This is a genomic window from Kosmotoga sp. DU53 (assembly GCF_001639905.1).
In the GTDB taxonomy this organism is placed as follows: domain Bacteria; phylum Thermotogota; class Thermotogae; order Petrotogales; family Kosmotogaceae; genus Kosmotoga; species Kosmotoga olearia.
Genome location: NZ_JGCK01000073.1, coordinates 57,672 through 173,014 on the forward strand (window position 1 = coordinate 57,672; position 115,343 = coordinate 173,014).

Here is a 115,343-nt window from a genome sequence, read left to right on the forward strand (position 1 = left end):
GAACAGTTCACAGCATTACAACAGCAGTACCTTGCCACATACCGCTATTTTCAAAAAGCATGTAAAGAACAAGATTCTGGATTAAAGATTTCCAGAATGACAGTCTTTTTCAACCGCGAAGCGGTTCGAGACAACCACGAAGTGGTTCGGAACAACTCCGAAGGAGTTCGTTACAATCCCGAAGGGATTCGTATCTGTTGCGAAGCAACTTTCTCGGCTCTCACCTACTATGTCAAGTCAAGGAGACAGACTCTCGGATTCTGGTGTTCTTATCATGTTTACCCTCGCGTTTTTCTCCCAATCAAAAACCTCATGAATCCTTCGAGCTCTTTCACTTTTAATAGCTTCGCTAAAAGCATGAAAATCGCTGTACCAGCCACTATTTCGATTAAGCTGGAGAGAGTGGAGAAAGGCAAAAGAGCTTTCAGAAGCACCAGCACAAGAACCATTCCAGATGTGCAAATGGCAATTTTAAGTGTTTCCCTGATGTAGCCGCTTTCGTAGCCTATTTTTTTGAATATCCCAAACGAGACGATCATCGCTCCAAGTATTCCCGCGATGGTTGTTGCCCAAGCGATTCCCACAGGTCCTATAGTAAGCCCAAGGATGATATCCAGCAGGATATTTGTACCCGCCATTATCATTGCTACTATTGAAGGAAATCTGGGATTTTTCCTTGCGTAGTGAGCCCTCGAAAAAATGCCGAAGATACCGTAAAAGGGCATTCCAACAGCATAAGCTCTCAAGATTCGTGAGGTGTTCAGGGTATCCTCGAAGGTGAATTTTCCTCTCTGGAATAGAAGGGCAACAATTTCTTTTGAAAGGATCATCAAGCCAATTGTCGCGGGAATGACTAAGAACATCAGGGTTCCGAAGGCTTCCCACAGGATCTTTTTGAAGTCTTCACGTTCCTTGTCTCCCGCGAACTTCGAAAGTTCTGCTAGAGAGACAGTTGCCACAGCTACCGCGAACATTCCCAAAGGAAGTTGGTAAAGCCTCATAGCATATTGGAGGCTTGATACCGCTCCACTTCCCAGTTCTGTTGCTACTCTCGTGTCAACCAGCGAATTGAGCTGGGTGATTGCAGGAGAAATCATGGCGATCAGAAACATTAAACTGAATTCTCTGGCGCTTTCTTTATCGAACGTTAATGTGAACCTGAATCCTCTCTTCGAAGAAGCGATTATCAATACCGTAAGTTGAGCTACACCACCAATAATGAAGCCAATCGTTGGTCCCAGGATTGGAGGGTTGAGATATCTGGATAGAACGATTCCTGTAATGGTAGAAATATTTATAAATGCAGGGGACAGAGCGGCAATGAAATAAAAGTTGAGACTGTTCAGTATCCCGTAAAAAACGCTCCAGGTTGAAACCAGCAAGACAAAGGGGAAAGTGATTTTCATGAGCTTTGCTGTGAGTTCGATTACCTCGGGCTCGAATCCTCCGGCAAAAGTAACGGATATAGGTTCCGAGAAAAAAATCCCAATGAGAGAGATTGCCCCGGTAATGGAAACGACCAGAATCAGAATAGTGGAAGCAAATTTAAAGGCCTCTACTAAAGACTTTTTTTTCTTTTCAGCGAAAAGCGGAACAAACACCATTGAGAGAGCACCTTCGGCGAAGATTTTCCTGAGAAAAAAAGGTATTAAAATCGCCACGAGATAGGCATCATATTGGCTGGAGGTGCCAAAGTAACCCGCAAAAAAGGCGTCGCGGAGTAATCCAGTGATTCTTGAAATCATGGTGGCAAGTGCAAATGCCAGCGTTCCTTTTATTATACTTTGATTCATTAATCACTTCCTCCATTGGTTTACAAAGCTTCTACATGGTCAAGTATAACCGAAAAAGAAGGTTATTGGAAATTTAACCAGAGAATTGGTGTGGTAAGATTTTTGAAGCATGACAATCAGTTTGTCCGGGGGGATGAGAATGATTTATAGGGAAGATGAGAGGATTCTTTATATCCGTATGGATGATGGAGAGGACTTTGTAGAGAATCTGGAAAAAGTTCTACAGGAGGCAGGTGTGACCTCTGGCGTCATAATCAGTGGCGTTGGGATGCTCAGAGATTTAGAAATAGGTTGGTTTAATGTTGAAAAGATGGTGTATGAAAAAGAGCAAATTTCCGTACCTCATGAATTGGTAAGCATATCTGGAAATATATCACTTTTGGAAGGTAATCCTTTTCCTCATATGCATGTTTCCCTTGCGGGACCTTCAAGAGCTCTCAGTGGTGGCCATTTGTTTTCCGGGATAGTGTGCAATACAGTAGAGCTTTTTATCTTAAAAGCACCCTTGCTCGAACTTAAAAGAGCTGCTAGTAAAGGATTTAAAGCTCTGGAATAGGTTCAGCTTTTTTGAATTTGGAGATGAATTAACAGGGTAACGAATATCTCCGCAACTATTAGCATGAGGACGATTAGTATTCCTTTTTCCAATCCAAAATGTTTTCCAGCAAAACCTACCATATAACTCGACGCAGCGGCTCCGAGGGACGCTGCTATACTGAAGGTGCTCACATTGAAACTAGATCTCTCTGGCCTTTGCGAGATTAGTATCGCTTGAAGTGTTGGAAACATAGCAGAGAATCCAAGTCCTATAAGGAAGGTGAAAAGACCGAGTATTATCGGAGCTTTTGTCAGGAGCATTGCAACAAAGGTAATGCATGAAAAAGACGACAGCAATAAAAGGCTACGACTGTAGCCGAGTTTTTCAACGGTGATACCGGCTACCAAACGACCGGCAAGAAGGCCCATCCAGAGTAAGGCAGGAAAAATACTGGAGAACCTTAACGATACGTCTCTGACATCAAAGAGGTACGCGGCAACCCATGAAGAAAAACCAACTTCATAACCTACATAAAGAAAAACGCCGGATAGGACGAGCCAGTACAGTGTCCGTTCTTTTTTATCTGTAATGCTATTTGGATTTCTTGTTTCACGGTTTTCCGAGTAGAGAAACGGTATTTTGATTGTTGGAAATGATAGGAACAATGTGAAAGCTGTTATTGCTGCTCCGATGAAAAATGGGATATTCCAATTTTTCACATTCTTTAAGGTAAGGGCAACAACAAATGGTGATATAACCGCACCAAGTGAAAAGAGTGAATGGAGCACGTTCAACACACTGCCGGTACGTTTTTTAAATAGGGCTGCCACACCAACACCAGCGTTGACTTCTATGAGACTGTTACCGAATGTAGTGATAAAACTTGCGATTAAGAGCAGGATAAACGTTGGTGAAAGTCCTATAAGAAGATAGCCAAAGGTGTTGGTTAAAATAGCGATCATGAGCATTTTAAACGGGCCAAATCTCGGCGTCAATTTTATGCTCAAAATAGCGGCTATTATGAAAAAAATTGATGGCAGGGAAAGTAAAAGTCCTGCCATTTGATGATCTATACCAAAGAAGATTTCAATTGCCGGTAAAACGCTTCCAAGGGCTATCGCAGTGAAGCCAAAAGAAAAGAATCCTCCAGAAGCTGCTAGCGTAAATAAGTTTTTTTCTCTCATGTTTACTTTTTATTGTCCGGGGATATAAAGGTCGAATTCTTCTGAAAGATTTATAACCTCAGCAGAAGGCATTTTTACCAGTTTTCCGCTGTTGAAACCGTAAAAAATCAAATAAACAGAGTTGGGGTTAGCGACTCTTATATATGCATCTTTTGAAAGAGTGATTGTGTATTTTGTTTCAAGTTCCGGTGGTTTGAAATAGAAAAATTTTTCCTGTGATAAACCTGGAGAGAAGATTTTCTGATAAGTGTATTTTGTTTCATTTTTATTCTTTTTGAAACCAATCCAGACATCATCTTTCCCGGTTACGAATATTCTAAAGTATGGTCTATCCGGTGTTTTTTGGAGTTCGGTAAAAAGAGCATCCAGGTCATTTTCGAAGCTTTCCAGAAATTCACTGGCAATAATGAATTTTTCTACCAATCCACCACCGGTAATAATTGATTTTAAGGAATCAACCTCATTTTCTACTCGTGTAGTGAACTCAGAGTATGAGCTATTGAGTTGCTTATTTAACTCATCGATTTTTATTCTAAGTTCTTCTGCAGTTTTTAAAGCGGCCAGCGAAAGTATGAAAGCTACAATTGCAGCTATGATAATAAACATACCTAAAAAGGTTGCCAGTGAAACGCTTTTTTTTGCCATTCTTTTACTCCTTTCGTGCGCAGAAAAAAAGGTGTTCAGCACGACCAAAAAGCTCTTTCCTTCGGGAAAACTCAAGTTCCCATTGTACTATTCTATCAAGATTTCGCGCCAATTTCTCCTCTGAATAAGGTGCAAAAACCACAAGCGCAGCTATATCAATTAATTGCATTGAAGCATTCTTGACTAATTTCTCTATATCTTCTGGAAAGTATGGACGAGTATAGAAGTGCTTTTCACTTACGCTGCTATCACCTATTGGAACCTTTCGTTCTCGTTCAATGAACCGCCGAGCATTGTAAGTCTCTCCCTGGGAGATAAAATCATGTAAAAAGGCATAAGCGTTATCAACAGTCGCTAATAGTTTGCCTCTATTTTTTAGAACCCTTTTGATTTCTTCCAGAACTTTCTCTGGAGATTTGGCATAAGACAAAACATCACCCATAGCAAGAACAAAGTCGAACGTATCAGGTTCAAAAGGAAGAGATTCACCTGAAGCTTTCATAAAGTTTATGTTTATACCGTAAAGTTCTGCTTTTTCTTTTGCTACTTTCAGCATTCTTTCCGCAGGGTCTACAGCTATGATTTCCATTCCTTCAGAAGCTAGTTCAATAGCCCATCTTCCGGTTCCAGTGCCGAGGTCAAGGATTTTTCCGTTTACTTGATGTTCGTTAATGAGTTTCCTGACAATTTCGTGGTATAAGACCCAGTAAGGTTCTTCGTACATATAATCATATCTGCTGGCTACATCATCATAATATTCCCAGGATTCATTCATTTGATCCACCCACAACGCGATTTTTTCCAAGTTTTTTGGCTAAATAACAACGCTGGTCAGCACAGAATAAAAGATCTGCGGCATTATTAATGTCTGGCGCCGGGTAGGAGGCCACACCAAAGCTGGCAGTGACATTTTTCAGTGATTCCTTGTTTGCCTCAATAAGTTCCTTAAGCCTTTCTGCTACTCTGACAGCATCCCGGTGTTTCGCGTATGGAAGAAGGATTATAAATTCTTCACCACCATATCTACCCACTATGTCCATCTCTCTTGCGCCTTTTAAAAGTATTTTAGCGATTTTCTTCAGAATTTCGTCTCCAACGATGTGGCCATGCGAATCGTTGACTACTTTGAAGTTATCCAGGTCACACATTATGACTGAGAATTCTTCGCCGAAACGCCTTGAACGAGCAAATTCCTCTTCAAGGCGTGATTCGAAGTACCACCTGGTGTAAAGACCTGTGAGAGCATCTTTCGTTGCCATCGTATATCTCATATAGTTACGGAAGACAAGTGTAAGCAAAGGCTCCAGGTATCCCATCAGCCTATTGAACTTTTCGATCTCTTTCATAGATGCTTTGTTGTAGGGATTGTATATTTCAATCCTGGCATTAGCCTCGAAATCTATATCGAATTCGTACGATACATAAAATGGATACTGCGAATATCTCGATTCCATAGGTGGTATTTTATCACTTCCAATTTCCTTCGTCATGTTTTCCAGCCAATCAAACTTTGTTCTGACGGATGTAATCGGAAAGTGATTCTGTATGAATTCCGAAAAGACGTTCATTATCTCTTCAAGACTATTACATTCTCCAAAAGCGGCCATCAAACTTATAAAGCTGTTGAGTGTCCAGAGAACCTCGTGATAATTTTCTTGATTGATAGGTATCTGAGATTTCTTGTTGGTATCGGAAAATAGTTTTTCTAGAACCAAGACAGAATCAATAAAGACGTCCTCATGCAGATGTTTATTTTTTATTTCCCGTGCTTTTGTATTTATTCCTTGAAGTGTGAAATAAATAGAGGCTTTCTTAAAATACTGCTTAGCGAGGAAAAGTTTTCCTATTCTTTTTGAAGCAATAGCTAGTGCGTAGTATATTTGAGCTAAAGATACATGTGAAACAAGCTTAGAAACTATTCGTATTCTTTCTTTGCATTCTTTGACAAAATCTTCGTAATTCTCTTTGTCCACAAAAAAAGCGGTTGTTTGAAGTGTCTCCTCAATGTAGAGCTTCATTTCTTTTATTTTGCTTCTGAAAACATCATAACCCCGTTTTTCGTCTTCTAACAAAGCCTGAGTGATCTACCAAAAAAAGTAATTCATTGTGATTCAAATGTTTTTTCATTTTTCTCAGGCTTTCAATTTCTTTTTCTATATTTTGAAAATCTCCCCATATAACCTTTATGAGAAATTCGAACAACATGGTCCTACTTAGCAGGCTGCTATACATTGGTTCGGAAAAGGTTTTCAGATCCTCCAACACTTCAATTTTCAGCTTTTCGAAGCCATCATAATCATCGTTATAAACAGCTACAAGCATTTTTAAGTGTTTATATCTTACAAGAATTTCCGGATTTTCTATTTTTTTGGTAATTTCGGTTAGTTCGGAAAGTATCTCTTGAAACTCTTTTTGTTTTCCATAGAAGAAGTAGCTTTGTGCCAGATTTATTCCTATGAATGCTGAAGTAAAAAGATCTTCGTTGTTCTTTGCAAGTTTCATTGCTTTCTCCTGTATCTCCTGTGCAAAGTTCGGGGCTATGGCATCGTAATAAATGCTGAGGTTGTTGTAAAGCCTTGGGAGCAAAAATTTCAGTTCGAATTTCTCAGCTATTTCTATGGCTTTGTGGAGATATTCTTTGAGCTTTTTAGAGTTTCGATTAGAAATGAAATAGGTTGCTACTATATTGTAAGCTGAAGCTTTTACTCTGGCTATTCCATGAGTGTTTGGAGAAAGGGAATCGGCGAAATCGGATAGTTTTTTCAAATTTTCTTCATCCGATGATATTTCGCATTCGGATTCGAGGATAAAATACTTCAAAACCATACGTTCATAATCGCTCAGATGTTTGCTGCTTTGCAATTTTTGCTTAATTATGTTTTTGATTTTGTCAGGTGGATAGTTTTTTTGAAGCACCCTTATGAAATCAAATGGGTTGACGTGGTAACTTCCATCAATCCACTTTAGAATCGTTTCTTGATTCAACGGAGAAGGTTTTTCAGTTCTGTCCTGTAGATAAAGTTCAATACTGTCCAATGCCCATAGCTTTCTTTTTGAAAGCTTTTTTATGATATTTTTTCTTAGCAGAAGACGTTGGTAGTTTGTACCACGGTGTATGTCTTCCCTCGATTTCCACAACAAAAAGAATATAAATTTATCGCTACTCAAACCGCTTTCTTTATAATGGAAGAGAATCCCCTCTTCTAATTCCCGCAATAATGCAAGTTGCAAATGCGTATCCTGGTTTACGTTTAACGAGTTGTAGATTTTTTTCCAAAAAGAGCGATCTTTGAAAGAGTACAATCCGTCATGGGTTTCTAAAATTCCTTCACGCAACATAATAGATAGGCCTCTGGTGGCTTCATTTGAATTCATGCCCAAGACCTTGCAAGATGAGAGCAGTTCGTTTTTTGTGAATTTTTTTCCTAGTGGAGATACTTTCTTTGAAAACACGATCCCTTCATTCATAGCAACGCCCCTTTACTAGTTACGTTGCATAACAATCTACTCGAATTTGATTCTGCCAGTTCTTGATAAATTAATTTTACCATTAAATTATCTTTTCAAGAAATCTTTCATGATCGATGATTCACGCTATTTGTGTTCTTTTGCAGTCGTGATGGTGGTTTCTAATCAAACACATCAGAAAAAGGAATATTTATTCATGATAGAATATTATAGCATAATTTCAGACATTTATTTTAAAGAATTGTGAGAAAACCCAATTGGAGGTGCGCATGACAATGGATGTAAACGATGTAAAATGGGATCTCAGTAAGCTTTATAAGGGCCCAGAAGCTGCTGAACTGGCTGAGGATATCGAGTATGTAAAAAAACATTCACAAAGGATTTCCAGAAAATTTGAGGGAAGGATTAATGAACTTTCAACCGAAGAATTCGCTGAGCTTTTTACTGATGTTGAGAAAATTTACGAAATCACCGGAAAAATGATGATGTACGCTTATCTTTTTCTTTCCGAGGATACCTCTAACCCCGAAGCGAACAAGCTTTTCTCCAAGATTCAGGATGTTGCTTCAGAAGTTGAGAACAACCTTGTTTCTCTGAAACTCGAATTAGCCAGGATGCCAAATGAACTCTTCGAAAAACAGTTCAAAATGCCTCAATTGAAAGATTATGCCCATTTTGTTCAAAAGCAGCGTGAAGCAAGAAAGTACTTTCTGTCGGAAGCTGAAGAAAAGCTGATAAACATCAAGAACCTTACTGGTAGAGAAGCTTTTGTGAAGCTCTATACCGAGTTTACAAGTTCCTTTAGATATGAAATAGAAATAGACGGCGAGAAAAAGCTTTTTACCCGTAGCGAAGTGGATACTTTGAAAAGGCATCCTGACCCGGAGATAAGAAAGAAAGCCTTCGAGGTTCTCCTTACCAAATTAAAGGAAAACGAGATAGTTCTTACCAATATATATAACTCCATAGTTAAAGACTGGGTCGTGGAATCAAAGAAGAGGAAATACCCTTCTCCCATAAGTCCACGAAACGTTGGAAATGAAATTTCAGATGAAGTAGTCAAATCTCTCATTGAGGTTACAACAGAAAACAATAAGCTTGTACATGCATATTATCGCCTTAAAGCAAAGATAATGAAGAAGGATAAACTGAAGCACAGTGATATTTATGCCCCCCTTGAAACCACCGAGAAGAACTACACCTGGAAGGAAGCAAAGGATCTAGTTTTGAAGGTGATGGGAGAATTTGATCCGAAAGTCGAGGAGATCATAAGGGAATTCTTCGAAGGTGAATACATACACGCTCCTGTCCTTCCTAACAAACGTTCCGGTGCCTTTTGTTATTACGTAGGTCCAAACGTTCATCCGTATGTGATGGTGAATTTTACAGGAAAACAAGACGATGTGTTGACTCTTGCCCACGAGTTAGGGCATGGATTGCATGGAGTTCTCTCTCAAACACAAAATCTTCTCAATTATCATACACCGTTGACTATGGCAGAGGTAGCATCTGTTTTCTCTGAAATGTTGATGATTGACTATATCCTCAATAATATGACAAACAAGGATGAGAAAATAGCTTTTATCGCTTCACAGCTAGAAGGGATGTTTGCCACGATGAATCGTCAGAACATGTTCACCAGATTTGAGCTTAAAGCCCACGAAAAAATAGAAAAGCAGTACCAAACATTTGATGAACTCTCCAGCATTTATTTCGAAGAACTCAAAAATATGTTCGGCGATTCCATCGATTATTTTGATTTCAGCGGTTACGAGTGGGCGGGAATTCCACATATGTTCCACACTCCGTTCTATTGTTATGCGTATGATTTCGCTCAACTTATGGTCGTGGCGCTTTATGAAAAATATCTTGAGGAAGGAGAACCCTTCAAGAAAAAATATCTAGAACTTCTTTCCAGTGGAGGTTCTGATAAACCCGAGAGGTTGCTTGAAAAAGTAGGAGTTGATCTTTCCGATCCAGCGTTCTGGCAGAAAGGATTTGATTTTATCAACCGTCGTTTCTTAAAAGAGCTTCAAGATCTAGTATCCTAATGGTGGGCATAATGCCCACCATTTTTTATAAGATCCTGAGTTTGTGTTTTTATAGTGACCTATATTACTTTGGGTCTGCTAACAATATTTCGGGACTAATAGTTGCGGGGGAAGTTAGTTAATAATTTCACAAATAACTGGAAAGGGGAACTTTACGAAGATATCGGACAATTTCGCGGCAATTTGGTATAATTTTGAGGGTTGGTGATTTTTATGGCTGAAGTTCTTTATAGAAAATACAGACCGAAAAAGTTCGAAGAAATAGTTGGTCAGGATCAAGTAAAGATTGTACTAAAAAAAGCGATTGAGAATCAGAGTATCGCTCATGCTTATATCTTTTTTGGTCCGAGGGGTACAGGGAAAACAACCACTGCGAGAATCCTTGCGAAGGCTCTCAACTGTCTTTCACATGACGATAAACCTTGTGGAAAATGTGAATCCTGCATTGCTGTAGACAATAATTCCCACATGGACGTTATCGAGATCGATGCGGCTTCGTATAGAGGTATCGATGAAATTCGAAAGATCAGGGACGCAGCGTCTTATAGACCCACCATGGGACATTACAAAGTTTACATCGTGGATGAATTTCACATGCTTACAAGGGAAGCTTTCAATGCCCTGCTCAAGACTCTGGAAGAACCGCCAGAACACATTGTGTTTATCTTGGCTACGACAAATCTTGAGAAGGTTCCCGAAACGATTCTTTCAAGGTGTCAGGTGTTTACTTTCAAACCTCTTTCAGAGGGTCAGATAGTAGAATATCTTCAGAGGATCCTGAAAGAAGAAAAGAAAACATATACTGTTGAAGCGCTCAAAATCATCGCGAAAGCGGCAAAAGGTGGTATGCGAGACGCTGTTAATCTTTTGGAACGTGCTCTTGTGTTTGGCGAGAAGATAGAAGAAGATAATGTTAAAAACATTCTGGGAATTCTACCTGAAGAATATCTCAAAAGTTATCTTGTCGCAATTCTTAATGGAGATAGTGATGAAATCATTGCGTTGTCTGAGAATATTGAGCGTCTTGGATATTCTCATGACTCGGTAATTCGGCAATCTATCGAGCTTACAAAAGATATGATTAGCAGGCGCGAACTTGAATTTGAACGCGGTGTGAAACTCATAGAAAAGCTATGGGAAGTAAATAGAGAAATGAGATATTCAGAAAACAAAAAACTCACTTTTGAGGTTCTTAGTTTAACCACCCTGGCCGCTATGAATGTCCCCTCAGTTTCTGTTGAACCCGCTAAAGCAGTGAATGCGGTTGTAAAAGAAGAGGTTAAGAAAAGTAATGAAGAAAAAGAGGTGGAGCCCATTACGACTGACATAGATGTTTCGAAGAAATCTGAAAAAGTCGATAGTAAATTCAAAGAATTTTTTGAAACTATCTATGAAGAAGGACATGTGCTGATCTGGGTTCTCTTGAACCTTGCCACAATTAAAGAGGAAGATGATGTCTTTGCTTTATCTTTTGCTCTCAACGATCTTTTTGCCCGGGAACTGGCAAAAGAACATATTGAAACGATTTCCGAATTGATGAAGATGCGACTGGGAAAACCAGCGAAGATAAACGACAATGATATTGTAGAATCGAGTGACATATTGAAAAAACTGAATCCAGATGAAAAGGCGTACGTGAAAAGAATTCTGACACTCTTTGAGGGTCTTGATGCAAAGGATGTAAAAATTGAAATAGAGGAGGAGGGTAATGGCTAAGAAATTCAGAGGACTTGGCGGAAGAAATTTTGGTGGTTCCTCAAAAAAGGCTGGAAACATCTCTGAACTCTTAAAGCAAGCTCAAAAAGCTCAGGAAGAGATGCAAAAACTGGAGGAAAGTTTTAAAACAATGGAGGTTACAGCATCTGTCGGTGGTGGGGCTGTTCTTGTCACAGCAACATGCGATTATCGTATAAAATCTATAGAAATCGATGAAGACCTCAAAGATGAAGATTTTGAGGTGCTCCAGGATCTGATCATTGCGGGTGTTAACGAAGCTCTTGAAGAAGTGGGAAAGAAAAGAGAAGAAGAATCAGGAAAAATAAGTTCTATGCTGAATTTACCGGATAAAATGCTCTAACAAGCTTATTTTAGGAGGTGCTAAAGATGAAAGTCGCGATTAACGGTTTTGGAAGAATTGGGAGATTGGTGTTCAGAGAGATGGTAAAGCGCGGAAACTTTGATGTTGTAGCAATCAACGACCTTACAGACGCAAAGACACTGGCACACCTGCTCAAATACGATAGTGTTCACGGCAAATTTGATGGAACAGTGGAAGCAAAAGATTCAGCGATAGTAGTCAATGGAAAAGAGATCAAGATCTTTGCTGAAAAGAATCCCGGTAATCTTCCCTGGAAGGATCTTGGAGTTGACATTGTTATTGAATCAACGGGTGTCTTTAGAAACAAAGAAAAGGCCATGCCACATATCGAAGCCGGTGCCAAAAAAGTCATTATAACAGCTCCCGCTAAGGGCGAAGTTGATGCTACAGTGGTTCTTGGTGTCAACGACGAAGTTCTGAAGCCTGAACATCAGGTGATCTCGAATGCCTCCTGTACAACGAATTCCATTGCACCGGTTATAAAGGTTCTTCATGAAAAATTCAAGGTTTTGAGTGGATTCCTCACAACGGTTCATGCATATACGAACGATCAGAGAATTCTTGATCTTCCGCATAAGGATCTCAGAAGAGCAAGAGCTGCCGCTGCAAACACAATTCCAACAACAACTGGCGCTGCCAAAGCCGTTGGAGTAGTTATTCCCGAACTCAAGGGGAAACTCGATGGTATGGCTATCAGGGTTCCTGTTCCTGATGGTTCAATAACTGACCTTACGGTTGTTGTTGAGAAAGAAACAACTGTTGATGAAGTTAACGCCGTTATGAAAGAAGCAAGTGAAACCTATCTGAAGGGTATCCTTGGATATAACGAAGAACCTATTGTGAGTGGTGATATTGTTGGAACTTCATTCTCTGGAATCTTCGACGCAACACTTACAATGGTCAAAGGAAATCTGGTAAAAATCGCATCCTGGTACGATAACGAATACGGTTACAGCTGCAGAGTTGTTGATCTGGTCGAAAAGCTCGAGGCAATGCTTTGAGCTTAAATATAAACCGGGGCCCCTGAATGCTGGGGCCCTTTTTGACAGATTTACGTTAAGGGAGGGATAGAAATGCTGAAGAAACTTACAGTAAAGGATGTGGATCTGAAGGATAAAAAGGTACTGTTGCGGGTTGACTTCAATGTTCCTATAGATAAAGAAACCGGTGAAGTTGCCGATGATACACGCATAAAGGCCGCATTGCCAACAATAAAATATGTTCTTGAAAATGGTGGAAAAGCCATTCTCGTATCTCACCTTGGACGCCCAAAAGGCAAGAAGGATCCAAAATATAGTTTAAAACCGGTGGCTAAGAGATTGGAACAACTCCTTGGAAGAACCGTTAGCTTTGTAGATGACTGCATCGGTGAAGGTGCAAAGAAGGTTATAGAGGCTATGAAAGAAGGGGAAGTTGTCTTACTAGAAAATGTTCGTTTCTACCCCGAAGAAAAGAAAAATGATCCGGAATTCGCAAAAAAATTGGCTTCTCTTGCCGATATTCATGTGAACGACGCTTTCGGTACCGCTCATAGGGCGCATGCTTCAAACGTTGGTGTTGCACAATACTTGACAAGTGTTGCTGGTTTTTTAATGGAAAAGGAAATCGCGATGCTTGGCAAAGCCGTTGCCAATCCGGAACACCCTTATGTGGTTATACTTGGAGGAGCGAAGGTTTCAGATAAGATAGGTGTTATCACCAACCTGTTGAAGAAGGCTGACAGAATATTGATCGGTGGTGCCATGATGTTCACATTCCTGAAGGCACTTGGAAAACAGGTTGGCGATTCACTTGTTGAGGAAGATAAGCTCGAACTGGCCAAGGAGATTATGGAAGAAGCTAGCAAACGTGGTGTAGAGTTCGTTTTACCGATTGATACTGTCATAGCGAAGGAAATCGAAGCCGGTGCTGAGAGCAAAGTTGTGAGAATTGATGATGGTATTCCCGAAGGTTGGAAAGGCCTGGACATAGGCCCTGAGACGATAGAACTCTTTAAGAGTAAACTCAAAGGTGCAAAAACGGTTGTGTGGAATGGGCCCATGGGTGTCTTTGAAATTGATGATTTTGCCAAAGGAACGGAAGAGATCGCAAAAGCTCTCGCAGAGCTGGAAGACGCAACAACCATCGTTGGCGGAGGCGATAGCGCGGCTGCGATAAATAAATTCAATCTTGCAGATAAGGTCAGCCATGTTTCTACCGGTGGTGGAGCTTCCCTGGAAATGCTGGAAGGTAAGGAACTTCCTGGCATAGCCAGTATTGCAGACGCTGATGAAAAAAAAAACGACGGGTGATGGTTGCTGGTAACTGGAAGATGAACAAATCCCCCACGGAAGCTAAACTTTTTGCCGGTTTGCTAGCTTCAAAGATTGGAAAAGAAACGGTTGTGGATATTGTCGTTTTCCCACCGGCAATAGATATACCCTTTGTTGTTGATGTACTAAAAGACACCAATATTGGCGTGGGAGTTCAGAATGTTCACCCGAAAGAAAAGGGAGCTTTCACAGGAGAGACCTCGTTGCTGATGGTTAAAGATCTCAATGTAGAATATGTTCTTGTTGGTCATTCTGAGCGCAGACATATATTTGGAGAAAGTGATGAGTTCATCAATGAAAAGGTAAAAGCGGTATTATCCGCGGGTTTGAGGCCTGTTTTTTGTGTTGGTGAAACATTGGAAGAACGTGAAAAGGGACTTACTAAAAATGTACTTGAACGTCAGGTAAGGCTTGGACTTTTTGGTTTAGAGAAAGAGGATGTTGTTAATACAGTAATAGCATATGAACCAGTATGGGCAATTGGAACAGGTGTTGTGGCCACCCCGGAACAGGCGGAAGAAGCAATGGCTTTCATAAGATCGCTGCTCGGGGAGCTTTACGGTATGGAAACTGCTGAAAATGTACGAATACTTTATGGCGGTAGTATAAAACCCGAGAATTTTGATGCACTTATACGCCTTAAGAACGTGGATGGAGGGCTCGTGGGCGGCGCGAGTCTCAAAGAAAGTTTTATAGAATTAGTTGAAATCGCGAAGCGTTACGTATAGGAAAAATGGATTTTCTTTTGAAGCCGTCCTCAGTGGACGGCTTTTCTGTCTGTAGATGATGAAAATGCTATAATTCTTCACAGGGGGTGAAAAGTATGAGCTTACATGAAGAACTTGAACTTGTAATTGACAAAATGGTTGAGGAATTCAACAAACTGAAAAAGGAGAACGAGCAGCTCTGGAGTCAGCTGGAGGCCCTTGAGAAAGAGAAAGACGAGCTGGAAAGCAAGGTTCGTGAGCTTGAACTAAAAATCCGGACGGATAATGAAGTCATCGGTTCGCTGGTAGAAAGAATTCGTAAGAACCTTTCCGGACAGAATTTTTCACAACAGGAGGAAAAAACTGAATGAAAAGACCTGTTGTTTTAAAGCTGGGTGAGAAAGAGTTTCAGTTTTTAACAACTGAACCACCCGAAATCGTTGATAAAGTGTTTGAAGAAATTCAACAGGAATATGCTTTGCTGGAAAAAGAAGTTGAAAAAGCTGGCTTTGAAAGAATTCTTGTGGCGCTTCTGGTAAATGTCACCAACGATCTTGTGAAAACACAGAATGAATTACGCAGGCTAAAGGAAAAATACGATAGCGTTCTCGATGAATATTACAAAGGACGTGGAAGAGTTGATAGGAAAGGTTGATATTGGAATCTTCGATTCGGGTATTGGGGGCATCACGGTTCTGCGAGAATTAATGAAATCCGTGCCAACCGGCGTAAGATTTCATTATTTTGGCGATACTGCGAGAGTGCCGTACGGCTCCAAACCACCTTCCGAGATAAAAAAGTATGTGCACCAGGTTTTTGATTTCTTTCGAAGCCTTTCGGTTGAGGCAATAGTGACGGCCTGCAATACCTCTGACTCTATTCTCTCAAAAGAGGAGAAAAAGAGTCTCGAGGTACCTTTTTTAGTATCATAGATCCTGTGACTGAAGCATTGAAGAATGATCTTCCTATCAATTCTTCGGTGGCAATTATCGGTACGCGAAATACAATCAAACGTTCCCTTTACCTGAAGAAATTAATAGGAAGCGATAACATATGTCGAATATCCCAGAAGGCGTGTCCCCTCTTTGTTCCACTTGTAGAGGAAGGGGTATGGGAAGGAACGCTTGCAGAGACAATCGTCAGGTATTATCTGAGAGGAATCAAGAGGTTCGCACCGGATTACCTGATACTCGGTTGCACCCACTATCCCTTCCTTTTGAAGCCCATAAAAACCTATCTGGGAGAGGATGTTAAGGTTGTTGATCCAGCTGAATACGTTGCCAGAGAGTTTAAAGCATGGATTGAAAATCAGCAAAACGATGTTGATTCTACCGTGGTGTTTTATGTTACAGGTGAGGTTGTGTCTTTCACTGAATCTTTGAAAATGATGGGATTTGATAACGCAAAGATAGACAGCGTGAAACATGTAGATATTTCCTCGCTTGAAGAAGCTCTGTGGCAGACGAGGTGAATTTAATGATAACAAGAAATCTGATAATCATCACCGGTATGTCCGGAGCCGGAAAGTCTTCTGCGCTTAGTTTTCTCGAAGATCTTGGCTTGTTTTGCGTTGACAACGTTCCACAAACGGTATTTATGGAACTTGTAGAGATGCTCAGAGATTCTAAGATAGATAGCCTTGCTATTGTGATGGATGTCCGTTCCATTTCAAAGTTTGGTCAGATCGGAAAATTGATAGATAAATTGCGAAACATGAAGGATATAAACACAAAACTCATATTTCTTGATGCTGATGACGATGTTCTGGTCTATAGGTATCGCAAGACCAGGCGTGCACACCCTCTTCAAAAACAATATCCCCTAGAAGAGGCGATAAAAGTAGAAAGGGGAATGCTTTCGGAATTAATGAAATTGTCTGATGTTGTGATAAATACCTCCAACATGGAAATACAGGAGATGAGGAACCGTATCCTCCAGGTATTGGAGAAAATTAACAGTGAACTTCCTCCGATACGGGTGATTGTTGAAAGTTTCAGCTTTGGTGCAGGTATTCCACTTGATGCGAATCTTGTTTTTGACGTGAGATTTCTACCCAACCCGTATTATATTAAAGAGCTATCAGGATTAACAGGGTTGGATAAAGAAATAGAGGAGTTTATCGAGTCTTTCGAAAGTTTTTCAAAGTACTTCGAGAATTTGCTTGGCGTTTGTAAAATTACCATAGAACAATTTCTGAGAACCGGTCGTAATCAGTTGAAGATAGCCGTAGGCTGTACTGGTGGAAGGCATAGATCTGTATATGTCGCGCAGAAACTCTATCAGGCTTTGAAAGAAGATAAAAAACTAAAATTGAAACTTAACCACAGGGAGCTTCTGATATGAAACGCATAGTTGTTATAGGTGGCGGAACAGGGATCAGTACCGTCGGCAGGGCACTGAAATCGCTGCCCTTTAATTTGACATTTATCGTTACAATAACCGATGATGGTGGTAGCTCCGGGTTACTGAGAAGAGATTTATCAATTCCACCACCCGGAGATATAAGAAACAATCTGATAGCACTGGCAGATGATGAAGAACTTTTAACAAAGATTTTTTCTTTCAGGTTTCGGTCTCCTGAACTGAAAAACCATTCACTGGGGAATCTAATAATTGCGGGATTAACAGAATTGCTTGGAAGTTTTCCCGAAGCCGTTGCTGCAGCATCGCGTTTGTTAAAGATCAATGGTACCGTATTGCCTGTGGCCGATGGTCTGGTACATCTAATTGGAAGGCTTGCAAATGGGGAACACGTTGTTGGAGAAACAGAAGTATCCAGACATGGAAAAGAGATAATAGAACTTATGCTGGATCCAGAGATTGAAGCATTGCCTCAAGTTCTGGAGGCAATAGGAGCAGCGGATGCTATCTTTATCGGCCCGGGAAGTCTTTTGACGAGCATAGTTCCAAATTTTCTGGTAAAAGGAGTTAAAAAGGTCCTGCAGAGTTCCAATGCTCCAAAGGTTTTTATAGCTAATCTCGTTACCCAGCCTGGTGAAACGGACGGTTTTTCATTGAGAAAACATGTGGAAATTGTTGAGAAGTATTCAGGAATAAAACTGGATAAGATATACTGGACTGACGTTAGTAAATTTACCGGAAAAACCCTAAAAAGGTACATCGAGAAAGGGTATTTCCCTGTGATCAATGATATGAAAGAAGACCCTCGTACCGTAGAATTACCTGGGGTTGAGGAAAGATTGATTGTTGATAACAGACGCAAGAAGGTTCTAAGACACTCGCAGAAGGATATCTTGTTTATAGCGAGGGATTTAAAACTTCTGGAGGAATGTCAAGAATGAGTTTCTCTGAGAATGTTAAAGAAGAATTGTATCATCTTCCTTTGGAAGATAGTGCCGAAGCTAAAGCTGAGTTCTTCGGCTTCGTAAAATCAAGAGGAGCACTCAGGATACGTTCAAACAACACCTTTCTGGTCATACCTTTGGGATCGATATCGAGTCTGAAACGCCTTTATCTGTTGAGCAAGTTTCTTGACCTTTCTCTTTTTGAAACGCAGGTAAAGGAAACCCTGAGATTCAAACATGTTCGTGGCGGAGAAATAATCTATCGTTTTTCGGATGTAGAAAAGCTCTTAAAGATGGCAAAAATATCGATTACCGGTGATTCTCTACCACCTCTGGTTAAAAAGGATCCCGTGTATTTTGGAGCCTTTGTCAGGGGATTGTTTCTAGCTGGCGGCTCCATTGTAGATCCCTCTAAGGGGTATCATCTCGAAGTAATACTCGATACAACGAGAGAGTTTGTCGAAAGATTGAAAGCGCACCTATGGAGCGCTTTCAACATAAAGTCCGGGATAGTTACCGTGAGAAATCATTTCAAGCTCTACCTAAAAAGCTCTAGAGACATCATCGAGCTTTTATCTCTTATGGGGGCTTTCCGTGTTGTCGCTGTTTTACAGAAAGCTGTGGAGGTTCGCCAGATACGAAGTGATGTTAGCAGGACACTGAACTTTCTCACTGCAAACGCGAATAAATCCGGTCAGGCGATGGCCAGGCAGGTAAAAGCTATTCGGCTTATAGAAGAAAAGATTGGATTGGATAGATTGCCCGAAGACCTGAGAAAAATTGCAGAACTCAGGTTAGAGTATGAGGATTTGAGTTTGCGCGAACTTGGCGAACTTATGGATCCTCCCATGAGTAAGTCGGCTGTTTATAATAGGTTCAAAAAGATAATCAAAATCGCGGAGTCACTGGGGGGATTAGATGAAATGCCCGTTTTGTAACAGCGAAGAAACGAGAGTAATCGATACACGACTCACAGATGACGGTCATGTTGTTCGTAGACGAAGAGAGTGTGAGCATTGTGGAGGACGATTCACAACTTACGAACGTTTTGAACAAAAACCGATTTTTGTGGTAAAAAAAGGTGGTCAACGCGAAAGATTTGATAGAAATAAGGTTTTGAATGGTATTTTGAAAGCCTGTGAAAAGAGACCTGTTTCCATAGAAGAAATAGAGAACATGTCAAGCGAGATCGAGCAGGAGGTCTTGCGATCCGGCAAGGCTGAAATCAGCTCGAAGGAAATAGGTGAGATGGTTATGGAAAAATTGAAAAGAAAAGATCGTGTGGCGTACGTCAGGTTTGCATCAGTTTACAAAGAATTCAGAGATTTGGACCATTTCATGGATATAATAAGGGAGCTAAAGGACGAACTGAAGAAGCGCGACAGGAGGGATTAAGGTGTCTAAAAAGAATGTGATTTACCTTACGAAAGAAGGTTATGAAAACCTGAAAAATGAATTGAATACGCTGAGAAAGAAGTTGATGTACGAGGTTGCAGAAAGAATAAAAGAAGCAAGAGAATTGGGAGATCTCAGCGAGAATAGTGAATATGATGAAGCAAAAAACGAGCAAGGAAAGATAGACAGCAGAATCAAAGAACTGGAATACATCCTTGACAATGCCGAAATTATAGAGGATGATGGGGATAATAGTGTTGTAAAACTCGGCGCGAAGGTCAGGCTGAGAAATTTAAAAACAAACGAAGAGATTGAGATAAGAATTGTCAACTCACAGGAAGCCGATATATTCGAGAACAAAATCAGTGCTGACTCACCAATAGGTAAGGCTGTTTTAGAAAGAAGCGTCGATGATGAAGTTGTTGTAAGAACACCTTCTGGAATTATTAAGTACAAGATAATAACCATCAGCAGGTAGTGGGAGGTTGGCAAATGAACGAACAAATAAGACAACATAAACTCAATGAGATAGAGGAACTTCGTTCCATGGGGATAGAACCGTATCCTCATCATTTCGAAAAGACCCATAGTACCAGTGATATCCGCAAAGAATATGATATGCTTCAGCCATCGGAAACCAAAGAAGATACAACCATTTCAGTTGCAGGAAGAGTGATGGCTCTCAGGCATCATGGTAAATCATCGTTCTTTGTCTTGAAGGATAGCGATGGAAGAATACAAGCATATATCAGAAAAGATTCCGTTGGCGACGAAGCATTCAAACTTTTCAAGAAATATGTCAGTATCGGAGATTTTGTTGGTGTAAAAGGGTTCCCGTTTAAAACCCACACAGGTGAACTGTCTATTTTTGTTAAGGATTTCAAGCTCCTGTCCAAAGCTATAAGAACGATGCCTGAAAAATGGCATGGAATAAAGGACAAGGAAATAATTTATAGGCAGAGATACGTGGAAATGATTGCCAGCGATGACGCCATTAAAAGATTCAAGATCAGATTCGAGCTCCTCAGACGTGTTAGAGAGTTTCTTAATGCAAGGGGTTTTATAGAAGTAGAAACGCCGATCCTTCATTCTGTCACCGGTGGAGCTTCCGCAAGACCATTTGTGACCCATATCAACGTTTTTGATTCGGATATGTACCTGAGAATCGCTGAGGAGCTATATCTCAAAAGATATCTAGTGGGCGGATTTGAGAAGATATATGAAATTGGAAAGAATTTCAGGAACGAGGGAATGTCTTATAAACATCATCCGGAGTTTGTCATGATGGAACTATATCAGGCTTATGCCGACTACAACGATATTATGGACCTTACCGAGGATCTTATAAGCACCGTCGTAGAGCAGCTCACAGGTTCCACGAAGATCGTTTATCAGGGTAAGGAAATAGATTTTGCCAAACCATGGCCGCGTATCAAGATGGCTGATTTCATCAAAGAAAAGCTCGGAGTTGATATACTTGAAGATTCCGATGAAAGGTTAATTGAGGTTCTTGAGAAACATAACAGTGTTCCTGAGATCAAAGAAAGAGGCCATCTCATAGAAAAGTTATGGGATCTTGTTGAGGATGATATTGTACAACCTACCTTTGTTGTTGAACATCCTGTCATCATTTCTCCACTTGCGAAGGTCCACAGAGAAGATCCGAGGGTAACAGAAAGGTTTGAATTAATTATAAATGGCATGGAATGTGCGAACGCCTTTAGTGAACTCAATGACCCAATCGAACAGTACAGGAGATTCCTCCATCAGGCTGGATTAAGAGAAGCCGGTGATGCCGAAGCACAAATGATGGATCGTGATTTCATACGCGCTTTGGAATATGGCATGCCCCCAACTGGAGGTCTTGGGATTGGTTGGGACAGGATTCTCATGTTCGTTACCGATTCTCCCACCATACGCGATGTGATTCCCTTCCCGCTGGTAAGGCCGTTGAGTTTTGAAGAAGAGGAGAAAATTGTTACCGATGCAGAGGAAGAGGAAAGCTGAGGAGGGATTTTATGACTCTGTATGAGAGGATACAGGCTGAACTAAAGCAGGCTATGAAAGACAAGGATTCCGTGAAGATGAATACCTTGAGAGCTGTGGTAGCCGCTGCAAAAAATTACCTTGTGTCTTCCGAGAAGGCACGTGAAAAAGGCATAACCGATGAGGTCCTTTTGGATCTCATAATGAAAGAAGCGAAGAAAAGAGAAGAATCAATAGAAGCTTACAGGAAGGCAAAACGTGACGACCTTGCCGCACAGGAGGAAGCGGAACTTAAGATCTTAAAGGCATTTTTGCCAGAGATGATGAATGAAGAAGAGATAAGGGAACTCGCCCTAAAAACAATCGATTCTGTTGGTGCAAAAGGTCCATCGGACCTTGGGAAGATAATGAGAGAGATTATGCCAAAAGTCAAAGGAAGGGCCAACGGGAAAACAGTCAACAGAATCGTCAGGGAGCTTCTGGAAAGCAAGTAATATGAAGGTAGATATATTGACAGCAGAAATCGGGAGCACCACAACGGTGCTCTCGGCGTTTATTTCCGACGGCTCTGGAAAGTTGAAGTTTTTGGGTCAGGGCGAGTTTTATACAACGGTCAATGAAGGAGACGTAACAATAGGAATCGAAAAAGCGATTGATGTTTTGAAGCACCGGCTTAACGAAAGCAAACTTGATTACGAATTGCTGCTGGCTACGAGCAGTGCTGCTGGCGGTTTGAAAATGACGGTGCACGGGCTGGTTTATGATATGACCGTTAAGGCTGCAAAGGAAGCTGCTCTTGGTGCTGGGGCAGTTATCAAATACGTTACTGCCGGAAAGATGACAGAGCATGATCTTGAAAAAGTTCTGGAGATTGATCCGCGTTTGATCCTACTTGCTGGAGGAGTCGATTACGGAGAAAGGGAAACTGTTCTGCACAACGCGGAGATGCTCGCAAAACTCCCGCTGAATGTTCCGATTATTTATGCCGGCAATATTACAGCCGCTGAGGAAGCCCAAAGGGTTCTTGAAGCATCGGGAAAGGAAGTTTTGGTAACAGAAAATGTTTATCCACGAATTGACCAGTTGAACGTTGAACCAACCAGGAAAATTATCAGGGATGTCTTTGCGAAACATATAGTAAAAGGTCCTGGAATGGACAAAATCTATTCTATTGTTGGTAGAAATGTTATCCCGACGCCGGCGGCGGTAATGCTCACAACCGAATTGCTGGCTGAGGAGTACGAAGATGTCCTTGTGGTAGATATAGGCGGTGCAACAACGGATGTTGATTCCTATACCAGTGGAGATCCTGAGATCCAGAAGATTCTTATAGCTCCTGAACCTCTTGCCAAGCGTACGGTTGAAGGGGATCTAGGGGTTTTTGTTAATGCGAAGAATGTGATTGATTACATAGGAAAAGACGCGTTGATGACAGAATTCAACGATTTTGAAGAGATAATCAGGGAGATATCGCCATATCCGAAGAATTCAAGAACGGAAACGTTCATTTCTCGTCTGGCAAAATACTGTTTTGAAACCTCAATCCGGCGTCATGCGGGAAGGATCAGGCAGTTGTATGGTCCCCTCGGCCGTGTTGAAGTGGCCGAAGGAAAAGATTTAACGGCAATAAAACTTTTGGTTGGTACCGGAGGGGTGCTGACACGGTCTAAATACCGCTGGGAAGTAATGAAAACAGTTTCCACACTTTCGAGACGCTATAATAGAGAACTGCTACCGCGACCCGAGGTGCGTGTTGCCAGTGATAAACACTATATTTTTGCGGCTTTGGGGGTCATCTCAACAGTTGATAGGACGGTGGCCAGGGAGCTATTGAAAGAGGATATAGAGTTTCATGATTGTTAAATCTTACAGAAAACAAATAAAGGGAGCATTTGCTCCCTTTATTGCTTTTATGGAGCGGGCGACGGGACTCGAACCCGCGACCCTCAGCTTGGGAAGCTGATGCTCTACCAACTGAGCTACACCCGCACACAAAGAGATTTTAGCACCCGGGATATCACATTGTCAAGGTGAAAATAGCTCTCTTACTCTATTTTCAGGGATTGTATAATGAACAACCAATGTATTCTTCGAGAGTTTTAAGAGTTCTTCTAGTTCCAATCTTATGTCGTTGTTAAGTTCTTCGACGTTTAGCATAGTTACTTTTCCCTTTAGTATTATAGGTTCTATTGAAAGATAGATGTCTGTAACGAGTTTGTTTTTCAAAAAAAGCGTATATATCTCTCTTCCTCCACCTATGACTATATGTTTGAAACCAAGTCTTCCAATCTTGCTGATCAGGATTTCAGGTTCATCGTTGGTAAATAAAAGATTTTCAGTTGAATGAAATTTCTCGGGAGTTCTTGTGAGAATGACATTCAATCTTTTCGGCAGAGGTTTACCAATAGTTTCGAAGGTTCGTCTTCCGAAAATCACGACTCCAGCGGATGTAGTAATTTTCTTGAAGAACTTCCTGTCATCCGGGGATGACCAATCTACATCGTAATCGGAATCTCTTGAAATAAGACCATTGACTGAATTAACAGCGACAATACTGATTTTCATTCTTTCTCCTCCGCCACTATATGACGAACTATGGCTTCCGAACGCGGGAAAATAACGTCCATCTCTTCTTCGAGAAGAAGTTTTATCGATCCGTTTAGTTTTGTTTTTTCGAATTTTATGAAATCAGATGGATTAATTTTATGCGTTTTATCTTCAAAAAGTACACTGATTGGATTACTGCGGGCGTTGAGTATTTCTACAAACTCTCCGTCGTTTGAAATGACAATGGAAAGGTGCTCAGTTTTTGATCCGGGTACAGGTAAGGTAAAGGTGAGCTCCATAGGAAATTTTGTAGAGATAATCTCTAGAAAATCTTTTGTGTAGTTTCGAAGAATGCCAATGTACTCATTCCATTGATCATCTCTAAAAACCTCATAGACTATCTTTTTTCCAATGAGTTTCTCCAGAAGTGGGTCATAGGAATTTCCAATGTAATCAACAAAGCTTTCTCCCATCTTTTTGACGTATTTTTGATTGCTGGATAACACTGAACTTTTCGGTGCGACCCTTCCAAGAAAAACACTGAAGGTTTCTAAAACAGCATCTCTTACTGCGGCAAAGAAATTCCTGATCCCTCGTCTTATTCTCACAAGAAGACCGGATTTAAAAACAAGGCTCTTCAGTTCCCTTGCTTTTTTCTCAGTTTCGTCCAGATCCGAAATGGGTCTGAAAACACCAAAAAGAGTTGCATATTCCGGTTTGTAAAGAATAAAAGCCTTTTCTTTGTGCATTGGGTTTTCATGGGGGCGTGGGTAGTTCAATATTATCCCTGTACTTTCGAGCTCCATCTTTCCCCAGATGGTTTTTCCATTTTTCAACAGAACAATGATGGGAAATTTGTTAAAATCTTTTAGGCACCGGTCTTTTATTTTGGATTTCACATACCCGGCTATGAATGTTGATGTGAAAATGATTATAATCGTTATAGCAAGAGTATTCATCGCATCACCTCGAGAGAATTGTACCAGACTTTGAAAAACCCGGAAACAGTGAAGGTGTCAAAAATGATGATGATAATTGTTAAAAGATATGTGATACGTGGCTTATGATTTGTGAATCCCGAATCCTGATTTCGAGTGAGTAAGAAAAAATTTTTTGGGGAGGATTTATGAAAGAAAAAAACGTTATCATAATAATTACTGTATTTACCATCCTGTTAGTACTTACTGCTTGTAATAATAAAGTTTCTTCTATTCCAGAGATACTGAATGTTATTATCGAAGGTTCCAATGTGAGCTTGGAGCTAAAACAGGTTGAGAAATCGGAGTTTCTCCTTTCTGTCGACACTCTTCCTGAAAGTCTATCCGATGGTATTAGATTTTCGGGCTCCATGGTTACCGTAAAAGTTACGGAACCTGGCACACACACGCTTTATCTTTATGTCGTTAAAAGAGGAAAATTAATTGGGACCCCAAAAACACTGGTTGTCGAAACATATGAAAATCGACTTTTGCCACCAGAATTTAACTATTCGCTTCTGTACGGGAAATTAAGAGTGCAGCTTAGTTCCAGGCAGTTGGGGATTGAAAGTTATGTGGTTGAACTCAATGGGGTAACCTATGAAAGTAAATACGGTACTTTCGAATTCACTCCGGTCAAAGGGGACAAATTGGAACTGGGGTTTTATGTGCAACGTACCAATGGTGAGAAATCGGATAAGAAGAGAGTTTTACTTGACTTGAGTGAAGATACACCGCCCACTGTCAGAATAAAACTGCCGTCACCATACACAGGTGATCGAATTCCAATGGTTGTTTTTGACGATTGGGATGATTCGGAAGACATAAAAGTTGAAAGTAATGCCGATGGTCTTCCGCTTCTTTTTGATGGTAAATATCTGATACCATTGTTTACTCTGCCAGCGGGGGACCATATTTTGAATATAAAAGTGACGGATAATGGCAAAAATGTTTCGACAACAAAATTCGAGATCCATGTTGTCAAGAAATTTTCGACCAGGGTTCCGACACTTTACATTGAAGAAGGGGGAGCTTTCAGAAAGGCCAGCTGGCAAAGTGATGTCAAAGAACTGGAATTGGAACATTTTTCTCAGGGACTCTGGAGGGTTCTTACGAGATTGAAAGGTGAACAAAGGTTCATGAAGATAAAAAAGGAATGGATAAGTGATGGTGGAGATTTGTATCGAATTACAGCGTTAGCAACGGATGCTCGTTATCTTCCGTCAATTCCCGTGTTTGCAAAAAAAGAAAGTGTGAGAAGATTGACCAGCGAAAATATTCTTTCGCTGTACGGGGATGATGTGCTTTTCAGTGCTGGCAACACATATCGTTTTCTTGGAAACGTTGCAGTCTGGGAAGGAAAACTCCTGAGGGTGGAGCCATCAGTTACGTGTACTTTCAGCCGTGGCGGAAAACTTCTCGTTAAGGGAACAATGGAAGTCGATGGCAGGAAAGGAAGGATTTCTTTTACCTCCCATACAGCGTTCAGCGAGATAAAGGTAGAAAGAGGTGGTATATTTATTGCACGTGGTGTTGATTTCAAGAATGTTTCAATAGATGCCAGGGATGCTGCAATAATCGTTCTGGATGATTGCAATATTCAGGGGAACGTGAAGATTTCAGCCTCAAGCGTGCAGATATATAATTCTACTTTACGCGGCGAGATATCATTTGACTCAATTCAAGAGTTTTATCTTCTGTCTTCTCAGCTCCAAACCGATTCTCTCAATTTTTCGAATATCAAAAAGAGTACAGTGGTTAACAGTACACTTGAAGCCTCCGAAGTAACTGTGCAAGATTCTATCGTGCAATTTTTCGATGCGATGTTTAAAACACAAACTATGTGGATTAGAAGTCTAAGCTCGGTAAATCTCTCATTCGGGAATTTGTCGGTGAGTAACATCCACGTGAGCAATGCGTCGAAACTTTATCTGGAAGGAGTAGAAGTTTCAGACAATGAAGTGCCAGCAGTTGTAGAGTCTTTCTCAAGAATAATAGTGGTTAACAGTGAATGTTGTGCTTTAGAAACATCTGTTGATGATACTTCGGAGATTGTTATTTATAATAGTGGTGATAGAAGTGTTCAGAGAATTCGATGACAGTGTTTTCGAAGGGCTTTCCTTTGATTATTCTTCGAAGGATGCACGTATCAATCATGCAACGGTTTTGCTTGCGTGGTATTGCGTTCTGCCGAAAGCTACAAAGAGAGTACTGGAGCTTGGTACTGGTTCCGGGGCTATTTCCATATACCTGGCTAGAAAGTATGATGTTGAGATTACAGCAATAGATGTTGATGAAGAATTAATAGAGATAGCGCACAAAAACGCAAGAGTGAATAATGTAATGGATAAAGTAGAATTTCTGCAACTATCCTCTGCCATGGCTGTAGAAAAGTTCCCTGCTGGAAGTTTCGATGTTGTGGTTTCTAATCCTCCTCATTTTGCCCATGAAGGTATTGAAAGCCCTTCTCAGCGCAGAAATTCATCCAGGCGGCTTACAATTGAAGGGATAAAGGAGTTTGCTCAAGCAACTGGTAGACTTCTGAAGAGTAGAGGGGCGTTCTTTTTCATTCTTCATCCTAGAGACCTTACCAGGTGGCTAAGTGCATTCGAAATGAACAACCTTGGTGTTCACCGTTTGAGATTTGTGTTTGGCACAGCCAACAAACAATCACAGCTTGTTCTGGTCAAAGGAAGAAAGAATTCAACTTCCGAGGTGGTGGTAGAACCACCAATTATTTTGAGAAAAGGGAGGAGCTAGTAGTGTTTATTTCCTTTGAAGGTATAGATGGTTCCGGCAAATCAACCCAGGTAGCCCTCTTTCGTGAATACCTCGAAAGGAATTCGATGGAGTATGTTTTCATAAGAGAGCCCGGAGGTACGCAGGCAGGAGAGGATATAAGAGAGATTCTTTTGCACAACGAGTATAAACTTTTCCCGGAAACAGAGCTGCTGCTCTTCATGGCTTCACGTGCACAGATTGTTCGCGAGGTTATAATTCCTGCATTGAAAAAGAAAAAATTGGTCCTCGCAGATCGGTTTCTCGACTCTTCCGTTGCATATCAGGGTTATGGAAGAGGATTGTCTATTCAGATGGTTACAACATTGAATGAATTCAGTACCGGAGGGGTGACGCCACATTTAACATTGTTTATAGATGTGCCAGTCGATGTAGCTGTAAAACGCATGCGAAGAGAAAAGAAACATGATAAAATAGAAATGGAAAGTTTAGATTTCTTCAAAAGGGTAAGACAGGGCTATCTAGAACTGGCAAAACGGGATCCGAAAAGGATTCTAGTAATAGATGGAACGATGAGTGTAGAAAAGATACACGAACAGGTAGTGAAGGAATTTCTTCTTTGCCTCAAAAAGCTGGGGCACGGTCTGTAACCGGAGGTGATACGATGTATTTCGATAAATTTTCTGAGGGAGCCGCACAGGTATTTGTGGCTGCCCAGGATGAAGCAAGGAGCCTGGGGCATCCATATGTTGGAACGGAACACTTATTACTCGCTATATTAAAGGTGAACTCTGGAACCACTTCTCAATTACTCAAGGGATACTCCATAACGTATGAGCGTGTTCTGAGGGAAGTAACATCTATGGTTGGAACGAACATTCGGCAATCAGTGGTTGGTTCCCCTCAAATGACTCCACGTGCCAGACGCGTCATCGAGCTGGCCAATGACGAGTCAAGAATGCTGGGACAGGACAAAATAGATGTTGAACATATAATGTTAGGTATAGTTCGCGAAGGTGAAGGAATAGCTGCTCACATCTTGAAACAGATGGGTGTCAATCTTGGCAAACTGAGAAAACAACTCATAGAAAATATTACGAGTGACTGGGACGAGTCTACAACGGGCGGACGTTCTTTTGGTGCTCAGCAATCAAGCATGGCTACTTCTTTGAAACAACTGGAAGGATTTGGAACGGATTTGACCGCTCTGGCGCGTGCGGGAAAACTCGACCCCATAATCGGACGTGATGTTGAAAAGCAGAGATTAATGGAAGTGCTCTCCAGGAGGAAGAAAAACAACCCCGTTCTCATAGGAGATCCGGGTGTAGGAAAGACCGCTATCGTGGAAGGACTCGCGCAGATGATTGTCAATGAAGAGGTTCCAGAGACCTTGAAAAATAAAGCAATTTTTGCTCTTGATGTTGCTTCGTTGATTGCCGGTACAAAATACCGTGGAGAGTTTGAAAAGCGTTTGAAGAAGCTCATACAGGTTGTAAAGAATAATGGGAACATAATCCTTTTCATTGATGAACTTCACACGATAGTTGGTGCTGGTTCTGCCGAGGGTGCTGTCGATGCCGCTAATATATTGAAACCAGCTCTGGCAAGCGGCGAGATAAGATGTATAGGTTCTACAACTCCTGATGAATACAGAAAATACGTTGAAAAGGACGCTGCCTTGGAAAGACGTTTCCAGAAGATTTATGTTTCTGAACCCACGGTCGAGCAGACAATCGGAATTCTGAGAGGCATCAAGCACAAGTATGAGGCACATCATAAGGTCTACTATACTGATGCCGCGTTGGAAGCTGCTGTTTTATTGTCTCACAGGTATGTCAGTGACCGCTTCCTCCCGGACAAAGCGATAGACATTATCGATGAAGCTGGTGCACGTGCCAGACTTAGAAAACTAACTGTACCATCTTATTTGAAAGAACTTCAGAAAAAGATAGAGAAGCTCAGGCTTGAGCGAGAAGACGCGGTTTCTCGACAGGATTACGAGCATGCAGCAGAACTAAAAGAAGAAGAAAGGGTTTTGATGAAAACCTATAAGGACGAATACAATAATTGGCGTGAGAAGGTTGACTCAGAAATTGTTCAAATAAGTGAAGAAGAGGTTGCTGAGATTGTTTCTAGCTGGACCGGTATCCCGCTGAAGAAATTGGAGCAGTCGGATAGCGAAAGACTCCTTTCACTGGAAGAGGCTCTTCACAAACGAATCGTCGGCCAGGATGAAGCAATAACGGCAGTTGCAAAAGCCATAAGAAGAGCAAGAAGTGGGCTTAAAGATCCCAGACGGCCCATCGGTACCTTCCTGTTCCTTGGACCTACCGGGGTCGGGAAAACGGAGTTAGCAAAGGCTCTTGCCGAATATCTTTTTGGCGATGAAAAGGCTCTCGTCAGATTCGATATGTCTGAGTATATGGAAAGGTTCTCTGTGTCTCGTTTGATCGGGGCACCACCGGGATACGTTGGATATGATGAAGGTGGAACACTCACCGAAAGAATAAGGAAGCGTCCTTTTTCCATTATTCTTTTCGATGAAATCGAAAAAGCCCATTTCGACATTTTCAATCTACTCCTCCAGATCATGGATGATGGCCGTCTTACTGATTCTCAGGGTCGCAGCGTTGACTTCAAAAACACGATAGTCATAATGACCAGCAACCTTGGTGGTGAGTTTATTAACAAGACGAAGAAAACACTGGGGTTTGTAAGTGCGGCAAATGTTGAGGAAAAAGAGTATGAATCGATGAAAAACTCCGTTCTTGAAGAAGTGAAGAAAACCTTCAGGCCTGAGTTTTTGAACAGGCTGGACGAAATCGTCGTCTTCCATCCGCTGACGAGAGAGCAGATCAAGAAGATTATCGAGATTCTCATTGCGGATACGAGAAAACGGCTTAAAGAAAAGAAAATGGACCTAGTATTATCTGAAGCAGCTCAGGAGTTCCTTGTTGAGAAAGGGTTTGATCCTGTCTATGGTGCGCGGCCATTACGTAGAGCAATTCAGAGATACATAGAAGACCCTCTCGCGGAGGAGGTGCTCAGAGGTAGATTTGAGCCCGGTGACACAATAATGGTTGTAAGGCAGGATGAAAAACTTTCCTTTAAAAAGAGCAAGAAGAAGGTTGAGGTAAAAGCTGGAACATGAGTAGAAAGAAACGAAGGATTTACGTATGTGATGCCTGTGGTTATGAATCTCCCGCGTGGTTTGGAAGATGTCCGAGTTGCGGAACCTGGAATAGTGCGATATCAATGTCAGTTGACAATCACGCAATTATCGAAACAAGCAAAGAAGTGGCAAACATACGTTCGCTATCCGACATTAAAGTTGAGGATTCTCACAGACTTTTCACGGGATTGAATGAGTTTGACAGGGCACTCGGCGGGGGAGTTGTTCCGGGAAGTGTTGTCCTGGTAAGTGGTGAACCCGGCATTGGAAAGTCCACATTGATGCTGCAAGTAGCCGAAAGAATGGTTTCTTACGGAAAGATATTGTATATCAGTGGCGAAGAATCGCAACGTCAAATAAAGCTTAGAGCCCATCGTCTTAAACTCGGAAAGACGGAAAATATCGAAGTAAGTGCGACCACTGAACTTGATTTCCTTGAAAAACTTGATTTGAAGGATTATTCTTTGCTCATATTTGATTCACTCCAGACACTCAGATTATCTAACGTTGCTTCTCTTCCAGGAAGCTTTGTTCAGGTTAGAGAATGTGCAAACTTCGTTGTTTCAAAGGCTAAAGAATCTAATGTTGCGGCTGTTATAGTTGGTCATGTAACCAAAGGTGGTCAGATCGCTGGTCCGAAGTTAGTGGAACATATTGTTGATACTGTTCTTTATTTTGATACCAATAAATCCGGATATCGTTTTCTCAGAACGGTTAAGAACAGGTTCGGTCCATCAGATGAAATTGCTGTGTTTGAGATGACCTCAGATGGCCTGGAAGAGGTTCCGGACATTTCAGATCTGTTCGTTAAAGATTTCATTGTAGCTCCGGGTAACGTGATTACGGCTGTTTCTGAAGGCTCAAAAACCTTTTTGGTAGAGGTTCAATCGTTAGTTTCAAAACCAATATATGGGACACCAAGAAGATTGGCAACAGGTGTTCCAATTGATCGGGTTCTTCTTGTTGCGGCAGTATTGTCAAAACGTGCGAACATTCCATTGGATAATCTGGATTTGTACATAAATATCGCTGGTGGTATCCAGGTAGATGACCCCGGCACTGATCTTGCAATCGCGTTGTCTTTGCTATCCTCGTTTACCAACAAAGCTGTTCCGCAAGGAATGGCTGCATTTGGAGAAATTGGATTGGATGGTACTGTTAGAAACGTTACGGGAAGTAGTAAGAGAATCGATAGATTAAAAGAATCTGGTTTTTCCGAAGTGCTTTCTCCTAATGGAAATATCAGGATACAAAATATTGCTGATTTGGTTCGCTTTGTCGGGGGGATGAGTGATGGATCATAAGGAACTTGCCGAAAGGATTCGTGTGGTTGCTCCTGGAACACAGCTTCGTTTTGCTCTCGATAAGATCGTGGCTGCTAATACTGGGGCACTTATTTTTTTAGTAGATGACTTTGAAAAGTACAAGGATCTAATGCAGGTTGGTTTTTTCCTCAATTGCCCGTTCAATCCCAATAAACTCTATGAGTTATCAAAAATGGATGGAGCAATTGTTGTGGATGAGAGTCTTAACAAAATAATCGCTGCTAATGTTCAGCTGACTCCCGATCCCTCTATTCCTTCTTTACAGACAGGTATGCGCCACCGAACCGCTGAAAGAATGGCACGCCAGACGGGGAAAATGCTTCTTGCTATTTCCAAAAGGCAGGGAACAATCACCATATTTTTTGGTGAGAATTCTCATGTCCTGGCCCCTGTGGAAATTTTGCTTCCAAGAGTCAATCAGGTTATTAGAACGGTTGAACAATACCGCCAAACTTTTGCATACGGTCTTGATCAGATAGACGTGCTTGAACGCGCGAGCGTTTTAACCCTTTACGATGTCTTGAAAACGCTGGAGAAAGGCCTTATGGTTTTGTTGATCTCTAAAGAAGCGGAACTAACCCTTGTGGAACTGGGAAAGTTCGGTCTGCCTTCCCGAATGCAATTGGACGAAATCACCGATGGAATACCGGAAGAGATAGAAAATCTTGTTCTTGATTTTGCCAAAGAACAGGTAACGATCGACAAAATAGAGGAACTCATGGAGAAACTTTTGAGTCTCACAGAGCGTGAGATTTCGAACTATGTGACTCTGGCGAGGGTGCTTGGTTATGACATCTCATCGAGTTCTCAGGCAATGGAATTGAACATGCGCTCCAGGGGTATTAGATTTGTTAGAAAGATTCCGAAAATCCCATTGCAGGTTGCGTTAAACGTGGGAGCAAAATACGGTTCACTTGCCAGACTTCTGAAGACAAGTGTTGAAGAACTTAAAGAGGTCGAAGGAGTCGGAGAAAAACGTGCCCGAGCAATCAGGCACGCCATCGATATACACAACAAACGAGAGGAATTGGAGTAAGTTACAACTCCAGCTTTCTTATTTCGTCATACAGGTTATTGAGTTCTTCTTCAGACAGTTTAGCTGGTTTTCCATTTTCGAGCACTAATTCTCCCTGATTCCAGACATTTTCGATTTTGAAGTCTTGCGAAAATCTCATAACAAACCTTAAAGTGGTTAAATCTTCGAGATTAGCATAACCGATGTCATTTTTGGGGAAAGCTAGAACGATATCAGCCGAAGCGCCTTCTTTTAGAGCGCCCAGTTTCCTATCGAAGAACCTTCTTGCTATTCTGAAATTGTTGTCAAACAAGGTTTTCCTTATCTCATAATCTATCACTTTTATGTCAAATTTTCCGTAGAATCTCTCTGTTAGCAAAATCTGTTGGCTTTCAGAAAAAAGATCAGCATCAAGCAAGCCTGATCCGAGACAAACAAGAATACCTCTTCCAAGGAGACCGGCTATGTTCGGGCTGAACGTACCAGCAAGCATCTCAGAACGAATCGACTTTGTCACGAACATCTGCCTGCTGGCAATAATATCCATATCTGTCTCTGAGAAGTTTCCACCGTAGGTTATACCGCACTCAGGTACAAGCAAACCGTTTTCGAGCAATCTTTCTGTCAGCTGTTCCCCCCAGCGTGATAGGCTGAGGTCGTTGTCCAGTTTCATATCGAAAATGACGAGATTGACGTTCAAATTCCTTGTTATGAAGAACTTAATTTCGCTCAATTCCTCTTCTGTGTACGATGAAAGGTCTGTAATGTAGATCGCCGGCATGAAAAGTTCATCCGGTTCAACTGTTCCCCATGAGTTAAGAACGGTCATAAGGTTCTCTTTATTAACCACCGGACCAACACTCATATTTACCCCGAAATGATGGGCTATTTCTTTGAAATCCTTTGGTTGAACGTCCTCACTATAAGGGATGGGACCAAAGATCGTGGTTGTGCCCCGTTGGAGAGCCCGGATTACTCCTAACATTGTTGAAAGTAGAATCAATCGTCCCCAGGAGTTTTCCTGAACCACATCGATGAGTTTGGAAAAATAATTAACACCGCTTACGTTCTCAACATCGATTCTTCCAGGATAATCAACAATAGAACTGTAAATTCTGTAGTGTGCATTAACCATAGCTGGCAGGACCATACCACCTTTACCATCGATAACCTTATCAGGCATTTCGGGTTTTACTTCATCGGCATGTCCGACCTTTAAAATTCGCCCTTGTTTGAATTGAACAATACCATTTTTTATTATTCTCATTTTTGGGTCATTTGTAAGGATTGCGACGTTTCTAATAATCACGGGATTCACCTCTCTTCTCCCTAAAATTACTCTTAAGCACGTATAAAGCAAAGCTCAAAAGTTTTGGAACAACCTTCAGACGCTTCCGGGGTTCCTGAAGGATACGGAAACACCATTCTAAACCGTGCCTCTGCATCCATTTTGGAGCACGTACCACCTTTCCTGCCAGAACATCAAAAGAGCCGCCAACTCCCATGGCTAAAGAAACACCAAGCTTCTCCCAGTTCCGGGATATCCAGATTTCCTGTTTCGGGACACCCATACCGACAAATAGAAAATCAGCGTTCGACTGATTAATATCATTCACAATTTTAGCATTTTCTTTATCACTAAAGAAACCATTTCTAAACCCCACTACTTTTAATTCAGGAAATTTTTCTTTAAGATTTGTAACAGCCCTTTGTGCAATGCCTTCTTCAGCACCAAGAAAATAGATTTTAAAACCCTTTTTTGAAGATTGGGCACATATTTCCTGCATCAATTCTATACCTGGTATTCTGTTTAAGTTCCTTTTATACAAAAGCTTCACAGCTTTTATAACGCCTGAGCCATCAGGAACCACATAATTGACTTTTTTAAGGGCTTTTTTGTATTCCTCATTATGTAAGTATTCATAAACTATAAGAGAGTTCAAGGTAAGCACAAAATAGCGATTGCCATTTTTTACACCTTCAATAAGATCCTGGGCACATGAGCTAACAGTACCTTCCTGGAGAGGGAAATCGAGAAAATTCAAGGAAGCACCTCCGTATACTAAAAAAGGAAGGCAAAGCCTTCCTTTTATTTTTGTGGTGCCGAGGGCGGGAGTCGAACCCGCACGGGGCTGTCAACCCCAGCGGATTTTGAGTCCGCCGCGTCTGCCAGTTCCACCACCTCGGCCCGCAACACAAATTTACCATTATCTTCGGCATATGTCAAGATTACAAACATTCACTTTCGCAACGGGCGAGTTTATTAGCGAATTATTCGATAAAATATAGAATAATCTTTTAATTTGTCACTGTATGGTAAAATAAAAAATGTTAGACTCGTTATTAAAATCATAGGGAGTTGCACTTTAAAAATGGGGGTGATTTTGTGAGAAAGTTTTTTGTTCTTCTTCTTCTTCTTGTACTCATACTTACCGTGTTCGTATTTGGACGAGACTACGTTACCGTGGGGACCACAGACAAGATAAGGATTCTTGACCCGGCAGATTGTTATGACTACTTCTCCAGCAATATACTGCAGAACACTATGGTAGGCCTTGTTGACTACAAGGTGGGTACCTCTGAGCTTGTACCTTGGCTTGCAGAAAGTTGGGAGATTTCTGAGGACGGATTGGTATACACATTCCATCTGAGAAAAGACGCGTACTTCATGAATGGGAATCCAATTGACGCAAACGCTCTCAAATTCTCAATCGACAGAGTTATAAGGCTCAACGGAGATCCGGCTTTCTTGCTTGCCGATGTTGTTGAAGAGACAAAGGTTGTAGATAAGTACACATTCCAGATAAAGCTTCAATACCCATTCTCAGCTTTCATCGCTGTTTTGGGGTACACAGTAGCCTATCCTGTTGATCCCGCAACGACACCGGCTGACGATTTCTTCTTCAACGCACCGGTAGCATCAGGTCCTTACTACATAGCTGATTGGGAACCAGATGTACAGATTATACTGAAACGCAATCCGAAGTACTTTGGCCCTCCTCCCAAAACAGAGACGATCGTTATAAGGTTCTATCAGAACGCAAGCACTTTAAGGCTCGCGCTTGAAAGCGGAGAAATTGATGTGGCTTACAGAACTCTTGACCCCAGAGATCTCCTTATCCTGAAAATGGATCCGAGATACGTGGTTTACGAAGGTCAGAGTCCTGCAATTCGTGAGCTGGTGCTCAATGTAAAGATGCCCCCATTCGACAACGTAAAAGTCAGAAAAGCTCTCGCTTACGCTGTGGATAGGGATGCTATCGTGAGTGATGTGTTTGCGAATACTGTTGAACCTCTTTACACCCTTGTACCAATTGGAATGTGGTCTCATCTTGATGTGATGCCAAAACGCGATCTTGCAAAGGCAAGAGAGCTTTTGAGAGAACTTGGCTACTCTGAATCCAACCCGCTCGAGATAACCCTTTGGTACACACCCAGCCATTATGGTTCAACCGAAGCGGATGTTGCCCAGGTTCTAAAGGCTTCCATAGAGGAAACGGGTCTTGTCAAGGTCGATATCAAATACGCCGAATGGGCAACCTATATCGACTACTTTGTCAGCGGTTCAATTGGAGCATTCTTGCTTGGCTGGTATCCTGACTACCTTGATCCTGACGATTATCTGTGGCCGTTCCTTTCAAAATCAGGAGCCGCATCCATGGGATCTTTCTATGAGAGTCCCTTTGTAGAAAATCTCATGCTTCAGGCGAGAAAATACTCTGATATTGAGACAAGAACCAGCATAAACAAAGACGTGCAAAAAATCCTCGCCATAGACGTTCCTTACATTCCTCTGTGGCAGGGTAAGCAGTACTGTGTTTCTTATCCTTACGTCAAAGGTGTTGTACTGGAACCTTCTCAGATCTTCAGATACTATTTGCTTTATGTAGAAGAATAAGTTGATTTTTAACCCGGGCCTTTCCCGGCCCGGGTTTTTTGTATTGTGCAGGAGGGGTTGCCGTGTCGTTGAAATGGTACGTGATTACCAGAATACTTTTGGCAATACCAATGTTCTTCATACTACTTCTTTTGATATTCATCGTTCTGAGAATCTTGCCTGGAGATCCAGTGCTCGCAATGCTCGGAGGTAAAGCTCCTATTCAGGTTATCGAACAAAAGAGGCATGAGTTAGGATACGATAAACCTATCATTCAACAGTTTGGAGATTACATCATTGGAGTATTGAAGGGGGATCTCGGTAGGTCAGCTCTGACGAAAAGACCCATCTCTGAAGAGATAGCAAGGAAACTCCCGGCTACCATCGAGCTCACCATCTTTGGCTTCGGAATAGCCTTAATCATAGGTATCTTCTGGGGGGCTGAGGCCACGCGGCATCATGGTGGGGTGATAGATGTAGCCGGACGAATGTACGCCATATTCATATATTCGATCCCCGTTTTCTGGCTGGGGATGCTGTTTCAATGGTTGTTCGGTGTAAAACTGAAATGGTTACCGATAGCTGGTAGGATTTCCCCGCTTTTGAGACCAGAGAAGATTACAGGGCTTTACCTCCTCGATTCCCTGATAACCTGGAATATTCCCGCTTTGAAGGATGCTTTCCTGCATATCATTCTGCCCAGTGTAGCATTGGGCTTAATAATTTCGAGTGTTTTCCTTAGAATGGTACGATCTAATATGGTAGTCATGTTGTCTCAGGACTTCGTAAAGGCCGCAAGGGCGAGAGGAATCAAAGAAAGCAGGGTTATTTACAAACACGCATTAAAAAACGCTTTTGTTCCCATAATGACAGTTATGGGACTTCAATTTGCAGCCCTGATGGCGGGAGCGGTACTTACGGAAACCACCTTTGCATGGCCTGGAATAGGGAGTTATCTTGTTGAGAAGATACGTTACAGAGACTTCCCTGCGATACAGGGTACCATAGCGGTTTACGCTATTATCGTGATTGTTATAAGTATTATTGTGGACATAGTTAATGCTCTCGTAGATCCAAGGGTAAGATATTAGGGGTGATTGTCCTGTGAATGAACTTCAGTGGAGCCCAACGTATAGACTTGGCAAATCTTTAAAAAGGTTTTTCGGTGATAAATCTGGCATAATGGCGTTCATCGGGATAGCGATTCTTGCGACGTATGTTATTATGGCGATCTTTGCACCTTATGTTGCCCCTTATGATCCCGTAAAGAGAACCGGCAGGGCGTTTATGCCGCCGTCGAAAGAGCACCTCTTCGGAACCACAAATCTCGGTTACGATGTACTGAGCAGAATCATTTATGGCGCAAGGATAGCATTGCAAATAGCGCTCCTGGCTGTTGCGGTGGCTGCTGCGATTGGCATTCCTCTGGGTCTCATTTCCGGTTATATAGGCGGTGTATTCGACAGGATACTCACGATGTTTATGGACGCCATATATTCTTTTCCGGGTTTAATTCTTGCTATTGCAATTGCCGCTGTGCTCGGGCCTGGAGTTATAAACGTTGCGTTATCGATAGCTGTAATATATGCACCAACGTATTTTAGAGTCATAAGAAATCAGGTTGCTTCATTGAAAGACCAGCTTTTCGTTGAAGCTGCAAGAGCGATCGGTGCGAAGAATTCAACGATCGTAATGAAGTACATATTGCCCAATGTTTTACCTTCAGTTGTGGTGGTTTTGTCCATGAATCTTGCAGATGCCATCATGACAGAAGCAGGGCTCAGTTTCTTAGGTCTTGGAATAGCTCCACCCACACCTGACTGGGGTTATGATTTGTCAAATGGCCAGAGATTTCTGTTGTTAAATTACTGGTGGATGATTTTGTTCCCCGGTCTCGCTATTATTACACTTGTTCTTGGATTCAGTATGTTCAGTGAAGGAATGAACGAGTATCTGAATCCGAACGTTGGCGAGACCAGGAGGTGAGATAATGAATCTGTTGCAGCTTAGAAACCTGAGTGTCAGATATAAAACTCGCGAAGGGCGTGTCCTGGCAATTGAAGATCTAAGCTTGAACCTGGGAGACAAAGAAACACTTGGGATCGTCGGGGAATCCGGATGTGGTAAATCAACCCTTGGTGGAGCGATTCTCGGTATTCTTCCAAAAGAGACGAAGGTAACAGGAAAAATTCTTTTTGATGGAAAAGATCTAGTTTCACTGGATAGAAAAACGTTGAGAAAAATACGTGGCAAGGAAATATCTATGATCTTTCAGGACCCCATGACTTCATTAAATCCTGTTATGAGACTGAAAGATCACTTTATAGAAACAATACAAACTCATCTTATTGATATCGAAAAGGAAGAGGCATATAACATGGCAGCAAAAGCCTTGCAGAATGTTGGTATTTCAGCTAATCGTTTAGAAGACTATCCTTTCCAGTTGAGCGGTGGGATGAGACAGCGCGTGATGATAGCCTTAGCGCTGGTTTTAAATCCAAAAATTGTTATAGCAGATGAGCCAACTACTAGTCTTGACGTTATTGTTCAAGCACAGATTCTCGAGCTTTTGAAGAGCTTGCAAACAAAGTTCAATACCGCGATGATCCTCATAACCCATGATTTAGGAGTTGTTGCAGAGACGGCGGATAACATAGGGGTAATGTATGGGGGACACCTTGTGGAGTATTCAGATAAACGCTCACTCTATAAAGCCCCACTTCATCCATATACCCGCTCCCTGCTTGAATCCATTCCAAATACAAACCTTAATGATAAGAGTCTACGCTATATTCCGGGGACACCGCCAAGTTTGATGACCCCGCCACCAGGTTGCCGTTTTTCCGAACGTTGTCCGAAAGCTTTGAAGGTTTGTTCGCAAGCCACTCCACCTGAAGTGTGGACCGAAGATGGGAGAATGGTCAAGTGTTGGCTGTACAACAGTGAGGTGGTTCAAAAGTGAAAGAACTCATCAAGGTTAAAAACCTGGTAAAACATTTTCCTGTTAAAGAACCTCTCTTAAAAAAGCTAATTACAAAAGAACGGAAGTATGTTCATGCGGTGAATGATATAAGTTTTACCATTCTTGAAGGTCAGACTCTTGGGTTGGTGGGGGAATCTGGAAGTGGTAAAACAACAACAGGAAGGTTGGTTTTACGGCTTATTGAGCCGACGTCCGGGAGTATAAAATATAATGGTATTGAACTCACTACGCTGGATAAGGAATCTTTACGTAGATTGAGGAAGGAAATTCAGGTCATTTTTCAGGATCCTCTGGCATCATTGAACCCCTATATGAAGATAGGAGAAGCTATAAAGCATCCCCTTGATATTCATAACATAGGCAGCAAACAGGAACGGTACGAACGTGTTCTGGATATGTTAAAGAGGGTAAACCTCGAGCCTGCCGAAGATTTTTATAGGCGTTATCCGAGAGAGCTATCAGGAGGGCAACGGCAGAGGGTTGTTATTGCTAGAGCACTTATCACACATCCGAAATTTGTTGTTGCCGACGAGGCAGTGGCAATGTTAGATGTGTCTGTGAGGTCTCAGTTACTCGACTTGATGCTTAAGTTAAAAGAGGAGTTCAACCTGACATATCTTTTCATTACCCATGATCTTGCCACCACAAAGTACATATGTGACCGTATAGCGGTAATGTATCTTGGAAAGATAATAGAAATTGGTTCTTTTGAAGAGATTTATACCAATCCAGCTCATCCATACACCAAGGCATTAATATCAGCTGTTCCAGAACCTGATCCGGATATAAAAAAGGAAAAAATTATTCCTTCTGGAGAAGTTCCGAATCCGGTTGAACTTCCTTCAGGATGTTACTTTCATCCGCGTTGTCCGTATGCCATGGATATATGTAAAAAGGAAATGCCTGAAGAAGTAATGCTCAGTGATACACGAACCGTGAGATGTCACCTTTATAGCCAATAAAAAGCGCGCCTTTGGCGCGCTTTTTATCATTAACTTACTGGTTCAAATAACGATCAATACCTTCAGCCGCTCTATGACCATCTGCAACACCATTAATAATATCGGGGCCATGAACGATATCACCACCAGCAAAAAGCCATGGAATACTCGTCTGACCGTACTCATTCACTAGAATTCTTCCACGCGTGAATTCAAGTTTACTTTTAAGTTCTTCTGGCAGATAGCTGTAGTCAGGAGCTTGACCGATGGCTTCTACAATCATATCACCCTCGATAATAATAACGTCTTTTTCATCGAAAGTTGGGTTAAATCTACCATTCTCATCGAAAACACTTGTACAGCAAACTGTTTTGAGTCCTTTGATTTTTCCGTTTTCTATAATGACTTCACTGGGACCTCGAGAGGGGAAGAATAGAATTCCTTCTTCTTTTCCTTCTACAATCTCTTCAAGATCTGCTGGCATTTCTTCCATGGTTTCCAGGCATACCACCTTAACATTAACTTCTTTTCCTTCCATTTTCTGAAGTCTCGCCATGCTTCTGGCAACGTCCATTGCGACATTTCCACCGCCTATAACGATCAAACTGTTGGGAATCTCCGGTTTCTCGCCTTCTCCACGCAAATAATCCCTGATTTTTTCCAGGAGGGGTAGAGCTTGAATGACTTTTTCATGTTCGGTTCCTGAAATTTTTGTGCTTTTTCCAATGGTAAATCCAGTACCGAGGAAAATGGCATCATATTCTTTTTTCAACTGCTCCAGGGTTACGTCTTTTCCAACAGTTGTATTTAACTTAATTTCTACTCCTAGAGATTGAATCACTTCGATATCCTTGTCCAGGGCCTCATCAGGAAGACGGTAACGTGGTATACCGTATCTCATGACACCACCAGCTTTTGGTTTAGCTTCGAATATCGTGACTTTGTATCCCATAAGAGAAAGATAATATGCGGCTGCTAATCCGGAAGGACCAGAACCGATAATTGCAACTTTTTTGTTGGCTTTTTTGATGATTTCTTCGTTAGCTACTTTTTTGATCTCTTCGACAGGTGTTTGATCGATAATATAACGTTTCAGCCATCTTATTGCGACGGCTTCACCTCTATGACCTATGGAACATACGGTCTCACAGTTGTGGGTACATACCCTACCACAGACACCGGGAAGCGGATTGGTTTTGTAAATCCACTCGACACCTCGTTTAAGGTCGTCGTTGAACACGGTTTCGATGTATTCCGGGATATCCATGTGTGCAGGACAGACATCCGTACAAAGTTCGCAGTCAACACATCTCGCGGCTTCTGCGATTGCCTGTTCTTTGGAGTATCCCTTTACAAATTCTATAAAACTGTTAACCCGTTCTGCTCCAGGAATCTCTTCCATTTCAACCCTTTCAAGATCGAGCAACTCGGAATCTTCATCACGCACGTAGCCAACTGGAAAATTGTTGTGATGAATACCATCGCTTTCCGGCATGAAAAAGAACGTATTTGCATTATCGGAGATATGTATATACTCCCTGGTCATTTTCAGAGAACCGGTGGTACATATATCAACACACATTCCACAAAAAGAACAACGCCCATAATCGATGGCAGGTTTCTCCGCTTTCTCACCTGGTTCTGTTTCTATATCAACAGGAATCATCTTTATAGCATCTGTCGGGCAAATTTTCGAACAGGTTCCACAACCAGTACATAGTTCCCAATCGTTTATATGAAACCCCCGGTATCTTTCGGCTGCTTCGCGATAGACCTTGGGGACTGTAATGGTTATAGGTTTCGCAAATAGATATTTCCATGCGATAGTTGGACCCCAAAAGGTTTTTTTGAAAATCTCTTTCGCATTCATCGCATCTCCTCCCTTATCTGTCGATTTCCGGTGGACAGAAGTCCATTGTTCCTAACCAGAGAGCCACATCTTCGATTCTTGTCCCCGGAAGTAGCTTTTCAACACCGTATAGCCCCTGTGGGAAGGAAGCGCCCCTTACATGAACTCTGTAAGGCTTTTCTCCGCCTTCAGAAACGATGAGATATCCATATTCGCCTCTCGAACATTCTATATGGGAGTAAACTTTACCTGCAGGTACTCTCCAACGCAACGCACTTCCGCGTGATACCCTGACGTTTACGGGACCTTTGGGCATCTTTTTCAAACACTGTCTTATTATTCGAATACTCTGTAAAAATTCGAGATATTTCAAAGAGAACCGCGCATAAGCATCCCCTTCTGTCGTTGTGGGAACATCGAACTCTACGTCAGCATAGCGGGCATATGGGTCAACTTTTCTGATATCATAAGGGACTCCGGTAGCTCTGAGCCCCACACCGGTCACACCGATTTTTAATGCTTCCTCTTTTGTAAGGACTGCGAGCCCTTTGGTACGTGTATGTATTACCCGGTTTTTTAAGAGGAGATTTTCATATTCCGTTCTCCTGCTTTCAAAATAGTTCAGAAGAGCTTCGATTTCTTCTTCAATTCCTTCTGGAAGATCCTTTCTAACTCCTCCGGGGATTATATACATATGATAGATTCTTGCGCCTGTAATTTTTTCAAAGATGTCCAGAATTCTATCTCTATCTGCCAGAGTCCATTGTGGCATCGCATAGAGGCCGGTAGCTCCTCCAATGCCTCCCATCGCCATTAGATGTGCAGCCATTCTTGCAAGCTCAAGGATAATCATTCGAATCCAGTGAGCTCTCTCCGGGACCTCGATGCCAGCAAGAGTTTCCACTCCCATTGCGAATACCATTTCATTTATGTCCGGTTCTGGAACACATATTCTTGGAATCAAAGCGAGATTCTGGAACCAGTTCCTTCTTTCCATAAGCTTTTCGAACCCTCGATGAAGAAATCCGGGCACTAATCGTGCCTTGACCACGGTGTCACCTTCAACATAGATATGTACGCTGGAATTCCCGTGCATTCCAGGGTGGTTCGGACCGATAAAAAGTTTGACCTCTTTACCCATCTTTTTCACTTCCTTCTGGAATAAAATCAACATCATATGTTCTGTCAGGGAAGTTTTCCTTTGAGAATTTATGGGGATCGAAATCTTTTCTCATCGGTGGGATGTCTTTCCAGTTTTCAAGTATGAGCGGTTTCATGTCATCGTTTCCATCGAACTTCACTCCGAAAAATTCGTGAATATCCCTTTCGTAGAAACGTGCTGTTGGCCATAATCCCATCACCGTTGGCGCAACGGGAGTTTCTCTAGAAATCTTTGTGCTTACCATCAATGTAATGCCATTTTCCCAATTGAAGAGTGTATAAATCAGTTCAAACTGATTATCATCGATCCAATCCACACAGGATATGAGGGACAGATGATTCCATCCCTTCAGCTTGAACAGTTCCAAAATAGAAATGAGGTTTTTCAGATCGGTATCAACAGTGCATTTTCTTTCAGCGATTTGATTTAATTTTATGGTGCCGAATAAGTTTTCGACTTCTTTTATCAGTTCATTCATGGAATTCATCGTGCACGTACACCTCCCCGAGGGCTTTTAATTGATTCTTTTTGTACCATTCATAGTTTTCCTGATAAGTTTTCCAGCCGGTGGCTTCGCCACGATCGATCTTTTTCATCAATTCTTTGAAACCGTTCACTATGGCCTCAGGCCTGGGCATACAACCAGCCAGATATAAGTCAACAGGCAAATAAAGGTCGAGTCTGTTTATAGTTGCGTAGGAATCGAAGTAAATGCCTCCGTTGATGGTACAGGAACCGAATCCCACTACATATTTTGGTGCCTGCATCTGTTCGTATGTATAGATAACCCTTCTTAGAGTTTTCGTACTCAAATAACCGGTTATCAACAATATATCAGCTTGCCTTGGAGTTGCCATTGGACCGATTCCAAAACGTTCCATATCGAATCTCGCAGTCATCGTTGGCGGTAGTTCGATTGCACCGCATCCGGTACAGTAATAAAGCATCCATAACGAGCGGGCACGAAGCATGTTTGCCACTTTATTCCAAGCAGATTTTTCAGCGTTCATTCATTGCACCTCCTTACCAGAAGATAACGACGATCGTTTGAACGAAGGCCAAAATCAACGGCCATTTCCAGTAATATTTCACTGCTTGCTCTACTCTGAACCTTGGTAGCACAGCAGAAATAATTACAAGAATGAAAAAGACAACAAAGAATTTTGCGAGAAATTCCCATACGGTTCTTCCACCACCAAGGAAGAAGTTAACAAAGAGCGATATCTCAATAAACACGGCAAATGCGTGTTGAATCATCAGCAAACCAAGGAATTTACCACTGTACTCTACCAATGGACCTGATGCGATTTCAGCAGGTGCAATGAAAGAATCAAAGGGTTTCTTGCCCAACATTCCCATTAGCGATATGAAAGCCACAACCGCTCCTATTGGCATTATCCATGCGTTATAAACTCCGGCTTCGATCTGCTTGTCCACGATTGCTGAGATCGATGACGTCCTGTTCTCAAACAGAATACCGAGGATAACTATAAGAAAGGGGAGCTCGTAACCAAGCATTTGAGTAAGAGCACGCCCAATACCTATCGATGCGTTGGGGTTACCTGAGCCCACGGCCGACATGGCCATACCCAGAAGACCTATGGCAAGCAGGTATATAACTACGAAGATATTATCAAGCCCCGGGAATACAACGAGCGACCCGGCAGGAATGAATAGCACAGTTGCAATAGTTCCACCCAACGCCATCCATACACCAAAATCGAAGATAAACCCATGGGAGATACTATGTTTTGTCAGCGCTTTGAAGATATCGATGAAATTTTGCCAGAAAGGAGGGCCGTACCTTCTTTCTATCCTTGCAACTATTTTTCTGGCAATACCTTCCAGCGTTATCGTATAAACGAAAGCTAATAAAAGTAATCCAATACTTTTTATCACTGTCATGCTATCACCTCAACCACCAATAGGCTGTTAGTATTGCAAGAATGCTCAAAGTTACATAGCCTTGTGGGCTTGAAGGATAGAAGAGGCTACGGAAAAAGGCTCCAAGTTCTCTCAGTTTATAAGACGTATTTTCAAGCCATTTTTCCATCAAAGGCCAGCGTTCGAACATTCTGTCGAATGAACGGTACATTTTGTAAGAAAAGTGATAGAGTTCCGCAGTGTAAATGAACTCCCCACCTGTGTATGTATCCATTAAATCTACCTTTTTTGGCTTCTTTGCGAGAGCACTTATAACAAATGCTATAACAAAACCTATGGTGAACACCGTTACAACTATGATTGAATCCCATTTTCCGGTTGAAGCAAAGATTTCAGAAAAGGTTGTTTTTATCGTGGCGATTCCAACCTGTTCACTTATTTTATTCGTGAATGATATAGCGTTGCTGGGAAGTATTCCCCAGAATATCGTTAGAAGAGTGAGAACCATCATAGATACCAGCATCGGTATCGGTGCCTCTTTTATGTTCTTATGTTGTGGTTTCAACTGTCCAAGGAATATGCCGGCAAGAGGTTTGAACACGTACATGAAAGAACCGATGCTTCCAAAGAACGCCATAAAAGCAAGGAATGGTAAACCATTACGTACCAATTGTTGGTATATCAACCATTTCGAAGCGAAGCCACTCATTGGTGGTATCCCGGCAATGGAGATTATTGCTACAAGATAAGCCGTGAAAGTGAAAGGCATTCTGAAAATCAAACCACCCATTTCGTGCATCTTAGTTGTTCCTGTTCGATGAGCAACAGCCGCTATGGCGAGAAACATAGCTGAAGAGGCAAGCGCGTGATTTAGAACATGCATCAATCCCCCAGCAGTGGCATACGGCCCGCCTATGGCTAGTGCCATCAAAATATATCCGGAATTACTTACTGTAGAAAAAGCGATCAATTGCTTGGCGTCTTCCATTCGGATTGCCATCACCGTACCGACGATTATCGAGATGCCACTTAGAAGGGCGAGTATATAGTTTGGCAGCGGAATTCCCTGAACCTCAGGCATCCATGCAAAAAATTTAGTCGATGGAAGTACCGCAACGACGATGAACATCAAGAAAGCTCCCATTTTCGTTAAAGCTCCTGATAGTATAGAGCTGAATTCGTCCGGAGCGGAGGAATGTGCTCCCCTCAACCAGATGTGCAATGGAAAACTTCCAGCTTTTGCAAAAGCCATTACCGCTAATAAAATGAAGATTAACAGTTGAAATCCTCCAGAAGTTTTCATAAGTTCATTTGCAACATCTGTATAGATGAGCGTTCCAAAGCGGTTGTAAAGAAGAAATACTGCGTACATCATTGAATAGGTTCCTATTGAACCGACTGCTACATACTTGAGAGCTTCCTTCCAGGCTATCTTTTTATCGAGGACAATCATGATCAATGAGGACCATGTTGTTAACTCCCAAAATATAAGTAATGTCAGGAAATCATTCGATAGCATACTTCCGATTACACCGGTACTTACAAGACTCAAAAGCATTAACTTCATTTCTTTCTTTTTCTTGATCGAAAGCATGAATACCGCAGTCATTGAGATTATTAGCATAGTAACTGAGGCAAAAAATCTATTCAAGATAGAGGCATTGAACGTCAGTTCGAGGTTGGAAAAAATTCTCAATCCCGAATGCTCGGGAATATAGATCCAGTTAAAAAATATCGCAGAAAATGCGAAAAGCTGTATCAACGCATAAACCGTATATGCGAAGTTTTTGTTTACTTTTGCCAGAAGGTATAGAATCGGTGCTGATATCAAACTAATTGTCAGGAGAACGGTTAAACTCATTCAAATCCCTCCCAGAAGAACCGTAGAAGCATAGGATAAGCTATCGAGTATGGCTGTTCCAGCTTTTTCAAATACTTCAAAAGCTCCTTGTGAAGCTATTCCTAGAATAATTATCATGACAACGAGTATCGAACCTGCTATCAGCGTTCTTACTGGCAATTTTTTGTGTATACTATCGGCGGTATCTGGTCGATAGATGTTGAAAATCCATCTAAAATAATAAACAGCTTCTATTAAAGCGGTTACAAGGAAAACGACTGGTACCCAGAGGTTATAGCTTATGGTCGATTCGATTATCAGCAATTTAGCTCTGAATCCAAAAAACAGGGGCATTCCGATTACAGAGAGCGCTCCTGCTGTGAACAACAAAGCTGAGATTCGGGATTTACTTGCGAAAGCCGCTACCTTTTCAAAAGAGTCATCGGAAATTGTAGAGATTATATATCCAGCTATGGAGAAGAGGATCAATTTGGAAATCGAGTTGTTTATCAACAGCATGAAAGCGCCTGTCATCGAACTTTCAGTTCCAATCCCGATCAGCAGAAGTGCGAGCCCTGCCTGAGCTATACTCGAATAAGCGAGCATTCTTTTTAATTTTTTCTGGCTAAATGCAATGACTTCGCCAATTACCACCGTGAGCAACCCAAGAATTATTATCAAACTTTGAACCTCTCCAAAACCTATAACAGTTACAAAGATCCTTGAGAAGGCAAAAATCATGACAACCGGAAAAGCTGTCGCCAGAATGGTAGTTGCCCTTTGTGAAGCGTAAGAGTACACATCTGGAACCCAGCCGTTGAGAGGGAATAATTTTGCTTCCACTCCAAGTCCAAAAAGATAAAGGAGACTGACAACGGTTAAAACATTGGGATGTATCATGCCTGTCTTCATGTGTTGAGAAATGTCTGCCATGTTTAGAGTTCCGTAGGTTGCGTAAAGCATAGATGTTCCAAGAAGATATAAAGCGGAACCAACAGAACCAATAATGAGGTATTTAAACGCTGCGAATTTGCTTTCATTGCGTTGTGAACTTGCAGCGATGATGTAGGCGGAAATGGAAGCGATCTCTAAAAACACAAAGAGGTTAAAAAGATCACCGGTCAATACGATCCCGTTCAAAGCGGCGAGAGAAAGCATATAGACAACTGAAAGCTTTAAAGATGATTTCAGTTTTTCAGTTGAAGTTGCTAATAATGCCAGTAGAAAGATAATGTTAACCGCGACAACTATCAATTTTGTTCCATCATCTACCACAAGATTTATACCAAAAGGTGGTTTCCACCCACCTATTACAAAGCTTGTGGTGCCTGATATCGTAGCAATCTTTATACTGATGATACTGTTTGAAATTGCGGCAATCCATAAAAGGATTCTTGATATGTTACCGGAAAATATCCCAAGGAAAGCTAACGAAAGAGGAACAGCAATCAACCAAACCGGGTTCATTTGACATTCCCCCTTATTTCATCCAGATCGACAGAACCGTATGTTCTGTGTATTTTTATGATCAAAGAAAGTGCAAGAGCGGTGATCCCAACGCCAATCACAATCGCGGTAAGCACTAGCGCCTGTGGTAAAGGATCGACAAAATTCAATGTGCTTTCTGGTGTCCAGGGTGAAAGTATAGGGGCCTTGCCACCATCAACATAGCCTAAAGAAATTATGAATAGATTTATACCAACATCCATAATGTTTAGAGAGACAACCATCTTCACAAGGTTTTTTTGTGTAAGTAATCCGTAGATTCCCAATACAAATAAAATGATGGAAAAATACTGTATCATTTTGCTCCCCCCTCAGAGAAGAAGTCTCCAATGACTCCAGACAATTCGGCACCAACCTTTATGCCAATAATGGAATAAACAATTGGGATAACTCCTGAACTCAACAGATTTCCGACAGTTCCAGTTGGCAGGAAATTCTGGAGGAAGCTACCGGCAACCAGCAGGCCGATAACGCCAATGCCAACATACATAAGGCCAGCCAGTCCCTCAAAGACTTTTAGGAAAGGAGATAGAAGTTTTTTATCATCTACAAGTAGTGTTAAGAGTGCTATGGTGGCTATAATTGTACCGCCGGGAAATCCGCCACCAGGCGTTAAATGTCCGTGAATGAAGATGTATGCACCAAAAACTGCCAGGATTGGAACTATAAGTTGGGAAGCTAACTTAACAATTGGATTTATCGGAACAGAGGAGCTCTGTCGTTTCAACCCGGAGCCAAGGAAAAAACCAACACCTGCAGCCGACAGGAAAAGAACGGTAACCTCGCCAAGAGTATCGAAAGAACGGTAGTTGACAACAACAGAAGTGACAATGTTTGCCTCGCCGCTTTCCGGGTCTTTGGTTTCACCATAACGGATTATCTGTTCTTCCTGAGAATTTACACTTTTGGAGATATAACGTGCTGAAACTCTTTCTTGAAGATTCACCTTTCCAAAACTTGGAATTCCATCATATGTTCCGTCCGTATCCAAAACACTAAAGAAAATCAAGAGGAGAAGAAAGGCCAGTAACCCTGCAACTATCCTTTTCATTTCGACTCTCTCCTTCCAATCCTCTTCAACGTGAGGAGGAATATGGCTGTCGTAAGGCCTGCACCAACGGAAACTTCAGTGATGGCAACATCAGGCGCCTTCATAAAGATGAATAAAACCACTGATAGAAGGCTCACAAGTGAGAGCATAACAACAGAAGTCAGGAGATTTTTCGTTTCTATGGCTATAATAGCCCCAACGATGACTATCACACCGATGATAAATGAAAGAACGGTCATGTTTTATCACCATCCTCAATATCATTTTCCGGCTGATAGGCGTCAAGATTTGTACCCTTCACCGGCTTTATTCCTGATTTCAGTGCCGCGCGAGCCAATGCAGAACTCCCGACGGGGTTGGTGATTGCAATGAAGATAATTATTATGATGCTTTTGAGGAGCCATTCAGGCCTGATCAAACCAACTCCAAGAATGAAAGAAAATGCACCAAGGGTTGTTGCTTTCGCTCCTGCTTGCAATCTGTTGTATATATCCGGCATTCTGAGAATTCCAAGCCCACCGAGGAGGTAAAAAATGGATCCCACACCCAGTAATATGTAACCTATAACATCTAAAATCATTTTCTCCCCTCCAGATATCTGGCTACAACAACAGTTTCCAGGAACGCCAGTATCGCGTAAGCCAGAGCGATATCAAGAAACAGTTCATTATTCTCAATCAGCGCGAACAACGCGATTGCGCCGGTAACGATAACGTTGAGTGTATCGAGTGCAACGATTCTATCTGGAACTGTTGGACCAACAAAAACTCTAAATAAAGCCAGAATAAAGCCTAAAGCAACAAGCACAAGGAAGATAAACAAAATCATTCGAATATCCCCCCAATCTTGCGCTCAAAGGTTTCAGAGATAATCTTTTTTGCTTCATTGGGATCGAGACTTTTAGCATCGATCCAATGAACGTAGAGATTTTCTTCATCCATATCTACAGTCAATGTGCCTGGAGTCAGCGTTATAGAATTGGCGAGAGTTAGCTTAGAGAAATCTCCTTTCAGGTTCGTGGGGATTTTCACGATAGCCGGGTTAATGGGAAGTTTTGGATTCAAAACGCGTCGTGCAACGTCAAGATTTGCTTTTATCATCTCGACTATGAACAGCGGAAGATACATGAACAGGTATTTCACAATGCGGATGGGGAGATCGACTCGGAGGTTAAATCGTGCGTACCTGCCCAAGAGCTGAGCGACTATCATGGAAACTGCCAATCCCGTTATTATTTCCCCTGGTGCAAAGCTTGCTGTGAGTCCAAGCCAGATTAGAAAAGTAACTAAAATTACGGAGATATAATTTCTGGCCATCTCGGTACCTCCTTGTGAATTTGTGAAATTATGCACGTTTTTTACAGTAATATGATACCATAACCCGGTAACGGTAGTAACCTGATTGCTAGAGATGCAATGGAAAATGTTACATAAACACAATATAGAGAGAAGTGTACCGAGCTTTTCGTGGAGCTGCCAACGTGCAACTTGTCGAAATTCTTGTGGCGATGAAGCGTTAAACTTTTAAACAGATTTACTTATTGTTTACTTGTTTCTTTTGAGTCTCCGTGGTATAGTAGGTTGTCCCGCAAGGGATAGAATATTAACTTTGCAATATGTGCAAGGTAGTTTCAAGGAGGAAACAAATCGATGACAGGTACAGTTAAGTGGTTCAACAGCAGTAAGGGTTATGGTTTCATCACCAAGGACGAAGGTGGAGACGTGTTTGTTCATTTTTCAGCTATTGAAGTCGACGGATTCAAGACTCTCGATGAAGGTCAGAGAGTCGAGTTCGAGATTGGCGAAGGCCCAAAAGGTCCTCAGGCGATAAATGTTAAACCAATCAGATAATCGTTGCGGTTATTAAGAGCGTCCACCAGTAGGTGGACGCTTTTTTATTGTGGTATGATTTTAGAGTAGCATCTTTGTTTAAGGGGATGAAAATATGATAGGAATTGTTTGCGATTCAGGGACGGATTTACCTGAAGAACTTAAAAATAAGGAAAATGTAAGAGTGGTGCCGTTGCGAGTTGTTTTGGATGACAAGAGTTATCGTGATGGTATTGAAATCAGCGAAGGAGAGCTGCTGAGCTATATGGAGGAAAAGATTCCAAAAACCTCACTTCCACCCCAATCCGAGGTCGAAGAAGCCTTTGTGTCTTTGATCGAAAAAGGATACAGCGAGATAATTTCGATCAATATTTCAAGTGGCTTGAGCGGGACATACAACCTCTTCAGAATAGCTGGCGAAAGCGTTATGGAGAAATATCCTGTCAAGATAGCTGCAATTGATTCTCGGAGTATTTCCATCGGTTCAGGGCTGCTTATCTATAAGGCATTGCAGCTGATAGAGAAGAAAAAGATGGCATTTGAAGATATTGTTGCTGAGTTGAAAAAGGTATTGAAAGACAGAATAGGTGTTTATTTTGCCATCCCAACTTTAAAATTTTTGAAAGCTGGTGGGAGGATAGGACGGGTTAGTGCAACGGTAGGCGAACTGTTGAAAATAAAACCCGTTATATCCATTGACGAGGATGGAATATATTACACTGTTGCAAAAGCTCGGGGAATGAATAGGGCAGTCAAGCTTGTTATGGAAAAAGTGATGAATTTTGTATTTAACAAAAGTATAGAAGCTATCGCTGTTTACATTTCTGGTGATGATCCGGCGACAAAAAAAATACGCGGAACAGATAAAGGAAAAGCTCAATGAATTGAAACCTAAAATGGTTTTGACCGGAAAACTTTCTTCAGCGTTGCTGGTTCATGCCGGAAGTGGATTGGTTGGAGTTGCGGTTTTGATAGGGGATTATTAAAAAGCTCCCCTGATGGGGAGCTTTAACTTTTTACGATTGGTTTAATAGTCTGTGTGATATCTCGTTCTGTTTTCTTATCAGTTCCGGAAGTTCGGTATCATTGATCTTTCCATTTTCAATTCTCACTTTTCCATTTATCATGACGAAGTCTGCCTTACCGGGGTCACACATGACGATTGCACCTATTGGATCCGCCAGACCGCCAGCAAGAGAGAGGACGTTCAGATCGAATGCAATAATATCTGCTGCTTTACCCGGTTCTATTGAACCAATATAATCATCCATCCTCAAAACTTTTGCGCCGCCCATCGTTCCCATGTAAAGGACATCGCGTGGAGTGAGTGCATCCGCACCTTTTGAAACACGTTGAAGTAGCATGGCGTTTCTTATTTCGTGTAACATGTTACCCGTGTCGTTCGAAGCACTTCCATCAACGGCCAGCCCGATTCTGATTCCCGCTTCCTTCATTTCTTTCACCGGAGCTATTCCGGAGCCAAGCCTCATGTTGGAAGTTGGACAATGGGCCATTCCACAGTCATTATCTGCAAGTTTCTTTATATCCTCATCTGAAAGCCACACAAGGTGTGCGAACCAGACTCTGGGATTCAGCCATCCTATTTTTTCCATGTAATCGACTGGCCTCAATCCCTTGGTTTCGAGACAATATTCTTCCTCATCCTTGGTTTCGGCAAGATGGGTGTGTAACAATACGTCATATTTTTCAGCTAGTTCGAGTGTTTTAATCATCGATTCTTCTGTAACCGAGAACGGTGAACAGGGAGCAAGGGCGATTCTTACCATAGCGTATTTATCTTTGTCATGGTACTTCTCAATCAAACGAATGGAGTCCTCGATAATTTTTTCTTCCGTTTGAACCACTGAATCCGGGGGGAGCCCCCCATCTTTTTTGGAAAGTGACATTGAACCGCGCGTTGGATGGAACCTTACGCCGCAACGCATAGCAGCTTCAATTTCAGAATCTATGAACCTTTCTTTTCCTTTCGGGTGAAGATAAAGCATATCGGTGGTGGTTGTAACACCTGTGGACATCATTTCATATATTCCCACCGCAGCGCTTACGTAAACAGCTTCGTTGTCTATATTTTTCCACAGTTCATACAGATAAACGAGCCAGTCGAAAAGTTTGGCGGATGAAACAGCGGGTACATTTCTGAAAAGCGATTGATAAAGGTGATGGTGAGTATTAACAAATCCCGGAAGCACCACACGCCCGGACATATCAAACTCACGATCACCTTTTGGAGCTTCTCCACTACCAACGGCAGTGATAATATTGTTGTCGATGACTATGTACGCATCGGTAAGTTCTGACATCGAATTGTCCATTGTAGCAAGATAGCTGATATTTTTGAGTATAGTCTTCACATTTTCACCTCCATTAAAATTTTATCATTTCTCACCGTAAAGCAAAATATTCTATTTCATGGCAAAATACTAATAAAGCCCTTTCTTTGAAAAGTTTTTAAGGAGTGAATTCTGATTGAGTAATTTCGGCGGGAAAGACGGATCCTTTGATTACGAGGTCATTCAGAAACAAATAGAGGAGTTAAGAATACGTCATCCTTTTTTGGCATTAAAAAATCCTGCGCTTCTTGTTGTAGATGTGCAACGTTTTTTTTTTCGATAGAAAATCTCCTGTTCACTTAACCATCTCGAAAAAAATCTTCCCAAAAATAGAGAAAATAGTGAAAAGTTGCCGGGAAAAAGGAATACCGGTGATTTTTACAAGACATGTGGACGAAAAAGATGGTCCAATGAAAAAGTGGTGGAATCACGTGATGGATGAAACATGCTCATTATCGGAACTCTTTATTAGTCCTGAAAATGATCCTGTGATCGTTAAAACTTCCTATGATGCGTTTTATAAAACTGAACTTGAGAATCTGCTTCGCAAACTCGAAGTAGACCAATTGTTAGTTTGTGGAGTGATGACTCATCTGTGTGTGGGCAGTACTGTCCGATCCGCTTTCGTTAGAGGATTCAATCCAGTAGTGATAATGGACGCTGTAGGTTCCAGGAACGATCTTTTTCATCTTTCAGGACTTGTAACGCTGGCACATGGTTTTTCTACTTTGATCACAACCGGGGAGCTGATTGAATGTTTAGAACAAAAGTCGCAATAATTGGTGCCGGTCCCGCCGGGATTTCTTGTGCGATACAACTGAAACATGCAGGTGTTGACTTTGAAATCTACGAAAAGTCAGAAATCGGGGGAACAGTCAAAAATGCCAACCTTATAGAGAACGTACCAGGGTTTGATCCGTTAACTGGGGAAGAGTTTGCAAACAAGCTCGAAAAACATCTTCAAAGACTTAAAATTGTAGTGAATATGTCTCAAATAAATAAGATTCAACATCAAGATAACTTTTTCATTCTCGAAGCGAATGACTGTATGGTAGTTTCAGAGTACGTGGTTCTAGCAACAGGAACGGTTCCCAGAACCATGCCGGATTTTGAGGTGCCAGAAAGAACGTTTTATGAGGTCAGAAAAATGCGCCATATTAAAAACTCAACGATAGCCGTTATAGGTTCGGGAGAAGCTGCCTACGATAGTGCATTGAATCTTACTAAAAATCGAAATCGTGTTCACTTGTTTACAAAAAAAGAACCTCAGAATGTGGCTAAACGCCTTTTAAAAAAGGTTATATCAAATGATTTTGTCGAGGTTCATTTGAAAGAACCTGTTGTTGAAATCTTGAAGATAGAGGATAATTGGTATGGTGCTCGTACTGATAGGGGAATATACGTCGTTGACTATTTTCTGATCAGTATCGGGAGAGTACCTAATCTTGCCCTTCTTAAAGGATTGCATTCTGATTCATTGACCAATCTGTTCCTGTGTGGTGATGCTAAAAGGGGAAGATTGGGACAGATCTCAATTGCAATTGGTGATGGTGTTGCCGCTGCGATGGATATTATCGGGCTGAGTAACTCGTAGGGAGGAACTTGCACATGGAATTGGTGGCATGTTACGGCAAGAAGGAACTTGCATTAGTGTTCGTCGGGCGAACTTCGATGGGAAACGAGGTGGAATTTGTAGAGTCCATTCAGCCTCCACTGTCCAGGAATGAGAAAGAGGTTATAATAATTTCAACCCTTGTTGGATGCCCTGTTGGTTGTTCTATGTGTGATGCCGGGGGCTTTTACGGTGGAAAGCTTACCGCCAAGGAAATGCTGGAACAAATCGAATATGTCGTAAACTTTAGATTTGGTGGAAGAAAGGTCCCATCAAAGAAGTTCAAAATACAGTTCGCCAGGATGGGAGAACCAGCTTTCAACGATGCTGTTATCGATGTTCTTGATAGATTGCCAGAAGAGTTCGAGGCTCCGGGCCTCCTTCCCTCTGTATCAACTATAGCTCCCAAAGGAAGGGAAGCTTTTTTTGAAAGGCTTTATTGGATAAAAGAACGGCATTACGGGGGAAGATTTCAGTTACAGTTTTCCATCCATTCTACAGATCTAAGGCAACGAAACGAAATAATACCTGTTCCAAAATGGCACCTTGAAAAAATCGCGGAATATGGAAAGGAATTTGTCAAAGAAGGAGATAGAAAGATAACATTGAATTTTGCTCTTTCAAAAGACAACATTGTTGACCCAGGGATAATAATCAAACACTTCGATCCCGAGAAGTTTCTCATCAAAATCACACCGGTAAATCCTACGTATTCAGCGAAAGAAAACGGCATTGTATCCGGTGTAGATGTATTTGATAATCGGCTTCCTCATCATCCAGGGTTACTGGAGGCTTTAGAAAAAAGTGGATACGATGTGATTTTGAGTATCGGAGAGCTTGAAGAAAATAAAATAGGAAGCAACTGTGGACAGTATGTAAAAAAGCACCTCTCGTCGGATATGGAGCTTTTTGAGGCTTATAGTTATAACAAAATGAGTCTGAATGAAAACAAGAGCTTTTCACAACCATAAAGGTCATCTTTGGCCTCTATTAAGATTTTACGGTGTAGATGTTTGCAAGTATAATAAAAAGAAATAGTGAATATCTAAAATTTTCGTAGAAAGGAATGATTGAATGATAGGGAAAAAACTTCTGGAGACAGCGGAAAAATATCGTGAAGATCTAACGAATTTCATGCAGGATTTAATAAGGACCAAAAGCTATTCTGCCCAAGAAAAAGACGTTATACTCAGAATCAAAGAAGAAATGGAAAAGGTAGGATTTGATGAGGTTATTATCGATGGCCTCGGAAATGTTCTGGGAAGAGTTGGAAACGGAAGTAAGATCATCGCCATGGACGCTCACATCGACACAGTAGAGGTTGGAAACCCTGATTTATGGGAAGTAGATCCCTTTGAAGCGGTTTTAAAGGACGGGATAATCTATGGAAGAGGCGCAAGCGACCAGAAGGCCGGTATGGCTTCGATGGTATATGGCGTTAAGGTAATGAAAGAACTTGGGCTTTTGGGTGACTTCACGCTGTATGTTACTGGAACAGTAATGGAAGAGGATTGCGACGGTTTGTGCTGGCAGTACATCGTCAAAGAAGACCGAATTAAACCGGATTACGTGGTTATAACAGAGCCAACCAATTTGAATATTTACAGAGGTCATAGGGGAAGGATCGAGCTTCAGATAAAAACAGTCGGTCTTTCCTGCCATGCTAGCGCTCCGGAACGGGGTATAAATGCCGTATATAAAATGAGCAGAATAATTCAGGAAATAGAAAAGCTAAACGACAGACTAAAAGATGACCCATTCCTTGGAAAAGGAACGATAGCGGTCACCCAAATTTTCTTCAAATCTCCATCTCATAATGCTGTCCCCGATGAATGTGTAATTCAGCTTGATAGAAGACTTACCGCAGGAGAAACCAGAGAGACTGTTATCGCTGAACTCGAGGATGCGATCAAAAGAGCCGGAGAAGAAGCCGAAATTATAGAACTCGAATACAGAAGGCCTTCTTATACAGGTGTCGAGTATCCTACAAAGAAATACTTCCCAACATGGGTAATGGATGAAGATCATGAGATTGTGAAGAAAACAGTAGCGGCTTATAAGGAAGTATTTGGAGAAGAGCCGTTTGTTGATAAGTGGACTTTTTCAACAAACGGCGTTGCTACCGCAGGAATGTTTGGAATACCTACGATAGGATTTGGGCCTGCGAATGAAATCTATGCGCACAGCCCAAAGGATCAGGTACCTGTTGATCATCTTGTTAAGGCAGCTGCAATGTATGCTTATTTACCTTTGAAACTTTCAAAAGAACTTTAAGGAGGGTTAGTTATGGGAAGCATGCTCAGAGGAAAGCATTTCATCACCACACAGGAATTTAAAAAAGAAGAAATTGATCTCATGCTGGATCTGGCAGCAGATCTGAAAAGACGCTTTGCTGTTGGCGAGCTCACACCCTGGCTTCTTTACAAAACAGTTTTTATGATCTTCTTCGATGAAAGCACAAGAACACGTAATTCGATAGAGGCTGGTATAACTCAACTCGGAGGCCACGCGCATTTCTTGAACCCAAAGGTTATGCAAACAGCCCATGGAGAGGTCGCTAAGGATACCGCTCAGATACTTTCAAGGTATGGCCACGCAATAGCCGTGAGACATTGTGCATACAAGATAGGAAATGATTACCTCAGAGCCCTCGCAAAGTATTCGGATGTTCCTATTTTGAACCTTCAGGACGATTTCTATCATCCAATGCAGGTTCTCGCTGATTTAATGACAATACAGGAAAGATTTGGTAAGAACACCAGAGGGCTGAAAGTGGCCATCACATGGGCGTATGCTGAAAGTCATCTGAAGCCTCTTTCAGTACCACAGTCCCAAATCCTTCTCTTCCCGCGTTATGGAATGGACGTAACCCTTGCTTACCCGAAGGGATTCGATCTAATGCCGGAGATAGTTGAACAGGCGAAGAAGAACGCTGAAGAAACAGGCGCGAAATTTGAGATCATCCACGATATGGATGAAGCCTTCAAAGATGCGGATATCGTCATTCCAAAATCATGGGGCGGCTTCTTTGTTTCCGATGATCCAGAAACCATTATGGCAGAGGTCAGAAAGCACAAAGACTGGATCTGTACACCTGAAAGAATGAAACTCGCCAAGAAGCACGCTGTCTACATGCATGCTCTTCCAGCAGATAGAGGAAGAGAAGTTGTTGATGAAGTCATTGATGGTCCACAGTCAATCGTCATAGACGAAGCAGAAAACCGCCTGCACACCGCAAAAGCTGTTATGGCTTTAACCATGGGTGGTAGGCCGTGAAATATGATCTTGTACTGATTGGCGGGGAGGTCTGCGATGGCGCAGATCTCTATGCTGCCAATTTGTATATTTCCGAAGGAAAGATAGCGGATATAACTCCAAAGAATGCATATCATCCAGCCAGAGCGTCTCTGGACTGCTCTGGCCTTTTTATTCTTCCAGGATTTATAGATCCGCACGTTCATCTTGGTTTAAGGCTCGGGCGTTATAGTTCAACCGATGATTTTTCTTCCGGCTCTGACGCTGCTCTGGCGGGTGGTGTGACCACCATCTTCGATTTTACAGAGCCCATTTACGATTACGAAGGTTTCATGAAGAATTTAACAGAAAGGCTAAAGGATGCTTCCGTATCCAAAATCGATTACGGGCTTCACATAACCCTTGGTGGAAATGTCAAACTATCTCCTGAAGAGGTTTCGAAACTGGCTGTGGAAACAGGCTGTCCAACGATAAAAGTTTTTACAGCTTACGGTGATACAAATAGAAGAACCGATGATGGATACCTTTACGAGCTGTTGAAGAGTTCCGGAAAAATAGGAAGCGTTGTAATGGTTCACGCGGAAAACGATGAACTTATAAAAATAAATTCGAAGAAATATCCGGGAACCTTCGAATATCTTTCTGATATCCGTGCAACTGAGAGTGAGATTGGAGCAGTAATAATGGTTGCTCTTCTTGCCACTAAGGCGAAGGGTCAGGCCTATATCGTTCATCTTTCAAGCGGTGAAACGGTAAATTGGATTGAGAGTTTTGCTGTAATTAGCAGAGATAATATAGTATTTGAGACGTGTCCGCAGTATCTAGCGCTGAACAAAAAACTTTTAAAAAGAAAAGACGGATATTTATATACATTCTGTCCACCGCTCAGAAGCGAAAAAGAGAGTGAACTTCTGGTTCGTGCATTGAGAAAAGGATTCATCAGCACTGTTGGAACGGATCATTGTCCATTTACTGTAGAAGAAAAAACAGAAAGTGACGGAAAGCTCGACTCGGTTCCGTACGGTATCGCTTCCCTTGGTATCACATATAGTGTGGTTAACACGCTGCTTGGCGGGGATTTATCGAAGGTTGTTCGGCTACTCAGCAAAAACCCGGCGAAGTATATGGGGGTTTATCCTGAAAAAGGATCACTCCTTCCCGGAACCGACGCCGATATTACTGTGGTTGATCCGAATGAGAGATTTACAGTGCAGGATCCTGCCTACGGTAAAGCTGAGTATTGGCCGTACAAAGATCTTGAACTGAAAGGTAGAGTCAAATATACATTATTAAGAGGAAAACTCGCCTTCGACGGTTCGACCATCTTGCTGGATGAAGGAAATGGAAAGTTCCTGAAAAGAAGCGAATTTTTCTGGGGGAGATAAAAATGCTCATCAAAGACGTTTCGATTTTTACCAATAACGGAAGATACATTCCTGAAGGCTTTGTCAGGGTCGATAATGGAAAAATAATCGAGATTGGCGAAGGAAATCCGGATTTTCTTGAAGGGGAAGAAATACTATCTTTTCGTGGGAAGCTTCTTCTTCCGGGATTTGTTAATGCACATACTCATTTTTATTCGACTTTTGCGCGCGGAATGTTTCTGGATAGATTTGATCCAAATTCTTTCGCTGAACTTCTGGAGCAACTATGGTGGAGACTTGATCGCAAATTAACTCTCGATGATGTGAGACTCAGTGCTGCAATTGGAGCAGTGGAATCTCTTAAAGCTGGAGTAACGAGCGTTATAGATCATCACTCGTCACCAAATTCGATAAAGGGTTCTCTTGAGCAGATAGCAAAGGCTGTCAACGAAGTTGGCCTTCGTTGTGCTACCTGTTACGAGGTTTCCGATAGAGACGGGGAAGATGCTACACGCTTCGGTATAGAAGAAAATCTCGATTTCTTTGAAACGAGAAATGAATTCCGTGCGGGATACTTTGGACTTCACGCGAGCTTTACCCTTTCAGATGATACCCTCGAAAGAGTTTCAAATGCTGTAAAAGGCAAGATACCCGTTCATGTGCACGTTGCTGAAGGGCCAGAGGACGAAGAACAGAGCGTAAATCGTTATGGAGTTCGAATAATAGAACGCTTCCATAAACATGGGCTTTTGGCTCGCGGATCAATTTTCGCCCACTGTATCCATGTAGATGATTCGGAAGTGGATTTGATAAAAGAAAGTGATTCTTATATTGTCGTTAACGTTCAGTCAAATATTAACAATGGGGTTGGAATTTCCTATTGGCCAAAATTTCTTGAAAAAGGGCTCAACGTCGGTGTTGGAAACGATGGGTTCGGATTTAACCTGTCTCATGATTTGAGGTTTTTCATCCTCACACCTCATCATCTGAAGCGTGATCCCAGGGTGTCTTCCGTTGACGATTTAGCGAAGACTTTCTTCTCGACAAATTACGAAATAGCTTCGAACACCTTTGGTATCAAACTTGGAAAGATAGAACCGGGTTACGCTGCTGATATGATAGTGATCGATTACAATAATCCAACACCACTGAGTGCTGAGAATTTCCTGGGGCATTTCTTTTTTGGAATTATCGACAACCTCAATGTAACCGATGCGTTTGTTGCAGGACAACATGTTCTAAAGAATAAAAAGGTTGTCGGAGTATCTGAGGAGGAGCTCTACAAAGAAGCAAGAAAGCTTGCTGAAAAACTCTGGAAAAGGCTGTAAAAGTATGGGAGGGATTAAATTGGATCTCACAACGAAGATAGCCGGTCTGCAGCTTGCAAATCCGGTAATGCCCGCTTCAGGGCCGTTGACCGGGGACGACCAGAAGATGCTTGCCCTTACAGATTTTGGGCTTGGTGCCATGGTTACCAAGACGATATCTACAAAAGCTGCTGAGGTTCCACGTCCCTGTATAATTGCAGGAAAAAACTATATTATGAATACCGAGTTGTGGACGGAATATCCACCTGAAAAGTGGAAAGGTGAATTCATACCAAAATTCAGAGAAAAAAGCTCTCTTCCATTGATAGTCAGTCTGGGATACACCGTGGAAGATCTTGAGGTCCTGGTACCAATGTTCGACGATCTTGCCGACGCTTTTGAGCTTTCCACACATTATGTGGCGGATGATCCAGAGCTCATGAAACATCTCATCAGGACGGTTAAAAAGCATACGGATAAACCTGTATTCCTGAAGTTTGATCCGTCGGTACCTGAACCTGAGGTCATGGCAAAAGCAGTTGAAGAAGCTGGTGGGGATGGTATAGTTGCCATTAACTCTTTAGGACCGGGTTATCCACTCTACCGCGAATTAAAATCGTCACCTCTAGGTAGCACACATGGCTTTGGCTGGATTTCCGGACCAGTGATCAAGCCAATTGCTCTGGCGATGGTAAAACGGGTGGCTTCGAGCTGTAATTTGCCAATCATCGGTGTAGGCGGTATATCATCTGCTGATGACGTCATCGATTTTATTATGGCCGGTGCTTCCGCTGTTCAGCTTCTTTCAGGTGCTCTACTCTATGGAAAGAGCATCTAACAAAAAAATAATCGCTGATCTTCCAAAAAAATTAGAGGCACTTGGGTACAACAGTATAAATGAAATAAAAGGCCTTGCGACGAATTCTAATCCTGAGGTATCATACGAAAAACGAACACCGAAAATTGATCATTCCAAGTGTGTCAAATGTGGCGTGTGTGTTGAAGTGTGTCCTTACTTTGCTTTGAGTATGGAAGAACAGGTTATTGTGGATGAGGAAGCCTGTTTTGGTTGTGGCCTATGTCAGACCAAATGTCCAACAAAAGCCATCGGAGGTGTTCTTTTTTGATTAAGTACAACTACTTGCTTCGGTGTATAAGCTGTGGAAAGGAATATTCACCAGAGGAAGTTGAATACACTTGCCCTGATTGCGGACCAAGACTGGGAACACTTGAAGTTATATACGATTTTTCGATTCTGAAAAAAAGGCTGAAAGATGCCCGTTGGTCAACGTTTTCTGAACGCGGGATCTGGCAATTTTCCGACCTACTTCCTCTTCCCGAAAATTTTGACGAACTTATACCTCCGCTTCTTGTGGGGAACACACCTTTGTATAGGGCTGATAAAATTGCAGGAAAATATGGCGTTGCTGAGGTCCTGGTAAAGGATGATGGAAGAAACCCGACAGCTTCCTTTAAGGACAGAGCCAGTGCCCTTGCTGTTGTTAAAGCAAAGGAAAAAGGTTACAATACCGTTTTTTGTGCCTCGACAGGCAACGCAGCGAGTTCTCTGGCAGGGCTCACCGCTGCCGCGGGCTTGAAGAGCGTTATCTTTGTTCCCGCGTCGGCACCAGCAGCCAAACTGACCCAGCTGCAGGTATACGGTGCAAAGGTTCTCGCGATAGATGGTAGTTACGATGAAGCCTTCGATATATCGATGATCGTCGGTATGGAAAAAGGTTGGTATTGCAGAAACAGTGCGATAAATCCCTATCTACTTGAAGGAAAGAAAACAGGTGCGCTTGAGCTTGCGGTACAAACGGGAATGGATCTTCCTGACTTTGTCTTCGTTTCTGTCGGTGATGGTACCGTTTTGAGCAGTTTCTATAAGGCCTTTATGGATTTGAAGGAACTTGGAATCATCGAAAGGATTCCAACGATCGTAGGTGTTCAGGCCGAGAATGCTTCCGCCATTATAGATACATACGAACGTGGAGAGCCTTTCACACCTGCTGATTTAGACGCACATAGCGTAGCGGATAGCATTGCTGTAGGCAAGCCAAGAGACGTAATAAAAGCCTGTAAGTATACAAAAAAGAACGGTGGCCTCTTTGTGAAGGTTTCAGATAAGGAAATCCTGGATAGTATAATCGAACTTGCAAGGGGAACCGGCGTTTTTGCTGAACCGGCGGGAGCAACTGCTTTTGCAGGATTCAAACGAATGAAAAGTCTTGGTCAGATTTCGGAAAGCGCAAGAGTAGCTTTGATTGTTACCGGAAATGGCCTTAAAGATTTGAAAGCACCTGCTCGGGTTCTCGAAGAGCTTAAAAAGCTTCCTGCTAACGTTGAGAAAATCAGGGAGGGATTGGATGAAGATAAGCTTTAAGTTGAATGGTGAGCCCGTAGAAGTCGATATAAGGCCGGATATGCGGGTACTTGACTTTCTGAGAGATGAAATGGGATTGACGGGAGTCAAAGAAGGTTGTGGTGAAGGAGAATGTGGTGCCTGTACCATCATAGTCGATGGGCGTAACGTGCACTCATGCCTCATGCTTACCGTCGAACTTGATGGCAAAGATGTCTGGACTATTGAAGGATTGTCGAAGGATGGAAAACCACATCCTGTACAGGAAGCATTTATAGAAGCTGGTGGTGTGCAGTGTGGTTTCTGTACCCCCGGGATGATAATGTCGGCTAAGGTGTTGCTGGACAGAAATCCAAAACCGTCTGAGGAACAAATAAAAGAAGCCCTTGAGGGAAACCTTTGCAGATGTACCGGTTACTACAAGATCATAAAGGCTGTTGAATTGGCATCTGAAAAACTGGAAAAGGGTGAATAAAAACGTGAAAACGGGGCTCGTTATACTGGCTGCAGGATCAGCAAAGCGGTTTGGTACCGATAAACTCCTGAAAGAGTTCGATGGTAAACCGCTGCTTCAGATTGTTCTGGATAATTTGAAAGATGCCCCGTGTTACAAAAAAGTAGTTGTTGTGAGACCTGACTTTCCGGTAGAGAGATTTGATTTTTCAGGTTACGAGATGGTTCTAAATCACAGCCATATCTATGGTATCTCTTCGAGCCTAAAAGTTGGTTTTAATGCGTTCCTATTAGAAGAACCTGAAGGGATTTTTATAACCCTGGGAGATATGCCTTTTATCTACTCTTCTGACATTGTAGAGATAAGAAAGAGAATAGTGCCAGAAGATCCGAAGATTATCAGTTTCGTGCACGAAGGGAAAAAGGGGTTTCCAACGTTTATTCCCGGTAAATTCTTCAAAAGGATCATGGAACTCCACGGTGACAGAGGCGCGTCGGTTCTTATTAATGATAACAAGTCAGCTTTTATACCGCTCGGAGGGCAGAAAAGGCATTGTTTTGACATAGATACTGAAAATGATTTTAAGGAGGCGTTGAAAACCATTGAAAGACCCGAGAAAGCTATGGGAGATACTCATAGGTCTCGATGAACCTTTTGTTATCGCGACTGTTTGTAATACAAAAACCTCCAGCGAAAGAATGGAAGGAGAGGTTTTTGGAATGACTTATGCCGGGAAATTTTATGGAGAAGCTGAAGGAGAATTCAGGAGATTTCTCGAAGCCAATATGACAAAAGCGATGAAGACGTCTATGAGTTTTATGGAAACATACATAGAGCATAGAAGTGTCGCGGCCCTATGGGGGGCAACCTGTGGTGAACGTACATCGGTTTTTTTTCATTACGTTGGCCCGTCACCGAAGGTATACATCTTTGGTGCCGGAAAGTTATCAGAAAGGGTTGCAAAAATACTTGTAGCTGCTGATTTTGATGTGGTGGTAATGGATGACAATGAGAACTTCCTGAGAAATTTTGATAAAATCTGTAGTTACAGAAAAATCAATTACGACGAGCCCGGGAGCTTTCCGACAATAGAAGCGAGGGATTTCTGTGTTGTGTTGACCAGAGGGCACACCAAAGATTTCGAGGCTTTGCAGATATGTCTCGCTTCAAAAGCAAGATACATTGGACTGATTGGTTCAAATAAGAAAAATTCTGAACTTAAAGAGAGGATGTTTAGAGCAGGCTATACAGAGGAAGCGTGGGAACGCGTAAAGACACCGATAGGGATAGAGATAGGTGCTCAAACACCTGGCGAAATAGCAATAGCCATTGCCGCTGAAATAGTAAAGGTAAAAAACGAAAAACAATAATTATAGAGACCGGGGGTGTTTATGTGGCTTTTAAGGTAATACTGCCGGAAACAGAAGACGAACTTATGATGGCTCTCATGGAAGATAATGTAAAAATCATGGCTGGTGGAACTGATTTGATGGTGAAAATACGCGCTGATAGAGAAAAACCAGAAAAGGTTGTTCTTCTTTCAAAGCTCAAGGGAATGGATGAAATTGAAGATCTTGGTGATAGGATAAGGATCGGGTGTAAGGTTACACACACTCAGATACTGGAATCAGAGTTATTACAAAAAGATGCGAAGATCCTTACAATGGCGGTCAGAGAAATTGGTAGTCCGCAGATAAGGAACAAAGGAACTCTGGTAGGTAACGTGGTGAACGCTTCACCTGCTGGCGATTCGATACTTGCTCTTTATCTATCAAATGCAAAGGTGGTAATTCGAGGTCCTAAAGGTGAACGTTCTCAGGATATAGAGGATTTCATTGTTGGCCCTGGAAAAACAACGCTCTCCTTAGGTGAATATGTACGGGCGATTGTTTTTGAAAAAACTGGCGAATGGTTCCCATTTTTCTACAAGGTTGGCCAAAGAAACGCGATGGCTATTTCCGTTACCTCAGTGGGGGCTCTTGTGAAGGAAAGCAAAATTAGGATAGCATTCGGGTCAGTAGCTCCTACTGTGGTTAGAGCTCATAAAGCTGAAAGATATTTCGAAAGAGAAGGAATTGATGGAACAAAACTGGAACAATTCGTTGACTATTGTATGGAATATGTAACTCCTATTAGTGATATTCGTGCTTCCGCTTGGTACAGAAAAGAAGTTACCAAAAATCTGATCACTAAGATCATAGAACTCTGGAATGAAAGGAGGGGGAGATGTGCTCCTCAATGTTAAAGAATTTTTGAAACCCACTTCGGTTGAACAGGCCTTTGAGATGCTGAACAGAGATAGAAAACATTCCATTCTTCTTTCAGGTGGAACAACGGTTTCCCTCATGAAATCGACCACTGTCGAAGTAATAATTGATCTCAAGAACATCAAAGAACTAGCCGAGATAAAAGAGACCGAAGATGGTTTGAGTGTTGGTGCTAATATCACCATAGAAGACTTTAGAAAGTCTGATTTGATCTCCACATTTTTCGGAAATTTTTTCTCCAAAAGTTTTGCAACTGTTGGAAGTTGGCAAATACGTAACATGGCGACTATCGGTGGCTCCGTTGCACCGAGGCTTGGTTGGTCTGATGTAACAACCTGTCTTTTGGCTGCTGGAGCCAAACTTAAAACTTTTGGAGAAGAAGGCTATCGTTACATGGATATCGAAGATTTCAACAAGCTGGATAGGTACAGTAAGCCCATCATAACCCACGTTATTTTGCCCAAAGATGGCTATCTCTACTCTTTCAAGAAACTGTCGAAATCATCATTCGATATTGCCATCGTTAATTTTGCTCTCGCATTAAAACTAAATTCAGGAATTGTGGAAAGCTCGCGGGTGGTTATAGGCTCACGTCCGCACTTCCCAAAGCGTTTCGAAAAGGTTGAACAAGCCCTCAAGGGGTTAAAAATTGAGGAAGTTCCAGAGCACGTTAAACCATTAGTTTTTGAGCATTTTGAAGGCGGCAGTAATTTCCTCGCCACAGAAGAATACCGTAGGCACATGGCCTCTGTTTTGGCAGAAAGAGCAGCAAAGGAAATTCGGGAGATGATAGCATGAGGATAAGTCTAGAAGTTAATGGAAAACTTCATGAAGTCGAAATTGATCCAGGAGAAATGCTTCTGGATGTTTTGAGAAGACTTGGATATAAGAGTGTGAGAAGAAGCTGTAACTCAGCAAGCTGTGGAACCTGCACGGTGTTGCTCAACGGTAAACCAATTCTGTCGTGTAGTACCTTTGCAGCTTCTGTTGATGGCCAAAGCGTAGAAACCGTTGAATCCTTGAATGAAAATGATGAGCTACATCCAATTCAGGAAGCCCTTCTTGAAGAAGGTGGATCTCAATGTGGTTTTTGTATTCCGGGACTTACAATGACAACTAAAGCATTTCTTGAACAGAACCCTGACCCCACAGAAGAGGAGATCAGGGAAGCTTTGAACGGAAATATCTGTCGTTGTACCGGTTATGAAGCCCAAACCAGAGCAATCAAAAAAGCAGCAAAACGTCTTAGGGGTGATGAGAATGTTTGAAACCCTGAATAGCAAAGAATTCAAAGTGATAAATAAATCAATAAAGAAAGTAGATGGAAGAGGTTTAGTTAGAGGAAAACCTGTTTATGCAGGAGACCTGGATATTCCTAACGCTCTTCATGTCAAACTAGTCCGCAGTCCTCATGCTCACGCCATAATAAAGAAAATAGATAAAACCAAAGCTCTTGCAATTCCTGGAGTTGTAGCGGTCATTACCTATGAAGATCTTCCGAGAATTGCCTTTACGAGAGCCGGTCAGGGATATCCTGAACCATCACCTTATGATACCTTTGTTCTTGATAGGAAAGTCAGGTACGTTGGTGATCCAGTTGCAATTGTTGCTGCCGAAACGGAAAGAGCTGCAATTCTTGGAGCTAATGCCGTTGAAGTTGAATACGAGATCTTGCCTGCTATACTCAATTTCGAAGAAGCAATGAAAGAAGATGCACCTATCATACATGATGAAGAAGATATTTCTGGTGCTTTTGACCCGAAAAAAAATATTGCAGCTCACTTTGAGATGGAAATTGGCGATCTGGACGATGCCTTCAAAAAATGCGACAAAGTAATTACTCGAACATACTATGTTAACACCCAGCTTCACGCTATGCTGGAACCTCACACCGCTACAAGTTACTATGACTCGAATGGAAGGTTGGTTATAGTTTCTTCAACGCAGGTACCTTTCCATGTAAGAAGAATTATCAGCAGAATTTTTGAAATTCCTATTTCCAAGATACGTGTTATAAAACCAAGAATAGGCGGTGGATTTGGTGGCAAGCAGGCAATTCATCAAGAAGCCTATGTTGTGGCTGTCACTTTGAAAACCGGTAGACCAGCGAAAATCGTTTACGAACGCCCGGAAGTCTCCATGGCTACCAATATCAGGCATGAAATGAAATTCACAGTAACAGTTGGTGCCACCAGTGATGGAAAGATAAAAGCTATATCGATGGAAGGACTATCAAATACAGGAGCTTATGGTGAACATGCTCTAACAACCTTTATGGTTGCCGGTTCTAAGACCCTTCCGTTATACAACAAAGTTGATGCTGTTAAATTTGTCGGTGATGTAGTTTACACGAATCTTCCACCTGCAGGTGCTTACAGAGGTTATGGTGCTCCTCAGGGGCTATTTGCATTGGATTGTACAATTGATGAACTGGCTCACGAGCTTGGTCTTGACCCTCTTGAGGTTAAGGAGAAAAATTCTATCAGGGAAGGTGAAACTTCACCTATATTCAAGATAATGGGTGAAGGTCGTGAGGGCGTAGACCAGATAGTGAGAAGCTGTAAACTTCAGGAATGTATCGACAAGGGCAAAAAGGCCATCGGTTGGAATGAAAAGCACGGAAAGGCGATAAGAAACGGAAATAAAGTTAGAGGTGTAGGATGCTCAATTGCAATGCAGGGATCTGGAATAGCAAAAATAGACATGGCTGCTGCGACCATAAAAATGAATGATGACGGATCCTTCAATCTTCTTATAGGTGCCACAGATCTTGGAACTGGAAGCGATACAATAATGGCACAAATAGCTGCTGAGGTTTTAGACGTTCCGGTTGAGAAGATAATCGTTTACTCTTCGGATACTGATATGACGCCTTTCGATACTGGCGCTTATGCTTCCAGTACGACCTACGTATCTGGAAACGCTGTGAGAAAAGCAGCAGAAGAGGTAAAGAAACAGATCATCGAGAGTGCTTCAAAATATCTTGAAGAACCCATCGAAGATCTTTACGTAAAAGATGAAAAGGTGATATCCAAAAAGAGTGGAAAAGAAGTGACTTATGCTGAACTTTGTACAAAACTCTTCTACACATTCGAACAAAAGCAGATAGCAGCAACTGCTTCTTACGTGGGTGAAGAGTCACCACCACCGTTCCTCGCTACCTTTGCTGAGGTAGAAGTTGATCTGGATACTGGAAAAATAGATATAGTAAAATTGGTTTCTTATGCAGATTGTGGGACACCACTTAACCCGATACAGGCTAGAGGACAGCTGGAAGGCGCGACAATGCAGGGTATAGGTTGGGCGTTGTATGAAGATGTTATCTATTCTAACAATGGGCGTATGCTGACAAACGACTTCTTTACTTACAAAGTGCCATCTCGTTTGGATTATGGTGAGTTAGAATGTGGACTTGTCGATAGTTACGAGCCAACAGGGCCTTTCGGGGCGAAGAGTATTGCCGAAATTGGTATTGATACACCAATCCCCGCTATTGCAAATGCAATATTTGACGCAACCGGAATAAGACTCCGAGAAGCGCCTTTCAGAAGCGAAAAGCTCTTCTTTGAGATCTTAAAGAAGGAGAAAGAGCAAAAATGAAAAAAGTTTTACTGGTAACACTTGTGTTAATCCTGGTGGCTACCTTCTGTTTTGCTGAAGAACTAACCATCTGGATTAGCTGGGAAGGCGAAGAGTTTTTCACCGAGGTTGCGAAGGTTTATTCAGAAAGAACGGGAATTGATGTAAAGGTATTACATGTTCCCAAGCTGGATAAAAAATTATTTACCGCTCTTAGGACAGGGAATCTGCCGGATATTTCAATGGTTAAAGACACCAATACCGAAAGAATAGCGAATTCAGATTTCCTGGTGAAATTGGGTAGAGCGGATCTTGAATCATTGGGGATTTTTCCAGAGAGAAACCTCAAACCGTACTCGGTGAACGGATTGTTAGTTGCCGTTCCTTACTACGCAGATGTGCAGGTTGTCTTCGCCAATCTTGATTTACTTGAAAGCAAAGATCTTGAACTCGATTTCGATTACACCATTGAAGATCTTAAAAAAGTCGCGGAAAAATTTGCTGGTACTGATATTGTTCCTGTTGCATGGGATTTCATGTCCTCTTACGTGTTCTATCCCTTCATGACGAGATTTGGAAAGCTCTGGGATGAAGATGGGAAACCGACATTTGATTCTCCAGCAATTGCTGAGGCTATAACATACATCAAAAATCTCTTTGATGAAGGAGTCTTTACCAGACTCAATCGTGGTGCGCTGGTAAGCTCTTTTGAAGCAGGAAAAATAGCGGTAGTAATTCAAGGAAGCTATCTTGCAAAGGACTTTGAGGAAGCCGGAATTAGATTCAAGATGCTGCCATTCCCCTTGATCGAGGGTAAAAGGGTCAATCCAATAATTGACTCAAAAGGTTTCGCCATTTTCAATGCCTCCAAAAAAGATATAGCCATCGATTTTCTAAGGTTCCTATTTTCCCGGAGTATTGATTATTGTATTGAATACAACAAAATACCCATGTGGGCAACTGATGTACCAGTGGAACTTAAAGATCTAAATGATATCCTCAACGTTGGACAGTATATGTACAACGGTTTGAAATTCCAATCATTCTATTTCAGCACGATGAGAACGGTGCTTCAGGCAGTCTATTCTGGAAGCCTTTCTGTTGATGAAGCATTGAAAAGTGCTCAGAATTACGTGAATTCAAACTGGTGATATGGCAGAACTTTTTCTCGGACTGACGGTAATACTCTTTTTAATCGCTATATTTTCGCGAAGGGTCATATCGATGGCCCTTCCGCTTTTGTTTCTTGTTGTCATTGTTATTGTATTTCCTTTGATCTGGGCATTCGTTATTTCATTCTTCAGTTATGGAGCCTTTGACGAGGTTCCTGAAGCGGTTGGATTTCATAACTACAAACTTGTTTTTGAAGACAACGGATTGCGCTTATCTTTCCAGATAACATCTTTATGGGCATTCTTGAAGGTCTCATTGGAGATAGCAATTTCCTTTTTGCTAGCAGTCTCCCTTCGTAAAACATCAAAAGTCAACAAAGCTATTCTGGTTTTAATCGGTATAGGTTGGTTCATGCCGTCTTTTATAAGCGTCTCCGCATGGAGAGCGTTTGTACAGGGTTATGGAAGCAATTCCCCGTTTAATTTTATACTCAATTTACTATTCGGTACTACCATAGACATCACCACCCAGCCTTTGTCTGCTTTCATTGTAACTCTCTTTGTCAGTGTGTGGTTATCGATCCCCATGAGTACGATGATAATTATAGCCATGCTCCAGAGTGTCCCCAGGGATGTTGACGACATGTTGCTTATAGATGGGGCTAAAGATACCGCCATCAACAGTATGCTTTTTGGACAGATCAGATATCTTTTGATTCCATATTACTTTTTTCAGCTTGCCAGAGCATTCAAGGGTTTTTCAACGGCATTTTTGTTGAGTGGTGACGGACCGCTGTTGCCTGGAGGATTTACACCCAATACCATTGTAGGGTCAACCTCTTTTCTTGGAATAGTTTTGTATAGAAAGTTCAGTATCGAAGAAGATTATGGAATACTCTCGGCATATTCGGCTGTCGTTGGAGTGATAACTCTGTTGTGGTTAATTGCCGCCTTGAGTTCGCGAGCAAAAGTTCCAAGGCGTCACCATTACGTTATGCCTCTTGCAGGTGTTTCACATTTTCTCATCGGTTATTACCTTAAAATAGGTTTCTGGCCTTATTTGCTTGCGGCTGGTTATCTTTTTAGTACATTTTTGGTTCCTCGATTCAAAAAAGCCTTTAGAATTTTGTCTGCTGTATTGGTGTTGTTGGATGTTGTATTTTGTATACATTCGATCTGGTCTGCTGGATGGAAAGGCATAAATCCAGCAACTTTTCTCGCAGTTCCTGCTGTGCTGTTCTCATTGAGATACAAAATGCCTGTTATTAATTTCTCACCCCCCAAAATCCTTAAATCGATTCTAAAATGGATTCCGGGAGTTATCAGCCTCGTTATACTTGTTTACATAATATTACTTGCCCTTTCTGGAAAGAACACCGTTTTACCGAAACTTTCGGATTTAACGTTCAAGAACTTTTCAACTGTCTTTTTCAGGCATCGACTATGGTTTAACCTTTTGAACACCCTGAAAATCGCGATGTTCAGTACCACTATTCTTTTTATGACGGCGTTACCCTTTAGCTATCTGTATTCTCGCGGAAAAAATAAGGCAGCATCTTTCATAATGCTTGTAGTTCTGTTTGGTGGAATCTATACGGGTATGCATACACTCTTACCTCTATACATTCTTTTTGACAAACTCAACCTTTTGAACTCATTGATAGGTATTGCCATGGTGGTCGCAAATCAAGCGATTCCGCTTACAGTAATAACAATGAGTACATTCTTTTCAAAAATGCCAGGAGAATTCAGGGAAGTAGCTAAACTGGAAGGAATGAGTGAAGGAAGATACTTTTCAAGAATCGTGTTACCCCTGAGTTTGCCTGTCATTTCCGGGATTTTTATCTATGTGCTCGTTAGTTCATGGAATGCTTTTACTGTTCCTCTCGTTTTTATTGACAAAAGCGAATTAATGCCTTTCTCTCTCAAGGTTTTCAGTTACGCAGGGGAAATAGGCAGTTTTTACACACGGTGGAATCTTTTTGGTGCTGCTTCTATAATAGGGATTATACCGTTGCTGTTCTTATATAAACTAAATCAAAAATATCTCTACTCGAAGAATCTCGCTGAGGGGGGAATAACTTATGAATAGCGTTTTTGATAGAGTGCTCGAGATTGCAGCAAACAAAGGAAAGAACTTGTCGGTACTTGATTATGTCGTGGGTACTGGAATGACAGCTGTTAAGCTCTCCTCCGGAAACGTTGGAGTGGCTCACCTTCTTAGGGATGAGCTTCCTTCCGGTTGTACCCTATTCGACGAGCTCTTTGAAACTCCCTGTACCCTTCCCGAATTTTTGAAGCTTGGTTATATTCATCATCCTATAACGGTCAGCCTCGCACTTGCCGCCGCGAATGCTCTCGTAAACGCTGAATTAGAAGAAAAATCTGTCTCACAATCAGATATATTCGAGATATTGAACATTCAGGAAAATGACATTGTTGGCTTTATAGGTGATTTCAAACCTTTAACATCGAAATTGAAAGATAAGGTAAAAGGGCTATTGATCTTTGAAAGGCATTCGGGAGAAGGATATCTTCCTGATTGGGCTATCCCGTGGAAGTTGAAAGAATGTACGGCTGTTATTGTTACGGGAACCACGATGATGAACAGAACAATAGACAGCATATTGAATTCTGTGAATACTGATAGAGTAGTGGTTTTTGGACCTTCAACACCACTTGTTCCAGAGGTTTATCCGGATGTGGTGAAGGCAATAGGTGGAGCAAGAATAGTCAATCCAGAATTGGCAATGAAGGTAGCTTCGCGAGCAGGAGGAACGAAAAACCTATACAGGCTAAAAGCTGCAAAGAAAGTAACGCTTATTCTATAATAAAAAAGGCGGCTTTATGCCGCCTTTTTTATCACACTCCGTACTTTTTCCTGTAATCTAGCAGCATTTCATCGGTTACTTTAACTTCGTCTCTCTCTTTCTGCCAGAATTCCGGAGTCCTCTGTGCGTTTAGTTCTTCAACCGTTTTCCCCTGTTGTTCAACCCAGGTGTAGTACTTCAGATTATGCCATCTTTCTCTGTTTTCCACGGTTCCTTCGAATATCCAATCAGTCTTTGCTCCAAGGAATATGGATTCAAACCGATGTTTTGCTTCGCCCCTGTCGAGCTTTCCGTAGGTTTTCGTCATCTGTTCCATGACGGAATGATAGCGGTCAATATTATCGGTTGCTATGGTGAAGATATTGTGTTCTGAAGTGAATCCGTAGTACTTCGCCATCTTGATAGCACCAATTACGTTTGCGACACCGGAAATACCGAAGACTGTTGAGAGGAATTCTACTGTTTTTTCTGGAAGGAATTCCTTTAGGAATTTCTTACCTTCTTCATCCGTTAGAACCTGCAACATCTTTTTGGATTCCACATCGTCGACTGCAACAACAGCATCGTTGTTCAGTACGTTATGAATCCATGTAACATGCTTGTCTCCGATTCCCTGGATGTCGTGTCCACCGTAACCGTTGAGAGATATCGTTGGACACTGTATAGGTTCTAGCGCGACAACTTTAGCATCGGGATAGACCTCTTTCACTCTATCACCACAAGCGATGGTTCCACCAGAACCAACACCAGCAACGATAGCAGCAATTTTTCCGTTACCGATTCCGAGTTCTTTTACCAATTCGATCATCGTGTTACCTGTGACATAATAATGGAAACGATAGTTACCGAACTCGGCGAATTGATTCAATACCCTGACTTTTTCTGGATTCTCTGCTTTAAGCTCTTTTGCTTTATCATAAATTTCTTTGACGTTGGATTCACAACCAGGTGTTGCGATTACTCTTGCACCATAACTTCTTATGATATCGAAGCGCTCTTGTGACATTTCTTCAGGTAGGATAACCACTGAATCGTACTTCATTCTACATCCAACCCAGGCTCCACCAATTCCGTAATTACCTGTGGATGGCCAAACGAGGGTGTGATACGTCGGATCAACTTCACCTCTAAGGCTTTTTTCCATAAGTATCGAGTATGTGGCACCGACTTTATGGCTTCCTGTGGGGAATTCCTTACCATATAGGACGATTATATTCGCATCCACACCTGTTAGTTCCTTGGGAAGCACAACGTGATAAACTTTGTTGTTGATATCTCTCCAGGAAATATTGTAAAAATTGATTGGATCGAGTGGGTCTTCTTTTTTCATTTCCCATGCTTTCTTTCTGATTTTTGGGTCGATCTTATCGGGATGCAACATTTCTTCAAATGTTGGACCAAGCACAAGCTTCTTCATTCGTTCATGCCTCCTTGATGAGTTTTAATATATACTCGGCAGTCGCTGGTATTCTTTTTACTCTCTTACCAATCGCACGTGAAATACCGTTAGCTATGGCAGCAGGTGTTGGCATCAGTGATGGTTCACCAATTCCTTTGGCACCGTACGGACCGGAAGAGTATTCATCTTCGACTATATCTATTTTAAGCTCTTCAGGGATTTCATGTATTGTCGGAATTATATAAGTATTGAAATTATCGGTGACAATTTTGCCACGATCCATCTTAATTTGCTCATACAGAGCGTAACCCATTCCCTGAACAAAACCACCCTGAATCTGGCCAATGAGTCCTTCCGGGTTCAACGCTTTACCGACATCATGACTTGTAAATCCTTTTACAACTCTCGTCAAGCCTGTCAACATGTCAACTTCAACCAGAACTATCTGGCTGGCATACGAATAGGTCACATAGGCTTCACCCTGCCCGGTTTCATGATCCCACTCAAGTTTTGGGGTCTCGTACCATCCCGTTTCATTCAATTTTACATTTTTCATATAAGCATTTTCCACAAGTTCATCAAAACTGAGCTCATTTCCTTTGGAGTCAAAATAACGGCCGTTTTCCCAGCTAACATCTTCGGGATCGGTATCAAAGATCTCGGCGAAGAGTTGAACAAATCTTTTTCTTAATTCTCTCGCAGCTATTCTCACAGCATTTCCGGAATAGAGAGTGGTTCTTGAAGCGACGGTTGGCCCACTATCGGGAACGAAAGCGGTATCAGGTTGATGAACATTGATCTTTTCCAGTTTTTGTCCGAGCTCTTCCGCAGCGAGCATAGCAATCACTGTTTTCGCTCCCTGTCCCATTTCTGTACCGCCTATTCTTACGTCTATGGTTCCATCCTTGTTCACCTGTATGTGTGCTCCTGAAGCATCTAAGTGCTGCCCGGCAGCGCCGAGGCTGACCCCATAGATTATATGTGAAACGCCAAGTCCGCGTTTTTTGAAACTATTCTGTTTGTTGAATTCTTCTACTTCCTTCTTCAGATTTTCCCAATCAGCGATTGTTCTGACATTTTCCAGAGTTTGGACCGCCCCAACACTTTCCGTGAGCAGATGATTTGTGGCCGTTCTGCTTCCAACACGAAGAGTGTTTTTCAACCTGAACTCAATTGGGTCTATGCCTAGCTTTAGAGAGATCTCATCGATCATGGATTCAACGGCAAAAAGAACCTGTGGGCTTCCAAAGCCTCTAAAAGCACCTGGCGGAACCTTGTTGGTGTAGACACCATAAACATCCACTTTAACATTTGGTATCTCATAACTACCAGCTGCATGAACAAGCGTTCTGAACATTACGATAGGTGATAGGGTAGCGTAGGCTCCCATATCCATGTAGGCCTTGATCTCTATTGATTTTAACTTTCCGCTCTTGTCCACACCTATTTTGTAGTGAGAAGTAATTGGATGGCGTTTAGATGTTGTTTGTATATCAACTTCTCTGCTGTATATGAGTTTGGCAGGCCTGCCTGTATTGTACGCAGCAACAGCGGCGTAACTAGCGACATAAGAAGGTACATCTTCCTTTCCTCCGAATCCGCCACCGGTCTCTGTTTGAATCACACGCACCTTGTTTAAATCAATGCCAAGAATATGTGCAACACTGTTTTGAACATAATATGGACACTGCATTGTTCCATAAACGGTATAACCGTAATCAATATCTGGCAAAACGACAACCCCTTGAGGTTCTAAATAGGCTTGTTCCTGATAATCGGCGTGGAAGTCGTCTTCGAAAATGAATTCGGATTCTGCAAATCCTTTTTCGACGTCGCCTTTCCTTATTTTCTTGTGAATCGGGACATTCGTTGGCTCGTGTATCTTTATTTCGTCTTTCAACGCCTCCTCAATGCTAAAAATAGGTGGCAATTCCTCTATGGACAGTTTTACACGTTTTGCAGCTTCATCAGCTGCTTCCTGACTTTCAGCAGCTACCACAGCAACAACGTCGCCATAATACCTTATTTTTCCTCCTACTGGAACGAGACAGGGCATGTCTTTAACAACTTCACCGAGTTGGTTTTCACCAGGAACATCTTTTGCAGTGTAAATACCAATAACATCGGGAATTTTCAACGCTTCCGAGAATTCTATTTCCTTCAGAACTCCGTGGGGTTTTCTGGCAAGTACGAGAGAGCAGTAAACCATCCTGTTGAAGTACATATCAGCTGCAAATTTAGCCTGCCCGGTTACTTTAGGCAGTGCATCAACCCTTTTGACTTTCTTTCCTATAACGTTCCTGAGTTTTACTGTTGTCCTCATAATGTCAGCCTTCCTTTCCGATGAACAGTGATACAAAGTTATTGTTGATAACATCAACAAGCCCCTGATTTGTTATTCTCAATTCCGGTATCACCGAAAGCTGAACAAAAGAAAGGGTCATAAAGAGATCCGGGACCTCACATCCAAGTTCTTTCAACACTGTTTTCAAATGTCCGAGGCGCTCTGCAACCTCCTTCGAGCTGAGATTAGACATTAAGCCCGCGATGGGCAGGGGCAGTTCTGCCAGAACTTTTCCAGAATTTGCAATAACAAGGCCACCTCCCATATCGATTACCCTGTTTGCAGCCACAACCATATCAGCGTCGTTGGTACCTATCACAGACATATTGTGGGCATCGTGGCCCACTGATGTGGCGACGGCTCCCTGCTTTAAACCTGTTCCGTTAATGAACCCTATCGCCATTGATTTCTCTTCACAATATCTGCATATGGAAGCGACTTTCAGTATATCTCTATTGACATCGGATACTATCCGTCCATCTTTCGTTTTGGGTTCCATTCTAAGTTCTTTTGTTAAAACATCATCTCCATAAACCCTTATTACACGTATATTTTCGCCTTTATTCAATACCTCAAGATCCTTCTCTTCAATATGCGGACACTTGAAGGTATTGACCTCTTCGAGCGGAAACTGTTCGCGGTTTATATCTATAACGAGTTTACCGTTTTCAGCGATGAGTTTTGAATCTTTGAAGACCATTGAGATCCTGAATTCTTCTAAATTATCAACGATAACGAAATCAGCTTTGTATCCCGGAGCTATCGCACCCATTGATCTGAGATTATAATGGCGTGCCGTATTGATTGTTGCAGCCCTCACAGCGGTTATCGGATCGATGCCCTTCTTTATGGCATATCTGATCATATAATCTATGTGACCTTCGTTGAGAATATCATTCGGATGTTTGTCATCAGTACAAAAAGATATAAAAGGATAATTCTTTTCGTTGATTAACGGTAAAAGCTCATCGAGATTTCTCGCTACACTTCCTTCACGCACAAGAATCTGCATCCCACGAGCAAGCTTTTCTTTTGCCTCTTCCACATTTGTACATTCGTGGTCAGAGCGGATGAAGGCACAGATATAGGCGTTCAAATCCTTACCCGAAATTCCCGGAATGTGCCCGTCAATTTTTTTGTATTTGTGGCGAAGAAGTTCGATCTTGGCGATGGAATCATGATCTCCATTTATTATATCGGGATAATTCATCACTTCGCCAAGACCCAATACCCGGGGATGTTTCTCCACGAACCCTATCATATCCATGACGGAGATCCTCGCACCGTTGTTTTCCAGATTTGTTGCAGGTACAGATGATGGGAGCATGATGTAGAGATTGAGAGGTACTCCTTCAGTGGATTTTATCAGGTATTCTACACCATCGAGTCCAAGAACGTTAGCGATTTCATGGGGATCAGCGATAACAGTAGTAGTTCCGCGCGGCAATACCGTTTTTGCAAACTCCACCGGTGAAACCATGGAAGATTCAATGTGAAGATGCGCGTCTATTAATCCCGGTACAACGTATGCACCGTGCAAATCAATTACCTGTTTTCCTTCAGAGTAATCACCTATCCCCGCGATTCTTTTACGAAAAATGGCAATGTTTGCCCTTTCGATTTCTCCACTAAACACATTGACTATTCGCGCATTTTTTAACAACAAATCAGCGGGTTGTTTCCCACGTGCAACAGGAATTATGTCTATTATGTTCACAGTAGCCCCTCCTTTTTTGTCGATTATAAACATGAAGCCAAAGGATGACAAAAGCAAGGAACGTTAATAACGCCCGAAATGAGCTGCTTATAGCCTGTATTTTAAAAGAAGTCCCTGCTCTCGCAGGGACATGGCCAATCAGTCTGCCTTAAATTTAAATATAGATTCACTCATCCTGTTCGATATTTCTTCTTTTAGCTTAGCACTGAATTCCGCAAGTTTCATCCCATAAATATTCTTACCCGTTCTCAAGCGCACGGTTATGGTTTCGCTTTCCTTCTCTTTATCCCCAAGGATCAACATGTAAGGAATCTTATTTAATTGAGCTTCACGAATTTTGTAGTTTGTGGATTTTTGTTTTTCATCGACATCAACACGTACGCCTTCTGCGGCAAGGGCATCTGCTACCTCTCTCGCGTAGTCAACGTGTTTATCGGAAATTGGGATAGCGACAACTTGTACCGGAGCAAGCCAGGTTGGAAAAGCCCCGGCATAATGTTCTATGAGAATACCGAAAAATCTATCCAGAGAGCCGTAAATAGCGCGATGAATCATAACAGGCCTGTATTCTTTATTGTCTGGCCCAACGTAAGTGAGTTCAAAGCGCTCGGGCATCATGAAATCTAGCTGAATCGTGGCACACTGCCACTCTCTCCCGATAGAATCCGTGACATGAAAATCGATCTTCGGTCCGTAAAAAGCTCCGTCCCCTTCGTTAACTTTATATTCCAACCCGATAGATTCGATGGCATCTTTCAAAGCTTCCGTTGCCAGATCCCATATTTCAACATCGCCCATAAAATCTTCTGGACGGGTACATAAGTCGGCTCTATATTCAAACCCGAAAGGAGTGTAGATCATATCGACAAACCGAATGACGTCTTTCAACTGTTCCTTTAATTGTTCTCTGGTACAGAAAATGTGTGCGTCATCCTGGATAAATCCCCTTACTCTAAGGAGACCGTGCAAAACACCGCTTCTCTCATAACGGTGAACCTTACCAAACTCAAAGAGTTTCAACGGCAGATCCCTGTAGCTCATGGCTCGGGATTTATAGATTAATATATGTCCCGGACAGTTCATGGGTTTAATAGCGTATTGCTGCTCATCCTTCTCCGTAAAATACATGTTATCGCGGTAATGGTCCCAGTGTCCCGATCTATGCCACAGGACATCGTTCATAATCTGCGGAGTCATAACCTCCTGATAACCATGCTTACTATGCACTTCCCTTGAGAATTTCATAAGTTCGTTTAGCACGATGGTTCCCTTAGGATGATAGATAGGCATTCCAGGAGCGTATTCATAACTAAAACTAAAAAGGCCAAGCTGAGGTCCAATTTTGCGATGATCCCTCTTTTTGGCTTCTTCCATCATCTTAAGGTATGCTTCGAGTTCGGATTTTTTGGCAAAGGCGGTCCCGTAAATCCTTTGGAGCATCTTATTTCTTTCATCTCCACGCCAGTAAGCTCCGGAAACGGACAGAAGCTTGAAGTACTTTACTTTTCCAGTAGAGGGCATATGCGGACCGCGACACAGATCCACAAATTCACCCTGTCTGTAAAAGGTGGCTACGTCCGATTCGAGATCCTCAATGAGCTCCACTTTATAGGGCTGGTTCTGATCTTTCATTAACTTTATCGCTTCTTCTTTTGGAAGCTCAAAACGCTCGAGTTTTAAGTCTTCCTTTATGATTTTTTCCATCTCTTCTTCAATCTTTGGCAGATCCTCTTCCGTCAGCCTGATATCACCAAGATCAAAGTCGTAGTAAAAACCATTCTCAATAACCGGACCGATTCCCAGTTTTACTTTATCAGATCCGTAGATTCTCATGACCGCCTGAGCCAGGATGTGTGAAAAGGTATGGCGGAAAAACTCAGGCGCTCTCGGGTCCTTTTCGAGTATCAGATTAATTTTACACTCCTCTGGAAGTTCTCTCGTCAGATCCCACAGCTCGCCGTTGACTTCAACACCAATTGCTCTTTTTGCTAACGCCGGCGACAGGTCAGCGGCAACATCCGCTGCAGTTACTGGATGATCGTATTCTTTAATTGAGCCATCTGGCAATTCTATCTTACAACCCATATTATTACCTCCTATTAACTATTACTAATCCTAGCTATTGCTTCAATCTCCAATATTGCATTCTTGGGAAGATTTGAGACTTCTACCACTGCCCTTGCAGGTTTATGCTCAGAAAAGAATTTACTGTAAACCTCGTTGAAAATCGAGAACTTTTGCATATCCCTGATATAAACAGTCACCTTTACTATGTCCTCGATTTTTCCACCGGCTGCTTCAACAACGGAAATTACGTTCTTAATTGTTTGCTCGGTAGCGGATTGAAAATCGTCTAACAGCTCACCTGTTATCGGGTTGAGGGGCAACTGACCTGACACAAAAAGGAATCCGTTGCTAAGGATTCCTTGAGAGTAGGGCCCAATTGCCGCAGGTGCTTTGTCAGTTTTTACAACCCTCAACACACTACCACCTCCCATTTTGCTCAATTATATCACCTAATGCACAAACATTGCCACGCCTTGTATGACCTGAATCTTGCAATTTTTCCCAGGGATAAAAAAAGACGCCCTTTCGGGCGTCTTTTAAAAATAAGATTATTCTATATAAACTTTAGAAACTTAAACCGAGCATAGCATAGTAAAAGGGAACGGGTTCATAACCTGAATCTGCAGAAATATCTACAAAAGCTTCAACACCCGTTTCAATAAAGAATAGTGCCAAATTTACGCCGAGTCCCAATCTGGCTTTTACAAAGAATGGACCAGCATAGGTATCGTCGGTAAGAAGCTCCAGTTCATGCACTGGAACGGTAACCTGCAGTCTGCCAAAGAAAACTCCCAGTGTAGGCTTCAGATTTAGGCCAACATAAAGGTCCGGAGTATCATAAGAATAAAATTCTTTAGTTTCCGGATCAACATAACCGAGGTATGCTTCAGCGGTGATTATCGAAAAATCAACCTGGCCAAAAATATTAGTGGAGTAGATTACAGGTGGTTCAACGTTGAAATCCCCATCAACAACAGCACCCAAACCAACATAAAGGTTACCCGCAAAGAATACAGAAGCTAGCGTAAGGAGAACGCCAATGAGAATACCCTTTTTCATTATTTCACCTCCCGTTCAGATTTAAAATAATTATAGCATTGCAATGGATAAAATCAAAAACATTGTATCCTCTCTTGACCATTTAGTGCGTTATCCAATGGTAGAAAAATTGTTCATTATGTTTACCGATTGAATCAAAGTTTCTTAAAAATAGACTATTGTCACTAAGCTGTTTTAACCCTTCTAATAACACTGCGATTAAATTTGTAGCAGGAATATTTGTTCGACCTTAAGCCTTTACCTAAAGTGCGAATTCTTATTCAGGAAATTCGATTGATTTTAAATTCTATTCTGTTCTCTTCTGTTTTAAAGTTTACGCTTCTAAAATTAAACGAACATTAAAGGAAACAATTTCCCTTTTTCATTGGTTCTATTCCCTCAAATCTATGAGTCCTGTCTATAAAGTTATTATGTCTGATACCCCGTTGTTGTCGGTACATGAAAAAATCGAGCAGGTGATTTGTGTTCCCCCCTGCTCGATAATCATTTATCATTTGCTTCCTACAAAGGTACGATTAATTTCAGATATTCAATAATCCGCCGGTAACCGGTGGAATTGTAGTTAATTAGTTTAGTATATGACTCGCAAGGATCTCCCAGTAATTCCACCAGAAATCGAGTAAGTTAAAAGCGGAATAATAAGCATTATAAGCATCGTAAGTTTCCGGAAGGAAAATGCTAACGCCTTTTGAATTAGCACCTCCACCGCGTATTAGCGAATACGGGACGGCAGCATCTAGGGCTACCCACGCGGAGTAGGCACTGTCTTTAACATCTTGAGATACACCTTCATCATTGTAAATGTAACCAATAAAATCGCCAATTTCACATAACACGGCACCATGATAATAATCCACATAATACTGGGTTATTGCCGGGTAATATGTATTCAATATCCTTGATTTTAAATCCGCAGTTAATTCCTGATCCAGTTCACGCGCAAAATTATCAATTTCCGAATATAGCTCATCCATACATCCCATTTTCCATACTGAAAGGCTCAATTCCACAGTATAGGGAAGTGATTCGAAGTACCTGTCCACTATATTTTTAGCCACATCATAAGCATCATCCAAAGGTCCGATATCATCTAAGAAATCATAATCCCAACCGTCTCCGGGTTCAGAAAAGGCGGAAGCTACAAAATAATCTGATGTGTTTCTTAATTGATAAGCTACCTCTACGGTGCTCATCAAACAGGCATCCATGCCTAGAATGTCGAGTTTTTCCCCATTAAGAACCGTCTCCAAAACATCTTGAACTTCCTTAATTTTAAGGAATGTATCACTAGTATCATCGTAAATTATGCCTCTGGTACGCGTTGCGTCTTCATCTAACCAGGCTCCACCATGATTCCACAATATGAGTGCCTTATGATTCGCCTCTATGGAATAGAAGTCTTCTAAGAATTGTTGTAATTCTGCAGGAGAACCTGAATCCACTTCCCTACCGATGTCTTCAGTATACATTTCTCCTGTTTCATCCAACCAGAAATAAAAATCGTCTGTGAAGTATTCGTATAAAGAATCCGATACATCAGAGATACCTACCACGGCAACATTATTGTTCAGTGTTTCCATTTCCCCCAAATCCACGTAAGCTGCAGATTCCAGATTGTTGTCCGCTCCCATATATACTAAAAACAGCCAATCAATGGGATTTACAGTCACCTGAAATACTCTATCAATCTTTGGAGCATCTGACAAATACGCTGTACAAGAGTATTCTCCAGAGCTTACAAAATATCCCTCAAAGGTTGCAACCCCATATTGGTCTGTATAAACTATCGGATCAACACTCACCTTTTCTGTGCTCACTGAATAAAATCTCGCTATTGATCCAGAATAATCACTGCTAAGAGATACGGCAATATTCTCAACAGGGTTTCCATAAGAGTCTTTTACGGTAACTGTTATATACGACCATTTTCCTGTGTAATGGGTCTCGCTGTCTGCTTCTATTGTGTACAGCGGTCTATACACTGCCACAATATTTTTAGGGGAATCAATGATAATTACGAGCGGGTTAGCATTACCAACATTTACCCCATTTACTTCCCAATGGTCGAAGTTGTAACCTTCAACATTTGGAGCAGTAAAACTTACCATAGTATCTTTGCTGTAAAAACCTGCACCTTCTATGGTAACATCAAGGTCCAAAGGTGATATAGAAGTTACGACTTCATATTTTGGTTTAAAACAACCTGACAAGCTGAGAGCGAAAAGCAACGATATCACAGCGAATATCAGCAACCGATTAAATCTCTTTTTTGCCATTTTATTCCTCCTTTAAATTAGTTAATTAGATTTAAATATCATTCACGGGTTACGATATTAAAGATTTTAATTATATCATTTCTTGGAAACTGAATCTAAGAGTTATAAACAATTCCCATCGCTGTCAATAGCAACGATGAGAGGAAAATTTTTGACTTTCAATCTGTAAACCGCCTCAGGTCCAAGGTCGTGAAAGGCTATTATCTTAGAAGAAATAATTCTTTGCGAAAGCGCCGCAGCAGCACCACTGGGAGCAATAAAGTAAACTGCTGAGTACTTTTTGCACAGTTCTCTCACAAAATCATTTCTTCTACCTTTTCCCACGGTTGCAATAACCCCGAGATTCAGAAGCATTTCAAGGTATGAATCCATTCTCGAAGAAGTTGTGGGTCCTATTGAACCTATATTTCTTCCTTCGGGAGCTTTGGCTGGTCCGGCGTAAAATACGATCTTGCCTTCTAAATCAAAAGGAAGCGGAAGATTTCCTTCCAGTATCGTTTTTGTTCTCTTTTGTGCGGCATCGCGCATAACAATGAGTTCGCCGGTGTACTCAATTTCACTTCCAACCTTAAGTTCCTTTATCTTCAAAAACAATCCTCCCTTTCCTGCAAATGAAGCAATCTACAGAAACCGCAACAGGCAGCGTCGCTATGTGCGTGGGATAGTACTCGATACTCACGGAATAGGCAGAGATACCATTCCCCAATCCCTGGTAACCAATTTTTAAAGCATTTACATCTTCCAGAATCTCATTTTCAAGTTCGTTATATTTTTCGTTCGGATTTTTCCGGTTGAAAGGGTTGGTTAGAGCGAGTTTCGAAAGGAGCATAGCTTTATCAGCCGTACCTCCAATTCCTATACCTATATTCAAGGGTGGACAGGCATTCGGTCCCAGTTCTTTTATATGATTTACAACAGCATTTTTAATTTCCTCTGGTTCAGCGGAGGGTTTTAACATAAACAAAGCGCTCAGATTTTCGCTTCCTCCGCCCTTAATGAGGAACCTAACTTCCATATGTCTTCCTTTCGTGTGGAATACATGGCAGACAACCGGTGTGTTGTCGCCAGTGTTCTTTCGTTCATAAAGAGGATCGGATACAATGGAATATCTGTATGGCTGAGTGGTATAAACTTCTCTTACAGCTCGTTCAAGGGAAGCACAGATCGGTTCCTCGAGGCAGACTTCATGTCCCAAAAACACAAAAAATTCAAGCATTCCCGTGTCCTGACAGATAGGGAGCCCTTTTTCAGCAGCAAGTTTGAAATTCTCTTTTATTATCTCAGAAAATGGGCCGCTATACTGCGAAGCCTGTTCGACAACATATGGATCAGCAATCGTGTTTGCCTCTATAATTGACTTAGAAACTGCATTTATGATTTCAGAGCTTTTGATCATACTCGCTCCTATCTATATCTTTAGAGTATTCACATCCAATATAACAGGTTAAAAGGGGTTCATTGGCACCTCGGTATCAAGCAAAATCGTTCAGCAGAGTACCTTTCAAAATCGTTACTGCATTCCCGGTGATGTAAACCCTGTCACCTCCAGTAATTTCAAGAAGGAGTTCTCCACCACGTTCAGAAGCCTGATAGGCCTGCATTTTTTTCTTTCCGAGTCGTTCCATCCAGAAAGGACCCAGGACAGTGTGTGCTAAACCGGTTACAGGATCCTCATCAATCCCTACCCACGGTGCAAAGTATCTTGATACGATATCGTATCCATCATTACCTCTGGCGGTTGCTATAAGCCCTCTTATCTCGTAATTAGTTTTCAATGAGAGAAGCCTTTTAAAGTCAGGTTTTAATTCCCTGATAATAGAAGCTTGTTCGAATTCAACAAGGAGCTTTGCGGTTTTTTGACCATAAAAGGTTTTCATATTTTCTGAGTATCCAAGGACCTCTTTCAATCCTTTAGGAATTGGTACCGGGATTGGTTTATCCTGCGGGAAATTCAATCTTACGCTATCAGAAACAAGCTCTGCTTCATGGATACCACTGAGTGTTTTAAAACGGATTTTTCCACGACAACCGTATTCAGAAAACAGTATCCAGGCCGTAGCAAGGGTAGCATGACCGCACAAAGGAACTTCTACCTGTGGAGTGAACCATCTGAGTTCAAAGACACCAGAATCCATCGCTTCTTTGGACATAATCACAAATGCTGTTTCCGAAAAGTTCATCTCTCTGGCTATAGCAAGATAATTTTTTGAAGAAAGAGGTTTTTTCAAAACACACACGGCGGCTGGATTTCCGGAATAAGCTTTTCTCGTAAAGGCATCAACCTGAAAAATCACTATTTTCATCGGCACATATCACCTCATATAGGTTCAAAACTCAAAATACGCTGTCAACGTAGGAATTGGTTTTAATCCTGTCTCGACCAAAAAATCCAAAGGCACGTTAATTGGCAATCCGACCTGTCCACCAAGAAAAAGAGAGCCAACACCCAGATTCATTCCAAGATTAGCACCAATTCTTCCAAGAAGCAGGCATTTTTTCTCTTCAAGCTGAATAAATCCTTCAAAACCTGTATGTACCCGGAAGGATCCGAAATCCTTAGATATGAAAACACCGGGCACAAACAGTGATATTCCGGAATCATCGAATATGAATCCATTCTTTAATTGAACACTAAATTCTCCAACATCTATGCTTACAGCAAGGAAAGGTTCAGTGTGTCCGTGCAGGTTTATTCCAATACTTATTCTAAACGCATACAGACTGGAAAAGATAAACAAGACTACCACCAGTATAAATTTCAATCTCATCGCAATTTTCACCTTCTTTTTACTAAATCTATTCTAACCTTTATTGTGTACAGAGCCAAGCTGTTTTCGATCAACAGCTAGGAATTATGAAGGAATTGCCTGGCGTATGCTATAGAATAATAGTATACGCTTTTGTCGGGAGGTGATGAAATGAAAGCACTTCTAGTTTATTACAGCCTAACCGGTTCGGTAAAAGAAATCGTAAAAACTGTTCAAAAAAATTCTGGATTACCTGCAAGGGAGCTTATAGACACCAAAAGACGAGACAATGTGCTAGGCGCAGGATTTGCTGCTTTTTTTGGAATTTCTACCAAACTTAAAGATCCCAATTACGATGTTTCTAAATACGATACTCTTATACTCCTTACGCCTATCTGGGCTGGATGTCCTACTCCTGCTATGAATACTTTTATACGAAGAGCTGATTTGAGAGGTAAAAAATTTTTTAGTAGGTGTTGGAGCCGCGCCAAACAACAAAAGAGCGATAGAAAAATTCAGAAGAATCGTTAGAAAATTTGGTGGCAGAATCATAGGTACCCGTACTTATCGTGGCATAAATCCAATGAGAAAGAAATTCCAGCAACGCTGGAAAGATCTTGAAGAAGCCGGGCATGAACTTACCCGTATATTTATGGAAAATGATTAAGAAGAATTATTCTAACAGTTCGATCCTTATTCCCAGAACCCCGTACTTTCTTTCCTGTTCTCTGGTGTAGATTTTATAAGTACTTTCAAGCATCCATTCAAGTGTTTTTCCTTCCTTTCCGAAATATTTAAAAGGAATATCCCGATAAAGCTGTTCAAACGTTCCATAGTGTAAAAGTCCCACAACCTTTACCCTCAACTTTTCGTTGAGATCGGGCAATTTAGAGAAAACAATAGTGTCACCAATCTTTATTTTCTGCCTTTTCTCATCGTTCAATCTGACTTCTATAACTTTCTTTCTCGCTTTGATAAGCTCAAAAGGTTCAGGAAGCAGCTTCATTTTATGTTCCATAAAAAGCTCACACTCCTTTGTGTGACGATGTATAAAACTATAATACTGTTTTTTTACGGTATTTTCCGAAGAAATTCTGACAGAGACATGGGCAGCGTTCATTTGCTCCTAAACTTTTTTCGACTGCCTGACGGGAGTATTACTTAAAGGTGCATAGTTTTTAAAATACGAGTTGCATTTGGTTTCAATCGTAAGTTTATTGTATAATAACAACGAAATTACAACAGTAGACAAACCCCAAAAGGGGGTTTTGTTTTTTTGAGGGGGGATAAGAATGAAACAGGCGACAATAACCTTTTTAATATCAGCGATTATCCTTCTGACTCTTTCTGGGTGCGCTACTTTAATGTCAGTTTCTATGGCTTCGCAGTATAAGCACGAAATAAATTATATTGAAAGAAATCTTCCAGATAAATTGAAACAATTTGCCAGAGAAGAAGGTCTTTATCCGATGAAATACAACCCAAACTATATTGTCCCCGTGATCGGGGATTTAATATGGCTTGGTGTCACTGTGGATATTATTAATAAGGGCTACAATATTTTTGACTCCGAGTTTCTTCTTGAGACCTTACCTGCTGAAGGGTTATATTTTTTTCTTGGACCGGGTTTTGCTTTTTCACTGAATCATTTATTTGTCTCTCCCCCTCCTCCTTTATTGTATTCACTGGATGAATTAAAGGACAAATATCTTATAAAACAGTGGGCTGAAAATCCTAATATGTGCCCAATAATATTTGTAGATTATAAAATTACATTTGGGCCGGACCCATATGGCTTATATCAGAGACTCTGTCTAACTTTCAAAAACATTTCAAATAAAACTATTCAGGCATTCAATGTAAGAATTTATGGATATGATAGGTCTGGCAATCCAGTAAATTTGAGCGCACATTCAGAAACAAATTATATTAATGGCATTGTTGAACCTGCGTATTTATCCCGTTTTAGTACATCGACTTTCACGTGGGATATTTACAATAAAGAAGTTGCAAAAATAGAAGTTGAAGTTATATCTGTCCTTTACTCAGATGGAACGCTCTGGGAGTCGGAGTGATTTAAGGGTCTAAATCAAAAAATAAGGGGGGATAAAAAGTGAGAAAAGCCTCTTTATTTTTTGTCTTCTTAGTGTTAATGTTGAGCCTTCAAGTTTTTTCCAGCACGTATGCTGTAACAACAGATAGTCAAATAGTCTTATTGAAAGATGACGGAACCTGGGAAAAAGTAACGTTGGAAGAAAACATCCAGGGATTGAAAGTAGTAGATATTGGTGTTCCGTTTTTCCTTGGTGATATTGCAATAACTATCAAACAGGCATTGAGATATGAGCATGTTCTGATACTAGACGTGTTTATTGTTAATAATGGAGCCGAAATTGTAGATGCTGATACATTGTCTTATGGTTTCGACATTCGGGATTCTGAAGGGTACAATTACTCCTCCGGTTACATCCCGGGAATCCCGGAAGAATACTACTATAAGTCTCTGGGTGGCAAAATACGCCCGCGTGGTTATATCAGAGGTTATATCTTCTTCAAAATTCCAGAAGAGGCCGAGATTCGGGAATTGTACGTCTCTTATCTGTTCGATACCGCTTACGTAGACATCTCCAAGATAGAGCCGAAGGGGTTGTGATAGCGAGGTTTTAGTAGTTCTATTTAAAAAGGGAGTGCTGTGCAATTGATAGAAGATGTATGCTAGTGGTATAATACTAAATTAGAGAGGTGAGATTTATGAAAATCGGCTACGCTAGGAAAATCACCAAGGAAACAGGAGTACTTATTTACAAGGACAACGGGTTGTATTATTTTTATATTTATGGATTAGGGATTTTAATTTATGGAAAGACCCTAGATGATTTGACTTCAAACACTAAGAAAATATTAGATGATTTGATTAAAGGAATCAAATCGGGTGAAATCAAGATTGAATCTCTTATCAAGGATGAACCACTTAAAAATAGAGTGCTGTTTAAAATTTCACTTTTCCTTTCTTCTTTACTTCCTGATTCTTCAAAGAAAAATCAAATCAATAAAATGAAACCTTACATAGACAAATTAACTCCGCATTATGCCTAAGAAATATCCGCCTCTATCACTAAGAGAATTCAGACAAATCTTAGAAACCTTCAACATAGTTAGAGAAAGGACTAAGGGCGGGCATGTTATTCTGGTCATTGAAATTGAAGGAAAAGAAAGAACCATAGTCTATCAAACTCATATAGACCCCGTCCCACGAGAAGTGCTTAAAAATACAATACAGGATCTTGAGGTAAGCGTAAGAGAATTCTACTCTCGCTCCAAATCGGCTGCCAAGAAAAAGAATGTCAGGTATAGGAAAAAAGCAGAGTTAGATGAAGCCTAAAAAAAGCTCTTTTGCTAAATTTAACTGAAAACATAAAATCAGTAAAGTGCTGTTTAGCACTTTTTTCTTTTACCCCATATGGTATAATTAATTATACTTCTTTACATCATCCTCCTCTTTTCATGTTTCAATTTCTTTGGGAACAATCTGCTTGAACGAATTTCTTTCAGGAATTCGAAGAGTCTTTGCATACGCAAGTGTTTCCACGAAACATCAAAATGGACTTTCTATCGATGGCCAGTTCAGGATGTACGAGTGCTTTGCTGAATTTTACATATGGTCTTCCTTTTTGAGTTTAACCCAATGAACATTCCTGTCTTCGATAAATCCGAGACTCTTTGCCAGGTTCATGGAAGGAATATTGCTTTCTTCTATCTGTACGAAGGGAATGTTACCCGATTCTCTGACTTTTTCTACCATTGAGATCATGAGAGCTCTTGCATATCCCCTTCTTCTATAAGCAGGTAATACATTCAGGATACCAATCGCGCCATCGTCCTGAGTCATTATCCAGCCCACCAGAGTTTCGCCATCGAAAATTCCGAATCCGCCGGCTTTTTCAATCCTTCCCTTTATATAATCGGAATCGGTATATTCACGGTATTCGTAGTTTTCGAAGATGTAATCGGCCATTTCTGGTCTCAAAGGTTTAACGCCTATGGTAGTCTTGGGTAAAGTTACATAATCTGGCAGGTAGAACCTTTTGCAGGAGAGTATCCAATCAACCTCTCTATCGGCGATTACATATGGAAGCAACCAGTCCTCAAGAACAGCATAGCAGGTTTCTGCCGAAATTCTTTTGAGCAGTTCTTTGAATTCTTCCAGGTTTTCAGAGCTTATGTACACCCAGTTTCTGTCGCTTTTCCCTTTTACCGCAACCGATTTGCCCACGATCTCCACTAATTCTATAGGGTAGTCTTTGCAGAAATTGATAATACTGCAGTTCTTTACCCTATTTTTTTCAAGGATCCGGAGCGCCCTTTCAATCACACCTGCAACCCCCTCTTCCCAATGACCTAACCTATTTTAATCTGCGTGCAGATTACCTACAAAAAAAGAGAGGAAGTCTTCTACTTCCTCTCTTTTCTCTTCTCTGGCAGCCCCACGGGGAATCGAACCCCGACCTTCGGACTGAGAATCCGATGGACTAGCCGTTATCCTATGGGGCCATGCACTGAAAATATTATCATAAGAATCGGGGCTTGTAAATACCTGTTTTTTGATTCTGAGCGATAGAGGGTATAATATTTTTGTTAAAAACGGGGAGGGATAGCGATGTTCATTAGAAAATGGTCTACAAATAATAAACCCGTGGGAAGTATCATAATCGTTCATGGATTAGGAGAACATTCGGGGCGTTATGATCCTTTTGCCCGGTTTTTGACTTCAAAAGGGTTTACTGTTTACTCTTCAGATCTTCCAGGCCACGGAGTAAGTTCCTCACCTTATGGTCATGTGGATTCTTTTAATGAATTCTTTGAGACTGTCGAAACCCTTATGAATATTGCTAACATAGAATTTCCGGATTTACCTCTTTACCTTTTTGGACACAGCATGGGCGCTCTGGTGTCTATAAGAGTTGCACAGGAAAGAACGGAAGATTTTAAGGCCTGTGTGTTCAGCGCACCTCCATTACATTCTCTTAAAAAGCAGGCTGGTGGACTTGTGCCTTTATTGATCGTTCTTAATATGGTTGCTCCGTTTGTAAGATTCAGTAATAGAATCGATCCCAACAAACTCTCAACAAACCCTGAGGCGGTTAAAAGATATATTAATGATCCTTTCGTTCACGACAAAATATCTGCAAGGCTCTTCAACAATATGGATAAGAACATATCAATAGCATGGCAGAAAACGGATAATCTGCCAGATTCGGTTATGTTCATTTACGGCACTGATGATACCGTGATTTCAGTTGATGCCATAAAGGAATTCTTTGAAAAAGTCTCTGCTAAAAACAAGCGGATTGTTGAAATTGAAGGAGGAAAACACGAAATCTTTGAAGATCTTGAACGCAAAGAGAGATTTTTCAATGAAATAGCCAGCTATTTCTTAGACAACCTGTGAGTCAAGCTTGCTTACCCATTTCCTTGCAATCCTTTCGTCACGCCGTATTGCGTGTACGAGTTCATCGATGGAAGCAAACTTGAGCTCGGGGCGCAAAAACTTTAATAGTTCTATCTCAAGTCTCTTGCCGTAAAGGTCACCTGAAAAATCCAGAAAATACACTTCGTATTTTATTTCTTTAGAAAAGTTAACCGTTGGTCTGAACCCGATATTTAATAATCCGTAATATAGCCTGCTTCCTATTATTGATTTAACGATATAAACTCCAGAGCGTGGAGTCACAACCTTCTCAATTCCTCGTGAAATATTTGCAGTAGGAAAACCGAGCTTGGTTCCAAGACGATTATCTTGATAAACCTTTCCTGAGATTGTGTAAGGAGACCCTAACAATTCATTGGCCAACTCTATTTTTCCCTGTGCTAACAATTCTCGTATCCAACTGCTGCTTATCTTTCTTCCATCGCGTTTCAAATGAGGTACGATAACGAGTTCGAATTTTAGTTTCCTTGACAGTTCTCTCAATAGTTCGGTGTTACCGCGCGCACCTTTTCCAAAGGTGAAGTCTTCTCCTACAACGAGGCCTACCATTCCCTGGTTTATAAGAGCCAGAATATATTCTTCAGGTTCAATATCTTTGATCTCTTCAATATCTACAGTTACCACGTTTTTTATACCAAGGGAAAGGATCAGTTCAACCCTTTTTGCAATCGTGTAGATCAGACCCGGGAAGTTCGGGAAGTAATATCCCCATGGATAAATTATGGAAAGAGCAGTACTACATACATTAAGCTTTCTGGAAAGCTTAAGAGTCTCCGACATTATTTTTCTATGTCCGAGATGAACACCATCAAAGTTACCTATGCAAACAGTGAATTTTTTACCCACGGAATACCTTCTCCAATGTTGCGACTCTTTCTTTTGATACTTTTTTTGCGAGAGTCTTAATGAATTTGCTTGTCCTTTCGGATCTGGCAATAGCGAGTAGATTCTGATCTTCATCTATAATCCTTATCACGGCTTCTTTAGGAAATACACCTTTTATTTCAACAACTCCATTGGAATATATCTGGCCACCGTTTAATACTTTCTCGGCCTGTTCTCTGGAAACGACAATCCCTGGAAGAAAACTGACAACTTCGTTCATAGGCTTTATGTCTTTAATATCAACCTCATCGAGTTTAACAGCATCGGAAACTGAAAACTTTCCTATGGCCAGCCTTCGCAAAAAGGTCGTTGTTGCTCCACATCCGAGCTTATAACCTATGTCCATAACAAGGGAACGAACGTAGGTTCCAGCTGAGACCTTTACAACGAATGATACAGTCATTTCGACGGGGTCGAAGGATTTTACATAGACGTCGTGTATTGTGACCTTCTTTGGTGGTAAGTTTATGATTTTCCCCTTTCTCGCGAGCCTGTAAAGTCGCTCACCTTTATATTTTTTCGCTGAATATGCCGGTGGCACCTGCATGTATTCCCCGGTGAAGCTTTCAATAGCATCTCTGATCATTTCCTCGGTGATATGGGAACTTTCCCTTTCTTCGACAAGATTACCAGTAAAATCAAAGGTATCGGTCATAACACCGAGTTTCATTTCAACCTCATATGTCTTATCCAAACCTTTTATATATTCCAAAAGCCTGGTAGCTTTGCCAACACCAACAATGAGGAGACCACTGGCAAAGGGATCAAGGGTCCCGGAATGCCCAACCTTTTTTATTCCAAACTTCTTGCGGATTTCATCGACAACATCATGCGAAGTAATCCCGGAAGGTTTATCGATGAAAAGAAATCCGTTCAAATTCATTCATTCTCTTCCTTTTCCTGTTCTTGTTTTTTGATTTCTTCAAGTATTTTTGATATTCGTAAACTCGCTTCTATGCCAATGTCTTCATGAAATCTCAACTCAGGAGCTTTAAAAAGCCTTATGTTTTTCGCTACGGCTGTCCTGAAGTATCCCTTGTTTTCCTCCATAAATTCCACCGCTTTTTTCTTTTCTTCATCATTCCCAAGGTAGCTAACAAAAATGTTTGCGCAACGCTTGTCTTTTGAAAGCTCGATTCTCACGATAGAAACCAAAGTAGGATCTATTTCACTTTCTCCTTTGAAATTCCGAAGCGCTTCAGTTAGAACCTTTTGAATCTCCGATTCCAGCATCGCTTTTCTGTAACCTGCGGACATCCGTTCCACCTCCCCTACCTCTAATCATTATACATTACTTTCAAAGGGGCTTGATTTTCGAATCATTAATGCCCAATCAAGGAGGTTTAAATTAAGGACTTGTTATTAATGATTCAAAAGAAGAGCGTATCCTTTTATAATCTTCTGAAATTTCTACGTCATGTTTGCTGTTGTTCCAGATAAATTTAAGAAATTCAATCAACATATCGTACTTCTTGCCCACGGTTAATTTTAAAAGCGTCGAACGGGTAGTTTGAGGCTCGTCACTATTAACAATCGTTTTAAATAATTCTTCAATAGAATATGGCCTTAATTTGTTAATCTCAAGGTAAGAGGCAATATTTTCTAAAACAGCTTCGCACGTTTTCCTAGGAAGCGCGTTGAAAGATTTAAAAGTTGATTCCAGGTAAGGTAATACCTGTCGATAATAATGATACGCAACCGGTGCATCGTCCAATGGTTTGATTTCAAGGATGGCCATTGCCTGAGCACATTGCTCATCGTCGAGACTCATAAAGAACTTTCCTATAAGATCTTCACCCGGGTAAATGTAGTAAACATTACCGTGTAGAATCCCATAAGCTTTCAATGTATCGAGATAACCTTCTGCCATATATTTTTTTGAGACTTCCGGATCGAAAGTTAGTATTCCACCATAATACTCCCGGGGCTTTATGTAAATAATCTCTTCATCCGATTTTGTGAAGCCTTTGATCAGATTTAAAATATCAACAATCCCATACGTACCTATATCGACAACTACAATCTTTTTAAAACCCTTTTTAATGGCCATTTCTACCGGAATGTTTGCATAAACGCCTCCATCAATAAATTTTGCTCCACCTATGTTTTCCCGTTTGAATACCGGGAAATTGGCACTTGCCAGTATATAATCTATAAGCATTCCTTCCGGTATATCGTCTATGTAGAGCATAACAGGAGACAAGCTAGAAACCGAGTAGGCAACGAGTCCATAATCGATCGGGGATGAACGTATCTTCTCTTCAGATATAATCTCGCTTAATTTTTTTCTCAATGGAGATACATCTATACCAGACTCTTCAAACAACATTTTTACAGCTTCGGCAATGCTGCTCAATTTGAGATTCTTGATATCGCCTTCAAAGAGCGGTCTAATATTTGGTGAGATTTTCATTATATCCTCATAAGTTGCTGTCAACCAGAGCTTCCTAGCCAGCTCAAACTCGCCCATAGCAACCCCGGCACCGTTAATCGCACCAACTGAGGTACCATAAACGCCGCCTATCTCTTCTCCTAAATCCATCACTGCTTTCCAGACACCTACTTCATAGGCTCCTCTACCGCCGCCACCAGAAAGCACAAGAGCAATTTTTTCAGAAAAGCCTGTCGAAAACATTATCAAACACACTCCAAAAATAATAAGAATTTTTAATTTCATCATTTTACCACCATTCACTTTTCTCATTTCAGGAGACTCCATAACAAATACTACCATACAATCAGAAAACAATGTGGTTCTATCTCTTCTGCTGAAAAAACGCTCAAAATTAAAAACTTTTATACAGAAAAATTCCCAACAAACTATGTTTTTGCGTCTTACCGATGAATTCTGGAATTTTAGAAAACGCTTTTTAATGATAAAATAAATAATACTTAGGATACAAAATAAAATTTCGGGGGGGAAAACTTTGCTCAAAGAGTTCTTCAAGCGTTATTGGTGGACTTACCTTCTGGGTAGCTTCTTTCTAATCATCGTCGATCTTCTACAACTTATTGTACCCCGGGTTATCGGTAATATAGTCGATACTCTCAAGGTTGGATTGAACGACATATCGGCTTTAAAGCTCTCTATCATAAGCATCTTTATGATAGCACTGGGAGTATTTATGGCCAGGTTCTTCTGGCGCATACTGATAATGGGGACTGCACGAAGATTCGAATATTATTCGAAGAAAATACTCTTTGAAAAGCTCCTCAGTCTTTCACCGAGTTTTTACGACAAAACCCGTGTTGGAGATCTTATGGCAAGGTTTACCAACGATGTAAGAGCAGTCAGAATGGCAATGGGGCCAGCCATCGTTATGATCGTAGATGCTATTTTCCTGACTTCTGTTACAATTATCGCCATGGGAACCATGGTTGATTGGAGCTTAACGTGGATAGCAATCATCCCTTTACCTTTTTTGGCAATGGTTACAAGCTTCTTTGGAAAAATGATACACAACCGCTTCAAGAGTGTTCAAGAATCCTTCTCCGATCTTACTGACACCGTTGAAGAATCTGTGTCAGGCGTTCGTGTCATCAAAAGCTATGGTATCGAGGATTTGAGATACGAAACACTCAAAAAAAAATCTCAGGATTATGTCAACAAAAATATGCGGCTTGTGCGCGTATGGGGAATGTTTTTTCCATTAATACAGCTACTGGCTTCGATAGGCTATATAATAGCTACCTTTTATGGTGGTAGAAAGGTGATTCTCGGTGAGATAACGCTGGGAGAATTTATCACATTTACTGCTTATCTCGGTATGCTTATATGGCCTATGATGGCGATTGGTTGGGTTATAAACCTCATTCAAAGGGGAAGGGCTTCCTACAAACGGCTTCTTGATATCCTGAACAGGGAATCGGAAGTAATTTCGAAAGACCCCGTAGCTGCAAAAAAACTGCAAGGCCATGTGATTATAAGAGATTTGACGTATAGATATCCTGGATCAGAACGGGTGGTGCTCGATAATATTTCAATGGAAATAAAACCAGGCACCAAAGTGGCGATCGTTGGAACCACAGGTTCAGGAAAATCTACCATAGCGAAACTCATAGCCAGACTTTACCAAGTTCCCGATGGAAAGATATTTATAGACGGAATAGACATTAACAAACTTCCACCGGAAACGGTAAGGGAAAATATCTCGTACGTTCCTCAGGAAACATTCCTTTTTACCGATACGATCAAAGGAAACATAGCCTTTGGTATTGAAGATGATGAAGAAGAAAGGATTGTAAAGTACGCAAGCGTTGCAGCAATACATGAGGATATCGTTCAGTTCCCGAAGGGATACGACACATTGGTTGGAGAGAGAGGAGTAACACTTTCCGGAGGACAGAAACAACGAGTGGCAATAGCACGAGCTTTGATAAAAGAAACTCCCATAGTTATTCTGGACGATTGTTTGTCGGCTGTGGATACGGAAACAGAAGCTCGAATTCTTTCCAGTCTCGTGAATTCGACAGAGAAGAAAACGATTATTATCATTTCTCATCGATTGAAAGCCGTTAGAGACGCGAATGTTATCTATGTACTACACGACGGAAAAATCGTTGGTCATGGAACACATGAGGAATTAATCGAATCTAACGAACTTTATCGAAGAATGTACGAGCGGCAATTGTTAGAAGAAAAATTGGAGGAGGAGTAATATATATGGCTCGCGATATGTACACAGAAGTTGATGAAAGGAGTAAAGTCCGGGACTGGCACGTAATCCTGAGGTTGTGGAAATACGCAAAACCCTATTGGTATCTCCTTTTGATAGGGGTTGTAATGATAATAATCTCCACCGGCTTCGACCTGGTTCTACCATATTTACAGAAAGTGGCTATAGATAACTTCATGAATGTTAAACACCATTATAAAATTGTTGAATATAATAACGGCCAACCAAAATTCGTTGAAGATCCAGATGGGAAATTTATTCTGAAACAGCTCGAAGATGGAACCGTTATAATAACAGACGGTGAGATAAAATACCACATTTCTTCTGAAGAATTGCGGGAACTTCGCGCCAGAGACCTTGTAGGTATCTCCAAATTAGCTCTTTACATGCTTTTGATCCTGCTAGGAATGTTTTTTACGAGTTATCTTCAAGTCTATGTTACGAGCTACATGGGACAAAAAGTTACCCATGATATCAGGAAAGCATTGTTCAGACACGTGATGAGACTGCCCATGAGGTTTTTTGATACCAATCCTTCCGGGAGGATTGCAACTCGTATAGCAAATGACACAAAAAACATTGCTGAGTTCTTCAGTAGTGTTATCACGTCAATAATTAAAGATGTTGTTTTGCTTGTTGGAATTATTATCGTGATGCTGAAATTGTCCCTATACCTCGGGCTAATTTCTCTTGCCGTTCTGCCACTAATTGCTTTTGCCATACTCATTTTCCGTTACTTCGACCGTATTGCATATCGTAAAGTCAGAACAAGATTAGCTGCTATCAACGCTTTTCTTGCAGAACATATATCCGGGATGGCTGTGATTCAGCTTTTCAATCAGGAGAAAAGAAAAGCAAAAGAATTTGATGAAGTAAATAAAAAACATTACAAAAGTCTCAGGGAACAGTTGCTTATTTTTTCGATATTCAGACCGCTGATGGATGTTGTGTATTATCTTGCACTGACAGTTCTTATATGGTTCGGTGCTAAGGGGATCATACAACACACCCTTGAGTTTGGTGTACTGTACGCCTTCGTAAGCTATATCGACATGTTCTTTAGACCACTAAAAGATATTGCTGAAAAATACGATATAGTTCAAAATGCGCTGGCATCTTCCGAAAAGATATTCAAGCTTATGGATACTCCCGAAGAAACGTACAACGACGAACGAGAACCTGTAAGAAAGATCTCAGGCGAGATAGAATTTGACAATGTCTCTTTCGCTTATGATGGGGAAAATTACGTGCTTAAAAATATATCCTTCCGCGTTTCTCCAAAGGAGAAGATTGCCATAGTTGGAGAAACCGGAGCAGGTAAGACCTCAATTATAAGCCTGCTGAACGGTTTATACCGTATCCAGAACGGGGATATAAGAATAGATGGTACATCTATCTATGATCTAAACCTTCAATCACTGAGGCGTCGAATTGGTGTCGTTCTACAGGATGTCTTCCTGTTTTCCGGAACGATTCTCGATAACATACGTCTTTTCAATGAAGAGATTCCCAGACAGAAGGTTATTGAAGCAGCAAAATACGTTTATGCAGAGCGTTTTATAGAACGTCTGTCAAAAGGATACGATACGGAGATTCTCGAACGCGGTGGAACGCTCTCAGCGGGAGAACGGCAATTGATTGCTCTGGCCAGGGCCGTACTCTATAACGCTGAAATTCTCGTACTTGATGAAGCGACGGCCAACATCGACGCTGAAACTGAAATGCTTATCCAGCAGGCAATGGAAAAAATTTCCAAAGAGAAAACTGTGCTTACCATCGCTCACAGAATATCCACGATAAGGAACTCCGATAGAATACTCGTAATTCATAAAGGAAAACTGGTTGAAGCAGGGAGTCACGACGAACTCATAAAGCTTGGCGGCATTTATGCAGATCTCTACAGGCTGCAGTATGAGCTGGATGATGCTGGTTGATGAATAAAAAAATTGCTGCCCTTTTCAGGGCAGCGAAGCGGTCTGAGGGTTACTTCAGCAAGAATATTATAATCACTTCAACCGCAGGGCATACCTTTAAGCTTGTCCAGGATTCAAATTTAGTGGGTTGACAGGCCTGAAACTTAGTTCAGATCTTCATTTAAGTTAGTAAAATCCATGATGAAATTGTCTTTTTCTCTCCATTTTCTCCTGACTTTTACGAAAAGGTCGAGAAACACCTTCGTATCGAAAAGATATTCCATATCCTGCCTTGCAAGGGTGCCAATTTTCTTTATCATAGTGCCACCCTTACCTATAATTATCGCTTTCTGGGTAGGACGCTCTACAACTATCTCGCCCCTGATATACAGCGTGCCGTTTTCTCTGTAAGTAAATTCTTCGATAGAAACACCAACAGAATGCGGCACCTCTTCCTTTGTAAGCAGGAGGATCTTCTCCCTGATAATCTCTGCAGCCATAAAACGTGCCGATCTGTCTGTTATAACATCTTCAGGGAAGAGAGGGGGACCTGGTGGCATTCTATCTATGACAGCTTCAAGAAACTCTTTAATGCCTTCCCCGGTAATTGCAGAGACAGGGAAAGTTTTCTCCACATTTTTAAAAAGCTTGGTTCCTTCTTCAAGGAACTCCCTTATTTTCTTTCTCGTTTTCACCAGATCAATTTTGTTAATAACTAAAAACACAGGAATATTGGAGCTGTTCACATGTTTCGCTACGAGAAAATCAGATTTTTTTATGCCGTCACTTATATCAAGTATGGCCGCTATCAGATCAGAACCGTTGAGAGCACTGACCGCGATCTTTACAAGGTACGCTCCCAGCTTGTGCAACGGCTTGTGGATCCCCGGGGTATCATAAAAAATCACCTGTCCCCGTTCGGTGGTTACGATACCACCGATACGGTTGCGAGTGGTTTGAACCTTATCTGAAACAATAGCTACCTTTTCGCCGACCAGTTGATTGACCAGCGAGGATTTTCCCACATTTGGCTTACCAACCAATGAAACTATACCTGATCTATAATCGCTTTTTTCGCTCATTTGTGTTCCTCGTTTATCAGATATGAGAGGTCAGCAATCTCAAAGAAAAGCTCATCAAGAGCTTTCAAGAATCCAAGACGATTCAGACGTATATCCACCTGGCTGTCCATAACGAAGACTTCATCAAAATATTCGTCTATGGGTTCTTTCAAGGCAATAAGGGTTTTCAATGCTACCAAGAAATCGCGTTTTTCCAGTGCTTTCTTTATTTTGTCCAGAGCCTCGACATAAGCATTGAAAAGATTTACTTCTGCTTCTTTCAGGAAAAGTGACCCGTCAAACTTGTTGGAATCATGCTTCTTGCTGATGTTGTGAACTCTCTGGTATGCTACAAGCAATTTGTCGAAATCATCACGTCCGATAATCTCTGAAATCGCTTTTGCTACAAGTTCACCAAGATATGGGTTCTTCCACCACATTGAAACAGCACGGGCTATGTTTATCGAATACCCTTTTTCGAGTAAGAAGGCTTCATAACGGGACTTTATAAAAGGTTCAAAAGTTGTGGAGATTTTCTCGTAACCTTCTCCCAGATTATCAGCTGCCTTCTCAAAGAGCTTGATAAGATTCATATTCCATCCAAAAGCGTACATCGTCTCGAAGATTTGCGATAATTTCCGTCTCAATCCATAAGGATCTTTAGAACCGGATGGAATATTTCCTAGCAGGAAATTTCCAACCAGCGTATCTATTCTATCGGCTACACCAACAACGGCACCTGTAAGGGTTTCAGGAACTTCATTTAGAGGTTCGTAATGTTCCTGAATGCCCCATGCAACTTCGCTGCTCTCACCGGATTCAAGGGCATAGATCCTCCCCATGATTCCCTGAAGTTCCGGAAATTCCTGAACAACCCTTGTTGTTAGGTCCGCTTTTGCCAGTAAAGCTGTTCTGTCTATAGCCTCTTCTTCAGCAGGTTTTGCATTCAACTGCTTTGCGATATATTTCGAAAGCGAGCGAACACGTTGTGTTTTTTCGTAGAGAGTTCCAAGACCTCTCTGGAACAGAATCCCTTTTAGGTATTCAACATATGCTTCCAATGGTTTCTGAATATCTCTTTCAAAGTAGAAATGTGCGTCTTCTAGCCTGGCATTTATAACCTCTTCGTATCCTTTTCTCACATTTCCTTTGGGATCGGCAGGACCGTCCTGGAAGGCAACGAAACTATTCGTTAATTTATTTTCTTCATAAACAGGAAAAGTTCTTTGATGGTGCCTTATGGTAACTATGATGACCTCGTCTGGTAGATACAGATATTTAGGCAAAAATTTTCCTAAAACAGCTGTAGGTAATTCTGTAATGCAGGTAACTTCATCTATTAGTTCAGCGTCCCTGGGAATTGTGACGTTTTTCTCATTCTCAATTCTCTCAAGCTCATTTATAACCCTTTGTGCTCTTTCATCGAAATCTGCTATAACCAACGCTTCTTTGAGGGTCTCAAAATAATTTTCAGAGGTAACCTTTATTTTGTCAAAGAAGAAACGGTGCCCATAAGACGTGTCTGAGGCTTTTTTATCGAAAAGCTCCAGGTTCAGAATTTCGTCGTCGAACAACGCTACAAGCCATCTTACAGGCCTCACGAATTTATGTTCGCCATTTCCCCATCTCATCGGTTTTTTGAATTGTAGTCCATGGATAAGTTCCTTAAACACCTCAGAAAGAACCAGAGAGGTTTTCTTACCCTCAACCTTTTTCTTCAAGAAAATGTAGGATGTACCTTTGAATTCCCTTACTTCGACATCGTCGACAGTAGCATTGTTAGATCTCAAAAAACCTTCAAGGGCTTTCGTAGGCTTACCATCTTTTAAAGCAACCTTTTCAGCTGGTCCGCGTTTCTCCTGATAATAATCTTCCTGCTTCTCAGGCAATCCTTTGATCAAAACACCGAAGCGTCTGCTTGCTATGAAAGTCTTGATGTTTGAATAGTTAATACGTTGTTGTTCTAATAAATTAGGCAAACGTCCGTTTATCTGAGAAACGATACTTTTCACTTCACTGGCAGGTATTTCCTCTATCCCGATTTCAAGCAGTGCCTTATGTGAACTCATTCGCTATCACGCTCCTGCTGAATATAAGCTCTGGCAACAGCTCTTGCCATATCACGAATGGATTTGATGTAACTTTGTCTTTGCGCAACGCTGATCGCGTTTCGGGCATCCAGAAGGTTAAAGGTGTGAGAACATTTAATCATGTAGTCATAGGCTGGAAGAATCAAATTGGCTTCCATGCACCTTTCAAATTCCTTTGTATACATTCTATAAAGCTCAAAAAGCATTTCGGTATCAGCAACATCGAAATTATACGCTGAAAACTGCCGTTCGTTTTCAAGGAACACATCACCGTATTTGAAGTGTTCATTCCAGTCTATATCAAAGAAATTATCCTTACCCTGGAGATACATGGCGATTCTCTCAAGACCGTAGGTTATCTCCAGAGATATAAGGTCGACATCTATACTGCCAACCTGCTGAAAATATGTGAACTGAGTAACCTCCATACCATCGAGCCATACTTCCCAGCCAACACCCCAGGCACCCAAAGTCGGCGATTCCCAGTTGTCTTCAACGAATCGAATATCATGCTCTTTGGGATCTATACCAAGGGCTTCCAGTGAACCTATATAGAGCTCCTGTGAGTTTTCAGGGCTGGGTTTGATAATTACCTGATATTGGAAGTATCGTTGAGTTCTCATTGGATTTTCTCCGTATCTTCCATCAGTGGGCCTCCGACTTGGTTGCACAAAAGCTACTCTCCAGGGCTTTTTACCGAGAGAACGTAAAAAGGTTGATGGATGAAAGGTACCAGCACCCATTTCAACATCGTATGGCTGGTCAATAAGACACCCTTGAGAACTCCAATAGTCATTAAGTTTTGCTATTATCTCTTGCAGGTACATACCATTCCTCCATTCATTCTATAGCTATCAGGTAATAGTAATAAGGTTGCCCGCCATTATGAAGCTCAAATTCCAAATTTTCAAATTCATCGGAAAGATAGTCCATGAGCTTCTTTGCAGCTTCTTCCTTGATATCTTTCCCATAGAATATCGTTGCTATTTCGTAGTCTTCGTTTTCATCGAGCACTTTTTTAATGCTTTCAAAGGCAACCTTTTCAAGCTTTCTTCCAGTAGCAAATAATTTATCTTTCCCCAAAGCTATATATTCGCCTTTTCTTACCTTTTTACCCTTTACGCTTGAATCTCTTATAGCATAGGTTATAGAAATTGGGGCAACTCTTTCGGCCGCTTCTTCCATCTCTTTTATCAGCTCATCGGTATCCATGGAATCATCGTAAACGGCCAGGGCGCTTATGCCTTCCTGTACACTTCTCGTGGGAATAATGTAAACCTTCTTGGCGGGATTCTTTTCCATTACCGCATTTGCTGCTTCTTTTGCTGTGTGGATTATATTTGGATTGTTTGGAAGCAATATGACAACATTGGGTTCCAAACGCTCGATAGAATCATAAATATCCTTCATACTCGGATTCATCGTTTGACCGCCTTTAACGAGAATATCTGCACCTAAGCTCTTCATAATCTCTGACAACCCTTCACCTGGAGAAACGGCTACTATCCCATGAACCTTTCCTTCACCGAAATTCTGTTGAGCTTCCTGAACCTCTATCACGTGTTCGTGCTGGAGCTTCATATTATCTATTTTTACCTTTTGAAGTTGTCCATAGCTGATGAATTTTTCAATAACTTCCCCTGGGTGATCGGTGTGTATATGTATCTTTATAATATTATCCTGATTTACTATAACGATAGAATCTCCCATTTCTTCAAGGTAACTCTTCAGGGAGTCACATATTTCGTGTTGTTCTTCATTATTTTGATCGTCGAGAGCAATAATTAACTCGGTACAGTAGGTGTATTTAAGTTCCTCTTTTACAACCTCGACGATTTTTTCTGCGGAACCGCCTGCAACAGCCAGCCCGGTCTCAAGAAGTTCTGCTTCCGTATCGCCTTGAGCAGCCAGGTTGAAACCTTCGAAAATGTAAGCAAGTCCTTTTGCCCCTGCATCAACAACGCCTGCTTCCCGAAGCTTAGCTAACATGGTTGGAGTCAAGTCCACCGTTTCAAAAGCAATTTCAGATATTCTCTTAAAGTATTCCTCAAATTCTTCCACATCAGCCAACTCATCCCGTGCTCTATCTGCGACAACCCTTATAACGGTCAGCATTGTTCCCTCAACGGGTTTAATAACCGATTTGTAGGCCACTTCTTTCGCACTTTGTAGAGCCTCTGTAAAAGCTTTGGTTGTTAGCAACTTCTTTTCTTTCGTACCTTCCGCGAAACCCCGGAATATCTGCGAAAGTATGACCCCGGAATTACCACGGGCCCCCATCAACATACCGGTTTTTACTGCTTCCAATACATCCGACAGATCATCAGATTTAAGCTTATCAAGGTACGAAAGAGCTTCAAGAACAGCCGCTGACATGTTTGAACCTGTATCTCCGTCTGGAACAGGGAAAACGTTAAGAGCGTTTATCTCATCCTTATTTGCGAGCAAACGCTCAGCGGCTTTTCGAAAAGCCAGAATGAAGAACTTGCCGTTGAGCCTTTTCATTTACAACGCCTCCTGTTAGTCTTCAAGTCCAACTACATGAACGTTTACTTTAACATTATTGGCTTCTGTCAAAGTCTTTAGTTTGTGGAATACGTTTTCCTGTATGTTTTCGACGACTGTGGGTATTCTTATACCGTACTCGAGGGTCAAATCGATATTCACTTCAAGCGAGCCATCGATCTCCTCGATTACTTTTATACCCTGCTTGTCGTCTCCACCCAGCAGTTTTGCCAGAAACCCCTGCTGTGGGGCACCTACATTAACAGGCCCGTAGGATTCAGAAACGACTTTCTTTACAATTGACCCGATCGCCTGCAGCGTGATTTCAATCTTTCCGTACTCGGTCGTTATTAGCATTTCTTTCACCTCTCAGTTCAAATATTCTTTTTTCAATACCCCTGCTGTCCAGAAAAAGTTCAGAAAGAATCTCCTCCCTCGATCCATGCTCCGAAAATCTATCTTCAACACCCATTGCTACGACTCTGGTGGAAAAACCGTGATCGCTTGCATAAAGCATTACGCTGGAACCAAAACCACCTATTTTGACTCCTTCCTCTATGCAAACAACAAGGTCATGCTTCTTCAACACCTCGGCTAAAGTCACCTCATCTAAGGGTTTTACTGATCTACAGTTGTATAGTGTATAACCATGTTTTTCAGCTACCTGTTTCGCTGGTGAAACCATACTGCCAACAGCGAGTATTGCCACTTCTTTGCCATCAAAAAGTTTTTCCCATTTCCACACGTTGATCTTCATCATAGAATTGAGAATCTCTTCAAGGTTGGCTATCTCAGATTGTCTCGGATATCTTATTGCAATGGGGCCCGAAATTTCTTCATCTGACAGAATAGTGCACACAATATTTGCCAGTTCCTGTAGATTCGATGGCGCTAAAACCCTCATGTTTGGTATCATGCTGAGATAAGCGATATCAAATATTCCGTTGTGTGTAGGACCATCCCTTCCCACAATTCCTGCTCTATCTATAGCAAAAACAACCGGCAATCGTTGTAAAGCAACATCGTGAATCAACTGATCAAAAGAACGCTGTAAGAAAGTAGAATATACAGCGAAAACAGGTTTCAAATTTTTGGTGGCGATACCGGCAGCGAAAGTTGTGCAGAGTTGCTCGGTAATCCCCAGATCAAAAAATCTTTCAGGGAACTTTCTGGCAAACTCTGCTAATCCTGTTCCATCAGGCATCGCTGCGGTGACCGCGACGATTCTTGGATCCAATTCACCAAGCTTTGCTAGAACCGAGCCAAAGACCCTGCTGTAAGAAACCATATTCGTTTGAGTTATTTTCTGCCCTGTTTCCGGATCGATCCTGGAAACACTGTGAAATGTCGTTGGATCCTTCTCAGCGTAGTCAAGACCTGCACCCTTTTTGGTCACTACATGTATCAAGAATGGCTCATCAAAGTTTTTAACCATCTTGAACAAGCCTTCCATTTCACGGATATTGTGGCCGTTAATTGGGCCAATGTAGTTCAACCCAAGATCTTCAAATATATTTCCGCCAAGAAGGGAATGCTTTACCCCCGATTTGAGTTTGGAAAGTATATTCTCAATTTTACTGAGCCTCATTGTCTCAAGTGCACTTTTCAGGTCCTCTTTTAATTCACGGTAAATAGGATTCAATCGAAATTCATTGAGTTTTGTTGAAAGAGATCCGACGTTTCTGCTGATACTCATTCCATTATCATTTACCACTATCTTTATCTTCGATGAAAGTTCCCGTATCTGATTTAAGGCTTCCAGGCTTATCCCGGATGTCAACGCACCATCTCCTACGACAACAACAATGTTTCTCTTCTCGTTTCTTAACTTTAAAGCCTGTTCAATTCCAAGAGCCGCTGGAATAGCAGTTCCAACATGTCCAGCGCCAAATACATCGTACTTACTCTCGTCCCGTTTGGTGAATCCGCTTATCCCATGCCTTTGCCTTAAGGTTTTGAAAGCCTTAAAGCGCCCTGTCAGGAGTTTATGAGAATAGGCCTGATGTCCTGTGTCCCAGATGATAATATCTTTTTCCGGATCGAAGACACGATAAAGGGCAAATGTTAACTCAATGGTACCAAGATTTGAGGCAAGGTGCCCTGTATTTTTCGACACAACATTAGCGATGTAGTTCCTGAATTCTTCCGCCAGTATCTCAAGTTCAGGATAGCTATACCCTTTTATTTTCTTGTAAAGAGGAACCTCATCAAACTCAATCATCTCATCGCCTCCCGACCATTCTCCTTGAAGAAACCATGAAATGTCTGAAAAGAATGGCCGTAGTTACTATACCTACGCCTCCGGGAACCGGAGTTATTGCAGCTACCTCAGGTTCAACCTGTTCAAAATCAACGTCTCCAACTATTTTTCCGTCATAGAGGTTGATTCCCACATCAATAATAATAGAATCTTTACCAACCATTTCTTTCGTTATGAATCCGGCGCGTCCAACTGCAGAAACTAGCACATTGGCTCTTTTTATCTTTTCCACGAGGTTTTTTGTTCGCGAATGACATATGGTAACGGTGGCATCTATTCCTTTTTTGAGCATTAACATCGAAAGCGGCTTTCCCACAGTAGTTGAACGGCCAACGATGGTAACGTCTTTTCCACTCAAACTTACATCGTAAAACCTAAGTATCTCCATAACCGCTTCTGCAGTGGGAGGTGCAAAGCTCTCATCACCGGTCATGATACCGCCTAGATTCCCCGGCGTTCTTCCTTCTACATCCTTTTCCAGTGAAAGAGCTGAGACAACCAGTTTCTCGTCAACGTTCTTAAGCGGGTGCATTATCATAACGCCCGCAACATCTCTGGATTCGTTCAGCTTTTTGATCTCTTCAACAGGATTTTCCCCTGCATGACAAATCTCCACCGAAATTCCCAGTTTACCACCGCGCTTGACTATCGAGTTCATATAGGTTTTGGTCGAGTCATCCGGTTCACTGCAAAACAATACCAACTTCGGTGGTTTCTCCTGAAGATTACCCAACCACTCTTTTATTTCCGCGTAAATCATTTTTGCCACTGGCTTACCATCTAAAAGTATACCCATTTCACACCCCTCAGAATAGTCCGGAAATCTTTCCGCTTTTGTCAATGTCGATCCTTTGAGCACCAAATTCCTTTCCCAGGCCGGGCATCAGCATGATATCTCCCGAGACCGCAACAACAAAACCAGCACCTGCGGATAAATTCAAGTCTCGAATATTGAAAATATAATCTTTTGGTGCCCCAAGAAGTTTCGGATTGTCCGAGATTGAGTACTGGGTTTTCGCCACAATAACCGGTGCATTCCCAAATCCATTCTTTTTAAAACTTCGCAACTTCGCTTTCGCTGTGGGAGAAAGCTCATAACCTTTTGCACGATAGATTTCTCGCGTCAAGATATCCAATTTCTCTTCTATCGGGGTATCCATTAAATACAACGGGTGATACTCTGAAGTGTGGGTTTCGGCCAGCTTTATGACTTCTCTTGCAAGAGCTTCTCCGCCTTTTCCACCTTTAGCCCAAACTCTGGATTCTCCGAAGGGAATCCCGTGTTTTTCGCAAAGTTTTTCAAAGAGCTTCTTCTCGGAATCTGTGTCAGTTGGAAATACGTTTAACGCTGTTAATACAGGTACCCCAAATTTTCTCAGGTTTTCATAATGAACCTGAAGATTCACGAAGCCTTTCTCAAGAGCTTCCAGGTTCTCCTCGGTTATACTGTCTTTCTTTGCTCCACCATGAAGCTTTAACGCGCGTAACGAAGCAACTAGCACAACCACCGACGGTTTGAATCCAGCTACCTGGCTGACAAAATTCAGGAACTTTTCTCCACCAAGATCTGCCCCAAATCCAGCCTCGGTAACCACATAATCAGATAGTTTCAAGGCAATCTTTGTAGCTATTATAGAATTCGTACCATGAGCAATATTTGCAAAAGGTCCGCCGTGAATGAATGCAGGGGTACCTTCTATTGTTTGAACAAGATTCGGATCAATGGCATCCTTTAACAGAGCAGCTATAGCCCCATGAACCTTGAGATCTTTTGCGAGAACATACTCTTTCTTTTTGTTTTTCGCAATAACGATGTTTCCGACCCTTTCTTTAAGATCTTCAAGATCTTTAGCCAGGCAAAGAATCGCCATTATTTCAGACGCTGCGGTTATTATAAATTTATCTTCACGGGGATAGCCGTTGGCTTTTCCACCGAGGCCGACAACAATCTTTCTGAGAGCACGATCGTTCATATCCATGGCTCTTGGCCAGTATATCTGGGTAGAATCGATTTCTAGTTCGTTATCAAACTTCAAATGTGCATCTATTGCAGCAGAAAGCAAATTATGTGCTAGTGACACCGCATGAATATCCCCTGTGAAATGAAGGTTTATGTCCTCCATTGGAAGAACCTGCGAATAACCCCCACCAGCTGCCCCGCCTTTTATTCCCATAACGGGGCCAATTGAAGGCTCCCTGAGGGTGACGAATGATTTTTTCCCCAGGCGGTTTAACGCCATCGACAGCCCTATCGAAGTGGTCGTCTTTCCCTCGCCAGCGCTTGTTGGGGTTATCGCGGTAACCAGAATAAGGTTCCCATCTTCGCGTTGGGCCAGTTCTTCATAGATTCTGTGGGATACTTTTGCAATGTAATTCCCATAAGGCTTCAAATATTTACGTTCAATGCCCGCAAATTCTGCTATTTCATCAATGGGCTTTAATTTTGTGGCCTGAGCGATTGCTAGATCATCATTCATAACCTTCCACCTCTTAAAGGGCTCTCTTTTCTTCTGAAACCCTCTCTTTAGCTATCTTGTCCAGGACACCGTTGACGAACTTCCCCTCTTCTTGTGAACCGTATTTTTTTGTTATCTCTATAGCTTCGTTCAGTGTCACCTCGATAGGAACGTCATCTACATAAAGAAGCTCATAAGTTGCAAGCCTGAGAACACTCCTATCTATGGAAGCAAGTCGATCAAAGGTCCAATTCTTCAGATATGCGGTTATTATACTGTCAATTTCATCGAGGTGCTCGATTATTCCCATAAGATAACCTTTAGCTCTGTTTTTGCTTTCTTTGTCCAGGGAATAAAAGGCTGTTTCCCGCTCAAGATACTCCATAGCAGCAGGAAAATCCTTATGAAAATCGTACTGGAAAATCGACCTGAAAACAATTTCTCTTATTTTCCTTCTCTGACCGGTTCCGGGATTAGGCATTTTTTCAATCAATCCCTCGCATCAAGTATCGTTCTCTTCTTCCGGTTTTTCCAGTTCTTCTAGATGTTCTTCTTTTACCTCAGGAACTGGCTCTTCTTCGACAACTTCTACAACGTCTTCTATCGTGATCGATACTTCTTCGACCTTCAAACCGCTGAGATTTTCAACATCATTTTTGAGCTTCTCCTGAAGCTTCCTTGCGTAAGTAGGAATTGGTTCGCCGTATTTAACCTTGATTCTCGCAAATATTCTCACCAGCTTTTCGTCGCCTTCCTCTTCAACCTGGATGTTCACCATAGATTTTGCTTCTTTTTTTGCTTTCGGATCCTTTGGAGACATGTTCAAGAATTCAATTAGTGAATGTATAGCTATATCCCTGATGACAATATCAGATATTTCTATTTTGCCGAGATCAGATTCACCGTAATTCATTACGCTCCCTCCTTCCAAGGAAAAACAATTTTTTATGCCCTTTCAATATATTCGCCTGTTCGTGTGTCCACTTTGATTTTCTGACCGGTTTCAACAAAGAATGGTACGATAACTTTCAGGCCGGTTTCACAGACGGCTGGTTTTCCACCGCCGGATACCGTATCGCCTTTGTAACTGGGGGCCGTTTCAACAACCTCAAGGATCACAGTATTTGGCAGTACTACACCAATTGGAGTACTATCATGGAACTGAAGGTCGAGTTCCATGTTCTCCTTCAAATAGTAGACAGCCTCACCAATAATGTCTTTATCTAAAGCATATTGTTCGTAAGTTTCCAGATCCATAAAATAGAAAAGGTCGCCGTCACGATATAGATACTGAACATGTCTCAGGCTAAGGCTGGCCTCTTCCACTTTTTCACCACTATTGAACTTGAATTCTCTAACATAACCTGTCCTTATATTCTTCATTTTTGTTCTGATAATTCCGCTCCCTCTTGCGGTAAAGTGCTTGTTTACATCAAGCACTATATAAATATCATTATCAATGATCAACGCCATTCCCTTTCTTATATCTCCTACCTCTACCACAAACCACACCTCCAGATTAAAGTGTTTTCAATTTTCTATCTAGAGTTGTTAGAATTACTGCTCCGTTATCCGTTAATAAAACATCATCCTCTATGCGAACACCAAATTTCTCCGGAATATATATGCCAGGCTCTATAGTAACGACAGCACCTGAAGGCAACGGATTCTCGTTTTTAAGACCCACTGCTGGAGCTTCGTGAACCTCCATTCCCAGGCCATGCCCCAATCCATGTCCAAAATATTCTCCGTAACCTGCATTGGTAATCATATCAACCGCCATCAGATGAAGTTCTTTTCCAACCATTCCTGCTTTTGCGGCTTCACGGCAGGTTTTTTGTGTATTATAAACAATTTCATACACCTTTACCATCTCATCTGAAGGCGTTCCAAGACAGAAAGTCCTCGTGATATCGGAACAATAACCATTCACCATGGCTCCATAATCGATAAGAATAAACTCTCCTTCTTTGACTTTTTTTTCTGAGGATCTACCGTGAACTATCGCACTACGATAACCTGAAGCTACTATAGTTTCGAATGCCGGGATACCGCCGCGCTTTCTCATCTCATATTCAAGAACGGCCGCGATTTTCTGTTCAGTTATTCCTGGTTTTATAATATTGAGAGTTTCCAGAAGGGCTTTCTCAGCTACGTCTATGGCTACTTTTATTTTTTCAATTTCTTCAGGGGATTTTACCGAACGAAGTCCCTTAATAGTTTCGTCTATCGAAAGGATCTCCACATTTTCAAGCCTGGAAAAAAGATCCTTATAATGTGCAAGAGTTATTCTCTCCTCTTCGATACCGAGTCGCTTGATGTTTTCCTCTTCCACAAATTTGATTATAGTTTCTTCCACTGTCTCCATGCCGTTTTTCAACGGAATAAGCTCAAAAGATGTTTGCATAGCAGCCTGTGTGTAATAACGTGAATCGGTTAGAATATACTCTTTCTTTTGACTTATAAGAAGTACAGCAAAAGAACCCGAAAAACCTGAAACGTACCACGTTGTGGCACGATTTCTATCTTCAAAGTTAAGAAGTATAACTCCATCTACATCATCTTTTACCATTTTTTCTCTCAACTTTGCCAGATTGTTTGCTCCCGCCATCATAAATGAACCTCCATAAAGAAAATTATAGCATTTCAAAATATTATAACTGATATTAGAATAGGGACATCTGATTCTTATGCATTTTTCCTTTCTTTTTCTTTCGTATTTCTTTAATTTCATCAGAGGAGAGAACTTTCACCGTCTTATCCAACGCACTGGTTTTAACTATAATCTTCAAAATCTCCCGTGCCCTTTGCAAAACTATGTCAGGCAATCCTGCCAATTTAGCTACATCGATTCCATGCGATTGGCTGGCAACTCCATCGACAACCTTATGTAGAAAGATAACGCCATCCTCGATCTCACGAACCTCGATAGTCTTATTATTTATCCCTTCGTACATCTGCGATAACTCCGTCAATTCAGTAAAATGTGTTGCAAAAATCGTATGACAGCCTATAGCTTCGTAAATATATTCAGAAACAGCCCACGCTATACTGATACCGTCAAAAGTGCTCGTCCCTCGCCCAACTTCATCTAAAACCACCAAACTATCCTCTGTAGCCTGAGATAAGATAGTCGCCGTTTCCATCATCTCCACAAGAAAAGTAGATTTTCCACCAGCCACATCATCCCGGGCACCTATACGGGTAAATATTCTGTCATAAACGGGGAGAATCGCACGTTTTGCAGGTACAAACGACCCAACCTGTGCCATCAAAGAAATTAAGGCGACCTGCCTTATGTAGGTGGATTTTCCGCTCATGTTAGGTCCGGTCAATATATAGAAAGAGTGTTTTTCATCGAATTGAATATCGTTAGGAACAAAATCTTTCACATAATGCTCCACAACAGGATGCCTCGCGGCTTCCACATACGAGGTGTGATTGCTTGAAAAAACCGGTCGGGTGTAACCACATTTTTTTGCCACGGTTGCAAAGGACTGAAGTACGTCCAACTCAGCAAGAAGCCCACCGGCTTTTCTGAATCTCTGCACGGAATTAGAGAGTTTTTGACAGATATCTTCGTACAACGCTCTTTCGAGAACGGCGACACGTTCACTGGCACTCAAAACCTTATCTTCAAACTCTTTTAGTTCAGGCGTAATATATCTTTCCGAGTTAACCAGCGTTTGTTTTCTTATGTAATCGTCAGGTACCCGTGAGACCTGGC

The 115,343-nt window shown here is 41.5% G+C and carries 114 protein-coding genes and 3 tRNA genes (1 of these 117 only partly in view); 60 read left to right on the forward strand and 57 right to left on the reverse strand.

Annotated elements, in window-relative coordinates; translation table 11 throughout:
* Window positions 1–278 precede the first annotated feature (278 nt).
* The gene (gene murJ / locus DU53_RS10495; RefSeq protein WP_063728586.1) at window positions 279–1,793 is read right to left on the reverse strand and encodes a murein biosynthesis integral membrane protein MurJ; all 1,515 of its coding nucleotides are present in this window, start codon (window positions 1,791–1,793) and stop codon (window positions 279–281) included.
* Between the two features lie 139 nt (window positions 1,794–1,932).
* Here murJ and DU53_RS10500 point away from each other — a divergent pair, with 139 nt between their 5' ends.
* A complete protein-coding gene (locus tag DU53_RS10500) occupies window positions 1,933–2,349 on the forward strand; it encodes a PPC domain-containing DNA-binding protein (RefSeq protein WP_063728588.1) in 417 nt (138 codons plus the stop codon).
* A gap of 2 nt (window positions 2,350–2,351) precedes the next feature.
* Here the strand turns inward: DU53_RS10500 and DU53_RS10505 are convergent, their stop codons facing one another.
* Genes DU53_RS10505 through DU53_RS10525 form a run of 5 tightly spaced genes read right to left on the reverse strand, consistent with a single transcriptional unit; the run spans window position 2,352 to window position 7,628 of the window.
* Window positions 2,352–3,515 carry a sugar MFS transporter gene (locus DU53_RS10505; RefSeq protein WP_063728590.1) on the reverse strand — a complete coding sequence of 388 codons (1,164 nt, stop codon included), beginning with the start codon at window positions 3,513–3,515 and terminating at the stop codon, window positions 2,352–2,354.
* Between the two features lie 9 nt (window positions 3,516–3,524).
* On the reverse strand, window positions 3,525–4,160 hold the full coding sequence (locus tag DU53_RS10510; protein WP_063728592.1) for a hypothetical protein: 636 nt from the start codon (window positions 4,158–4,160) through the stop codon (window positions 3,525–3,527).
* A 4-nt stretch (window positions 4,161–4,164) separates the two neighbouring features.
* The gene (locus tag DU53_RS10515; protein WP_063728594.1) at window positions 4,165–4,935 is read right to left on the reverse strand and encodes a class I SAM-dependent methyltransferase; all 771 of its coding nucleotides are present in this window, start codon (window positions 4,933–4,935) and stop codon (window positions 4,165–4,167) included.
* The gene (locus DU53_RS10520; protein ID WP_063728596.1) at window positions 4,928–6,232 is read right to left on the reverse strand and encodes a GGDEF domain-containing protein; all 1,305 of its coding nucleotides are present in this window, start codon (window positions 6,230–6,232) and stop codon (window positions 4,928–4,930) included. Before DU53_RS10520 ends, DU53_RS10515 begins: the two co-directional genes overlap by 8 nt.
* Window positions 6,204–7,628: a hypothetical protein gene (locus DU53_RS10525; RefSeq protein ID WP_063728598.1), complete on the reverse strand. Its 1,425-nt coding sequence runs from the start codon at window positions 7,626–7,628 to the stop codon at window positions 6,204–6,206. The genes DU53_RS10520 and DU53_RS10525 overlap by 29 nt, the downstream gene beginning before the upstream one ends.
* Before the next feature lie 269 nt (window positions 7,629–7,897).
* On the opposite strand from DU53_RS10525, the gene DU53_RS10530 reads away from it, so the two are divergent.
* The 18 genes from DU53_RS10530 to DU53_RS10610 all read left to right on the forward strand — a co-directional run bounded on the left by DU53_RS10530 (window position 7,898) and on the right by DU53_RS10610 (window position 23,345).
* Window positions 7,898–9,679 carry a M3 family oligoendopeptidase gene (locus DU53_RS10530; RefSeq protein WP_082853925.1) on the forward strand — a complete coding sequence of 594 codons (1,782 nt, stop codon included), beginning with the start codon at window positions 7,898–7,900 and terminating at the stop codon, window positions 9,677–9,679.
* 213 nt (window positions 9,680–9,892) lie between these two features.
* Entirely contained in the window at window positions 9,893–11,395 is a 1,503-nt protein-coding gene (dnaX, locus tag DU53_RS10535) for a DNA polymerase III subunit gamma/tau (protein ID WP_041288743.1), read from the forward strand.
* The gene (locus DU53_RS10540) at window positions 11,388–11,756 is read left to right on the forward strand and encodes a YbaB/EbfC family nucleoid-associated protein (protein ID WP_015869340.1); all 369 of its coding nucleotides are present in this window, start codon (window positions 11,388–11,390) and stop codon (window positions 11,754–11,756) included. The genes dnaX and DU53_RS10540 overlap by 8 nt, the downstream gene beginning before the upstream one ends.
* A gap of 26 nt (window positions 11,757–11,782) precedes the next feature.
* Window positions 11,783–12,778, forward strand: a complete 996-nt coding sequence (gene gap, locus DU53_RS10545; RefSeq protein ID WP_015869341.1) for a type I glyceraldehyde-3-phosphate dehydrogenase — start codon at window positions 11,783–11,785, stop codon at window positions 12,776–12,778.
* A 75-nt stretch (window positions 12,779–12,853) separates the two neighbouring features.
* Complete coding sequence (pgk, locus tag DU53_RS10550; protein ID WP_063728702.1) at window positions 12,854–14,068, forward strand: phosphoglycerate kinase; 1,215 nt, start codon at window positions 12,854–12,856, stop codon at window positions 14,066–14,068.
* 20 nt (window positions 14,069–14,088) lie between these two features.
* On the forward strand, window positions 14,089–14,817 hold the full coding sequence (gene tpiA / locus DU53_RS10555) for a triose-phosphate isomerase (protein ID WP_063728704.1): 729 nt from the start codon (window positions 14,089–14,091) through the stop codon (window positions 14,815–14,817).
* 95 nt (window positions 14,818–14,912) lie between these two features.
* The gene (locus tag DU53_RS10560) at window positions 14,913–15,167 is read left to right on the forward strand and encodes a hypothetical protein (protein ID WP_063728603.1); all 255 of its coding nucleotides are present in this window, start codon (window positions 14,913–14,915) and stop codon (window positions 15,165–15,167) included.
* Entirely contained in the window at window positions 15,164–15,451 is a 288-nt protein-coding gene (gene zapA / locus DU53_RS10565) for a cell division protein ZapA (protein ID WP_015869345.1), read from the forward strand. Before DU53_RS10560 ends, zapA begins: the two co-directional genes overlap by 4 nt.
* Window positions 15,408–15,728 (forward strand): glutamate racemase, encoded by a 321-nt coding sequence (locus DU53_RS13050; protein ID WP_235599821.1) that lies wholly within the window; start codon window positions 15,408–15,410, stop codon window positions 15,726–15,728. Before zapA ends, DU53_RS13050 begins: the two co-directional genes overlap by 44 nt.
* Before the next feature lie 5 nt (window positions 15,729–15,733).
* Window positions 15,734–16,267, forward strand: a complete 534-nt coding sequence (locus DU53_RS13055; protein ID WP_235599822.1) for a glutamate racemase — start codon at window positions 15,734–15,736, stop codon at window positions 16,265–16,267.
* Window positions 16,268–16,272: 5 nt separating this feature from the next.
* On the forward strand, window positions 16,273–17,139 hold the full coding sequence (gene rapZ / locus DU53_RS10575) for an RNase adapter RapZ (protein WP_082853926.1): 867 nt from the start codon (window positions 16,273–16,275) through the stop codon (window positions 17,137–17,139).
* Window positions 17,136–18,098, forward strand: coding sequence for a gluconeogenesis factor YvcK family protein (gene yvcK / locus DU53_RS10580; protein ID WP_063728605.1), 963 nt, complete (start codon window positions 17,136–17,138; stop codon window positions 18,096–18,098). The genes rapZ and yvcK overlap by 4 nt, the downstream gene beginning before the upstream one ends.
* Window positions 18,095–19,039 carry a DNA-binding protein WhiA gene (gene whiA / locus DU53_RS10585; RefSeq protein ID WP_015869349.1) on the forward strand — a complete coding sequence of 315 codons (945 nt, stop codon included), beginning with the start codon at window positions 18,095–18,097 and terminating at the stop codon, window positions 19,037–19,039. The genes yvcK and whiA overlap by 4 nt, the downstream gene beginning before the upstream one ends.
* Entirely contained in the window at window positions 19,020–19,496 is a 477-nt protein-coding gene (gene nrdR / locus DU53_RS10590; RefSeq protein ID WP_015869350.1) for a transcriptional regulator NrdR, read from the forward strand. The genes whiA and nrdR overlap by 20 nt, the downstream gene beginning before the upstream one ends.
* Window position 19,497: 1 nt before the next feature.
* A complete protein-coding gene (gene greA, locus DU53_RS10595; RefSeq protein WP_015869351.1) occupies window positions 19,498–19,974 on the forward strand; it encodes a transcription elongation factor GreA in 477 nt (158 codons plus the stop codon).
* A 14-nt stretch (window positions 19,975–19,988) separates the two neighbouring features.
* Window positions 19,989–21,503, forward strand: a complete 1,515-nt coding sequence (gene lysS / locus DU53_RS10600) for a lysine--tRNA ligase (RefSeq protein WP_063728606.1) — start codon at window positions 19,989–19,991, stop codon at window positions 21,501–21,503.
* An 11-nt stretch (window positions 21,504–21,514) separates the two neighbouring features.
* Window positions 21,515–21,976: a GatB/YqeY domain-containing protein gene (locus tag DU53_RS10605; RefSeq protein ID WP_015869353.1), complete on the forward strand. Its 462-nt coding sequence runs from the start codon at window positions 21,515–21,517 to the stop codon at window positions 21,974–21,976.
* Between the two features lies 1 nt (window position 21,977).
* Window positions 21,978–23,345: a GlmL-related ornithine degradation protein gene (locus DU53_RS10610; RefSeq protein WP_063728609.1), complete on the forward strand. Its 1,368-nt coding sequence runs from the start codon at window positions 21,978–21,980 to the stop codon at window positions 23,343–23,345.
* A 50-nt stretch (window positions 23,346–23,395) separates the two neighbouring features.
* On the opposite strand, the gene DU53_RS10615 is transcribed toward DU53_RS10610, so the two are convergent.
* From DU53_RS10615 to DU53_RS10625, 3 genes are all read right to left on the reverse strand, one after another.
* Window positions 23,396–23,471 (reverse strand) — tRNA-Gly (locus tag DU53_RS10615).
* A 36-nt stretch (window positions 23,472–23,507) separates the two neighbouring features.
* Window positions 23,508–24,047 (reverse strand): dihydrofolate reductase family protein, encoded by a 540-nt coding sequence (locus DU53_RS10620; RefSeq protein WP_015869355.1) that lies wholly within the window; start codon window positions 24,045–24,047, stop codon window positions 23,508–23,510.
* Window positions 24,044–24,988, reverse strand: coding sequence for a hypothetical protein (locus DU53_RS10625; protein WP_015869356.1), 945 nt, complete (start codon window positions 24,986–24,988; stop codon window positions 24,044–24,046). Before DU53_RS10625 ends, DU53_RS10620 begins: the two co-directional genes overlap by 4 nt.
* 167 nt (window positions 24,989–25,155) lie before the next feature.
* Between DU53_RS10625 and DU53_RS10630 the strand changes: the two genes are divergently transcribed.
* The 6 genes from DU53_RS10630 to disA are packed head-to-tail and all read left to right on the forward strand — an operon-like array spanning window position 25,156 to window position 33,278.
* Window positions 25,156–27,105: a hypothetical protein gene (locus DU53_RS10630; protein WP_063728611.1), complete on the forward strand. Its 1,950-nt coding sequence runs from the start codon at window positions 25,156–25,158 to the stop codon at window positions 27,103–27,105.
* The gene (locus DU53_RS10635; RefSeq protein WP_063728612.1) at window positions 27,077–27,766 is read left to right on the forward strand and encodes a tRNA1(Val) (adenine(37)-N6)-methyltransferase; all 690 of its coding nucleotides are present in this window, start codon (window positions 27,077–27,079) and stop codon (window positions 27,764–27,766) included. Before DU53_RS10630 ends, DU53_RS10635 begins: the two co-directional genes overlap by 29 nt.
* A gap of 2 nt (window positions 27,767–27,768) precedes the next feature.
* Window positions 27,769–28,395, forward strand: coding sequence for a dTMP kinase (gene tmk / locus DU53_RS10640; protein ID WP_063728614.1), 627 nt, complete (start codon window positions 27,769–27,771; stop codon window positions 28,393–28,395).
* Window positions 28,396–28,409: 14 nt separating this feature from the next.
* The gene (locus tag DU53_RS10645; protein ID WP_063728616.1) at window positions 28,410–30,896 is read left to right on the forward strand and encodes an ATP-dependent Clp protease ATP-binding subunit; all 2,487 of its coding nucleotides are present in this window, start codon (window positions 28,410–28,412) and stop codon (window positions 30,894–30,896) included.
* Window positions 30,893–32,221, forward strand: a complete 1,329-nt coding sequence (gene radA / locus DU53_RS10650) for a DNA repair protein RadA (protein ID WP_063728618.1) — start codon at window positions 30,893–30,895, stop codon at window positions 32,219–32,221. The genes DU53_RS10645 and radA overlap by 4 nt, the downstream gene beginning before the upstream one ends.
* Window positions 32,211–33,278, forward strand: a complete 1,068-nt coding sequence (gene disA, locus DU53_RS10655; RefSeq protein WP_015869362.1) for a DNA integrity scanning diadenylate cyclase DisA — start codon at window positions 32,211–32,213, stop codon at window positions 33,276–33,278. The genes radA and disA overlap by 11 nt, the downstream gene beginning before the upstream one ends.
* Before the next feature lies 1 nt (window position 33,279).
* On the opposite strand, the gene DU53_RS10660 is transcribed toward disA, so the two are convergent.
* The 3 genes from DU53_RS10660 to DU53_RS10670 all read right to left on the reverse strand — a co-directional run bounded on the left by DU53_RS10660 (window position 33,280) and on the right by DU53_RS10670 (window position 35,445).
* Window positions 33,280–34,566 (reverse strand): hypothetical protein, encoded by a 1,287-nt coding sequence (locus DU53_RS10660; protein ID WP_063728620.1) that lies wholly within the window; start codon window positions 34,564–34,566, stop codon window positions 33,280–33,282.
* A complete protein-coding gene (locus DU53_RS10665) occupies window positions 34,556–35,302 on the reverse strand; it encodes a WecB/TagA/CpsF family glycosyltransferase (RefSeq protein ID WP_063728707.1) in 747 nt (248 codons plus the stop codon). The genes DU53_RS10660 and DU53_RS10665 overlap by 11 nt, the downstream gene beginning before the upstream one ends.
* Window positions 35,303–35,355: 53 nt before the next feature.
* Window positions 35,356–35,445: transfer RNA gene (locus DU53_RS10670), tRNA-Leu, on the reverse strand.
* Window positions 35,446–35,643: 198 nt separating this feature from the next.
* Between DU53_RS10670 and DU53_RS10675 the strand changes: the two genes are divergently transcribed.
* From DU53_RS10675 to DU53_RS10695, 5 genes are all read left to right on the forward strand, one after another.
* Window positions 35,644–37,155, forward strand: a complete 1,512-nt coding sequence (locus tag DU53_RS10675; RefSeq protein WP_063728622.1) for an ABC transporter substrate-binding protein — start codon at window positions 35,644–35,646, stop codon at window positions 37,153–37,155.
* A 62-nt stretch (window positions 37,156–37,217) separates the two neighbouring features.
* Entirely contained in the window at window positions 37,218–38,225 is a 1,008-nt protein-coding gene (locus DU53_RS10680) for an ABC transporter permease (RefSeq protein ID WP_063728624.1), read from the forward strand.
* Between the two features lie 91 nt (window positions 38,226–38,316).
* Window positions 38,317–39,120: an ABC transporter permease gene (locus DU53_RS10685; protein WP_353851786.1), complete on the forward strand. Its 804-nt coding sequence runs from the start codon at window positions 38,317–38,319 to the stop codon at window positions 39,118–39,120.
* Between the two features lie 4 nt (window positions 39,121–39,124).
* Complete coding sequence (locus tag DU53_RS10690) at window positions 39,125–40,096, forward strand: ABC transporter ATP-binding protein (protein WP_063728628.1); 972 nt, start codon at window positions 39,125–39,127, stop codon at window positions 40,094–40,096.
* Entirely contained in the window at window positions 40,093–41,079 is a 987-nt protein-coding gene (locus tag DU53_RS10695) for an ABC transporter ATP-binding protein (protein ID WP_015869369.1), read from the forward strand. Before DU53_RS10690 ends, DU53_RS10695 begins: the two co-directional genes overlap by 4 nt.
* A gap of 34 nt (window positions 41,080–41,113) precedes the next feature.
* Here the strand turns inward: DU53_RS10695 and DU53_RS10700 are convergent, their stop codons facing one another.
* From DU53_RS10700 to DU53_RS10760, 13 genes are read right to left on the reverse strand one after another with little or no spacing between them, the layout of a single operon-like run.
* Window positions 41,114–42,928: an FAD-dependent oxidoreductase gene (locus DU53_RS10700; protein ID WP_063728630.1), complete on the reverse strand. Its 1,815-nt coding sequence runs from the start codon at window positions 42,926–42,928 to the stop codon at window positions 41,114–41,116.
* Between the two features lie 13 nt (window positions 42,929–42,941).
* Entirely contained in the window at window positions 42,942–44,048 is a 1,107-nt protein-coding gene (locus DU53_RS10705) for an NADH-quinone oxidoreductase subunit D (RefSeq protein ID WP_063728632.1), read from the reverse strand.
* Window positions 44,041–44,556 carry an NADH-quinone oxidoreductase subunit C gene (locus tag DU53_RS10710; protein WP_063728634.1) on the reverse strand — a complete coding sequence of 172 codons (516 nt, stop codon included), beginning with the start codon at window positions 44,554–44,556 and terminating at the stop codon, window positions 44,041–44,043. The genes DU53_RS10705 and DU53_RS10710 overlap by 8 nt, the downstream gene beginning before the upstream one ends.
* Window positions 44,540–45,079 (reverse strand): NADH-quinone oxidoreductase subunit B family protein, encoded by a 540-nt coding sequence (locus DU53_RS10715; RefSeq protein ID WP_015869373.1) that lies wholly within the window; start codon window positions 45,077–45,079, stop codon window positions 44,540–44,542. Before DU53_RS10715 ends, DU53_RS10710 begins: the two co-directional genes overlap by 17 nt.
* Window positions 45,080–45,092: 13 nt before the next feature.
* On the reverse strand, window positions 45,093–45,974 hold the full coding sequence (locus tag DU53_RS10720; RefSeq protein ID WP_063728635.1) for a respiratory chain complex I subunit 1 family protein: 882 nt from the start codon (window positions 45,972–45,974) through the stop codon (window positions 45,093–45,095).
* A gap of 4 nt (window positions 45,975–45,978) precedes the next feature.
* The gene (locus DU53_RS10725) at window positions 45,979–47,814 is read right to left on the reverse strand and encodes a proton-conducting transporter membrane subunit (RefSeq protein ID WP_015869375.1); all 1,836 of its coding nucleotides are present in this window, start codon (window positions 47,812–47,814) and stop codon (window positions 45,979–45,981) included.
* Complete coding sequence (locus DU53_RS10730; protein ID WP_015869376.1) at window positions 47,815–49,260, reverse strand: complex I subunit 5 family protein; 1,446 nt, start codon at window positions 49,258–49,260, stop codon at window positions 47,815–47,817.
* Window positions 49,257–49,598 (reverse strand): sodium:proton antiporter, encoded by a 342-nt coding sequence (locus DU53_RS10735; RefSeq protein WP_015869377.1) that lies wholly within the window; start codon window positions 49,596–49,598, stop codon window positions 49,257–49,259. Before DU53_RS10735 ends, DU53_RS10730 begins: the two co-directional genes overlap by 4 nt.
* On the reverse strand, window positions 49,595–50,350 hold the full coding sequence (locus tag DU53_RS10740) for a Na(+)/H(+) antiporter subunit B (protein ID WP_015869378.1): 756 nt from the start codon (window positions 50,348–50,350) through the stop codon (window positions 49,595–49,597). The genes DU53_RS10735 and DU53_RS10740 overlap by 4 nt, the downstream gene beginning before the upstream one ends.
* Window positions 50,347–50,589 (reverse strand): hydrogenase subunit MbhD domain-containing protein, encoded by a 243-nt coding sequence (locus DU53_RS10745; protein ID WP_015869379.1) that lies wholly within the window; start codon window positions 50,587–50,589, stop codon window positions 50,347–50,349. Before DU53_RS10745 ends, DU53_RS10740 begins: the two co-directional genes overlap by 4 nt.
* Entirely contained in the window at window positions 50,586–50,930 is a 345-nt protein-coding gene (mnhG, locus tag DU53_RS10750; RefSeq protein ID WP_015869380.1) for a monovalent cation/H(+) antiporter subunit G, read from the reverse strand. Before mnhG ends, DU53_RS10745 begins: the two co-directional genes overlap by 4 nt.
* Window positions 50,927–51,178 (reverse strand): cation:proton antiporter, encoded by a 252-nt coding sequence (locus tag DU53_RS10755; protein ID WP_015869381.1) that lies wholly within the window; start codon window positions 51,176–51,178, stop codon window positions 50,927–50,929. The genes mnhG and DU53_RS10755 overlap by 4 nt, the downstream gene beginning before the upstream one ends.
* The gene (locus DU53_RS10760) at window positions 51,175–51,666 is read right to left on the reverse strand and encodes a Na+/H+ antiporter subunit E (RefSeq protein WP_015869382.1); all 492 of its coding nucleotides are present in this window, start codon (window positions 51,664–51,666) and stop codon (window positions 51,175–51,177) included. The genes DU53_RS10755 and DU53_RS10760 overlap by 4 nt, the downstream gene beginning before the upstream one ends.
* A gap of 333 nt (window positions 51,667–51,999) precedes the next feature.
* Here DU53_RS10760 and DU53_RS10765 point away from each other — a divergent pair, with 333 nt between their 5' ends.
* Entirely contained in the window at window positions 52,000–52,200 is a 201-nt protein-coding gene (locus DU53_RS10765; protein WP_015869383.1) for a cold-shock protein, read from the forward strand.
* A gap of 94 nt (window positions 52,201–52,294) precedes the next feature.
* The gene (locus tag DU53_RS10770; RefSeq protein WP_082853927.1) at window positions 52,295–53,062 is read left to right on the forward strand and encodes a DegV family protein; all 768 of its coding nucleotides are present in this window, start codon (window positions 52,295–52,297) and stop codon (window positions 53,060–53,062) included.
* 133 nt (window positions 53,063–53,195) lie between these two features.
* On the opposite strand, the gene DU53_RS10775 is transcribed toward DU53_RS10770, so the two are convergent.
* Window positions 53,196–54,551 carry an 8-oxoguanine deaminase gene (locus tag DU53_RS10775; RefSeq protein ID WP_015869385.1) on the reverse strand — a complete coding sequence of 452 codons (1,356 nt, stop codon included), beginning with the start codon at window positions 54,549–54,551 and terminating at the stop codon, window positions 53,196–53,198.
* Between the two features lie 236 nt (window positions 54,552–54,787).
* On the opposite strand from DU53_RS10775, the gene DU53_RS10780 reads away from it, so the two are divergent.
* From DU53_RS10780 to DU53_RS10870, 20 genes are all read left to right on the forward strand, one after another.
* Window positions 54,788–55,309 carry a cysteine hydrolase gene (locus DU53_RS10780; protein ID WP_082853928.1) on the forward strand — a complete coding sequence of 174 codons (522 nt, stop codon included), beginning with the start codon at window positions 54,788–54,790 and terminating at the stop codon, window positions 55,307–55,309.
* The gene (locus DU53_RS10785) at window positions 55,285–56,124 is read left to right on the forward strand and encodes an NAD(P)/FAD-dependent oxidoreductase (RefSeq protein WP_015869386.1); all 840 of its coding nucleotides are present in this window, start codon (window positions 55,285–55,287) and stop codon (window positions 56,122–56,124) included. The genes DU53_RS10780 and DU53_RS10785 overlap by 25 nt, the downstream gene beginning before the upstream one ends.
* Before the next feature lie 14 nt (window positions 56,125–56,138).
* Window positions 56,139–57,113, forward strand: a complete 975-nt coding sequence (locus DU53_RS10790) for a radical SAM protein (protein WP_015869387.1) — start codon at window positions 56,139–56,141, stop codon at window positions 57,111–57,113.
* A 103-nt stretch (window positions 57,114–57,216) separates the two neighbouring features.
* Complete coding sequence (locus DU53_RS10795) at window positions 57,217–58,416, forward strand: YgeY family selenium metabolism-linked hydrolase (protein WP_015869388.1); 1,200 nt, start codon at window positions 57,217–57,219, stop codon at window positions 58,414–58,416.
* A gap of 12 nt (window positions 58,417–58,428) precedes the next feature.
* Entirely contained in the window at window positions 58,429–59,418 is a 990-nt protein-coding gene (locus tag DU53_RS10800) for an ornithine carbamoyltransferase (RefSeq protein WP_063728637.1), read from the forward strand.
* Complete coding sequence (locus DU53_RS10805) at window positions 59,415–60,782, forward strand: dihydroorotase family protein (RefSeq protein ID WP_015869390.1); 1,368 nt, start codon at window positions 59,415–59,417, stop codon at window positions 60,780–60,782. The genes DU53_RS10800 and DU53_RS10805 overlap by 4 nt, the downstream gene beginning before the upstream one ends.
* 2 nt (window positions 60,783–60,784) lie before the next feature.
* Window positions 60,785–62,089 (forward strand): putative aminohydrolase SsnA, encoded by a 1,305-nt coding sequence (gene ssnA, locus DU53_RS10810; protein WP_015869391.1) that lies wholly within the window; start codon window positions 60,785–60,787, stop codon window positions 62,087–62,089.
* A 19-nt stretch (window positions 62,090–62,108) separates the two neighbouring features.
* Window positions 62,109–62,906, forward strand: coding sequence for a dihydroorotate dehydrogenase (locus DU53_RS10815; protein WP_235599823.1), 798 nt, complete (start codon window positions 62,109–62,111; stop codon window positions 62,904–62,906).
* Window positions 62,890–63,195 carry a 4Fe-4S binding protein gene (locus tag DU53_RS13060; RefSeq protein WP_235599824.1) on the forward strand — a complete coding sequence of 102 codons (306 nt, stop codon included), beginning with the start codon at window positions 62,890–62,892 and terminating at the stop codon, window positions 63,193–63,195. Before DU53_RS10815 ends, DU53_RS13060 begins: the two co-directional genes overlap by 17 nt.
* Window positions 63,192–64,451, forward strand: coding sequence for a threonine synthase (gene thrC / locus DU53_RS10820; protein ID WP_015869393.1), 1,260 nt, complete (start codon window positions 63,192–63,194; stop codon window positions 64,449–64,451). Before DU53_RS13060 ends, thrC begins: the two co-directional genes overlap by 4 nt.
* The gene (locus DU53_RS10825) at window positions 64,435–64,905 is read left to right on the forward strand and encodes a (2Fe-2S)-binding protein (protein ID WP_015869394.1); all 471 of its coding nucleotides are present in this window, start codon (window positions 64,435–64,437) and stop codon (window positions 64,903–64,905) included. The genes thrC and DU53_RS10825 overlap by 17 nt, the downstream gene beginning before the upstream one ends.
* 4 nt (window positions 64,906–64,909) lie before the next feature.
* The gene (locus DU53_RS10830) at window positions 64,910–65,533 is read left to right on the forward strand and encodes an NTP transferase domain-containing protein (protein ID WP_041288744.1); all 624 of its coding nucleotides are present in this window, start codon (window positions 64,910–64,912) and stop codon (window positions 65,531–65,533) included.
* Complete coding sequence (locus DU53_RS10835; protein ID WP_015869396.1) at window positions 65,487–66,254, forward strand: XdhC family protein; 768 nt, start codon at window positions 65,487–65,489, stop codon at window positions 66,252–66,254. The genes DU53_RS10830 and DU53_RS10835 overlap by 47 nt, the downstream gene beginning before the upstream one ends.
* A 23-nt stretch (window positions 66,255–66,277) precedes the next feature.
* Window positions 66,278–67,129: a xanthine dehydrogenase family protein subunit M gene (locus tag DU53_RS10840; protein ID WP_015869397.1), complete on the forward strand. Its 852-nt coding sequence runs from the start codon at window positions 66,278–66,280 to the stop codon at window positions 67,127–67,129.
* The gene (locus DU53_RS10845) at window positions 67,113–67,949 is read left to right on the forward strand and encodes a xanthine dehydrogenase family protein subunit M (protein WP_015869398.1); all 837 of its coding nucleotides are present in this window, start codon (window positions 67,113–67,115) and stop codon (window positions 67,947–67,949) included. Before DU53_RS10840 ends, DU53_RS10845 begins: the two co-directional genes overlap by 17 nt.
* Window positions 67,946–68,419 carry a (2Fe-2S)-binding protein gene (locus DU53_RS10850; RefSeq protein WP_015869399.1) on the forward strand — a complete coding sequence of 158 codons (474 nt, stop codon included), beginning with the start codon at window positions 67,946–67,948 and terminating at the stop codon, window positions 68,417–68,419. The genes DU53_RS10845 and DU53_RS10850 overlap by 4 nt, the downstream gene beginning before the upstream one ends.
* A complete protein-coding gene (locus DU53_RS10855; protein WP_015869400.1) occupies window positions 68,412–70,751 on the forward strand; it encodes a xanthine dehydrogenase family protein molybdopterin-binding subunit in 2,340 nt (779 codons plus the stop codon). Before DU53_RS10850 ends, DU53_RS10855 begins: the two co-directional genes overlap by 8 nt.
* Window positions 70,748–71,881: an extracellular solute-binding protein gene (locus DU53_RS10860; RefSeq protein WP_015869401.1), complete on the forward strand. Its 1,134-nt coding sequence runs from the start codon at window positions 70,748–70,750 to the stop codon at window positions 71,879–71,881. The genes DU53_RS10855 and DU53_RS10860 overlap by 4 nt, the downstream gene beginning before the upstream one ends.
* A 1-nt stretch (window position 71,882) precedes the next feature.
* The gene (locus tag DU53_RS10865; protein WP_041288745.1) at window positions 71,883–73,934 is read left to right on the forward strand and encodes an ABC transporter permease subunit; all 2,052 of its coding nucleotides are present in this window, start codon (window positions 71,883–71,885) and stop codon (window positions 73,932–73,934) included.
* Window positions 73,927–74,673: a Rossmann-like domain-containing protein gene (locus DU53_RS10870; RefSeq protein WP_015869403.1), complete on the forward strand. Its 747-nt coding sequence runs from the start codon at window positions 73,927–73,929 to the stop codon at window positions 74,671–74,673. The genes DU53_RS10865 and DU53_RS10870 overlap by 8 nt, the downstream gene beginning before the upstream one ends.
* 31 nt (window positions 74,674–74,704) lie before the next feature.
* Here the strand turns inward: DU53_RS10870 and DU53_RS10875 are convergent, their stop codons facing one another.
* From DU53_RS10875 to DU53_RS10925, 11 genes are all read right to left on the reverse strand, one after another.
* Window positions 74,705–76,090 carry a PLP-dependent cysteine synthase family protein gene (locus DU53_RS10875; RefSeq protein ID WP_015869404.1) on the reverse strand — a complete coding sequence of 462 codons (1,386 nt, stop codon included), beginning with the start codon at window positions 76,088–76,090 and terminating at the stop codon, window positions 74,705–74,707.
* A gap of 4 nt (window positions 76,091–76,094) precedes the next feature.
* Window positions 76,095–78,395, reverse strand: coding sequence for a xanthine dehydrogenase family protein molybdopterin-binding subunit (locus tag DU53_RS10880; RefSeq protein WP_015869405.1), 2,301 nt, complete (start codon window positions 78,393–78,395; stop codon window positions 76,095–76,097).
* Between the two features lie 4 nt (window positions 78,396–78,399).
* A complete protein-coding gene (ade, locus tag DU53_RS10885) occupies window positions 78,400–80,133 on the reverse strand; it encodes an adenine deaminase (protein WP_015869406.1) in 1,734 nt (577 codons plus the stop codon).
* A gap of 138 nt (window positions 80,134–80,271) precedes the next feature.
* Window positions 80,272–82,218: a threonine--tRNA ligase gene (thrS, locus tag DU53_RS10890; RefSeq protein WP_015869407.1), complete on the reverse strand. Its 1,947-nt coding sequence runs from the start codon at window positions 82,216–82,218 to the stop codon at window positions 80,272–80,274.
* A gap of 14 nt (window positions 82,219–82,232) precedes the next feature.
* Window positions 82,233–82,616 carry a Rid family detoxifying hydrolase gene (locus DU53_RS10895; protein ID WP_015869408.1) on the reverse strand — a complete coding sequence of 128 codons (384 nt, stop codon included), beginning with the start codon at window positions 82,614–82,616 and terminating at the stop codon, window positions 82,233–82,235.
* Window positions 82,617–82,764: 148 nt separating this feature from the next.
* A complete protein-coding gene (locus DU53_RS10900; RefSeq protein WP_015869409.1) occupies window positions 82,765–83,259 on the reverse strand; it encodes a hypothetical protein in 495 nt (164 codons plus the stop codon).
* Between the two features lie 566 nt (window positions 83,260–83,825).
* Window positions 83,826–85,535 (reverse strand): clostripain-related cysteine peptidase, encoded by a 1,710-nt coding sequence (locus DU53_RS10905; protein ID WP_015869410.1) that lies wholly within the window; start codon window positions 85,533–85,535, stop codon window positions 83,826–83,828.
* A 102-nt stretch (window positions 85,536–85,637) separates the two neighbouring features.
* Window positions 85,638–86,123 (reverse strand): FumA C-terminus/TtdB family hydratase beta subunit, encoded by a 486-nt coding sequence (locus tag DU53_RS10910; protein WP_015869411.1) that lies wholly within the window; start codon window positions 86,121–86,123, stop codon window positions 85,638–85,640.
* Window positions 86,104–86,931, reverse strand: a complete 828-nt coding sequence (locus DU53_RS10915) for a fumarate hydratase (RefSeq protein ID WP_015869412.1) — start codon at window positions 86,929–86,931, stop codon at window positions 86,104–86,106. Before DU53_RS10915 ends, DU53_RS10910 begins: the two co-directional genes overlap by 20 nt.
* 76 nt (window positions 86,932–87,007) lie before the next feature.
* Entirely contained in the window at window positions 87,008–87,838 is an 831-nt protein-coding gene (locus tag DU53_RS10920; RefSeq protein ID WP_063728709.1) for a PhzF family phenazine biosynthesis protein, read from the reverse strand.
* A gap of 24 nt (window positions 87,839–87,862) precedes the next feature.
* A complete protein-coding gene (locus DU53_RS10925) occupies window positions 87,863–88,303 on the reverse strand; it encodes a hypothetical protein (RefSeq protein WP_015869414.1) in 441 nt (146 codons plus the stop codon).
* A gap of 150 nt (window positions 88,304–88,453) precedes the next feature.
* On the opposite strand from DU53_RS10925, the gene DU53_RS10930 reads away from it, so the two are divergent.
* Window positions 88,454–88,813, forward strand: coding sequence for a hypothetical protein (locus DU53_RS10930; protein ID WP_063728638.1), 360 nt, complete (start codon window positions 88,454–88,456; stop codon window positions 88,811–88,813).
* Window positions 88,814–88,955: 142 nt separating this feature from the next.
* Here the strand turns inward: DU53_RS10930 and DU53_RS10935 are convergent, their stop codons facing one another.
* A complete protein-coding gene (locus DU53_RS10935) occupies window positions 88,956–89,288 on the reverse strand; it encodes an ASCH domain-containing protein (RefSeq protein ID WP_235599825.1) in 333 nt (110 codons plus the stop codon).
* A gap of 286 nt (window positions 89,289–89,574) precedes the next feature.
* On the opposite strand from DU53_RS10935, the gene DU53_RS10940 reads away from it, so the two are divergent.
* The 4 genes from DU53_RS10940 (at window position 89,575) to DU53_RS10955 (ending at window position 91,664) form a co-directional block, all read left to right on the forward strand.
* Window positions 89,575–90,357, forward strand: coding sequence for a DUF5780 domain-containing protein (locus DU53_RS10940; protein WP_063728642.1), 783 nt, complete (start codon window positions 89,575–89,577; stop codon window positions 90,355–90,357).
* A 38-nt stretch (window positions 90,358–90,395) separates the two neighbouring features.
* A complete protein-coding gene (locus tag DU53_RS10945) occupies window positions 90,396–90,935 on the forward strand; it encodes a hypothetical protein (protein ID WP_063728643.1) in 540 nt (179 codons plus the stop codon).
* Between the two features lie 98 nt (window positions 90,936–91,033).
* Window positions 91,034–91,378 (forward strand): hypothetical protein, encoded by a 345-nt coding sequence (locus DU53_RS10950; protein ID WP_063728645.1) that lies wholly within the window; start codon window positions 91,034–91,036, stop codon window positions 91,376–91,378.
* Window positions 91,371–91,664 (forward strand): hypothetical protein, encoded by a 294-nt coding sequence (locus DU53_RS10955; protein WP_063728646.1) that lies wholly within the window; start codon window positions 91,371–91,373, stop codon window positions 91,662–91,664. Before DU53_RS10950 ends, DU53_RS10955 begins: the two co-directional genes overlap by 8 nt.
* 270 nt (window positions 91,665–91,934) lie before the next feature.
* Here the strand turns inward: DU53_RS10955 and DU53_RS10960 are convergent, their stop codons facing one another.
* Together DU53_RS10960 and DU53_RS10965 are read right to left on the reverse strand one after the other, a co-directional pair.
* Window positions 91,935–92,654 (reverse strand): GNAT family N-acetyltransferase, encoded by a 720-nt coding sequence (locus DU53_RS10960; protein ID WP_063728648.1) that lies wholly within the window; start codon window positions 92,652–92,654, stop codon window positions 91,935–91,937.
* 104 nt (window positions 92,655–92,758) lie between these two features.
* Window positions 92,759–92,833: transfer RNA gene (locus DU53_RS10965), tRNA-Glu, on the reverse strand.
* Between the two features lie 106 nt (window positions 92,834–92,939).
* On the opposite strand from DU53_RS10965, the gene DU53_RS10970 reads away from it, so the two are divergent.
* Entirely contained in the window at window positions 92,940–93,731 is a 792-nt protein-coding gene (locus DU53_RS10970) for an alpha/beta hydrolase (protein WP_063728649.1), read from the forward strand.
* Here the strand turns inward: DU53_RS10970 and ribF are convergent.
* From ribF to DU53_RS10990, 4 genes are all read right to left on the reverse strand, one after another.
* The gene (gene ribF, locus DU53_RS10975; RefSeq protein ID WP_082853930.1) at window positions 93,717–94,616 is read right to left on the reverse strand and encodes a riboflavin biosynthesis protein RibF; all 900 of its coding nucleotides are present in this window, start codon (window positions 94,614–94,616) and stop codon (window positions 93,717–93,719) included. The two genes, DU53_RS10970 and ribF, sit on opposite strands and share 15 nt — an antisense overlap.
* Window positions 94,609–95,538, reverse strand: a complete 930-nt coding sequence (gene truB / locus DU53_RS10980; RefSeq protein WP_063728651.1) for a tRNA pseudouridine(55) synthase TruB — start codon at window positions 95,536–95,538, stop codon at window positions 94,609–94,611. The genes ribF and truB overlap by 8 nt, the downstream gene beginning before the upstream one ends.
* Complete coding sequence (rbfA, locus tag DU53_RS10985) at window positions 95,535–95,912, reverse strand: 30S ribosome-binding factor RbfA (RefSeq protein ID WP_063728652.1); 378 nt, start codon at window positions 95,910–95,912, stop codon at window positions 95,535–95,537. Before rbfA ends, truB begins: the two co-directional genes overlap by 4 nt.
* Window positions 95,913–96,003: 91 nt before the next feature.
* Complete coding sequence (locus tag DU53_RS10990) at window positions 96,004–97,359, reverse strand: patatin-like phospholipase family protein (RefSeq protein WP_161484793.1); 1,356 nt, start codon at window positions 97,357–97,359, stop codon at window positions 96,004–96,006.
* A 223-nt stretch (window positions 97,360–97,582) separates the two neighbouring features.
* Between DU53_RS10990 and DU53_RS10995 the strand changes: the two genes are divergently transcribed.
* The gene (locus DU53_RS10995; RefSeq protein WP_063728654.1) at window positions 97,583–99,313 is read left to right on the forward strand and encodes an ABC transporter ATP-binding protein; all 1,731 of its coding nucleotides are present in this window, start codon (window positions 97,583–97,585) and stop codon (window positions 99,311–99,313) included.
* Window positions 99,314–99,318: 5 nt separating this feature from the next.
* On the forward strand, window positions 99,319–101,265 hold the full coding sequence (locus tag DU53_RS11000) for an ABC transporter ATP-binding protein (RefSeq protein ID WP_063728656.1): 1,947 nt from the start codon (window positions 99,319–99,321) through the stop codon (window positions 101,263–101,265).
* A 143-nt stretch (window positions 101,266–101,408) separates the two neighbouring features.
* Here the strand turns inward: DU53_RS11000 and era are convergent, their stop codons facing one another.
* The 13 genes in view from era to mutS are tightly spaced (at most 52 nt apart) and all read right to left on the reverse strand, a layout consistent with a single transcriptional unit that may run on beyond the window.
* On the reverse strand, window positions 101,409–102,326 hold the full coding sequence (gene era / locus DU53_RS11005) for a GTPase Era (protein ID WP_063728657.1): 918 nt from the start codon (window positions 102,324–102,326) through the stop codon (window positions 101,409–101,411).
* On the reverse strand, window positions 102,323–104,374 hold the full coding sequence (glyS, locus tag DU53_RS11010) for a glycine--tRNA ligase subunit beta (protein ID WP_063728659.1): 2,052 nt from the start codon (window positions 104,372–104,374) through the stop codon (window positions 102,323–102,325). Before glyS ends, era begins: the two co-directional genes overlap by 4 nt.
* Window positions 104,371–105,222 (reverse strand): glycine--tRNA ligase subunit alpha, encoded by an 852-nt coding sequence (locus DU53_RS11015; RefSeq protein WP_015869427.1) that lies wholly within the window; start codon window positions 105,220–105,222, stop codon window positions 104,371–104,373. Before DU53_RS11015 ends, glyS begins: the two co-directional genes overlap by 4 nt.
* Window positions 105,223–105,235: 13 nt before the next feature.
* On the reverse strand, window positions 105,236–106,900 hold the full coding sequence (locus DU53_RS11020) for a DAK2 domain-containing protein (protein WP_063728660.1): 1,665 nt from the start codon (window positions 106,898–106,900) through the stop codon (window positions 105,236–105,238).
* 15 nt (window positions 106,901–106,915) lie between these two features.
* Complete coding sequence (locus DU53_RS11025) at window positions 106,916–107,257, reverse strand: Asp23/Gls24 family envelope stress response protein (protein WP_015869429.1); 342 nt, start codon at window positions 107,255–107,257, stop codon at window positions 106,916–106,918.
* Window positions 107,226–109,121: a 1-deoxy-D-xylulose-5-phosphate synthase gene (gene dxs / locus DU53_RS11030; RefSeq protein ID WP_015869430.1), complete on the reverse strand. Its 1,896-nt coding sequence runs from the start codon at window positions 109,119–109,121 to the stop codon at window positions 107,226–107,228. Before dxs ends, DU53_RS11025 begins: the two co-directional genes overlap by 32 nt.
* Window position 109,122: 1 nt before the next feature.
* The gene (locus tag DU53_RS11035; RefSeq protein WP_015869431.1) at window positions 109,123–109,956 is read right to left on the reverse strand and encodes a bifunctional 5,10-methylenetetrahydrofolate dehydrogenase/5,10-methenyltetrahydrofolate cyclohydrolase; all 834 of its coding nucleotides are present in this window, start codon (window positions 109,954–109,956) and stop codon (window positions 109,123–109,125) included.
* A gap of 10 nt (window positions 109,957–109,966) precedes the next feature.
* The gene (locus DU53_RS11040) at window positions 109,967–111,637 is read right to left on the reverse strand and encodes a formate--tetrahydrofolate ligase (RefSeq protein WP_015869432.1); all 1,671 of its coding nucleotides are present in this window, start codon (window positions 111,635–111,637) and stop codon (window positions 109,967–109,969) included.
* Between the two features lie 13 nt (window positions 111,638–111,650).
* A complete protein-coding gene (gene nusB, locus DU53_RS11045; protein ID WP_015869433.1) occupies window positions 111,651–112,097 on the reverse strand; it encodes a transcription antitermination factor NusB in 447 nt (148 codons plus the stop codon).
* 21 nt (window positions 112,098–112,118) lie between these two features.
* Complete coding sequence (locus tag DU53_RS11050) at window positions 112,119–112,529, reverse strand: Asp23/Gls24 family envelope stress response protein (RefSeq protein ID WP_015869434.1); 411 nt, start codon at window positions 112,527–112,529, stop codon at window positions 112,119–112,121.
* 32 nt (window positions 112,530–112,561) lie between these two features.
* Window positions 112,562–113,119, reverse strand: a complete 558-nt coding sequence (efp, locus tag DU53_RS11055) for an elongation factor P (protein ID WP_015869435.1) — start codon at window positions 113,117–113,119, stop codon at window positions 112,562–112,564.
* Between the two features lie 16 nt (window positions 113,120–113,135).
* Window positions 113,136–114,230 (reverse strand): Xaa-Pro peptidase family protein, encoded by a 1,095-nt coding sequence (locus DU53_RS11060; protein ID WP_015869436.1) that lies wholly within the window; start codon window positions 114,228–114,230, stop codon window positions 113,136–113,138.
* 52 nt (window positions 114,231–114,282) lie between these two features.
* Window positions 114,283–115,343, reverse strand: the final stretch of a protein-coding gene (gene mutS / locus DU53_RS11065) for a DNA mismatch repair protein MutS (RefSeq protein ID WP_063728662.1). 1,411 nt of this gene lie beyond the right edge of the window; the window shows 1,061 of its 2,472 coding nt (coding positions 1,412–2,472); its start codon lies off the right edge, out of view; it ends in the stop codon at window positions 114,283–114,285.

Coding starts and splice junctions, on each gene's coding strand:
- DU53_RS10935 (WP_235599825.1), bottom strand. CDS start 89,288: ATGAAGCTGCTTCCTGAACCTTTTGAGCTTATCAAAGCGAGAAAGAAA.
- DU53_RS10610 (WP_063728609.1), top strand. CDS start 21,978: ATGAAGGTAGATATATTGACAGCAGAAATCGGGAGCACCACAACGGTG.
- DU53_RS10780 (WP_082853928.1), top strand. CDS start 54,788: ATGTGCAACGTTTTTTTTTTCGATAGAAAATCTCCTGTTCACTTAACC.
- rbfA (WP_063728652.1), bottom strand. CDS start 95,912: ATGTCCGCAGGTTACAGAAAAGCGATGCTGGAATCGGAGATTCAAAAG.
- DU53_RS10950 (WP_063728645.1), top strand. CDS start 91,034: ATGAAAATCGGCTACGCTAGGAAAATCACCAAGGAAACAGGAGTACTT.
- DU53_RS10745 (WP_015869379.1), bottom strand. CDS start 50,589: ATGACCGTTCTTTCATTTATCATCGGTGTGATAGTCATCGTTGGGGCT.
- DU53_RS10710 (WP_063728634.1), bottom strand. CDS start 44,556: ATGAATTCCATGAATGAACTGATAAAAGAAGTCGAAAACTTATTCGGC.
- DU53_RS10855 (WP_015869400.1), top strand. CDS start 68,412: ATGTTTGAAACCCTGAATAGCAAAGAATTCAAAGTGATAAATAAATCA.
- lysS (WP_063728606.1), top strand. CDS start 19,989: ATGAACGAACAAATAAGACAACATAAACTCAATGAGATAGAGGAACTT.
- DU53_RS10715 (WP_015869373.1), bottom strand. CDS start 45,079: ATGAACGCTGAAAAATCTGCTTGGAATAAAGTGGCAAACATGCTTCGT.
- rapZ (WP_082853926.1), top strand. CDS start 16,273: ATGATAACAAGAAATCTGATAATCATCACCGGTATGTCCGGAGCCGGA.
- era (WP_063728657.1), bottom strand. CDS start 102,326: ATGAGCGAAAAAAGCGATTATAGATCAGGTATAGTTTCATTGGTTGGT.
- DU53_RS10685 (WP_353851786.1), top strand. CDS start 38,317: ATGGCGTTCATCGGGATAGCGATTCTTGCGACGTATGTTATTATGGCG.
- murJ (WP_063728586.1), bottom strand. CDS start 1,793: ATGAATCAAAGTATAATAAAAGGAACGCTGGCATTTGCACTTGCCACC.
- DU53_RS10850 (WP_015869399.1), top strand. CDS start 67,946: ATGAGGATAAGTCTAGAAGTTAATGGAAAACTTCATGAAGTCGAAATT.
- DU53_RS10700 (WP_063728630.1), bottom strand. CDS start 42,928: ATGAATGCGAAAGAGATTTTCAAAAAAACCTTTTGGGGTCCAACTATC.
- DU53_RS10865 (WP_041288745.1), top strand. CDS start 71,883: ATGGCAGAACTTTTTCTCGGACTGACGGTAATACTCTTTTTAATCGCT.
- DU53_RS10915 (WP_015869412.1), bottom strand. CDS start 86,931: ATGATCAAAAGCTCTGAAATCATAAATGCAGTTTCTAAGTCAATTATA.
- DU53_RS10930 (WP_063728638.1), top strand. CDS start 88,454: ATGAAAGCACTTCTAGTTTATTACAGCCTAACCGGTTCGGTAAAAGAA.
- DU53_RS10790 (WP_015869387.1), top strand. CDS start 56,139: ATGGAATTGGTGGCATGTTACGGCAAGAAGGAACTTGCATTAGTGTTC.
- DU53_RS10630 (WP_063728611.1), top strand. CDS start 25,156: ATGAAAGAAAAAAACGTTATCATAATAATTACTGTATTTACCATCCTG.
- DU53_RS11020 (WP_063728660.1), bottom strand. CDS start 106,900: ATGAAAAGGCTCAACGGCAAGTTCTTCATTCTGGCTTTTCGAAAAGCC.
- DU53_RS10525 (WP_063728598.1), bottom strand. CDS start 7,628: ATGAATGAAGGGATCGTGTTTTCAAAGAAAGTATCTCCACTAGGAAAA.
- DU53_RS10645 (WP_063728616.1), top strand. CDS start 28,410: ATGTATTTCGATAAATTTTCTGAGGGAGCCGCACAGGTATTTGTGGCT.
- DU53_RS10870 (WP_015869403.1), top strand. CDS start 73,927: ATGAATAGCGTTTTTGATAGAGTGCTCGAGATTGCAGCAAACAAAGGA.
- DU53_RS10770 (WP_082853927.1), top strand. CDS start 52,295: ATGATAGGAATTGTTTGCGATTCAGGGACGGATTTACCTGAAGAACTT.
- DU53_RS10795 (WP_015869388.1), top strand. CDS start 57,217: ATGATAGGGAAAAAACTTCTGGAGACAGCGGAAAAATATCGTGAAGAT.
- DU53_RS10800 (WP_063728637.1), top strand. CDS start 58,429: ATGGGAAGCATGCTCAGAGGAAAGCATTTCATCACCACACAGGAATTT.
- DU53_RS11035 (WP_015869431.1), bottom strand. CDS start 109,956: ATGGGTATACTTTTAGATGGTAAGCCAGTGGCAAAAATGATTTACGCG.
- DU53_RS10735 (WP_015869377.1), bottom strand. CDS start 49,598: ATGATACAGTATTTTTCCATCATTTTATTTGTATTGGGAATCTACGGA.
- DU53_RS10955 (WP_063728646.1), top strand. CDS start 91,371: ATGCCTAAGAAATATCCGCCTCTATCACTAAGAGAATTCAGACAAATC.
- DU53_RS13060 (WP_235599824.1), top strand. CDS start 62,890: ATGGAAAGAGCATCTAACAAAAAAATAATCGCTGATCTTCCAAAAAAA.
- ssnA (WP_015869391.1), top strand. CDS start 60,785: ATGCTCATCAAAGACGTTTCGATTTTTACCAATAACGGAAGATACATT.
- DU53_RS10720 (WP_063728635.1), bottom strand. CDS start 45,974: ATGACAGTGATAAAAAGTATTGGATTACTTTTATTAGCTTTCGTTTAT.
- DU53_RS10825 (WP_015869394.1), top strand. CDS start 64,435: ATGAAGATAAGCTTTAAGTTGAATGGTGAGCCCGTAGAAGTCGATATA.
- thrS (WP_015869407.1), bottom strand. CDS start 82,218: ATGGGTTGTAAGATAGAATTGCCAGATGGCTCAATTAAAGAATACGAT.
- DU53_RS10925 (WP_015869414.1), bottom strand. CDS start 88,303: ATGAGATTGAAATTTATACTGGTGGTAGTCTTGTTTATCTTTTCCAGT.
- disA (WP_015869362.1), top strand. CDS start 32,211: ATGGATCATAAGGAACTTGCCGAAAGGATTCGTGTGGTTGCTCCTGGA.
- DU53_RS10785 (WP_015869386.1), top strand. CDS start 55,285: ATGTTTAGAACAAAAGTCGCAATAATTGGTGCCGGTCCCGCCGGGATT.
- DU53_RS10690 (WP_063728628.1), top strand. CDS start 39,125: ATGAATCTGTTGCAGCTTAGAAACCTGAGTGTCAGATATAAAACTCGC.
- DU53_RS10530 (WP_082853925.1), top strand. CDS start 7,898: ATGACAATGGATGTAAACGATGTAAAATGGGATCTCAGTAAGCTTTAT.
- dxs (WP_015869430.1), bottom strand. CDS start 109,121: ATGATTGAGTTTGATGAGGTTCCTCTTTACAAGAAAATAAAAGGGTAT.
- DU53_RS10730 (WP_015869376.1), bottom strand. CDS start 49,260: ATGAACCCGGTTTGGTTGATTGCTGTTCCTCTTTCGTTAGCTTTCCTT.
- DU53_RS11060 (WP_015869436.1), bottom strand. CDS start 114,230: ATGATGGCGGGAGCAAACAATCTGGCAAAGTTGAGAGAAAAAATGGTA.
- DU53_RS10705 (WP_063728632.1), bottom strand. CDS start 44,048: ATGGGTAAAGAGGTCAAACTTTTTATCGGTCCGAACCACCCTGGAATG.
- nrdR (WP_015869350.1), top strand. CDS start 19,020: ATGAAATGCCCGTTTTGTAACAGCGAAGAAACGAGAGTAATCGATACA.
- mnhG (WP_015869380.1), bottom strand. CDS start 50,930: ATGATTTTAGATGTTATAGGTTACATATTACTGGGTGTGGGATCCATT.
- DU53_RS10860 (WP_015869401.1), top strand. CDS start 70,748: ATGAAAAAAGTTTTACTGGTAACACTTGTGTTAATCCTGGTGGCTACC.
- DU53_RS10560 (WP_063728603.1), top strand. CDS start 14,913: ATGAGCTTACATGAAGAACTTGAACTTGTAATTGACAAAATGGTTGAG.
- dnaX (WP_041288743.1), top strand. CDS start 9,893: ATGGCTGAAGTTCTTTATAGAAAATACAGACCGAAAAAGTTCGAAGAA.
- DU53_RS10500 (WP_063728588.1), top strand. CDS start 1,933: ATGATTTATAGGGAAGATGAGAGGATTCTTTATATCCGTATGGATGAT.
- whiA (WP_015869349.1), top strand. CDS start 18,095: ATGAGTTTCTCTGAGAATGTTAAAGAAGAATTGTATCATCTTCCTTTG.
- nusB (WP_015869433.1), bottom strand. CDS start 112,097: ATGCCTAATCCCGGAACCGGTCAGAGAAGGAAAATAAGAGAAATTGTT.
- radA (WP_063728618.1), top strand. CDS start 30,893: ATGAGTAGAAAGAAACGAAGGATTTACGTATGTGATGCCTGTGGTTAT.
- DU53_RS10920 (WP_063728709.1), bottom strand. CDS start 87,838: ATGAAAATAGTGATTTTTCAGGTTGATGCCTTTACGAGAAAAGCTTAT.
- DU53_RS10875 (WP_015869404.1), bottom strand. CDS start 76,090: ATGAAGAAGCTTGTGCTTGGTCCAACATTTGAAGAAATGTTGCATCCC.
- DU53_RS10620 (WP_015869355.1), bottom strand. CDS start 24,047: ATGAAAATCAGTATTGTCGCTGTTAATTCAGTCAATGGTCTTATTTCA.
- gap (WP_015869341.1), top strand. CDS start 11,783: ATGAAAGTCGCGATTAACGGTTTTGGAAGAATTGGGAGATTGGTGTTC.
- DU53_RS13050 (WP_235599821.1), top strand. CDS start 15,408: ATGAATATTACAAAGGACGTGGAAGAGTTGATAGGAAAGGTTGATATT.
- DU53_RS10625 (WP_015869356.1), bottom strand. CDS start 24,988: ATGAATACTCTTGCTATAACGATTATAATCATTTTCACATCAACATTC.
- DU53_RS10765 (WP_015869383.1), top strand. CDS start 52,000: ATGACAGGTACAGTTAAGTGGTTCAACAGCAGTAAGGGTTATGGTTTC.
- DU53_RS10505 (WP_063728590.1), bottom strand. CDS start 3,515: ATGAGAGAAAAAAACTTATTTACGCTAGCAGCTTCTGGAGGATTCTTT.
- DU53_RS11040 (WP_015869432.1), bottom strand. CDS start 111,637: ATGAATGATGATCTAGCAATCGCTCAGGCCACAAAATTAAAGCCCATT.
- DU53_RS10515 (WP_063728594.1), bottom strand. CDS start 4,935: ATGAATGAATCCTGGGAATATTATGATGATGTAGCCAGCAGATATGAT.
- DU53_RS11025 (WP_015869429.1), bottom strand. CDS start 107,257: ATGCTAATAACGACCGAGTACGGAAAGATTGAAATCACGCTGCAGGCG.
- tpiA (WP_063728704.1), top strand. CDS start 14,089: ATGAACAAATCCCCCACGGAAGCTAAACTTTTTGCCGGTTTGCTAGCT.
- DU53_RS11050 (WP_015869434.1), bottom strand. CDS start 112,529: ATGAATTACGGTGAATCTGATCTCGGCAAAATAGAAATATCTGATATT.
- DU53_RS10755 (WP_015869381.1), bottom strand. CDS start 51,178: ATGATTTTGTTTATCTTCCTTGTGCTTGTTGCTTTAGGCTTTATTCTG.
- DU53_RS10725 (WP_015869375.1), bottom strand. CDS start 47,814: ATGAGTTTAACCGTTCTCCTGACAATTAGTTTGATATCAGCACCGATT.
- DU53_RS10940 (WP_063728642.1), top strand. CDS start 89,575: ATGAAACAGGCGACAATAACCTTTTTAATATCAGCGATTATCCTTCTG.
- glyS (WP_063728659.1), bottom strand. CDS start 104,374: ATGAGTTCACATAAGGCACTGCTTGAAATCGGGATAGAGGAAATACCT.
- truB (WP_063728651.1), bottom strand. CDS start 95,538: ATGAATTTGAACGGATTTCTTTTCATCGATAAACCTTCCGGGATTACT.
- DU53_RS10540 (WP_015869340.1), top strand. CDS start 11,388: ATGGCTAAGAAATTCAGAGGACTTGGCGGAAGAAATTTTGGTGGTTCC.
- zapA (WP_015869345.1), top strand. CDS start 15,164: ATGAAAAGACCTGTTGTTTTAAAGCTGGGTGAGAAAGAGTTTCAGTTT.
- yvcK (WP_063728605.1), top strand. CDS start 17,136: ATGAAACGCATAGTTGTTATAGGTGGCGGAACAGGGATCAGTACCGTC.
- DU53_RS11015 (WP_015869427.1), bottom strand. CDS start 105,222: ATGTACCTGCAAGAGATAATAGCAAAACTTAATGACTATTGGAGTTCT.
- DU53_RS10605 (WP_015869353.1), top strand. CDS start 21,515: ATGACTCTGTATGAGAGGATACAGGCTGAACTAAAGCAGGCTATGAAA.
- DU53_RS10760 (WP_015869382.1), bottom strand. CDS start 51,666: ATGGCCAGAAATTATATCTCCGTAATTTTAGTTACTTTTCTAATCTGG.
- DU53_RS10970 (WP_063728649.1), top strand. CDS start 92,940: ATGTTCATTAGAAAATGGTCTACAAATAATAAACCCGTGGGAAGTATC.
- DU53_RS10990 (WP_161484793.1), bottom strand. CDS start 97,359: ATGAGAAAAGTGAATGGTGGTAAAATGATGAAATTAAAAATTCTTATT.
- DU53_RS10905 (WP_015869410.1), bottom strand. CDS start 85,535: ATGGCAAAAAAGAGATTTAATCGGTTGCTGATATTCGCTGTGATATCG.
- DU53_RS10740 (WP_015869378.1), bottom strand. CDS start 50,350: ATGAAAAGGATAGTTGCAGGGTTACTGGCCTTTCTTCTCCTCTTGATT.
- DU53_RS10510 (WP_063728592.1), bottom strand. CDS start 4,160: ATGGCAAAAAAAAGCGTTTCACTGGCAACCTTTTTAGGTATGTTTATT.
- DU53_RS10900 (WP_015869409.1), bottom strand. CDS start 83,259: ATGAAAAAGGGTATTCTCATTGGCGTTCTCCTTACGCTAGCTTCTGTA.
- DU53_RS10880 (WP_015869405.1), bottom strand. CDS start 78,395: ATGAGGACAACAGTAAAACTCAGGAACGTTATAGGAAAGAAAGTCAAA.
- DU53_RS11000 (WP_063728656.1), top strand. CDS start 99,319: ATGGCTCGCGATATGTACACAGAAGTTGATGAAAGGAGTAAAGTCCGG.